Consider the following 84,730-nt stretch of genomic DNA (forward strand, 5'->3'; position numbering starts at 1 on the left):
CTCAAGTAACAACGACCTTAAGGTGGTTATTGCGGCGGGGCTCACCTCTTCCCATCCCGAACAGAGTAGTTAAGCCCGCCTGCGCAGATGGTACTGCAGTTATGTGGGAGAGTATGTCGTCGCCTTTCTTTTAAGAACCCTATCCAAATCGGATAGGGTTTTTTGTTTTATATAACTTTTTGGTTGTTGCTTTTTTAAACCATATAAGTGATCTAAGTTCATTTTAAACTTATCTTCGCATCCCTTGCGGTATCTTTACGGTTTAAAAAATTCTAGAGATAAAAATTTTAGAAGTTTTGAACCTAACTTTTGTTTAGTGAACCAAAGAGGTTTTTAAAATGAGATTTTTGCTTCAAAAAAAACTGTTTTCGTAAATAGAACTACAAAAACAATAGAATACCACTAACTTTTGATCCAAAATAAAGGAGAGGGAAGCTTCTTGTCAGAATAATAAGTTAAATTTAAGTTTGGGTGAAGATTTATTTTTAGTTTTGGGTACTCAAATCGGCCTCTTTTAAATTAGGTTCCCAAAATTTAGATAACAAATACGTATGAGAATACTGGTAATCGCTTTTTTATTGCTTTCATCATATGGTTTTTCTCAGCAGAGAACAGTATTAAAAGGGATTGTTGTTGTAGATGGTGTTCCATATGGTGATGTAAACATTAGAAATAAGTCCTTGGATAAGTTTGATATGTATTCAAGTACTACAAATAAATTAGGGGGCTTTTTAATGGAAGTAAAAGAAGGAGATGTACTTTTATTCTCTTCAGTTGATTTGGATACTTTGAGTCTTTCAATTAAAGCTGAAAATATTCAAAGGTCGGAAATTGAGGTTCAAATGAACAAAAAAACATATCAACTAAAAGAGGTTACAATAAATAAAAGTAGCGAAATCAATGCTGTTTCGTTAGGGATCATACCCAAAGCGATAAAAAGAAAAACTCAAGTTGAACGACAACTGTATACTGCCGGTGATTTTAAACCCATACACTTATTGGGGCTTTTAGCAGGGTCAATGGAAGTGGATCCTATACTTAATGCAATTAATGGTAGAACTAAGAAATTGAAAAATTTGATTTTGATTGAGAGTAAGGAAACAAACATTAAATTTTTTAACGATAATCATCGAGAGTATATTTTAAGAACTTTAAAAATTCCGGAAGAGGAATTGTCTAAGTTTTGTTATTTCCTTGTGGATCAAAAAGAGGTTCAGGAAATTATAAACAGTAAGGATGATTTGAAAATCAAGTTTTTTTTATGCGATCAACTTGTTGGGTACAAAAAAACGTATTCAAAAGAAATTGAATGATTGTACCTTAGGTACTCCTAGATTTATAAATACTAAGATCCTACTTAATGCGAGTTTTATGCTTGCGCTTTGACGCTTTAATAATTGAATAGTTTAAAGTGTATTCTTAATTATTTTGATTTAAGAAAACACTTTAAACCATTTTCTTAAAGTTTAATTTCAAACAAACTAAAAGATCCTTCTTTATAATGTTCCGGTAGTTCTGATGTCCATTCGATAGTACTGATGCCTTTGTAGTCAAAACCACAACTTGTGTAATACTTATTTATTCTTTCATTTCCGCTGTGCGTGTCAAGTCTGATATAGGTTTTATCATTTTGTGCGGCATATACTTTTACCCATTCTATGATTTTTTTAACATAAGAACGACCTCGGAATTTTGGATTCGTAGCAATACGATGAATGTATACCGCAGGATCTGCAGCGGCTTCTTTCCAGATGATTAAGTCATTAAAAGTAAGAACAAAAGTGCAGGCTATTTCATCGTCTTCTTTTATTATAAAATGCCGGTCTTCTTTAATTTCAGTTTCTATTAGTGATTTTTCAAAGCCTCTCCAGCTTTTTATGTTGACCGTTTTTTGGTAAGAGGTTGCCTCATTATATATATCGAAAACGGCATCGATATCTTTGTTTGTAGTTTTAAGAAATTCCATTATTGTGTTTATGCTGTAAATTAATCTCTATCAAAGATAGATTTTTGGGAGGTGAAAGACTTTGAAATTTTTAGTTTTAACTTTTCTTATTTGCTGTAGTTAGCCATGCTACATTTTGTTCGGATTGGTGGTCCTGGCCAATAATATCTCGATATAAATCAGGTCTTCGGGCTTTTAGGTAGCGATTCCCTCCTGCCTGAATGCATTTTTCAGGGGTAATGAGTGCAGTTGCAAAGGAGTCTTCAAAAGAACGGCATTCGGAGATGATATCCCCAAAAGGATCAATGATCATGGAACAACCATTCTTCAATTGATCATCATCCATACCAATTGGGTTGGAGAAAACTGCGTATATGGCATTGTCGTAGGCTCTTGCGGGCAGCCATTTCATTAACCAGTCTCGGCCTTTCATCCCGTCAAATTCTATTCGTAAAGAAGTAGGGTCGGTTTCGCGATTTTTCCAGAGCTCGGGAGCGACAAAACCGGCGCCAGGTCGGGTCGAGGGGGTGCACATAGTGACATGAGGCATAAAAATAATTTGAGCCCCCAAAAGCGTTGTTGCCCGTACATTTTCGATAATGTTATTGTCATAACAAATTAAGATGCCACATTTCCATCCCTTGATTTCAAAGATGCAATATTCGTTTCCGGGAGTGAGATACGGGTTTATAAAAGGGTGAAGTTTACGGTATTTAGCGACTAAACCATTTTTATCGACACAGACATAAGCTTTAAATAAAGCGTCATTCTCGTCTTTTTCAAAAAGGCCTGCCAGTATAACAATGTTATATGTTTTGGCTATTTCGATAAGTTTTAAAATACTACCCCCGGTTGGAATTATTTCTGCGATTTCCAGCATTTGTTCTTTCGATAAATGTCTGGCGAAAGTATATCCGGTAATGGAACATTCGTGAAATGCAATCACATCGCAACCTTCTCCTGAAGCTTTTTTTGTAAGTTGTTCAATTACAGTTAAATTGTAGTTTTTGTCACCGCTCTTGTTTTCAAACTGTACAGTGGCTATTTTTAGATTTTTCATTTGATGGACTATTTAAGAATAGCCCAAAAGTAAGAGTAGCGTGAATCGATAAATTGTATAAAACCGACATTTAAAGCGCATTCTTTGGAAAAGTTTCGATAAAATTGTTCGTCAGTTTCCCCGTATTAAGCAGATACTCACTGGGTGTCATACCCGTATGCTTCTTAAATTCTTTTATGAGATGTGATTGATCGGAAAATCCTGTTTCATAAGAAATTGATGTAAGGGAGGTGTTTTCCGTTTTGTTTTTAAGAAGTTTGAGAAAATGATGCAATTTTATAATATTGCCAAACTTTTTTGGATTTAATCCAACACCCTCCGTAAATTTTCTTTCAATATGTCTTTCCGTGTAACCGGTGTAAGCAACTAATTGTTTTAGAGAAAACTGTCCTTTATTTTCGATGATAAAAGCTAAGGAGGCATCCGCTATTAATTGGTTTGTCCGTGGTTTTTTCGCTTCAAGCGTTTTAAAAAAATGATTCAGGAGTTGTAAGCGATCCGGAATTGTTAGTAATGCGGCTAATTTTTCCTCGAGATCCCTGCCCATTTGACCAAATATAGCATCAACCGTGATAATGGAATCGCGAAATTCGCCGCTGTCAACTCCCAGAAGCTGATGTAAGCCGTTTGGTTGAAAAACTACAATTACAATCGACATTTCACTGCCGGAATAAACATCTTTAAAATTGTTTAGCTGTCCATATAAAAAAGAAGTGGGTAGATAACTTTGTGTTTTGTAATTATCAAATCCCGATATAAGTTTGCTTTTCAACGAGAATACGATACCGGTATTACCATCAGAAAATAAGCGAAGTTTTTGAATGTCATTGCCTTTTCTTTCTAAAAAAAGATAATGTTTTATATAAGGTGATAATTCTTTTGGAGGTACAACTTGCATCGTTTATTGTTCTTTTAACCTGTGTTGTCGGTAGCAGAATGAAGTAAAATTAAATATATTTTTCGAGTTTTTTCTGATTTTGGAGTAGTTCTTGAAGAAAATATATTCTTTTGAGGGTTTCTCTTTATGAATTGATATTTGTCTTAATTTGGTATATTAATGGCCTTTATAGACTTTCTGTTTTTTGGTTGCATTTTAGCTTTGTCAATTAAAATTGTATTATGAAAGATGTGAATAAAATCGAAATTATACGCGACAATCGGGTTTCGAAATTACTATGGTTTTTGCTTGGTGCCATTTCTTCTTTTCTGATGAGCATGTTATGGCGATGATAAAGAGATAGTTATGCTAAAATATCAATCCTGAAGCGTTATTATTATTTTAGGCAGTATTCTTTCATTGAATAACTTATAAGCGCTCTCCGATGGATGTAGACCGTCTGAGGCTACTAAGGAGGTATTCTTGAGTCCCTGTCTTGTAATATCTGTTATGGATACGAAGACAATATCGTTATTTTTGCAATAATTCTCTGCAAAACTATTGTATTGGTCTATTTCTGAGCTTATTATTTCACCCTGACCCCCCATTTGAATTTGCCCAAAACGAGTATAGGCATAATCGGGAATCGAAATTACAATAACATTTTTTTTATCACCTTTCGCCAGAGTGATTGCTTTAGTAACTAATTCGGGGAATTCTTTTTCATAGATCGAAAAACTTTTTCCTTGATATTGGTTGTTTACACCAATTAGTAAAGTGACAAAATCATAGTTAGGCTCTGGCTTCTCTACGTTTATTGCCGAAAGTAAATTTGAGGTTGTCCAGCCTGTTGTGGCAATTATTTTTAATGCGGTACTGCTTTGTGGATAAATGGCTCGCAAGGTTGCCTGAAGTTGCGTGGGAAAATTGCAGGTTTCACAGACACTCTGACCTATTGTATAGCTATCTCCTAAAGCTAAATACTTTATTGCATTTGGAACAGGCTTTGTGGGAGGCACAATAGTATTCTCTGTAGTGCCTTCATCAGAACTGCAACTAATAAGGAAAATGGAAAGAAAAACAATAACTATTTGTTTGAACGCTGTTGTCATAATTTAGCTAAATTAAATTTAGGTCATTCTAAACAAATAGTTACGTTAAATAGGGAGCTTTGGTTTTTACACCATTTCTGCTTTCATGACAATTTCTTCTTCGATTGCATTCCAAAGACCGATTCTTTTTTCTAGTGCTAAAATAGAAACTTCTTCAACTTCTTTCCATTTTTGTGCATCATCACCGCATAAATCAGTAATCATTTGCATGGCCATTGGACCATGTTCATCAGCATCAAGTTCGATATGTCTTTCAAAATAATAAAGCAGTTTGCTTAAATTGATTTCAGGCAAGTTCTTTTGGAAGTTTTTCAGAATTTCGGTAAACATACCCGGAATTAAATCTTCTCTTCCAAAGGTAAAGGCAGCAGCAATTTCATGTGGTTTTCCTTGTTCAATTACCCTGAAAGTAAAATCTAGAAACGCTTTTACTTCAATAGGTAAAGAACTTTGTTTGATAGCAACAAAGATGTTATGAAGTGAATGTACTTCAGATAAAAAAGCATTAATTCCGGTTGTATCAGCGCCACAGTCTTCCATAGCTTCCAGATACATTTCGTAATGGCTTTGTCTTCTTCCGTCAAGAGTTAAATCAGTTTCTTCCGCCAGAACAATTTCGTTGATTAAATATCTTGTCTCAGGGTTTTTTGTTGCAAACCATGGTGTTGTAGTGCAGGTAAGTTTCGTTTGTAGTGCTTTCAGCAATGACATAAAATCCCAAACAGCAAAAACATGGTTTTCCAGAAAGCTATGAAGATCATCAATATTCTGGATTTTATTGTACAAAGAATGTTGTAAAAGCTTGTCTTTTTGAGGTTGAATGCTATTGTTTATAGTTTCAATATTCATTTCTGTAAATTTTGGTACAAAGATAAAAAGCTTCTTGGTAAGAAGAAGCTTTTAATATTGATTTTGTGTATATTTTAATAGTTATTTACGATTTAAACGCTGGAATTCCAGTGACATCCATTCCTGTAATCAGTAAATGAATATCATGCGTTCCTTCGTAAGTAATGACACTTTCCAGGTTCATCATATGGCGCATAATCGAATATTCGCCGGTGATTCCCATTCCACCTAACATTTGTCTGGCTTCACGTGCAATATGAATGGCCATGTCGACATTATTTCTTTTTGCCATCGAAATTTGAGAGGTTGTTGCCTTTCCTTCATTTCTCAAAACACCTAAACGCCAGGTTAACAATTGCGCTTTTGTGATTTCGGTAATCATTTCGGCTAATTTCTTTTGCTGTAATTGAGTTCCTGCAATTGGTTTTCCAAATTGAATTCTTTCTTTGGCATAACGTAAAGCTGTATCGTAACAATCCATCGCAGCTCCGATAGCTCCCCAGGCAATTCCGTATCTGGCTGAATCTAAACATCCTAGAGGTGCACCTAAACCTGATTTATTTGGTAGAAGGTTTTCTTTTGGAACTTTTACATTATCAAAGATTAATTCTCCGGTTGATGACGCACGAAGGGACCATTTATTATGGGTTTCAGGAGTAGAAAAACCTTCCATTCCACGTTCTACAATTAAACCGTGAATTCTTCCCTCTTCATTTTTAGCCCAAACTACAGCAATATCTGCAAAAGGGGCGTTTGAAATCCACATTTTGGCACCATTTAAAAGATAATGATCTCCCATATCCTTAAAATTGGTAATCATACTTCCCGGATCCGAACCATGATCAGGTTCTGTTAGACCAAAACAACCTATGAATTCACCGGTTGCTAATTTTGGAAGGTATTTCACTCTTTGCTCTTCATTACCATATTTCCAGATTGGGTACATTACCAAAGAGGACTGAACAGAAGAAGTCGATCGTACACCGGAGTCACCGCGTTCGATTTCTTGCATGATCAAACCATAAGAAATCTGGTCTAATCCTGCTCCGCCATATTCTACCGGAATGTAAGGACCAAAACCACCAATTTCTCCAAGACCTTTGATAATCTGTTTTGGAAATTCTGCTTTTTGAGCGTATTCTTCTATAATAGGAGAAACTTCTCTTTTTACCCATGCTCGTGCTGAGTCGCGAACCAATTTGTGTTCGTCTGTCAATAAATCGTCAAGATTGTAATAATCCGGGGCCTGAAATAAGTCTGGTTTCATTTTTTGTTAGTTTTACAAAACAAATTTACGTAATAAAAATATAACAAAATACAGTTAATTTGTTATATTTTTATATCGTTGAATAAAAAAAAATAAGAATAAGAGAAACTAATACTAGTTTATTGGTTATTTATAAACTAATTTTGAGTTTCAAATTCAATTTAAATGAGGCTGATCATCTCTTTTTTACTTCTTTTTGTTCTGAATATTACTTTTGCCCTGCAAAAGAAAGAATTAACGGAGCAGGAATATTTACTTTTACAGGATAAAATACGAATAAGCGGGAATACAGATAGAGACCTGGCTATTACGTACGCCTATGAGATGCTCAAATCTAATAATGACAAACATTTGGCTTTTGCAAATGGTGCATTGGCATATTTGTTTCAATTAAAATCTGAAACGGTAAAATCAAAAGAAAAGTATGTACTAGCATTTAATTATTTGAATAAAATGCCGGATTCAAGAGATAAAACGCAACTTAAATCGTACCTCTATAATTACGGCGGACTAATCGAATGGAAAAGAGGTAATTTTGGAGAGGCTCTTGAAAACTATCAGACCGGAATAAAACTTTCGATACAATTAGGTGATATTATACAGATAATAAAGTTTAAAAGTAATATTGCTATTATAAATGAGGAAGTTGGTAACTATCAGTTGGCCATAAAAAACTTAAGGTATCTTAATGACTTTATAGACAAAAATGAAAGTTATTATTCCAAAGAGCAATACAATATTATAAAGAGTAATAACAATCTTCATTTAGCAGGATCTTATGAAGGCTGGTACATGAAAAATCGTACAAAGTTGTTTCTGCTGGATTCTGCCGCATACTTTTACAAAAAAACAGTGTCTTTTTCTCATGACTTTCCAATTAATAATATTGGGGCTAAGATCAGTCTGGGAAATGTTTATTACATGAAGAATGATTTTAAGAATGCAGAAAAAGCTTACTATGATATTATATTTTTTGCGAAACAGAACAATTACAAATCAGAATTTAAAGTAGCCAACTATAATTTGGGTAATTTATATTATGAAGTAAAGAAGTACGACAAAGCCTTAGTTTTCTTTAAAAAAGTAGATTCAGTCTCCTTAATAGACAATTCAAAAGATGAAAGTTTTTTAAAGTCAAATTATTATCAGGCAAAAATCTACAATATATTTAAGGAACCCGAATTGGCCTTTAAATATTCAAAAAACTATCTGGATAATTATGAAAAAACGGAAGCCAAACTAAATAATGAAGCCCTGGAAGTTAATTACAAACTGGGAGTCGGAGATTTGAGCGAGGAGATGGTTACCATTCAGAAAAAATACGAATTTGAAGTTTTCTTTAATAAAGCATTAAAGGTGTTCTATGTTTTACTTGTCGTTGGAATTGTTTTCTTACTGATAAAAAACATAAGAGATAAAAATAAGGCCCATAAGAAAATGAATGCCCTGATTGAAGAATTTAAAGCCAATCTGGAGAAAAAAGAGAATTCCGAAACCGAGACCATACTAATCGACCAGGAAGAGGATCCGCTTATTAAGAAAGAAAACGTCAATCTGAGTATCGACGAGGATAAAGAGAATAAAATTGTCGAAAAACTGCTGGCTTTAGAAAATAAATTAGAGTATCTGAATGCCGATTTTACGCTGTCTTATGTAGCAAAAAAGATAAAAACAAATACTACTTATCTGTCCTATATCGTAAACAAGCGATTTGGTAAATCTTTTGGAGAATATTCTAACGAGTTAAAAATCAATTATGTAATCAATCAAATGATTACCAATCACATGTATCGGAAATATTCTACTCAGGCCATTGCTGAAAGCGTCGGATTTAAGAATGCAGTATCTTTTGCGAAATCATTTCGCAAAAGAACTGGAGTGTCTCCAGCTCAGTTTGCGAATAATATTTAATGAAGAATTTGTATAAAGTAATACAGTTTTAGGGAGTTACCCGTTACCGCCTGTGCTACCGGTGTGACCAGTACCTCTTATAGGATCTTTTCCGTCGACCCACTCGTCTCCGCCTCGAACTGTTTTTAGTTGATTTTTAGGTAATTTTTCTGTTCCAAAGTCTTCAATGTTAAATGTTCTAATTTTCATGGTTTTCTAAATTATTGGTTTGTTTGAGTTAATTTTTTATAGTTAGTTATCCGTTTCCACCTGTATTTCCACCGCCTTTTATAGGATCTTTTACATCTATTGGATCATCCCCGCCACGGACCGCTTTTTGTTGTTTTTTAGATAATTTATCTGCTTTAAAATCTTCGAATTTTATCTTTTTAGTTTTCATGATGTTGTAAATTAATGATTTATATTTTTAGTGTCAATTTTTTTTGTAGTTTTTTATCCATTTCCTCCTGTATTACCACCACCTTTTATCGGATCTTTTCCATCTATCGGCGCATCTCCGCCATGAATCATTTTTTGTTGTTTTTTGGATAATTTTGCTGTTTCAAAATCTTCTAATTTTACTATTTTAGTTTTCATAACTTGAGTATTTAGAATTTGTATAATTTTATTTTTAAGAATTTTTTAGCCGTTTCCGGCGTTACCTCCACCACCCCGAATTGGGTCTTTGTCTTCCTCCAGAGATGCTCCTCCAAGTACTTTTTTTTGATGATTTTCAGGTAATTTTTCTACTTGAAAATCTTTGATTGTTGCCTTTTTTTTTGTCATGTTTTATTGTGTTAGCGTTTAACTTTTTCAAAACTAGGCAAAAAGCAAAACCCTTAATCGAGAATAGCCTTTTTGAGGTTTTTGAGAGACTTGTTTTTGTGTAACTATTTGTTTGTCAGTGTATTGAATAGTGCATTCGTACTGGTATAATTTATAAATTGTATGTGCTATTATTAATAAAAAGTATACATAAAGGCGTTTTTTTAAAATAAAAACCACAATATTTGCATCGTAGTTATGATTTAAACGACACAAAAAGATGTTAAAACTGGTTCAGAAATTTCTTCTAATTAACAAGTACTCGGAAGTGAAAAATGAGTTCAAAGATTTGTTTCTTTCTCATCCAAATTATCCAAGCTTGTTTGCGATAACAGATTCGTTGGATTTGTTGTCAGTAGAGAATGCTGCCGTAAGAGTTTCGAAAGAGCAGATTGAAAATTTGCCTTCTAATTTTTTAGCTTATTTTAAAGAGGAACTTATTTTGGTTGAAAGAGCAAAAGACTTTGTTCGCATCAACACAATTAAAAAAGGAAGTCAAAAAATATCGTATGATAGCTTTCTTTTAGATTGGAATGGAGTTATTGTAGCAATTGAGCCAAATAATGTAGTTGGAAGGGATAGTTTCAGAGATGAGTATAAAACTTTAAAGTATTATGTTCCATTATTTCTTTTAGTTGGATTGTCATTTTTTTACAACGCCTATAATTTATTCAGTAGCCTATTTTTAATTACATCGCTTTTAGGATTAATAGTTAGTGTTTTTATAGTACAGGAAAAATTAGGTTTGAAAAGCAGTATCATTTCAAAGTTTTGTAACCTGACTCCAAATACGTCTTGTAACTCTGTTCTTAATTTTGACGGTTCAGGTAGAAAATGGGTTAGTTTCTCAGATTTGCCTTTGATGTTTTTTGGTGCAAGCTTTTTAGCGATTTTGATAGAGCCTTCAGATTCGTCAATCTTTATCGGATTTTTAAGCTTATTGGCTATTCCGGTGGTGGTAACATCAGTTTGGATACAGAAATTTGAGATTCAAAAGTGGTGTGTAATGTGTCTGTCAGTTTCATTTCTGATTTTAGTGCAAAGTATTATTTGGTTTGCGTCAGATTTTTTCACTCTAAGTTTTAGTATTGACAGTGTTTTTCCTTTTGTGTTCTCATTGGGGTTCTTAGGAGCCTTTTGGTTGGCTTTAAAACCGATCATTAAAAACATGTTGAATGTTAATTCGGACTTAAAAGAGTTGAAGAAATTTAAGAGAAATTTTTCATTATTAAATTTCTTATCGCAAAAAGTGCCTTACACGTCAGATTTTGAAGATTTAAGAGGATTGAATTTTGGAAATAGAAATGCAGCAATAAAATTAGCGATTATAATTAGTCCAAGTTGTGGACATTGCCATAAATCATTTCAGGATGCATTTGATCTGGTTTTAAGATTTCCGGAGAAAATATTTTTAAATGTATTATTTAATGTTAACCCTGATAATGTAGATAACCCGTATAAGATTGTTGTAGAAAGATTGCTGACTATAAACAGATCAACACCCGGGAAAACGGTAGAAGCCATTTCAGATTGGCATATTAAAAAAATGGGTCTCAAAAAGTGGTTGAAAAAATGGAATGCAGAGCCCGTAGGATTAATAATAAATCAGGAGATACAAAAACAGTACGATTGGTGTTCTAAAAATAATTTTAATTATACACCAGTTAAGATTGTCAATGAGAAAATATTCCCAAATGAGTATGAATTAAATGAACTGAAATACTTTTTAAATGATTTTGTGGAAGAGAAAGAGATTGAAGTTTTAGAAAAAATAGCCTAAGACAAAAATCATTTGAAGAAAGAGAGATACAAATTTCTAAATGAATTGAAACAATAACAAAAAAACCAAATAATCATGTTAAAAAACATTCTACAATTAGAAGGAGCTCAAGAGCTTACTAAAAATGAGAAAAAAGGTATTAAAGGAGGATTAGCTTGTGATCAGAACGGTAAGTGTCCAAAAGGATCTTATTGTGACTATGATTCGTCTCTTTGCAAACGTATCTAGTTGTTAAAAGAAAAATCTTTTAATAAATAACCACAAAGTACTAACCCAATAAAACTTAATTATGTTAAAAGCAATTTTAAATCTTGAAGGTGCAGAAAAACTGCAAGTTAATGAGTTGAAAAATATTATGGGTGGACAACCGGTTCAACCGGCAAATTGCAAATGTTTTTGTTATGTTGGAGGACAACAGGTAAATGCCTATTGTTTTTCATATTGTCCAAACGGTTCAATTCCCGGAATATCGGAAGGAAGTACAGGAAACTGCAAGTTTCCACTTAATCCAAAACCGGAATTATAGAATACGATTACCTCTTTAGTGATAAAGAAAATTTTAAAGTTATAAAGTTACTTGGAGAATTAGAATAGCAGACTAAAAACAAGCAGTGAGATACTCTTGATTGTTACGTTTATGTTGCAAGTTTTCTAAGTTTTTAAAAATATCGAATATAAAGCCTTATTTAAAATTTAGTCATGTTTTTTTTGAATTTGTAGGCGCCCGATCGTGGAACATTGGGCAAACATCCCCACATTGATGATTGGTGTTGGGATTCTCAGGAAAATTGGTCACTGAGTTGGTTTTATTTGGTTAGAGCTAACCGGTGCCATCTCCTAGAGAAATTGATGTTGATTCTAAATTGAAGTGTAAGCACTTTTTGTTATGGACAACATTATTTTAAAGATGGAAAAAATATAGGACCCAAAAGGTCTGAAAGAAGTTCAAATATTGAAAAAAGAAAGTAACAAACGATACAAGTGCGGAGCTTTACTTTAATAGAAATATGGGACAAATATGTTACGAAATGACAATTGTAGAATAATCATTTATTGTAATATAAATATAACAGTTTTGAATAATTTTAACAGAGAGGAAATTTTTTCCTCTCTGTTTTTTTTAAATAATGTAGATTTGTATAAATCAAAAGTAAATTGAAAAAATTCACCAATTATAAACAAGCTGATTTTAAGGATTGTGGCCCCACATGTTTAAAGATTATCGCAAAGCACTACGGCAAGACAATCCATATTCAGGAGTTGAGGGAGCATAGTGAAACAACTCGTGAAGGAAGTAATTTGCTTTTTTTGAGCGATGCAGCAGAGAAAATTGGTTTCAGGACTTTAGGAGTTAAGTTAAGTCCGGAGCGCTTAGAAGAAGCTCCATTACCTTGTGTTTTACACTGGAATCAGAATCATTATGTTGTCCTTTATAAAATTAAAAGAGGCACTTACTATATCTCAGATCCGGCTTTTGGTTTAATCGAATACACTAAAGAAGATTTTATTAAATTTTGGATCGGGAACAATGCTGATGAATCAACTCAGGAAGGAATTGCCTTGTTGATCGAAGCTACTCCAAAATTCTTTCAGACCGATTTTGACAAGGAAGATCATAAAGGTATCGGATTTGGATTGTTGTCCCAATATGTTTTAAGATACAAAACCTTTCTAGTTCAATTAAGTATAGGGTTATTAGCCAGTAGTTTGCTGCAGTTGATTTTTCCTTTTTTAACTCAGAGTATCGTTGATATCGGGATTCAAAACCAGAATATTAATTTTATATATCTGATACTGTTTGCGCAATTGTTTCTTTTTGCCGGAAGAACAGGTTTAGAACTCATTCGGAGTTGGATATTACTTCATCTTTCAACGCGGATAAACATTTCGCTCATCTCTGATTTCTTTATTAAATTAATGAATCTGCCTATTTCGTTTTTTGATGTGCGAATGACGGGAGATATCATGCAGCGTATAAACGATCATAGAAGAATTGAGCGTATCCTGACTACATCCTCTTTAAACGTTTTATTCTCTATAATCAATATGTTTGTGATGGGAGGCGTTTTGGCTTATTTTAATCTCAAGATCTTTTTTGTGTTCTTTGCGGGAAGTGTTCTTTACTTTGTGTGGATCACGTTGTTTTTAAAACGAAGAGAAGTTTTAGATTATAAGCGTTTTGCAGAGGTTTCCCAAGAGCAAAGTAAAGTGATGGAGCTTATCAACGGTATGCAGGAGATTAAGCTTCACAATGCCGAAAAACAGAAGCGTTGGGGCTGGGAATATGTGCAGGCGAGATTGTTTAGAGTTTCAATAAAAGGACTGGTCCTGGAGCAAACACAAACGATCGGTTCCTCAGTGATCAATGAATTAAAAAATATTTTTATCATCTTTTTGTCGGCCAAATTAGTTATTGATGGTTCCATTACACTCGGTATGATGTTGGCGATTAGCTCCATTGTAGGGAGTTTAAATGGACCAATTACACAGCTTATAGAGTTTGTTCGAGAGCTTCAGGATGCTAAGATTTCATTGGCAAGACTATCTGAAATTCATGAAAAAGAAGATGAAACACAACAAGAAGTACACCAAACGAGTGAAGTTCCATTTGACGCTGATATAGAGATAAAAAACCTATCCTATCGTTATTTAGGCTCTGATATCCCTGTTTTAGATGATTTAAGCCTGATAATTCCCGCAAATAAGGTTACAGCAATAGTGGGCGTTAGCGGAAGCGGGAAAACGACTCTGATGAAATTACTGCTTAAATTTTATGAGCCGGAAAAAGGGGAGATTCATATTGGTTCTGCACAGTTAAAAAATGTGTCGCAAAAAGCATGGAGGGCCAATATTGGTGCGGTTATGCAGGAAGGTTTTATTTTTAGTGATACCATCGCCAACAATATTGCCATTGGTGTTGACAAGGTAAACAAAGAGCGATTGGTTTATGCCGCCGATGTTGCCAATATAAAAGAGTATGTTAGTGGATTGCCGCTGGGTTTTAATACTAAAATTGGCTCTGAAGGTTTAGGTATGAGTACAGGTCAGAAACAACGATTACTTATTGCCAGAGCAGTATACAAAAACCCGGAAATCTTGTTTTTTGATGAAGCCACTTCGGCTTTAGATGCTAATAATGAAAAGGAAATTATGCGAAAATTGGATATTTTCTTCAAAGATAAAACTGTAGTGGTAATTGCGCATCGTCTGAGTACGGTAATGAATGCAGATCAGATCGTGGTTTTAGACAAAGGACGCATTATTGAAATAGGAAGTCATTCGGCTTTAGTAGAACAAAAAGGGAATTATTTTGAATTGGTTAGAAATCAATTACAATTAGGAAACTAATCATGGCAGAAGATAATAGTACATTCGAATTAAGAAGTGAAGAAGTTCAGGATATACTCACCAAAGTACCTCATTGGATGATACGTTGGGGAACAGTACTGATATTTACCATAATTGTGATGCTGTTTTTTGTGTCCTGGTTTATCAAATATCCGGATGTTGTCAATACCGAAATTGTGATCACAACGAATATTCCACCCGAAAAGATAGTTTCTAAAACTTCCGGACGAATAGAAGCGATATTGGTTAAAGATAAAGCCGTCATACAAAAAAACACCACTTTGGCAGTTATTGAAAATACCGCCAATTATGAAGATGTTTTTTTATTGAAGGATATTGTTGATCATTACAATATCAATGAATCCAAAAAAGATTTTCCTTTTGCATTGTTGAAAAATACCCAATTAGGAGAAATTGAAAGTGCTTATGCTGTTTTTCAAAAAGACTATCAGGCGCAGGAATTAAACAAAGATTTGCAACCTTTTGAAGTAGAAAGCAGAGCGCAAACATCAGAAAACATTCAAATAAAAGAACGATTGGATATTTTGCAGCAGCAAAAAGCAATCAATGAAAGCGAATTGCAACTTCAGAAGAACGAAGTGGCTCGTTTTGAAACTTTGTTTAATAAAGGAATAGTTTCGACTCAGGAAATGGAGGCTAAAAAACTGAATTATCTTCAGGCACAAAAGAATTACAGGAGCTTATTATCGTCGATTTCGCAATTAAGGTCTTCCCTTATTGATAATACAAAATCAAGTCAAAGTTCGCATATAAACAGCACTAAAGAAGAAGTTAACCTGGGGCGCAATATGGCGCAATCTTTTTATCAGCTTAAAAAAGTGATAAAAGACTGGGAGCTTAATTATACATTGAAATCATCTGTTAGTGGTGTTGTTACTTTTTTACAGGTTTGGACAGAAAATCAAACGATTAATGCCGGAGATAATGTTTTTTCGATCATTCCGGATGCAAGAAATGGTTTTGTCGGAAAAGTTAAAGCGCCCGCTTTAAATTCCGGGAAAATAAAAGTGGGACAAAGAGTGAATATAAGACTGTCCAATTTTCCCGACAGAGAATTTGGAGTTTTATATGGTACAATTCAGAATATTTCGTTGGTTCCCGATAAAGATGGAAATTTATTACTGGATGTTGCCTTGCCAAACGGATTGGTAACGTCTTATAAAAAGAAAATCCTGTTTCAGCAAGAGATGAAAGGAAGTGCCGAAATCGTGACGGAAGATTTGCGATTGCTGGAAAGAATTTTATATCAGTTTAAAAGTATTTTTGAACAGGTTTAATTTCGAAGTAATCAAAAAGTTTCTTCGTATAAAGTAAAGAATGAAAAAAATCTGTTTTATTGTTTTTGTTGCGTGGTTTCAATTGGCAGGGGCTCAGGAGAGATTCGCTAAAAACTCAAATGTAGTGCTCACTTTTAGCATTTCAGGAGACATTAAAGACTCAAAAACAAAAGAGGTAATTCCAAATGCCGATTTGTATCTGGTTAATTGTAATAAAAGTAGTGTTGCAAATGAGGATGGAAATTTCCAATTCAATATTCCAAAAAGCAGTTTTAATGATCAGTTGATTATTTCGGCTGTGGGTTATTATTCCGATACTATTTTGGTTTCTCAGCTTGAAAAACTAAAGCAAGAATCCTTTCATATTGTATTAAATAAAGAAACGGAAGCTGAAATCGTTTTGAATGATATGGTGGTTTTGTCTTCAAAAAATAAAGCAAAATCGGATTCTCCGGAAACAATTTTAAAAAAAGCAAGACAGCATATAAAGGATAATTATTATCAGGAGCCATTTAATCAGAAATTCTTTTTTAGAGCACAATGTAAAAAGGATGGCGTGTTTTCTGTTAATGAAGCAGCTTCTATTATGACCTATAGTCCAAATGGAATTAGGGTTTCAAAAGATGCAGCGGCGAATTATTTCGGGGAGATTCTTCAGTTTAAAGGTAAGGCGGAAGAAACTTCAAAAGAAAATTGGGAAGGAATTGGATATTTTGGAGTTGTTGTCTTTCGAAATATAGTGTTGAGTAGCCAAAATGTACTCTATGAAGCTGCTTCATTTGAGTTGAAAAAAGAAAAAACAATTGAGTATGCCGGAAAGAAAGTGTACGTAATCAGTTTTCAGAATTTAGCGCCGGATGTGTATTCAACAGGTTTTGGTAATCCTTCACCTAAATCGGTAAGTGGGTTTATCTATATCGATACCGTTTCTTTCGCTGTGGTAAAGTTTGAGCAATATGTAATTTTAAATGCAGACCGGTCAAATGATAGTGATGATGTATGGATTCAATCATCCGTAAAAATGACGCAGACTTATAAATGCGTAAACGGTAAATATTTTGTAAATTATTGCAATGAAAAAAAAGAAAGCCGTTATTTTTCAACAGTAGAGAAAAAACAAATAGGAGAGGCAAATTCAAATTACGATTTAATGTCTGAAGATGTCAATACAGATAAAGTACTGCCAATAGTACGCCCTATAGATCGACTAAAGTTAGATGTAAAAGTAGTAGAAGACCCGGAATATTGGAATAATAACAATTTTATTCCGGAGATTAAAAACAATGATTTGTAAAGTTTCTCGCTACATCTTCAGATAGAAATCCTGTGTTAACGCAATATATTCGGGAGTATAAACATGTCTTTCGATTTCGATTGTTAGTTCGTCGATTTCAATTTCGGCATTTTCGTTTCGGCTAAAAGCCATTAAACTGCGTTTAATACTCGAAGTTGGAGTTCCTTTTACACGAGTTATTTTGGTAGGGTATAGCTCTGATTCTTTTGCCAGGGCAATAAAACTATCTTCTTCTTTATAAGGAAGGATAACTGCAAATATTCCATTTTCAGAAAGCAATAAATCGGCAGCCTCAATTAATTCTTCAAAAGGCATAGCGTCCTGAAAACGGGCTAAATCGCGTTGTTCACTTTCGGTTTTATAATCTTCAGAATAAAAAGGAGGATTGGAAACAATTAAGTCATATTCATCTTCAGGTTCTTCTATAAATTCATCCAGCCCTGCGTGAAAGCAAAACAAACGATCTCCCCATGGAGAATTTTCAAAATTCTCTACAGCTTGTTCGTAAGCATCTTCGTCAATCTCCAAAGCGTCTATTTGCTCCGCAGCTGTACGTTGCGCAAGCATAAGAGCAATAACTCCCGTTCCCGCACCAACGTCTAAAACGCTAAACGGATTATGATTTATGGGAGCCCAAGCGCCTAATAAGACACCATCTGTTCCGACTTTCATAGCGGTTTTGTCCTGTTGAATAGAGAATTGTTTGAATGTAAACATAGGGTTGTAAATTCCAAATTTTTTAAAATTCCAAATTCCAATTGATACGGATGGTCTGGATGGATTGAAATTTTATGATTTAATTTTGTGGTGCAAAAGTAAGGTTAAAATCTTAATTTATCGGGGAGTGGTTTTGGTAATTATTGCAGATAAAATTTTTCGCAATTCTTCTACTTCAAGCAAAAGAAATCCGGAGTATGCATTTTGGTCGGTGTTTAGATCGTGGAGTAAACGTAGCCAATATTTAGATTCCTTTGCTTCTTTTCGGGCTATTTTAAGTCGAAAAGTTAAATCCTTATCCCCTAATTTTTCATTGGCTTCAATGTAATTAGCACCAACCGAACCAGACGATCGTATCAATTGTTTCCCATCCTCAATATTAGATGCAGTTTTGGGTAAAGTTTTAATATAAAGTCGACATTCCCGAGCAAACAAAAATGTGCGTTCCTCCAAATCATAAGGTTTGTTCATAAAACAAATTATTACAAACCAAATATAACAATTTTACATCAATAAAATAAGATTTTTCCGTCAAAACAAAAAACAACCGCAAGGTTGTAAAATTTGGAATTTGGAATTTTAAAAATTTTGGAATTTAATTTAAAGGTACATTTCAACCAGTCCTTCCGGAAGGTTCATGATGACTTTTTTGTTTTCACGATCGACTTTGACTAAGAAATGGTCGATCATCGGAATCAGCATTTCGACTTCGCCATTTAAAACTTCAAAAAGAGGTTGTGCAGTAGTATCGTTTACGGCAACTATTTTTCCGAAAACGCCTAAACGTTGGTCTTCAATTTCGAAACCAATAACTTCGTGAAAATAAAATTTGTTACCGCTAAGTTTTGGTAACATATTTAAAGGAAGATAAATTGCATTACCCATGATGGCATCTGCATCTTCTTCGGTATTCATGTCTTCAAAACGAATTCTAAGAAAATCGTTTTTGTGCAAAGAGCTTTTTTCAATAAAAAAAGGAACCAAGTGTTTGTTGCATTCAACAAACACTGATTCCAAGTTTTCGTATAACTCGGGTTCATCTGTGTCTAAATAAGCCAAGACTTCCCCCTTGAAACTAAATTTTTTAGCGATCTTACCTAAATAAAAACATTCTTCTTTACGCATTCTCGCTAACTAATATTTATGCTTCAGTTGTTTCGTTATTTTCTTCAGCAGCAGGAGCTTCTTCAGTTGATACTTCAACTTCAGTAACTTCTTCAGCTGCAGGAGTTGCAGCAGCAATAGCATCAGCTTCAGCCTGAGCTGCAGCAGCTAAACGCTTAGCGTTAACTTCTTGTTCTGCTTTGAAAGCTTTAGCTTTAACATCAGCTTGTGCTTTTGTTAAACCGTCTTTTTTAGCATCAACTTTTCCAGATTTAGCATCTAACCAAGCAGCTAATTTTACGTCAGCTTGCTCTTGAGTTAAAGCACCTTTACGAATACCTCCATCAAGGTGGTGTTTCAATAAAGCACCTTTATAAGAAAGGATAGCTCTAGCAGTATCAGTTGGTTGTGCACCATTGTGTAACCATTTAACTGCACTATCAAGGTTTAAGTCGATAGTTGCTGGGTTTGTGTTTGGATTGTAAGTACCGATTTTCTCTAAGTATTTACCATCTCTTTTTGAGCGTGCATCTGCAGCTACAACCCAGTAAAAAGGTTTTCCTTTTTTACCGTGTCTTTGTAATCTAATTTTTACTGACATAATCGTTTGATTAAATTTTGAGGTACTCGACCCCTATTAATTAAGGGCGCAAAGATATAATTTTTTTCTGAATTGTGCGTTCAAAACTATATTAAATGTCTTTAAGGTGTATTATTCTTAAAATTTTGTTGTTTTTGAGCTTGCTTTTTAGCTATTTCTTTTAAATCAAATACTTTTGCATTAAATTATTCTGTATGAAAAAATATTTTTATTTTCTTTCATTACTTCTTGTACTCACCTCTTGTACAGAAGAGATAAAGTTCAATAACCCTGCATTTCAAGCTTTAAAAGACAATGATTTTTGGAGAGCTCAGAGTTATAGCGCACACATCGGAACAGATGGGAGAGTAGTCATTGAAGGAACATTGGGTTTTGAAAAAGTGAGTCTGCAAACGGCTTCTTCAGGTGAAAAAACCTATGTTCTTGGTGTTGATGCAATTTCAAAAGCATCCTATTTAAATACGCTTCCGGCTGAAGTAGAAGGATTCTCTACAGGAACCAATATTGGGGACGGGCTGATTGTGATTACGGAATATAATACGGAAACCAACACGATTTCAGGAACTTTTAAATTTAGTGCGGTGAATCCGGAAGAAAATAATACCGAAAAATCAGAAGTCCATTTTACAGAAGGAGTGTTTTACAAAGTGCCACTAGAACCTGTCCAATAAGACATTGCTTGTAATTTGATTTCTCATTGCTTGATTCTGGTTGATTTTTACTTTTTTAAATCAAAATAAAAGCATAAATAAACTAATATATAGTGGATTAGAGAAAAATAAGATTACATTTGCTACATTATTATAAATAAGTACATATGAACATTTTTGTTGGAAGCCTTCCATTCAGTATTGAGGAAGCAGATTTAAGAGAGTCTTTCGAGGCTTACGGAGCAGTTGATTCAGTTAAAATCATTACTGATAAATTCACTGGAAGAAGCAAAGGATTTGGTTTCGTTGAGATGCCAAACGATAGCGAAGCTCAAAAAGCAATTGATGAATTGAACGGAGCTACTGTTCAAGGACGTGCAATTGTTGTTAATAAATCTGAACCGAAACCTGAAGGTGAAAGAAGAAGCTTCAATAACAACCGTGGAGGTGATTCTCGCGGAGGTTACGGAAACAACCGTGGTGGTGGAAATGACCGTGGTGGTAACAGAGGAGGATATTAATATTTTTTTCTAAATATACAAAAGGCGTCAATTTTTATTGACGCCTTTTTTTTGTGCCGTATTGTGCCTTCCGTAGAGACGCACTGCTGTGCGTCTCTACTGTGCGTCTCTACGGTTATTTTTAAGACAAATTCGCAACCAACCAATCTCCAACTTCGCTGGTTTTATAAGTTTTTGCGCCTTTTGGGGCTAAATCTTCTGTAACAAATCCTTGTTCCAACGATTTATTGACAACAGCTCTAATCGCTTCCGCTTCTTCTTTTAGTCCAAAAGCATCTTCGAACATCATAGCAGCAGATAAAATCGTTGCCAGAGGGTTCGCAATATTTAAGCCAGTTGCTTGTGGATAAGATCCGTGGATGGGTTCGTAAAGTGAAGTGTGTGTACCAACAGAAGCTGAAGGCATTAATCCCATTGATCCGGAAATTACAGAAGCCTCGTCTGTTAAGATATCTCCAAATAAATTTTCGGTGATTAAAACATCATAAGAATTTGGCCATTGTACTAAACGCATGGCAACCGCATCAACAAACTCGTACGAAACGGTTACTTCCGGATAGTCTTTTTCCATTGCTTGTACGGTTTCTCTCCATAAGCGAGAAGTTTCTAATACGTTTGCTTTGTCCACACAACACAGTTTTTTGCTGCGGGTCATGGCTAGTTCGAAACCTTTTTTGGCCAAACGTTGTACTTCAACTCTGGTGTAGACGCAATTGTCAAAAGCAGTTTCTCCACCATCTTTTCTTCCTTTTTCGCCAAAGTAAATTCCTCCGGTAAGTTCTCTTAAGAAAACTAAATCTGTTCCTTCGATTCTTTCTCTTTTTAGAGGAGAATTGTCAATTAGAGAAGGAAAAGTAAAGGTTGGACGTACATTGGCGAACAAACCTAGTTTTTTACGCATCAATAATAAACCTTGTTCCGGACGAACGGGTGCGCTTGGATCGTTATCGTATTTCGGGTGTCCGATTGCTCCAAATAAAACGGCATCTGCTTTCATGCAGATTTCGTGTGTTTCATCAGGATAAGGAACACCAACGGCATCAATGGCACAGGCGCCTGTAAGTGCAGGTGTCCAGGTTATTTCGTGATTGAATTTTTTTGCAATAGCATCAGATACTTTTACGGCTTCATTAATTACCTCAGGACCAATTCCGTCTCCTGCTAATAGGGCTATGTTAAATTTCATTATTTTATTGTTTGTTTTTTTAGTTTCTAAGTTTCTAAGTTTCTGAGTGACTGAGTTTCTAAGTTTTAGGGTTTTGAGGAACTTAGCATCTAAATTCAAAGATTTTAAAACTTAGAATCTTAGAGCCTTAGAACCTTAGCAACTTAGGTAACCACATTCAGCATTTTCTGAGTGGCAATAATAGCGGCAACGGTTTGATCAGAATCCAGACCTCTGGTTTTGAATTCTTTTCCGTTGTTTACCCAGGTGATGATGGTTTCGCATAAAGCGTCAGAACTACTTCCCGGGGGAATTCTGACCGCATAGTCGATTAATTTTGGCAGCGTTAATTTCTTTTGCTTGTAAATTTTAGACAAAGCATTCATAAAAGCATCAAACTGACCGTCTCCTTGTGCATTTTCTTCAATTATTTCTCCGTCAAATATCAGGCATAAAGTGGTTGATGGGCGCATTCCTTTTGAGTGTACTAATATATAGGACTCGATTTTTATTTTTTCTTCGTAAGTATGACTGTCTAAAACATCAGAAATAATATAAGGAAGGTCTTCTTTGGTAACGGTTTCTTTTTTGTCGCCTAATTCGATGATTCTTTGGGTTACCAATTTTAAATCTTCCTGGTTTAGTTTTAAACCTAATTCCTGCAGATTTTTTTCGATATTGGCTTTTCCTGAAGTTTTTCCGAGTGCGTATTTTCTTTTTCGTCCAAAGCGCTCCGGAAGCAAATCATTAAAATATAAGTTGTTTTTGTTGTCACCATCGGCATGAATACCAGCGGTTTGTGTAAAAACATTATCGCCGACAATTGGTTTGTTGGCAGGAATTCGGTAACCGGTAAAAGTCTCCACCAATTTGCTTACAGTATAAAGAGAGGTCTCTTTTATACTAATGCTAACTTCGGGCATATAATCGTTTATTACTGCGACGGTACTTTCCAGAGGGGCGTTTCCTGCTCGTTCTCCCATTCCGTTTACGGTAACATGTAGGCCGTGAATGCCTCCTTTTATAGCTTCCATAACATTTGCTACACTTAAATCGTAATCGTTATGAGCGTGAAAATCAAAATGGATATTGGGATATCGGGCTGTGATTTTTGAAATAAATTCAAAAGCTTGTGATGGAATTAATACACCAAGAGTGTCCGGGAGTAAAATTCTTTTTACAGGCTGTTGTGTTAAAAAATCTAAGTATTGAAATACATATTCGGGAGAATTACGCATACCGTTGCTCCAGTCTTCCAAATAAACGTTGGTGTCTATGTTGTTTTCTTGAGCAAGTGTAATGGTTTGGGCAATTTCAGAAAAATGTTGTTCCGGTGTTTTTTTTAATTGATGGGTCAGATGATTCAGAGAGCCTTTGGTTAGTAGATTTTGAACTTTGGCTCCTGTTTTTTTCATCCATTCAATCGAAAGACCGCCGTCAACAAAAGTCAAAACTTCTATTCGTTTGGTATAACCTCGTTCTTCGGCCCAGGACATAATGCCTTTTACGCCTTGAAATTCGCCTTCGCTTACACGGGCAGAAGCAATTTCGATTCGGTCAATATTTAGTTCTTCCAACAACAATTGTGCAATGGTTAGTTTTTCTGCAGCAGAAAAAGAAACTCCTGAGGTTTGTTCGCCATCACGGAGTGTCGTATCCATTATTTCAATTTTTCTTTTTTTCATAGCCAGTTTCGGAATTCCTTTTTTAAAAGTAAAATTTAGTTGTGTTGTTTTGATTGGTCTAACTTATAAAGACCCGACTGATTTCAAAAAACCAGTCGGGCCCAATAGCGTGAGTTGGATTTTTTTAGTATGGAAGTTTATCGGCAAAAGCGACAATATCTTCACTAATGTTTTGCAGGTAATCAATGTCGTCAAAGCCATTGATCATGTTGTTCTTTTTGTATCCGTTAATGGCAAAAGATTCTTTTTGACCTGTTGCTAATAAAGTAATCGTTTGTTCCGGTAAATTGATTTCCAATTCTGTTTTAGGGTCGGCTTCAATGGCGTTGAAAATAATTTCAGCAAATTCCGGACTTACTTGTACCGGTAAAACACCAATATTAAGACAGTTTCCTTTGAAGATATCAGCGAAGAAACTGGAAACTACAGCACGGAATCCATAGTCATAAACCGCCCAGGCAGCGTGCTCTCTGGAAGATCCTGAACCGAAGTTTTTTCCCCCAACCAAAATTTGCCCCGAGTAGGTAGCATTGTTTAAAACGAAATCAGCTTTCGGAGTATCGTCTCCATTGTATCTCCAATCTCTAAAAAGGTTGTCTCCAAAGCCTTCTCGTTTTGTAGCTTTTAAGAAACGGGCCGGTATGATTTGATCGGTGTCTACGTTTTCAATTGGCAGCGGCACAGCACTGCTGGTAAGGATATTAAATTTATCGTATGCCATTTTGATTTTAGATTTTAGGATTTTAGATTTTAGATTTTCCTTAAGTAGGAGGAAATCGTAAACGCTAAAATGATTTTCTGTTAAATAATGTAAGTGAATTTTTTTTTTTGAAGGTTTTAGATTTTAAAGCAGCAATGCCATTTGCAAAGTGAAATCTAAAATCTTTAATCTAAAATAACTCTCTCGGATCTGTTAGTTTTCCGGTAACGGCAGCAGCGGCAGCCATAATTGGACTTGCTAAAAGTGTTCTTGAACCCGGACCTTGACGGCCTTCGAAATTTCTATTTGAAGTACTCACTGCGTATTTTCCGGCCGGAACTTTGTCATCATTCATTGCCAGACAAGCAGAACATCCCGGTTGACGTAATACGAAACCGGCTTCTGTCAAAATATCCAATATACCTTCTTCTTTAATTTGAGCTTCTACAACGTGAGAGCCTGGAACTAACCAAGCAGTTACGTTTTCTGCTTTTTTTCTTCCTTTTACAATTTCAGCAAAAGCTCTGAAATCTTCAATACGTCCATTGGTGCAACTTCCTAAGAAAACGTAGTCAATTGGTTTTCCAATCATAACATCGTCTTCCTGAAAGCCCATGTAGGCAAGAGATTTTTTATATGTTTCCTCACCGCCTTCCACTTGGTTTGCGTTCGGAATATGTTTAGAGATACCAATTCCCATTCCCGGGTTAGTACCATAAGTAATCATAGGTTCTATGTCTGAAGCTTTGATGTTTAGTTCAGCATCAAAAACAGCATCAGCATCCGTTTTTAGGGTTTTCCAGTAAGCAACTGCATTGTCCCAAGTTTCGCCTTTTGGAGCGTATAGCTTGCCTTCAAGGAAATCAAATGTTTTTTGATCGGGAGCAATCATACCGCCACGAGCACCCATTTCGATACTTAGGTTACAAACGGTCATACGGCCTTCCATGGTCATGTTTTCAAAAACATCACCGGCATATTCAACAAAATATCCGGTACCACCTGAAGTAGTTAATTGTGCAATAATATAAAGAGCAACATCTTTTGGACCAACACCTTTGCTTAATTCACCGTTTACGTTGATACGCATTTTCTTTGGCTTAGGCTGCATAATACATTGTGTAGAAAGCACCATTTCAACCTCAGAAGTTCCGATACCGAAAGCAATTGCTCCAAAAGCACCATGAGTAGAGGTGTGTGAATCTCCGCAAACAATAGTGGCACCTGGCAAAGTAATTCCGTTTTCAGGACCTACTACGTGTACAATTCCATTTTTTTTATGTCCTAATCCCCAGTGCGAAATACCGTATTCGGCGGCATTATCTTCAAGCGCTTTAAGCTGATTGGCTGATAAAGCATCTTCAACCGGTAAATGTTGGTTTATAGTAGGTGTATTGTGATCGGCAGTTGCAAAAGTACGTTCCGGATATAAAACTTTAACGCCTCTGGCTTTTAATCCTAAAAAAGCAACAGGACTCGTAACTTCGTGAATGAAATGACGGTCAATAAAAAACACATCCGGTCCATCTTCAATTTTACGTACTACATGTGAATCCCATACTTTGTCAAATAATGTCTTACTCATTTTTTATTTTTTTTATTTGTAATTTTATAACTACCGCAATTCTTTGGTAATTATAATAGGAAAACAAAATTAAATAAAGATATAAAGTAGTCAATTTCAATATTGCATTATATACGATACCCAAACTAAAATACAAATTAAGATTCGCTTTTATTCCGTAAAACTGAGTTCCAAAATTGAAGTGGAAATTGATTTTGTATTTCTTTTAATGAGGAGTTGTTTTACAGTTGCTGCAGTTTTTTGTAATTAGCAATTTTACCTTAGATTCAATGTAAAATGACTGATTTTATAGGTTTTAATGCCGTAAAATAGTGATTATTGATAGTTTTGATTTTGTTTTTGAATTTCTGAAACCGTGGATAAAAGCTCTTTTTTGAGGTATAAAACGAAGATTTTTGAAAGACTTTATTTGTTTTTTTTTGATTCCAATACTACGACATCCAAGAAAGTGAATTTTTGTTTTTTAGAATGGAAATAAAAGATATTAAGGTTGTTTAGGACGAATTTAGGTGTAATGACAACTATCTGACATTTGCCTCGCGAAAAGGCTCTTAATTTTGATATTTCTAATAAAAATAAATAAAATCATGAATTTAAATCAGATTGCTTACAGAATTGGTGTTTTCGGAACTGTTATTATTTTGCTTTGGGTTGGGCTTTTTAAGTTTACTGCCGTAGAAGCAGGAGCTATAAAGGGTTTAGTCGAAAATCATTTTGCAATGGGCTGGATGTACAAAGTAATGTCAGTGCAACAGGTTTCGAATGTAATAGGAATATTTGAAGTGGTTACGGGAATAGGTTTGGCATTGTCTTTTTTTAATAAAAAAATAGCGATGTACTCGGGTTTGGCATCGGCGGTTATTTTTGTTACTACATTGAGTTTTCTTTTTACAACGCCGGGTGTTTTTAAAATGGTTGAGAATTTTCCTGTTACGGACTTTTTTATTCTTAAAGATATTCCTTATTTGGCTATTTCGCTGATGGTTTATGCGAAAAGCAAAGAATAAAAAATGGTTTCTCATTTGGGTTAAAATCGGTATTTTACTGTTGCAAGTAAATACCGGGGAACTAAATCTATAGTAGCTTTATAAGAGGTGTAATTATCTAATGTAACCAATGTAAATTCGTTCTCGTTGGTTACATTATTGAACAGGAGTCGATAAGAAAAGCGACTGTTTTCAGGAGTGTAGTTGGCAATAATGTTTACAAAACTGTAATTTTGAGTATTAATTTTATAATAGGTCGTATTGACTTCGGCTAACCATACTTTTGAAATTTTATAGTTACAGTTAATGAAAGCATCTTTGGTTGTATTGGTAGTAAGTGTATTATTGAAATTTGTCTGATAGTAGTTGTAATTGAAACCAAAATCAAAGTTTACGACTAAGCTATAATAACTTGTTGCTGAAAAGGAATACTGGCTATTGTAACTTTTTAGGTTTGTAAAATCTTGGTTGTTTACTTTTGTCGGAGTATTACTCCAGGTTTGTTGTGTGGCTATCTTGGTGGCCCATTTTAGTTTTTTCAGGTAATTAATGAAGCTAAAAGAGGCGTTATAATTTTCTCCTCCGTTTGTAACGATATAGTTTTTGAAGTTGAAATTCTGAGTAATCAGGTTATCGATATTAAGCGTTTTCTTCAATTTTGTATAGATTAAATTGGTCTTAACAGAAAATCCCTTTTCATCTTTGTACAAGGTGTGTAAAAAAGAAATGGTTTTGTTTTTTAAAAGTGCAACATCAGAAACTCCCTTTTCGAAAGTTCGGTAGTCTGCCAGTAAATAGTTTGTTTTTAGATAATTGATTTCAGGCAGAGAACTGTTTTCGGAATAGTTTAACCGGAATGTCCCTAAGCGTGTTTTTTTTAGATTAAATGAAAATACAGGATTAAAAAAATGAAAATGTTGCTGAGAAATATTGCGTGCAAAATTATTTTGAACATATTTCAGATTAGCTGTAAAATCTGTTTCAGAAGTAAAATTGTACCGGATTCCCGCATCGAAAGAAAATATGGTTTGATTTGTGTTTGTGTCTACCTGGTAGTCTGTCTTTTGTTTTTGGTCGATAAGAAAATCTGAAACGATTGATTCCTTGCTTTTTTCGTATTGAAAAGCAAGAACAGATTCTAGTTTTTTGTACTTCGAAATCAGTTTACTTTTGATTCCAAAATACTGGTTTTTAGTATCCCCCTTTTGGTCAATCTGAGCTTCCGGATCTATTTTAAAAAATTCATTTAAAAAGGGAGATTTTAATCTGTTTTTCTCATTCAAATAATCGCTTCCCAAATAAAAATAATTGTTTAATATTGTTTGATTCGATAAGCTGTAACTGTGGTTAAGATGATTGTAAAAAGTATAATTGCTGTTTTTAGAATTCTGATTGATTTGCTCACTATTAAATAAGAGATTTGAATTTATGATATCAGGATTGTTCTTGTAAATAAATAAGTTGGTGAGATAATTGTCTTCATTCCCTGAATATTTAAGTTCAATTTCTCCTGATGAAAGTGTTTTTTTGCCGGAATAGTGATTGGCTTCGGAGTTGATTATAGGTTGTGGGTCTATGTTGTAAATTGTTTCTGAAAAAGAATGCTGAATTTGATGGTCATTAGTAAAATAGCCAACCCCACGAAGGGTTAAGGAAGGTTTAAGTTTTGTGGTAAAACTTAAAGAATTAAATAGTGCTTTGTTAAAGACGCTTTGAGATTTACTGAAAGAATTGTTTTCATTACTGTTGATAACGTATTGTTTTCTTGCCTTTTTTTCGATTCGGTCTGCCCCAAAAAAATCAAGATTTATACTGGATTCTTTTATAAGTGAAGTTGCTTTTTCGCCTGAATTGTTGTAGTCCGCCAAGTAAAAGATTTTGATCTTCTTTTTTAATAGTCCGAGATTAATACCTTCTTTCCATCGGTTTTCAGAAATTATGCCTGCTCCGGCCGTTATGTTGCCGAACCAGATATTTTGCTTGTCTTTTTTTAACTTCAGATTCAACGCAACTTTATCCGAATTATTCATTTTTTTGAAAATGGGATTATCTTCAAATGCTTCTATTATTTGCACTTCATCAAGTGTTTTTGCATCCAGATTTTTGGACAGTAAGGTGTAGTTCTTATCAAACAAATCTTCTCCTTCAACAAGTAATTTATCAATAGGTTTTCCATGGGCTTTTATAGAGCCGTCTTTCTGAACTTCGATACCGGGTAATTTTTTTAAAATGTCCTCTATTGTTTGCTCTGTTTGGTTAGAAAAAGCGCTCGCCTTTATAGTGGTCGTATCCTGATTGATTCTTACTTTTTTGTGCGATTCTATTACGACTTCCTTCAAACTTTCTTGTTGGGATTCCAGAGAAACAGAGTGATTTATTTCAGTCTTTGTGCTGAGATCAATTACGTTTGTGTTTTTAGCAAAGCCTAAGCAAGAAATTTCTATACTTACAATTCCGCTAGCTGGTTTTTTTAATTGAAGAGTATAGTTTCCATCTTCATTAGCAAAAGTATAGAATAGAATATTTCCAGAGTTGTCTAAAATAACAACAGAAGCCCTTTCGACGCTTCTGTTCTGTTTGTCTTTTATAGTTCCCGATATTTTAATATTTTGGGAAAATGCAATAAAAGGGATGAAAAAAATAAAAGAGAATAGTTTTAGCATTTAATTTCAGAATATTTCGGTGCTAATATCATTCATTCCAGCTGCTTTTATCGTAACACCATGTTCTTTCCCTAATAAAATAGCCTTGTTTTTGTTTTTTTCTATCAACTTTTCTAAAATCATTTTATACTCGTCAATTGAGACCCAATTGGTAGGAGTGCCTTGATTGATGGGCTTAATTTTCGGAACAGATACATTTTTAGACGGGTATTCTAGTGATTTGAAATAGATGTATAATTCCTTCTTGGTGTCATAAGCTTCGAGTATTAATCCGGGTAATCCCTGCAGTTTCCAAGGCCCAAACGGAACGGGAATCTCTTTGGTAAACCAGACGGTGTAATCCCGTCCTCTAAAATGCCCGGTTGCTTTATTGCAAAGAAGATTTCCAATTTTTTTCGTTTCAGGGTCAATTTTCCATTCTATTGCTACACGCTTTTCTTTTCCGTAAATCTCATTAGAATATTTTTTATTCCACCACAAACTATCTTTGGCTCTGTCGTAATATACCTGTTTTCCTTGTTCTAAGGTATGTTTCCCGAGGTAAATCTGTTTGATTTCCCCTTCTGCCTTTTTTTTCTTTTGACTTTCAATATTAGATTCATTTTCCAGAGAATCTTTGGCGCTAACATAATAGGACTGGTTTTGGTCAAAAATAAGGTAAGAGTTAAAATCTAAGCCATTAGGACCTCCCTTGCCCGGACTTTCGATGTGCCCATAGTACACAATTCCTTTGTTTTGAGCATAAGAGTAGGTGTAAATTGTAAATACTGTGAGGAGTAGTAGTTTTTTCATAAGTATCATTTTATAATGCTTTATGCTGTTGTTTTTAGATTTTAGCTACAAAGTTCTAAAGCTAAATCTACTATTTGTCCAATGGAACATCCGTCACAAGTAAATGCCCAGCCGGTTCCGTCACCACAATCAACAGTTACATCGTATACTTGGATTAATGGGTTTGATTCTAAAGCGGGTTCAACAATTTTATTTTCGATTACAAAGGATTTGTTGATTTCCTTATTTACTTCTGGATTTATGTTTTTTGAGCTGCTATTTGCGAAAACTCCAACAGACATAAGAACTGTAATGGCTAATGTGAATATTGTTTTCATAATTTTTAGGTTTTTGGTTAAATTAATAAAATTTTAACAGCATAAAGCAGGCTAATTTATAGAATAAAACCATATAAAAATTAAAAATTTAACAGGTTTTTTTTTAATCACGTATAATTACGGAGGAATAGTAGTACAATTAACAAAAAACTTATGTGGCTTTATCGGCAAGCCTCCTTAAGTATTTCTGCTATTGTTTCAGGGGAATAATAATGACAATGTATGTAATAAAGGTTGCCATCTCTGCAATCAATAGCGATTAAAGTTGCTTCATCTGCAATTATGGAATTTGATTCTAAAATTGTTTCTAGTGCATTATTTTTTGATTGCGAAAGGTTTAATAATGTTTTTTGAGTCGTTGTTTGCGAAAGCGCCAACAGACGTAAGAACTGTGAGGACTAATGTGAATATTGTTTTCATCGTTTTCTGGTTTTTTCAGTTTAATTAATAGGGGGTAACAGCATAAAACGCAGCTGATTCGCAGAAAAGGATTGAAATTAATGAAAAATTAACAGGTTTTATTTTGGAAAAAAATAGCAATCCCGATAGGATTTTGCTCAAAAAAGAGAATGTCGGGAAAAATCCTGATGTTGATAAAATGTATTTCGTCAATAGCCTAAAAAAGACTAAATTTGAACTTCCTCCATTTTTTAATTTGAACTTCTTTATGATTCATGAAATCAGTGTTTTATGAATGATGAAGTTTTGAATTTGGGGGTTTAATTTTTGTCTTTTAAACCTATGTATTTAATATTCGATACTGAAACTACTGGATTACCAAAACGTTGGGATGCTCCAATAACCGATTCTGATAACTGGCCTCGCTGTATACAAATTGCCTGGCAGTTGCATGACGATATGGGGAAACTGATAGAACATCAGGACTATCTGGTAAAACCTGACGGATTTAATATTCCGTATGACGCGGAACGTATTCATGGAATTTCTACAGAATTAGCAGAAGCCGATGGAATTACGCTTGCCGAAGTTTTGGAGAAATTCAATATCGCTTTAAGTAAAACCAAGTATATTGTAGGTCAGAATCTGGGCTTTGACGTTAATATCATGGGTGCTGAATTTCATAGAATGGGCGTGGACTCTCCGATGAGTTCTATGCCTGTTTTAGATACTTGTACCGAAGTTACGGCCTCCTTATTACAACTTCCGGGAGGTAGAGGTGGAAAATTCAAATTACCAACTCTTACAGAATTACACAGTTATCTTTTCGATAAGCCTTTCGCGGAAGCGCACAACGCAACAGCCGATGTTGAGGCAACTACGCGTTGTTTCCTGGAGTTAATCAGAAGAGAAGTTTTTACCAAAGAAGAGTTAGATGTACCAAAGGATTATTTTGGAGAATTTCAAAATAAAAACCCGCAACCGATCAAACTTATCGGTCTAAAACACATCAATCTAAAAGCAGCTTCTGATAAAATCAGAGAACAGTTGCGAGCCTTAGAATCTGATGGAAAAGAAACGGTTGTTTCGGAGTCTGATCAACAAGATTTTATAGCAGCGAAATATTCGCATTTACACAATCATACACAGTTTTCGGTTTTACAATCTACTATAGGTATTGGTAATATTGTTGCGGCTACGGCCAAAAATGGTATGCCGGCGGTTGCGATGACAGATACCGGAAACATGATGGGAGCCTTCCACTTTGTGAGTGCGGTGATGAATCATAATAAAGCGGCTTCCGGTAAAAATAAAGCTTTGGTTGATGCTGGTGAAGAGCCAACAGAAATGGAAATTAAGCCAATTGTCGGATGTGAATTTAATGTCTGCGACAATCATTTAGATAAAAGTAAAAAAGACAACGGTAATCAGATTGTATTATTAGCCAAAAACAAAAAAGGTTATCACAATCTGGCTAAAATGTCTTCGATTGCGTTTACCGACGGATTCTATTATGTTCCCAGAGTCGATCGAAAAATTATCGAGTACTATAAGGAAGACATTATGGTGTTGTCCGGGAATTTATACGGAGAGATTCAGAGTAAAATTCTAAACGTTGGTGAAAATCAGGCCGAAGAAGCTTTAATTTGGTGGAAAGAGCAATTTGGAGATGATTTTTATCTTGAAGTCATGCGCCACAATCAGGAAGATGAAAATCGTGTGAACAAAACCCTGATTGAATTTTCACAGAAACACAATGTCAAGTTAATTGCGACAAACAATACCTACTATTTAAATAAGGAAGATGCCAATGCACACGATATTTTGTTGTGTGTAAAAGACGGTGAAAAACAAGCAACACCAATTGGTCGTGGCCGAGGTTACCGTTACGGATTACCGAATCAGGAATACTATTACAAGTCGCAAGAAGAGATGAAAAAGCTCTTTTCTGATTTGCCTGATGCGATTATCAACATTCAGGAAATTGTCGACAAGGTGGAGATTTACTCGCTTTATCGCGATGTATTGCTTCCGAAATTTGATATTCCCGAGGAATTTTTAGTGGTAGAAGACGAGGCTGACGGTGGTGTTCGCGGTGAAAATAAATATTTGCGTCATCTTACCATGACGGGGGCAAAAAGGCGATACGGTGAAATTACCGAATCGATTCAGGAACGTCTGGACTTTGAGTTGTTGACGATTTCGAATTCCGGATATCCGGGTTACTTTTTGATTTGTCAGGATTTCATCGCCGAAGCCAGAAACATGGATGTTTCGGTAGGTCCCGGTCGTGGATCTGCGGCGGGTTCTGCAGTAGCTTATTGTTTAGGAATTACCAACATTGACCCGATTAAGTACGATTTGCTTTTTGAGCGTTTCCTGAATCCGGATCGTGTATCCATGCCCGATATTGATATCGATTTTGATGATGAGGGTCGTGGTCGTGTTATGGATTATGTAATCAATAAATACGGTAAGAATCAGGTAGCGCAAATTATTACTTATGGTAAAATGGCGACTAAATCTGCGATTCGTGATACGGCTCGTGTACTGGATTTACCACTATTTGAAGCCGATAGAATTGCAAAATTGATTCCGGGAATGATGCCGTCAAAATGGAATTTGGCGCGTTTTATTTCTGAAAGTGAAGACGATATTAAAAAAGCACTTCGTTCGGATGAATTTGATAATGTAAAGGAATTAATCGCTATTGCCAATGAAGATGATTTGGCAGGTGAAACCATTCAGCAGGCGAAAATTCTGGAAGGGTCGATGCGAAATACAGGTATCCATGCCTGTGGTGTAATCATTACGCCGTCGGATATTACCAATTTCGTTCCGGTTACAACCGCAAAAGATTCGGATTTATATGTAACTCAGTTTGACAACTCGGTCGCAGAAAGTGCCGGATTGCTTAAAATGGACTTCTTGGGTCTGAAGACCCTTACCCTGATAAAAGATACTGTTAAACTGGTAAAATACAGAAACGGAATCGATCTGAATCCCGATGAATTTCCTATTGATGACGCTCCGACTTATGAGCTTTTCCAAAGAGGAGAAACCGTTGGAATCTTCCAATACGAGTCGCCTGGGATGCAGAAATATATGAAAGAGCTGAAACCGACGGTGTTTGGAGATTTAATTGCCATGAATGCTTTATATCGTCCGGGACCGTTAGAGTATATTCCTTCTTTCGTTCGAAGAAAAAACGGGGAAGAAGAAATTAAATACGATTTAGATGCCTGTGAAGAATATTTAGGAGAGACTTACGGAATTACAGTTTATCAGGAGCAGGTAATGCTTTTGTCGCAATCATTGGCTGATTTTACAAAAGGTGAGGCCGACGTTTTGCGTAAAGCGATGGGTAAGAAACAAAAGGACGTACTGGATAAAATGAAACCTAAATTTGTAGAACAAGCTGCAAAAAAAGGACATGATGCAAAGGTTTTGGAGAAAATCTGGAAAGACTGGGAGGCTTTTGCGAGTTACGCCTTCAACAAATCTCACTCGACTTGTTATGCCTGGATTGCGTATCAAACGGCTTACTTAAAAGCACATTATCCGGCAGAATACATGGCTGCGGTTCTTTCGAATAATATGAATGATATCAAACAGGTATCCTTTTTTATGGAAGAATGTAAACGTATGGGATTGGCAGTATTAGGTCCAGATGTAAACGAATCGTACTATAAGTTTACGGTAAATGATGATTATGCTGTTCGTTTTGGAATGGGTGCGATCAAAGGAGTAGGTTCGGGAGCAGTAGAAACGATTGTTGAAACCAGAAAAGACGGGAAGTATAAGTCCATTTTTGATTTGGCCAAACGAATTGATTTGCGTGCTGCCAATAAAAAAGCGATCGAAAATCTGGCTCTTGCCGGTGGTTTTGATTCGTTTGAAGGGACTACAAGAGCGCAGTATTTTCATGATGACGGAGATGGAATTACGTTTTATGAAAAAGCGATACGCTACGGATCGAAGTTTCAGGAGAACGAAAACTCATCGCAAGTGAGTTTGTTTGGAGAAACGAGTGAAGTGCAAATCGCAGAGCCTATTGTACCTCCTTGTGAAGACTGGAGTACAATGGAGAAACTTTCAAGAGAAAAAGAAGTCGTTGGAATTTATATTTCGGGTCATCCACTGGATGATTTTAGATTTGAAATGAAATATTTCTGTAATGCCCGATTAGAAGCTTTAAAAAGCATGGAACTTTATGTAGGTAAGAGTCTAAACTTTGCCGGTATTGTTAGCAATTTTCAAAGGAGGACGGCTAAAAATGGTAAGGATTGGGCGATTTTCACCTTAGAGGGATATGATGAAAGTTTTGAGTTTAAAATTTTTGGAGAGGAATACCTGAAGTTCTACCATTTCTTATACAACAACCAATTCGTTTATTTGAAAATCTTAATTAAAGACGGTTGGGTAAACAGAGATACCGGTAAAAAAACGGATCCAAGGATGCAGTTTGTTGAGGTGAGACAGCTGCAGGATATTTTGGAGACATTTGCCAAAAAATTGATTTTGTTATTAAATATTAAAGACTTGCAAACCGAGTTCATTCATAAATTGAGTCATTTATTTAATGAAAATAAAGGCGATAACTCGGTGACTTTTGAAATCATGGAATTAGAAAAGGTGAAGCGATTGGTTGAGGTAGAAACACCAACAGATTTTGAAGAAACAGAAGACGCTGTTTTTGAAGAGGAGAACGATGGTGAGGAAAATGCAATTGAAGCAACCAAAATTCAGGAAGTAAATGAGGTCGAAGAAATAAAAGTGGTGACCAAATTAACCATGCCAAGCCGTAGACTAAAGGTTAAGATTTCGACAGAACTATTAGAGGAATTAGAAAAAATGCAGATTAATTTTAAGCTGAACTAAATTTTAACAGTTAAAATTTAAAAGAATGCATTTTTTTTTAGTTAAAATTATGCATGCATAATAGTTTTTTAGTAATATTGCCCAAAATTACAACGATTTCGTTCCAAGTCTAACCATGCAAACTCGTGAATTATGTTAAAATAATTTAAGTTTGTATAAATTAATTAAAACAAAATTATGAAAAAGAACCTATTTCTATTAGGATTATTAGTTTGCTCTATGGCCACAATGGCGCAGACAGAAAAAGCAGACAAACCGGAAAGCTGGTATTTTAAATTGGGTGGATCTTACTTCATTCAAACTGCTGCTACTGAATTTCCAACTGTAGGAGGAAATCTTCCTTTAGATAAAACCTATGTAGGAGGTAAATTAGTTTCTGAAGAAAGTGTTACAGGTTCTTTTGGAGAAGGTTTTAGAACAGGTATAACTGCAGGATATAGATTCAATGCTCGTTTAGGGGTTGAGTTAGGTGTTAATTATTACACTAGTAATGATAAGACAATGGCACAAACCAGATCAGATTTGCCTATCACTCCAGCAGGTGTGTATAGCTTCAAATCAGTAGGTCAAATTACTGCTTTTGATCTTGCCCCGGCTTTAGTGTTATTTTTAGGAGAGCACAAAGGTTTTGAGCCTTATACAAAAGTTGGAGTTTTAGTTCCTATTCACGGAGATTTAGAAATCACTAGTGATGCTTATGCACCAATTGCTTTTGCTCCATCAGGAGCTCCAACTGCTTTTGGAGAGATTCATAGTGTTGATAAAGTAAAGCCAAATCCTACTTTAGGATTTACGGCAGCTTTGGGTACTTCATATAAAATTGGAAAAAACCTTTCTGTTTTTGCAGAATTAGAGTACCGTAACTTTACAGTACACGGAAAAACAAAAGAAACAACTGAATTTACAATTAATGGACAAGATGCTATGGCGACCAGAACCAAAGCTCAAATTCATACAAACTACAGAGATAGATTAGATGTTAATTCTAACAATCCTTTATTTAATCCTAATACGGCAACAATGGATACTAAGGATACAACCAGACCTAATGATGCAATGGATGAACTAAGTTCTTACGTTGGAATTAGTGGTTTAGGTATGACTTTAGGGTTTAAATACAGCCTATAATTTTATAGCAATTTTAGTTTTTAGAAAAAAGAGGATATTCAATTTTGAGTATCCTCTTTTTGTTTGTTAGGGGTGAAATTTCAATTTTTGGCGCTTTTTTGTCCTTTCGACGAAGGAGAAATCACACTCGTAACTCGACAAAGATTGGCGATTTTCTATGTGGAATTTCTGATGTGATTTCTCCTTCGTCGAAATGACAATGTGATACTAAAGTTGAGGTGTTTGCTTTTATAGTTGAACCAAGATAAGATGTGTTTCTACTTCAAGTTTCTAAATTCCTTCAAAACTTCATCGATCACCCAAGTGGTTCTTGATGCAGAGACTCCATTAGAGGGCGAAGCATTTTCGTCTCCTAAAAGTTCAGCAACTATGGTTTCTATAAGAGGTTGTTGTATGTGAAGCGGGTTTTCGATGGTAATGCTTTCTTTCTCACCATTTGCAAGTTGAATGTGAATGGGATCATTGCCAAAAGTAGAGAAGGAGATTTTTCCTTTATCCCCCACAATTTCGGTATTGTCATAACGTTCAAAACTGGCAAAGTTCCATAAACCGGAACCGTGAATCCCATTTTCAAACAAAAAGGACATCGAAACTGTATCCTCTGCCGGATAAGCCAAAAGTTGGGAACTCGCGTGACCTCGAACAGATTGGATTGGTCCAAATAAGTAATCCAGAAAATCGAGCGTATGACAGGCTAAATCCACAAAAATTCCTCCACCAGAGAGATGCGGTAAAACCGTCCAGGGTAAATTAATTTCATCATCGTAACGTTGCTCGAAAGGGTGGTACAAAACACAATTTACATGTCTTACAGTTCCTATCTTTCCTTGGTCAATTAGTTCTTTTATTTTAAGAAATCGGGGTAAGCGTCTTCTGTAGTAAGCCACAAACAAGGGCACATTATGGGCTTTACAGGTGTTTATCATTTCGTTGCATTCTTCAAATGTGAGCGCCATAGGTTTTTCTACATAAACCGGTTTTCCGGCTTTAGCACACAAAATAGTGTATTCTTTGTGAGAAGAAGGAGGCGTCGCAATATAAACCGCGTCGACTTCGGGATCGTTGATTAAGTCAACGGCATTGGAATACCATTTTGGGACATTATGACGTTTTGCATAATCTTCCGCAAGTACAGGATCTCTGCGCATCACGGCAACTAAAGCAGAGTTTGGTGTTTTTTGAAAAGCAGGTCCGCTTTTAACTTCGGTTACATTTCCGCAACCAATGATTCCCCATTTTACAATTTTCATTTTTTTAGTTTTTTTAGGTATTTCAAATTTAGGAGAAAAGGATTGTTTAAAAAAAGGGTTGCCACGAATTACACGAATTTGCTCGAATTTTTTTTTTGAAAAGCTTGGTGTGGAAAAATATTGCCACAGATTGCAAAGATTTTCACAGATTCTTTTTAATCATTTTAATCCTTCTAATCTGTGGCAAAAAAGACAAAAAGAATAGCCACGAACTTTAAAAAATATCCCCAAAAATAATTCGGGAAAATTCGTGAAATTCGTGGCTAAAAAAAAGCGTTAAAGTCTACTTTTTGAGGTTCTTGTGATTAAGTAAAAAATTATAAGTTGAAGTTAATCCCTAAAACTATATTTCTTCCAATATTAGGAATCCCGTCTGTTTTTAATCTGGAAAGGTGTGCAATGTATTTTTGGTCAAATAAATTGTTTCCGTTCAAGTTTACATCAAAAGCGGTTTTACCTAATTTTACAGTTCCTCCAAAACCTAAATTTACTAAAGTGTATCCTTTAGAAGCCGTTTCAAAACCGCTTACATTATCCTGACTGAATGTCGATGAAACGTTAAAAGAAGCAAATCCTTCTTTTAACCAGTTTTTAATATTAAATTCAGTTCTAAGCGTGTTGTTCCAATTGTTAGCCGGAATTAAAGGTAAATAATCCTTGTTGTCTTTTTTACCTGTTACCGTTTCAAAACTGGTTTCAAAATGCAACCAATCCAGTGGATGCGGGTGAAAGTGGAAACCAACTTCACCACCATATAATTTTGCATTGTCCTGTACATAAGCAAAAACATCATTTTCGTCTAAGATTTCTCCTGTTGGGGAAGTGTAGATGTAGTTATTTATATGGTTGTAAAATCCATTAATAAAAAACTCAAAATGGGTGTTCTTGTATTCTAAATTCAGGTCAGTCTGAACGTTTTGCTCTGTTTTTAAATTAGCATTTCCAATCTCGTATCGGTTGGTTCCTTCGTGAACTCCGTTTGAAGTTAATTCGGCTAAGTTTGGTGCTCTGAATCCGGTAGCTACATTTAAACGTAACGTCAGAGGTTCTGCTAATTTGGTTTTGTAACCTAATGAAGCGTTAAAGCTGTCAAAAGAGCGGTCTAAGGCTTGGAAATAACCTTCTTCATCTGCAACTCCGTGTGCTTGCGAAGTGATGTTTCGATTGTCAAAACGCAGTCCGGCCTGGATAACACTATTGTCCCATTCGTAATTTGCTGTTCCAAAAACACCAAAATCATTGGTAGTGGCATCCGGAATTAAGAATTCTTCGCCTGAATTTTTATTGGTTTGATGCATTCCCTGTACACCAAGTATCGCTTCGATTTTACCAAATTTTGGAAAATGGTATTTTGCATTGTAATTGAAGGTGTTCAATTTCATTCGTAAAGCAGCATTGTTACTGTCTTCAAATTCGCTTCTGTCATTAGAAATATAGCCCAAATCAACATCTAATTTGGAGTTCTGAAAAAAGATAACGTTGTTCAAGCTGAACAAATGATTAAAAATCCCTTGTCTCGGGAACTGGGTGTCTTTGCTTGAAGATTGCTCTGCGATTCCTTCTTCCGGAATTCCGATGTCTAATTTGTTGTAATTGTATCGTAAAACACTCGAGAAACTAGAGTTGCTGTATCCGATTCCGGTTTTAAAATCGGTTTCGTTGTAACGGGTATTGGTTACGCGATCTCCATCAGGAATTTTATAGTCTGAATGGGTGTTGAAACTTCCACGAGCTAAAAATTTCCAGTTGTCTGTAGACGTTTTTAATCCAATAGAGGAATTACTTCCTTCTGTATTGGTGAAATATTTTTGACTGAAATTGGCTTTGAATGTATTCGCATCAGCAAATTTCTCTGGATTAAAGTACAAAACACCACCCAAAGCATCCGATCCGTATAATAAAGAAGCAGGACCTTTGATTACTTCAACGCTTTCGATTCCGGCATCATTTAAACCTAAACCATGTTCGTCGCCAAACTGTTGATTTTCGATACGGACTCCTTGCGAGTATACCAAAACACGATTACCGCTAAGTCCTCTGATTACGGGTTTTCCGATTGAAGTTCCCGTTGAAATTTGAGAAACCCCCGGAATTGTGGCTAAGCCTTCAATTAAAGTCGAAGTTCCTTTTTGCTGTAATGTTTTGATACTTTCATGCTCAATTTTCATTACGTTCTGTGATTGCAATTTATTAAAAGGAGTAGAGACGATTACTTCATCCATTTCAAAAATGGATTCCTGAAGTGTAACATCTAAAGTGTTTTCTTTTACAAGTTTGGCAATTGTTTTGTTCTCGGCAGTAAAACCGACAAAAGTAAAGGAAAGACGTAAGCTTCCGTTTGGCAGATTAGTGAATTCGTATTTTCCGTTTGCATCAGTAGTGGTGCCTTTGTGTAATTCCGGTGCATAAACTGAAACGCCCGGTATGGGTTGATTTTGAAGGTTGGATACGATTCCGGAAACAGAGTTTTGAGCTGAAAGCAGCCCTGAAAATCCTAAAATAAGGATTACGATTATTTTTTTCATTGGAAAATGATGCTATAGTTAAATGGATTTTTCTTCTTTAAATAAAAAAGGAGAACAACAATAACGTCTGCCTATTCTGATCCAGTCAGAACGGGGAGATGTAGTTTTCTTTTTAAGTTTAAGTAAGAAAGTTATAATTTATGTTTCGAGTGTTTCGAAACTCAGGCAACTATACCAACAGGTGGTCCACGTAACAAATAGGCGCTTTCAGGAAAGGAGAATATCTTTTCTGAATGGGTAAAGAAATAAGGAATTCCTTCGGTTGCGGTATGAAATTGAAATGAAAATTGTTCCGGAAGTATTGAACTTTCAAAAGAAAAGTGGCATACAAAACAAACGTCATAATTATGATGTTGGTGTGTAATTTCGCCGCTTGGATCATTGTAGTCGTGATGACATTGTTTTTCCGAGAGCTGTTTTACAATATGCTCATAACTGTGTATCGACTGAAACAATATTGAGAACAATACTGTTAGAGCGAAAGAGACACTTAATATGAGTTGCTTTTTCTTCATGCCGTACAAAGGTATAAAAGAACAATCAAAAATGAATTTATTTTTTTACTTCTGTTTTGAATTTCTTAATAATAGCACTGTAAAACGTTTTATTTTTAATGAAAAAGAGAATAATTGCGTTCTAATTGTCACCTAAGCTGTCATTATATTATATTTGTAAGTGAAATAAATCAACTTCAAAAAACGTTTGCTTGAAAAACTCTTTAAAACCAAAATACGATATGCGATTACTTTTCAGTTGTTTGTTTTTAGTGTCTTTTTTTTCTGTTTTTTCGCAGGAAGAAACGACGCCTAAAATAGAACCGGTTGTTAAAATCGATTCGTTATATCGGGAAGATCAGTTTTATTTTTCGGTTACCTATAATCTTTTTACGAATGCTCCGACTGGTCTTAAGCAGGATAAATTCTCTGTGGGACTTTCTGGTGGTTTTTTGCGTGACATGCCAATCAATAAAAAAAGGACTATTGCAATTGCAACCGGGATAGGGTTAAGCTATCAGAATTTCTATCAGAATCTGACTATTTCCAAAGATGCTTCGGGAGCACTAGTGCATGGGGTAACAGATTACAATGAATTTGTTACCAATAGATTCAGACAATATTTAGTGGATGTTCCGTTGGAGTTTCGCTGGAGAAATTCAACGTATGAAAGCTATAAATTTTGGAGGATTTACGGAGGGGTTAAATTTAGTTATATGTTCTCTAATAAATCGGTTTTGGATAACGGAGAGACGACCTATAAAATCACAAACAATCCGTACATCGCTAAATTTCAATATGGAGTCTACCTTGCCACAGGATATAATACCTGGAACATTTATGTGTATTATGGATTGAATCCTTTGTTTCAGGCAGTCAAGACGAACGAAGGTGAAACGGTTGGTGTTAAAACGATTAATGCCGGTTTGATTTTCTATATTTTATAACCACAAATACAAGAATAACAACTGCGGAAGTGTTCCGATTGCAAGACCAATAATTAATTCTTTGTTGGTATGTGCCTGCATTTCCAAACGTGATGAGGCTACTATTCCCGTCAATAAAACTAATAAAGCAGTCCAATACGGGTTTTGCATCTGAAAATGAATGTTTAATCCAAGTATAAAAATGGTGAGTCCGCTAATGGCCATCATGTGTAAGCTCGCTTTTGTTTTAAAAAGAATAAGCACCAGCGCTAAAATGGTACTGAACAAAGCCCCGAGAAAAAAGAAATGAAGTTCCGGATAACGGGTGATAACAATACTTCTCTTTACTAATAGGATATATAAAAAACATTGTAAAATTAAGGGGATTTTACGCTGAGAAGCTTCGTGAACCATAACCGATTTTACGTGTCCGGTAGAGCGAAGCAACATAAAAAACAACACCGGAACCAAAATGGTAATAATCAGAATTTGAAATAAAACATAGTATTTTTCTCTATCCGTAAAAATATCTTCTTTGCAATACAGATAAAACAAAGTGGCATACATCGATATAAAAATAGGATGAAGGATATAGGAGAATAATGGAAGTATTTTTTTCAAAGCGCATTATTTATAAGGTGTTCAACAAATATAAATGAATTAATGTTTTTTGCCACGAATTGCGCTAATTTTCACGGATTATTTATTCGCTAATTTCAAAGAGTATATTTCTTCTAATAAATTTAAGAACAGTGACAATTTGCGAAAATTAGTGCAATTCTTGGCGAACTCTATTCCGATTTTTAAAACCAATAATTACCGTTAAGTACTCCTTTATTTTAAGAAAATCACAACTCTTTTCTGTTTGTAATGTTTTAAATTTGACAAAAAGAATTTTAAATGAGCATAAACCTAAGAAACCTTATTCCGGTTCTTGAAGCCGAATGGATTGGTTTACATACAGCTATTTTTGTTGATCATGTTTCGATTGACAGTCGTTCGTTGCAAAACGGATCTCAAACCTTGTTTTTTGCCTTATCAGGTGTTAATAATGATGCTCATTTGTATATTTCTGAGCTTATAGACAAAGGTGTTCAAAGTTTTGTGGTGCAATATGTGCCTGATAACTGTAAAGGGAGGGCTAATTTTTTAATCGTAAAAGACACTTTAAAAGCTTTGCAGGAATTTGCAGCTTATTATCGTAATCTTTTTGATTTTCCTGTAATCGGACTAACCGGAAGTAACGGAAAAACCATTGTAAAAGAGTGGCTTAATTTTTTACTGAGCCCTGATTTTAATGTGATAAGAAGTCCTAAAAGTTATAATTCTCAAGTGGGTGTTCCGCTTTCAGTTATTGCGATAAACGAAAAGCATAATTTAGGCATTTTTGAGGCCGGAATTTCCACGGTTAATGAAATGATTAATCTGGAGAAAATCATTAAACCTACCATTGGTGTTCTAACGAATATTGGATCGGCACATGACGAAGGATTTCTGAATTTAGAGCAGAAAATAAACGAAAAACTGCAACTGTTTAAAGATTCGGCACTTGTTGTTTACCAGAAGAATGAAATTGTTGATTTGTGTCTGGCAGCTTTTGTAAAAGAAAACCAATTAAAAGAGCAGGTTCTTTTTTCGTGGAGTTTTACAGATAAAACGGCAACGGTTTTTATCTTGAAAAAAGAAAGTAAAAATGATAAAACGCAAATTGAATATCAGTATAAAAATGAATTTTTCAATTTAGAAATTCCTTTTCAGGACTCTGCTTCCATAGAAAATGCGATTTCCTGTTTGTTGGTTTTGCTTTATTTTAAATATGATTTTGCAACGATCCAGAATCGAATGCAAATGTTGTATCCTGTACAAATGCGTCTTGAAGTAAAAAACGGAATTAATAATTGCAGTATTATTGACGATAGTTACAGTTCCGATTTTCAATCGCTCAAAATCGCTTTGGACTTTCTGGAGAGTCAGAAAAAAAATGCTTCTAAAACGGTAATCTTATCGGATATTTTTCAGAGCGGATTTTCAAACGAAGAGTTGTATTCTAAAGTAGCCCAACTAATTGCCGATAACAAAATAAATCGTGTCATTGGAATTGGAAATACAATTTCCTCTTTCTCGGATAAATTTTCAAACGCGGTAGTTTTTGCCAGTACGGCTGATTTTATTGCCAATTTTGAAAGCCTGAATTTTGCCAATGAAACCATTCTGATAAAAGGAGCAAGATCTTTTCAGTTTGAAGAAATTGTTACGCTGCTGGAGGAGAAAACCCACGAAACGATACTGGAGATTAATCTGAATTCAATCAGTCATAATCTGAATTTCTTTAAATCTAAGTTGGCCGGCAATGTAAAAATGATGGTGATGGTGAAGGCCTTTGGATATGGAAACGGAGGTTTGGAAATTGCAAAGTTGCTGGAACATCATAAAGTTGATTATTTAGGCGTGGCTTTCGCTGATGAAGGAATTTCGCTTAAAAGTGGCGGAATCAAATTGCCTATTATGGTTTTGAATCCGGAGTCTACCAGTTTTCCGTCGATTATTCAATACCAGTTAGAGCCTGAGATTTACAGCATAAAAGGATTGAATGCTTTTTTGAAAATTGCCCGTGAAAAGAATCTTAAAGATTTTCCGGTTCACATTAAATTAGATACCGGAATGCATCGTTTGGGTTTTGAAGAAAATACGATCGATGAATTGATTGCAACTTTAAAAGGAAATTCGACAATTCGGATACAAAGTATTTTATCCCATTTGGCAACCAGTGATGATAAGGATCATTTTGAATTTGTACGTTCTCAAATTCGTTTATTCGAAAAACTGTCGTCAAAATTAATGACTGAATTGGGGGTGAATCCTATTCGTCATATTCTGAATACATCGGGGATTAGTAATTTTCCGGATGCGCAGTTTAATATGGTGCGTTTGGGAATTGGCCTTTATGGCGTTTCAAATGATGCTGCTGAGCAAAAGTTTTTAGAGAATGTAGGTACGTTGAAATCAATTATTTCTCAGGTTCGTACAATTCCGTCTGGTGATAGCGTTGGTTATGGTCGACGATTCATGGCGACTAAGGAAACTAAAATTGCAACTATTCCGATTGGTTATGCGGATGGGATTTCAAGATTATGGGGCAATGAAGTTGGTTATGTGATCGTTAAAAATCAAAAAGCAGCAATAGTAGGAAGTGTTTGTATGGATATGTTAATGATTGATGTCAGCGAAATTGATTGTAAAGAAGGAGATTCTGTGATCATTTTTGGAGAAAATCCAACGGTAACTGAGATTGCAAATGCTTTAAAAACAATACCATATGAAATTCTGACGAGTATCTCACAACGTGTAAAAAGAGTATTTTTCAGGTAATTTTGATGAACTTTGGAGAAAATTACGTATTTTCGAGATTCAATTAAGTATAAATTAAAACAAATCAATTATGGGATTTTTTTCTGAATTTAAGGAATTTGCAATGAAAGGCAACGTGGTTGATCTGGCTGTCGGTGTAATCATTGGAGCTGCTTTTAGTAAAATCATCAGCTCATTTATTGACGATGTAATTACGCCATTGCTATTGAAGCCGGCTTTAGAAGCTGCACATTTGTCTAAAATCGAAGAATTGACGGCTTTTGGAGGTGTTAAGTATGGTTTGTTTCTGTCGGCATTGATCAATTTTATCATTGTTGCTTTTGTATTATTTCTGATTATAAAAGGAATTAATGCTTCAAAAAAGAAAGAAGTTGCTGCTACTGCTCCGCCTGCAGGACCAACTCAGGAAGAGTTACTTACGCAAATTAGAGATTTGTTAAAAAAATAAATACCGCTACACTAAGTCTAATTTAACCGCTTCTTAACTGAGGCGGTTTTTTTACGTTTGTTTCATTTGTAACATTTTGTTATTTTTTGTGAACCTCTTGTTTTGTTTTTTATTATACCTACTTTTGTGTAAAGATTTACATTAATTCATACTAAAAATATAAAAATGAGAATAGCGATTGTAGGCGCCACTGGTATGGTTGGCGAAGTAATGCTTAAAGTTTTAGCGGAAAGAAATTTCCCTGTTACCGAATTAATTCCTGTTGCTTCTGAGCGATCAATAGGGAAAGAAATTGAATTTAAAGGAAAAAAATATAAAGTTGTAGGCATGCAAACGGCTGTCGATATGAAAGCGGATATTGCTGTTTTTTCTGCCGGAGGAGATACTTCGTTAGAATGGGCACCAAAATTTGCTGCTGCCGGGACTACTGTTATTGATAATTCTTCGGCATGGAGAATGGACCCTACAAAAAAATTAGTGGTTCCTGAGATCAATGCATCGACATTAACAAAAGAAGATAAAATTATTGCAAATCCAAACTGCTCTACTATACAAATGGTATTGGTATTGGCTCCTTTGCATAAAAAATACAATATTAAAAGAATTATTGTTTCTACGTACCAATCTATTACCGGAACAGGTGTAAAAGCGGTTAGACAGCTTGAAAACGAGTATGCAGGAACGCAGGGAGAAATGGCTTACAAATACCCAATTCACAGAAATGCAATCCCACATTGCGATAGTTTTGAAGAGAACGGGTATACTAAAGAAGAAATGAAGTTAGTTCGCGAGACTCAAAAAATCATTGGAGATAAAACGATTCGTGTTACGGCTACTGCAGTTCGTGTACCGGTTGTTGGAGGTCACAGTGAGGCTGTAAATGTCGAGTTTACAAATGATTTTGATGTAAATGAAGTACGTGAAATTTTACACCATACAGACGGAGTAACGGTTCAGGATAATATAGACACCTTTACCTATCCAATGCCTTTATATGCTGAAGGTAAAAATGATGTTTTTGTTGGAAGAATCCGTCGTGATGAAAGCCAGGAGAACACCTTAAACATGTGGATTGTTGCCGATAACTTGAGAAAAGGGGCAGCTACAAATACCATTCAGATTGCTGAGTACTTAATCGCAGCTGGTTTGGTTTAGGGATCAGAGGTTAAAGAAGAATGTTATAAAAAAGAAACCGTAATTACAGCTATGTGATTGCGGTTTTTTTATGAGATTCAACTTGGTTTTGTGGAAAAAAACTATATTTAACGATTAGAAATACAAATGGAATGAACTTAGAAGCGTATAAAATAATCCCGAACTATAAGACGAATAAAACGGATCTGTTTCTTGCTTTGCATGAAGAAATTCTGGCTTGCGAAAAAACTTTGGACCTTGTTTTTGATGAGAGCTATAAGGAGTATGTCTTAAAATATGGCAGTGGAATCCTTGGAGGGACCTATGTGCGAATTTTTCTTCCCGAAACAATAATAGTAACCATTGCAGCTTGGAGAGATCGTATAACAGAATATTGGTTTTGGGATGAAGGGAAAAATGTTTTGACTAAAGAAGAAGTTTTAAGCTCAATCAGAGTTGGAGATACCTTTGATGGAGATGAAATCATCTTATTTAAAAAGGAATACTATATTTTGCCACGACATCAAGAAATGATTTATAAAGCCGGGGATACGCTTGAAGAGACAATAAATTGGTTATGTTCATCCGGAATTTTGACAGAGGCATTTTCTGAAAGAGAATTTGAGCCTTTTAATCCGGAAGATTTGAATAATAGTTAATTGGTAAAAATAAGGGATCAAGTTCAAAAATTGTGGGATAATTTTTAGAAATTTCCTTTTGTTAGAAGTAGTAGATCTTATGCTTTTTTTAAGTACCTATTTCCCAACTTCTCGCTTTGACGATCTCGCAAAGACGCAAAGACGCAAAGTTTTTTTATTTTTAAGTTTCGCCTTTCTGTTTTCTTCTTTCTTACTTTGGGTTTTTTAAAATGTCATGGAGTCTCAAAGTTTTTCTGCTTTTTCATTAAAACTTTGCGATTTTGCGACTCTGCGATATTTTTACTTCCCATAATTTTCGAACTTGATCCAGAATAAGGTGTACTTTTATTTGACATAAAAAAAGCGGGAATTCTTATTAGATTCCCGCTTTTTTATACTTTAATATTCTGGTGCTAATTCTAGTTCTAATCCTTCAAGATCTGTAGTGATTGGTATCTGACAGCCTAAACGACTATTTGACTTAACATAAAATGCTTCCGAAAGCATGGCTTCTTCCTCATCTCCCATTTCCGGTAATGCAACATCATTCAGTACATAACACTGGCAGGAAGCACACATTGCCATTCCCCCACAGGTTCCTTCAACAGGAAGTTCGTATGCTTTGCATAACTCCATTATATTCATTGCCATATCAGTTGGAGCCTGTAATTCGTGTATAACTCCTTCTCGATCTTTAATCTTTATTAATACATCCATTTTAATTGTTGGAATTTTTCTTACTTCGGATTTGAAAACGTGAACAGATCCTGATGTTTACTATTAACTGTTAGGTTTTAAACTAAAAGCATATTCTCTTGCGTTGTTGTCTTTTAAATGCATTTTTACTCCCAGCATATTTCCTTCTTTCTCCAATAGAGTAACTACAGCAATTACGGAATAATAATCTTTATCAGCTTGAAAGATTAAAGTTCCTTCGTAAGTTGAATTTACAACTCCTTGTTTGTCTGTCGTTACAGAAACTTTTCTTGGATGAGCAAATTCTGCTGCGCTATATGTTGCTTTGTTGGCAAATTTAGCTTTTCCTTCGCAGATATCATATAAAAAATCATAATTGCCAATTCTTAATGTTCCTTCTTCGTTGCTTGCATTGGTTGAGAATACAATTTGTCCTGCATATTTAAAATCCGACCATTCTTCAGAGTCATTTACCCAGGCTTTGTCAACTACTAAGGTTTTTTGGCTTTGTTGTGCATGGCTTACTGAAACAAAAAATAACAATAAAATTAGAGCGTAATAATTTCTCATAAGATTTGTGATTTAAGGGTTATGTCACAAATTTAAGTTAATTATGTAACAATAACGCAATGAAATCTCTTAAATCTTTGTGTTGTTTTTTGATAAAACCGCAAAAACAAGCGTTTTTCTGAATGTTTTTTTGGTTTATTCAAATAAAAACAGCTTAAGGCCTATTATTCTTGTTAATTTGTTGAAACTGAAAAACTTGCAAAAACAATGTTTTGATTACATGATGTTTACTACAGTTTCAATCTGTGGTGCGTATTTTTTTATTGTCGTTTCAACTCCAGCTTTTAAAGTCATCTGATTCACGCTACAGCTAATGCATGCTCCTTCAAGACGAACTTTGACATGTTTGTCATCGTCAATAGAGATAAGTGTAATGTCTCCTCCATCAGAATTTAAAAATGGTCTGATCTCGTCAAGAGCCAATAATACGTTGCTTGTTAATTCTTCTGTTGTCATAATTTAATGTGTCAATTAGAAAATGTGTCAATTAGAGAATGTGTTAATTAGAAGAGGTGTCAATTAGAAAATGTGCCTATTAGAAAATGTGTGAATTAGTGATGATACCAATTATTTCATTATCGAATTATCTCATTGCCGAATTGTCTCATTATCGAATTATTTCATTGTCCAATAATAGCATAGTCTAAATTATCTAATTTTTCTTTACTGCTGAACAACCTGCCATAGTTGTAATTTTGATGGCTTCTGTAGCAGGTAAACTATCGTTTCTGTTTACTGTTTCTTGTACAACATTTCGAGTAATCTCTTCAAAAACAGTCTCGATTACTGAAGCTGTTTGCAAAGCTGCCGGGCGACCATAATCTCCTGCTTCACGAATAGATTGTACAATTGGCACTTCACCTAAGAAAGGAACATTTAGATCTTCAGCCAGGTTTTTAGCCCCTTCTTGTCCAAAGATATAATATTTATTGTCAGGTAATTCTTCTGGTGTAAAGTACGCCATATTTTCTATAATTCCCAAAACAGGGACATTTATATTATCCTGCATAAACATCGCTACTCCTTTTTTTGCATCAGCAAGAGCTACAGCTTGTGGTGTACTTACCACTACAGCTCCTGTAATTGGTAACGATTGCATGATTGAAAGGTGAATGTCACCTGTTCCCGGAGGTAAGTCGATTAACATAAAATCTAATTCTCCCCAGTCTGCATCAAATATCATTTGATTTAATGCTTTTGAAGCCATTGGACCTCTCCAGATTACCGCCTGACTTGGAGCGGTGAAAAAGCCGATAGAAAGTATTTTGATCTCATAGCTTTCAACCGGTTTCATTTTCGATTTCCCGTCAACAGTAGTCGAAACTGGTTTCTCATTCTCTACATCAAACATAATTGGCATTGATGGTCCATAAATATCGGCATCCAAAATACCAACTGCAAAGCCCATTTTTGCTAATGTTACAGCTAAATTTGCAGTAACAGTAGATTTTCCAACACCACCTTTACCGGATGCAACGGCGATTATATTTTTAATTCCCGGAATAGCACGACCTTTAATTTCGTTTTTCTCAGGAGTTTCCACTTTAATATTTACTTTAATTTTTGCTTCAGGTGATATTAATTCATGAATTGTTTTTTTAATATCATCTTCAGCTCTTTTTTTGATGTGCATAGCAGGCGTATGAATCACTAAATCGACTACAACTTCATCGCCAAAAGTAATTACATTGGCTACAGCTCCGCTTTCAACCATATTTTTTCCTTCTCCCGCTATAGTAATTGTTTCTAGAGCTTTAAGAATTTCTTTTCTGTCTAATTTCATTTTTAACGTCGTGTTTTTCTATTGAGCGAAATTAATTTAAAAACTGTTTTTATTTAAACTGATTTCAGAGTGCAAAGATAACGGATTATGTTCGAATTTTAACTTTTTTTAGATTGGATTTGTTGATAGCGAGATTGTTCAAAATGATTCTAGGTAACTTGAAGTTCTCGTCTTTAAGAACTCAAAAAAAACAGTTGTTTTTTTACAGATTGTTTTAGGGACTGTTTTTTTTAATTAAGCAGAAAAAACCGCACACTAATTTAGAAGATTTTATGCGTTAATTGTCAATAATCTTGGCTATATTTGAGTACCCCAAATTGATGATTTCCAAGTAATTCCGAAAATGTTAAAAACTTGTTTTTCAGAAGTTTTTATAGCTTTTTAATGTTTTTGTAATTAAACAAAGTTCTAAAAATTTAATCCGTAAAAGTATGCGAAATTTTACTTCTTTCACTGTAATTATTGCGATGAGTTTTTTAGTGTTTTCTTTTACATCATTGGATGTTGATGAAATAAAAGCGAAGAATACATCGGTCAATATTGAAAATGGGATTGTTCCTAAAAAGAGTCTTCAGTCAGTTTCTCTTGACGACGCTTCTATAGAGCAGTTTTTTAAAAAATATTCCAAACTAAAGAAATACAAGAAGGATGTTTTGGATATTTATACCAAAAGAAATTACAAATCGATTTGGTATGATGAGAAAAACATCACTGAATTTGGGAATTTGCTCTATCAGAAAGTAAACGTATTACAAGATCAGGGTATAGAAAATAAAATGCCTTATAAAGACGAGATTGATGAGGCTTTTAATGAAAGCTCGGAAGAAAAACCAACGGAGCTCGACACCGAATTACTGCTTACCAATATGTACGTTTTTTACGCCAGTAACGTTTATTCGGGTGTAGATCCGGCAACGCTCAAGAAAATTGGGTGGTATCTTCCGGCCAAAACTATTTCGTATCCCAAAATTCTGGACTCGCTTATTGTAGATTCCAATCGTTTAAATAAAGATGATAATCTGTTATTCGGTCAGTATTACAAACTTCAAGAAGCATTAAAAAAATACCGAAAAATTGAGACTGATAATTTGTGGCAGCCCATTTCGATTAATGCGGCGACTTATAAAGATTTAAAACCTTTTGACATTTCCAATACGATAAAGGATGTAAGACAACGTCTTTTTGTGGTTGGAGATCTTGCTCAGGATTCTAAAAGTGATGTTTATGACGAAGAGCTTATGGCGGGAGTGTTGAACTACAAAAAAAGATACGGTCTGAAGTTAAACTATGCTTTAACGAAAGAGCATATTGATCAGCTGAATGAACCGATCTCTAAACGTATAAAAACCATTATGCTTAATATGGAACGTTGCAGATGGATCCCTACTAAACTTTCTAAGGCCAGCGAATATATTATGGTAAACATTCCTTCTTTTAGACTGATTTATGTGAAGGATGGAAAATATGATCTGGTATCGGATATTTTTGTGGGTACCCGAATGACCGAAACGGTAATTTTTAGCGGCAATATGGATCGAATTGTTTTCAGTCCGTATTGGTATGTGCCAACCAGTATTATTAAAAACGAATTAAAACTTCAGATGGCCAGTGATAAAAACTATTTGGCAGATCATAATATGGAGTGGAACGGTGGTCGTGTAAGACAAAAACCGGGACCTAAAAATTCGTTGGGACTGGTTAAATTTATGTTTCCAAATCCAAATGATATTTACCTGCATGATACACCTGCAAAAAGTTTATTTGAGTTCGAAAAACGTACGTTCAGTCATGGTTGTATCAATGTAAAAGAAGCAAAAAATCTGGCGCTTGCTATTTTAAAAGACGATCCGGACTGGCCTGTCGATAAAATTGATACTGCGATGAGCGGGGAGAAAGAAACGACTTGTATGCTTAAAAGAAAAATCCCGATTTACATTGGTTATTTTACCTCGTGGGTAAATGATAATGGTGAAATCAGTTTCTTTCCTGACGTTTACGGAAGAGACGAAAGTTTAGATAAATTACTGTATTCAGATTCAGTTACGATGAAATAATTTTTTACGACGTTAAAAAAACAAACCCGACAGGTTTTTGAAACCTGTCGGATTTAGATAAAAAAAATGGTAATGGTCTACAAGTGTCAGTCTCAGTCCCAGTCTCAGTCTCAGTCTCAGTTTTGAACTGAAGACTGAGACTGGGACTGAAAACTTTAAAAAAAAACAGGAAGTCTATTCGTATTTTAAATACTTCAATATATCTATTTTGGTGACTTGATAGGCTTTGGTTAAAACAATCAGGAGTGTTAAAACCAACAAAGAAAGTAAGGCAATACTAAAGGGAACAAATGAAATTCCGATTCGGAAAGCGAAATCTTCCAGCCATTTTTGCAATAAAACATAGGCGGGAACAATTCCAATTGCAAAACCTAGTAAGCAGTAAAAAATATATTGTTTGGATAATTCTTTCAGTAAAATGTCAGTTTCAGCTCCTAATGTTTTTCTGATGGCAATTTCTTTTAATCTTCTCTCCATCGAAAAGGATGCCAAAGCGAACAATCCGAAGATCGCAATTATAATTACAACCATATTTAGAATAAAGAAGAGATTTTTTTGTTTTACATGTTCCTCAAATGTTTTAGCAAATCCTTTGTTTACAAATTCATAATCAAAAGGATAATCCGGGTTTACATTTTTATTCCAATACGTTCTTAATTGGTCTAATGTTTCGGTCATATTATTTGGAGAAACTCTTACCAGAATATTATTAAAATTATTCCATTTTAAAGTTTTAAGGTTGATGAAAACCATTGGTGGAATTTTATTTTGTAAGCCGCTAACATTAAAATCTTTTACAACTCCAACAATTTTAAACTTCAAATTGCCTTTTTCATTTCCCCAACCCGATGTTATAATTGTATTTATAGGATCTTTTATATTTAAAGCTTTAACCAATGTTTCATTCATAAGCATATTGCTTACCGTGTCAGAGGCAAATTGAGGAGATAAATCACGTCCTTTTACGATTTTAATTTTCATCATATCCAGGAAGCCAAAATCCATTTCGACATTTCGTGGCTGTACAAAAATACCATTGTGTTTAAATCCCGAACTGGAGCTTGTGCTTCCCCCAAAAGAACCGGCAAATGTGGAAACATCTATAACGCCGGGTATTTTTTTGATTTCCTGCTTTGCTGTCAAATACTGCTCTGTTCTTCTCAAGCGATCCGGTTTGTTAAACGGAATGGAAATTATCTGATCACCACTAAATCCAAGATCTTTGTTTGTCATATAATCAACCTGTGCATTGACAATTAAGGCACCAATGATGAAAAATGTTGCAATTCCGAATTGAAAAATAAGCATCGAATTTCGAACCCAAATTCCACTTTTGCTTCTTGAAAAATTCCCTTTTAAAACTTTTAGGGTTTCAAAATTTGAAATATAAATGGCGGGAAAAATACCTGCACAGACAATTACTAATCCAAAAATAAAAATGAGTTGCAGATAAAATTCGCTACCATTCATAGTCAAATTTTTGTTTAAGAAGGTATTATAGTAAGGTAGTGAAAGTTCTACAATGGCCAAGGCAAACAAAATGGCTAAAAGAACAATGATTGCCGTTTCAAATATAAATTGCCTCATGATCTGACTTTTTGAAGCCCCGACAATTTTACGTACACCTACTTCCTTAGCACGTTTGATTGCTGATGCGGTTGCTAAATTGATATAATTTACCAATGATAAAACCAGAATCAAAAGAGACAAACCTCCCATGATATAAAGTAATTTCAGATTACCGACACCTTCAGGATAGTTTTGGCCTGCTGCGCTTTTTGTGCCATATAATCGAGACGTTTTTAACTGATCGATTATTACTTTTATTTCACCATTTTCTTTTAGATACTGCTCAGGAGTTTGTCCATTTTCCTTAGCATCTTTTAAAGTTCGGTTTACATAATTTACATTTTGCATTTTCTTCAAAACAAGAGATGCGTCCGCGGTTTTTTTAATTTTGATCAGTAAACCATAATTAAAATTACCCCAGCTGTTTTGATCACCTTCTCTTTTTACACCGCTAAACACATAATTTGGTTCCATTGAAGAGGGTCTGGTAATGCGGTATATAGATTTTACAGTATAATTTGCGCCTCCATATGTGATAGATTTACCGATAGGATCTTCATCCTTAAAAAGCAGTTTGGCCTGATCCTCTGAAACAGCAACACTATTTTTCTCTTTTAGAATATTTTGTTTAGCACCTTTTAAGATTTCGAAAGGAAAAAAATCAAAAAAATTCTCATCACTGGCAGTAATTTTTTTAACCAATAATTTTTGACTCTTGTACTTAATAATATCCTCATCGTACCAAGTATTAAAAAAACATACTTTTTCAATTTCGGGAATTGTGGCTTTACAAGTTTCTCCAAACGGAATGGAGTTTGAACCCCAGGTATCGCCTGTTCTGCCAATCTTGTTCAGTACCATGTAAGTGTTTTCTTTTTCGGGATTCCATTGATCATAAGAATGTTCATTATTCCAATATAAAATGGCGAAAATAATGCTCGCAATTCCAATGCTTAACCCTAAAACATTCAAAAACGAAAACAATTTGTTTTGCTTTAAATGATAAATAAATATTTTGAACCAGTTAGAAATCATTGTTTATCCTTTTATAATTAGCTCAGTTAAAGCCGAAACCGAAACTGTATTTTTATTTTCTATAGTCATCACTTTGCAGATAAATCCTACCAGGATTAAAATTGCAGTTACAATAAATTTGATCATTTTGATTTTTATTTAGCGTCCATAAAAACATCAACATTTCTCTGATTTAATTTTTCAGAGAAGATAACCCCATCCTTCATGTGAATTGTTTTTTGCGAAAAAGAAGCATCATAATCAGAGTGGGTAACCATCAGAATTGTAGCGCCTTTAGCGTGCAAATCTGTTAAAAGTTCCATTACTTCATTACCGTTTTTACTGTCCAGATTTCCCGTTGGCTCATCGGCAAGAATAATTTTAGGGTCGTTTACCAAGGCTCTTGCTACGGCAACCCTTTGTTGTTGACCTCCTGAAAGCTGTTGCGGAAAGTGTTTTAAACGGTGTGAGATATTTAGTTTTTCTGCAATGGCTTCGATCTTTGGTTTTCTGTCAGCAGCTTTTACATTGTTGTAAAGCAAAGGCAATTCGATATTGTCGTAAACTGAAAGCTCATCAATTAAATTGAAATTTTGAAAAATAAAACCAATATTTTCTTTGCGAACCTGCGCTCTTCCTTTTTCTTTTAAGCCGATCATTTCCTGATCCAGTAATTTATAACTTCCTTCAGAGGCGCTGTCCAGTAATCCTATTATATTTAGTAAAGTCGATTTACCACAACCTGAAGGCCCCATAATAGTTAAAAAATCGCCTTTTTTAATGGTTAAGCTAATGCCGCTTAAAGCAGAGGTTTCTACTTCTTCGGTTCTAAAAACTTTGGTTAAATTTTCAATAGTTATCATATTTTTAAGGTGTAAGTTGTTGTTAAAAAACGTTTTTTGATTGATGATTGATGATTGGTGGTTATTTGTTATTTGTGAAATGTTAGCTGTAAAATGTTAGCTGTAAAATGTGACTGAAAACTAACTACTCAGTGCTAATCGATAATTCTTCAACATCTTTATAATCCGTATAAGAAGAAGTAATCACAGATTCGCCTTCTTTTAAACCTTCCAAAACTTCATAATAAGAAGGGTTTTCGCGTCCTAGTTTAATATTTCTTCTTTCGGCTTTATTGCCTTTGACTACAAAAATCCATTTTCCGGCAGTTTCCTGATTAAAGCTTCCTTTTGAAATGACCAGAGTTTTATTTTTCTCGGATAAAATTAGTTTTACTCCAAAGCTTAAGCCGTCTTGTAATGTAATTTTTTCTTTAGAAGTGAAAGCTAATTCTACTGTAAAATGACCGTTTTTTACTTCCGGAATAACTTTGGTTACCAAAACTTCGAGATTTTTTCCTTTAAATTCGACTTGACCTTTTAAACCTTCACGAACTTTTTCCAGATAAAATTCATCCACATCAGCAATGAGTTTGTATCCTTTTTTAGAATCTATTTTTCCGATGCTGGCACCAGCTTGGAATGTTTTTCCCAGAACAGGTTCGAATGAAGTCAGTCTTCCGGACTCAGGAGCTGTGATCAAAAAGTTCTTTTTGTTGTTTCGCAAAATATCCAGACTTCTTTCCATAGTTTGTATCGAAAGATTGATTTGTGAAATCTGAACCTGATTGCTTGCCTTTTCTTTTTGAATACTTTGCTGAATCGTCTTTTTTCGTTCTTCCTGAAAACGCAAGCCCTCTTTAAAGGTATTCCAGTCATTTTTCGAAATCACATCTTTGGCAAACAATTTCGAGTTCATATCATACAATCTTTTGGCGTCATTATAATCATGTTCAATTAAAACCAAATCCTTGGTTAAGTTCAATTCCTGATTTCTAATATTCAGTTTACCTGTATTCAGATTGTTGATTTGCTCAATAATGGCTGTTTCCTGAGTCAGATAGTTCAGTTCTGTATTTGGATTGTACAAGCGGGCCAAAGATTGTCCTTTGGTAACCATAGCGCCATTTTCTACAAAAATTTCTTTTACCGATCCTCCCTCGGTTACATTTACAAGCATCACATTCAAAGGTTCTACTTTGGCCTGAAAAACAACGAAGTCTTCAAAAAAAGCTTTTTCAACTTGTTGCACAGTCAGTTCATTTGCTTTTACGTTTAGACTTCTTTTAGTGCTAAACGAATAAAAGAAGAGTGCTGCCAAAACTAAAAAAACACCAATTAGTATTGTGAGGTTTCTAAATTTTCTATTTTTACGAGGGATTACTGTGTCCATTTCTTTAAATAATTTACTGATAGTCAATAGGTAAATATTGTGCCACAAAAAGTATTATTTGTAAAGCCTTGATTTTAAAGAGACTTTAAAAGCAATCAAAAAAAGGACTGTTCGAAAATGGACAGTTGACCGTTCGAAATCGAACAAAAATAAATACCATGCGAAAAAAATTAGCTCAAATATTAATCGTTGACGATCAGGAAGAAATTCTTTTTTCGGCAAAAATGATTCTCAAAAAACATTTTGAAACCATTTTTACGACAAACAGCCCTAAAAAAATCATTTCAATTTTAAGTGAAAATGAAATTAATGTGGTTTTATTGGACATGAACTACCGAATTGGTTTTGAGGACGGACGCGAAGGAATTCACTGGCTCAAAGAAATTAAAACACTTTCGCCACAAACCGTTGTTATTTTAATGACGGCCTTTGGTAAAATTGATACTGCTGTTGAAGGGATAAAAATCGGTGCTTTCGATTATGTTTTAAAGCCCTGGCACAATGATAAATTACTCGAAATTATTGACAATGCAGTTGTTGAAAGCAGAAAAAACAATAAGAAAACGCCCAATGAAACAATAGAGAAAAGATACTTTGTAGGGACTTCGGTAAAAATAAAACAAGCGTATTCTATTGCTGAAAAAGTAGCCAGAACAGATGCCAACGTTTTAATTCTGGGAGAAAATGGAACCGGGAAATATGTCTTCGCCGATTTTATTCATCAGAATTCAGAACGAAAAAAAGAACCTTTTGTGCATGTTGATTTAGGTTCCCTAAGCGATAGTTTGTTCGAAAGTGAACTTTTCGGATACGCCAAAGGAGCTTTTACCGATGCAAAGACTGATACACCCGGAAGATTTGAAATGGCTTCGGAAGGCACTATTTTTTTGGACGAAATCGGGAATATTCCATTACATCTTCAGGCTAAATTATTACATGTTTTACAAACCAAAACCGTAACCCGTTTGGGTGAAAGTAAAGCGAGGCCTTTAAATGTGAGGATTATTGCAGCCACAAACAGTGATATTAAGGCCGAGGTAAAAAACAAAACCTTTAGAGAAGATTTATTGTATCGAATCAATACGATGGAAATTCATTTACCATCGCTCCGGGAACGAAAAGATGATATTGTTCCGATGGCTGATTTTATTTTAGATAAGATTGCTGAGAAGTACCAACAGGAGAATTGGCGTTTTGAAGACAATGTGGCACCATATTTAGAAAAATACCCATGGAAAGGAAACATCCGTGAAATGGAAAACAAGATTGAACGTGCTTTGATTTTAGCCGAAAACAATACCATTTCTGTAACTGATTTGGATATTCTTGACTTTGATGAACCAGATGAAACTGACGACAATCCATTGTTTGAAATGGAAAAAAATGCAATCGAAAAAGCATTGTTTAAACATAACGGAAACATTAGTAAAACAGCTGAAGAATTGGGTTTATCCAGAGCTGCTTTATACAGAAGAATTGAAAAATACGATTTAAAGAATTTGTAAATTGAAAGTTGCGGTGAGAGTAGTTTGGCCACAGATTAGAGGATTAAAAGGATTCAAAATTTGTGACGTAAAAAATAGCCACGAATTACACAAATTACACTAATTCGTTCGTGGCAAAAAAAATAATTCGCGCCAATTCGTGAAATTCGTGGCAAGAAAATCAGTTTAATCCTTTTAATCTGTGGCATAAAAAAAATAAAATAATGAAAAATTGGAAGTTCTATAATGCTTTGTTTATAAGAGTTTTGTTGGTCATGACGCTCTTTTTTCTTTGCGTTTTTTTAATTTATAAGACGTTTTACTACAATGCAATTTTAGTTGGTGCTTTTATGGTCATAGCATTATTTGAGATGTATTTCTATATCAAAAATGAATCGTTGTTTTATGACAAAACATTGCTTTCGATCTTGCAAAATGATTTTTCGACCAATTTCCCGGAAGAGAATAAAAAAGGCAATTTCAAAAACCTGTACCTGTTGTACGATACTTTAAAAGTGCAGAAGCAGGAGCAGACCTCCAAAGAACTTGTTTACCGTTCGATTTTAAATAGTATAGACACGGCCACTTTGATTTTGGAAAAAGAGAATGAAGAATGGGATATTTTTTTGATGAACGATTGTTTCTCTAATCTCTTTAAAGTTCCAAAAGTCAGTCATTGGAAATACCTTAAAAATTATCTGCCGTCACTTTGTGATGAAATTGAAAAAGTAGAGTTTGCTGAGTTAAAAGCGGCGATTTCAATTAAAATAGAAGCACAGGACTTGCAGACTTTTATGCTGCAAACCTCCCATACCAAAACCTACAACAAAGAGTATTTTATTATTTTATTGGATAGTATTCAGCGTGTAATAGAGAAGAAAGAGAAGGAGGCGTGGATTAATTTAATGAAAATTATTTCGCATGAATTAATGAATTCCTTAACGCCAATTCGGGCGCTTTCACAGAATTTACTCCACATTGTCGATCAGGAAGCACTCGAAGAAGAAGATTTTGATGATATCAAAAGCAGTATTTCAACGATCATAAACAGAAGTGATCATTTGCAGGTTTTTGTCGAAAATTATCGAAAACTGGCGATGTTGCCAACGCCAAATAAAGTAATGACCCCTATAAATGCGCTTTTTGAGGATTGTATGAGAATTATGACCCCCATTCTGAAGGCTGAAAATATCGAATTGATCAATGAAATTAGTAGTTCACGTTCTATTCTGATTGATAAAAATCAAATGGAGCAAGTGATTATTAATCTAATTACCAACAGTGTTTATGCGTTGAAAGATAAAAGTGAAAAGAAAATGTTTTTGTCCAGTTATTCTGAGAACAATCGATTTTTTATCATTATTTCAGATAACGGAAAAGGGATTGATCCAGCTATAAAAGACAAAGTTTTTCTGCCGTTTTTCACCACCAGAAAAGACGGTGCCGGAATTGGTTTAACGCTTTCTAAAAACATTATAGAAGCACATGGCGGTTATTTAAGTTATCAGACAGACGAAGATAAAACCAACTTTGTTATTTGTCTTATTTAAAAAAGGTTTAAACCATATAAGTGATGTAAGTTCATATTAACGTTGCGCTAAAACTAAGCTTTGCCTTAAACTTAACGCAAAGAGTTCGCAAAGTTAATATGAACTTACATCACTTATATGGTGAAAAAAATACACACTATAAGTCTATTTCAGGTTGCCAAAAATGCTTCTCAAAATCTATAATCTGATGGTTGACGACTTTAATCCCTTCGCTCTCGAGTAGTTGTTGCATTAGATTGGTTCCGTCAAAATGATGTTTTCCGGTCAGAAGCCCTTTTCGGTTAACAACGCGATGTGCGGGAATATCATCCATATCATGACAGGCATTCATTGCCCAACCCACCATTCGCGCAGAACGAGCAGTTCCTAAAGCTTTTGCAATAGCGCCATAAGAAGTTACTTTTCCGTAAGGAATTTGTCTGGCAATAGTATAAACTCTTTCGAAAAAATTCTCTTCAGCCATAAGTTGATTTTTTGTTGCAGATTAATTAAATGTGTTTTGATTGTCATGATCTTTTTACCACTAATTCCACGAATTAGCGCGAATTATTTTTTTGCCACAGATTAAAAAGATTTCAATGATTTTAGTAGGTGTGATTTTTTTTTAATTCTACACAAATAAATTTACAGGACTGATAAATAAAAAGTTAGCTTAATTAAGTTTTGATTATTCTTATCTTTTCGCCGCGAATTAAACGAATTAAACGAATTAATTAGTGTTAGCTTTTTTTGCACTACAGATATTAATCATTCTTATTTTTTCGCCGTGAATTATACGAATTAATTAGTGCAATTCGTGGCAACTTTTTTTGCACTACAGATCATTAATCATTTTAATCCTTTAATCTGTGACCTGTATTTTTTAACTAAAATAGTAATTTAGAATATTAAAAAGCGTGGCAATAGAGATCAGTCCGGTGATACTCCCAATGATGGTATTCATGTTTCGCATCATATAATCTGTTTTCTTTTCGATCCTTCCGAAGAAAGCAATATAGCTGTATAAAGCCATAAAGGAACCCAAAACAGAACCTAAAACAAACGTAAAGATAATGTTGTTTTCAAAGGCAAAAAGGTGGTAAGAGGCCAAAGTGACGCTCACAACCACATAATAAGGAATCGGAAAGAAATTTAAACCCGAAAGAAGCATGCCTAAAAAGAAGCGACTTCTTTTGCTGCTCTTTTTAATTTTTGATTTTTTGGCTTTAGGTTCTTTTGCTATAAACAGAAAATAAATCGTTAGTATAGAAAAAATACCAAAACCAACTTCACGTAATAAAGTCACAACATCCGGACGGTTATCAATTACACGCGCAAACAAAACAGCCAGCGAAACCTGAAATAAAATAACCAGAACGGCCCCGACAGTAAACCATAAAGCATTCTTTTTTCCTTCTTTTAGGTTTATTTTAGCGGCTGTCATGTTGATTAATCCGGGCGGAATAATTCCAATGAAAGCAGCTATGAAACCAGAAATTAAAGGAGTAAGTAATGCCATTCAGTTGATTGATGGGTTATAAAAAGTTGATTTTAAAATTAAATTAGTCTTTAATTTTAAAACGAATATACGTAATTGCCTTATTAATTTCTAAATATTGTTTTTCATAGAAAGTTTGAAAAGCAGTAACTTCTTCCGGACTTCCTTCGTTTTTGTATACATTGTGATTCGCATATAGAACCTCGTGTCCTTCACCGTGTAATAATCCAAGGGTATACCCGTGCATAAATTCGCTGTCGGTTTTAAGGTTTACAACACCGTCTTTTTTAAGGATTTTTTTATACAATTGCAAAAACTCAGAGTTTGTCATTCTGTGTTTCGTTCTTTTGTATTTGATTTGCGGATCCGGAAAAGTAATCCAGATTTCATCTACCTCATTATCAGCAAAAATATGATTGATCAATTCGATTTGCGTTCGGACAAAAGCAACGTTATGTAAACCGTTCTCTACAGCAGTTTTAGCACCTCTCCAGAAACGAGCGCCTTTGATATCAATTCCGACAAAATTTTTGTTGGGATATTTTTCTGCTAATCCAACAGAATATTCACCCTTTCCACATCCTAATTCTAAAACTAATGGATTGTCATTTTTAAAGAAATCAGAATTCCATTTTCCTCTTAAGGGCATTAAATTGCCTACAACTTCTTCTCTGGTTGGTTGAAAAACGTTTTGAAATGTTTCGTTTTCTCTGAATCTTTTTAGTTTATTTTTACTTCCCACTTTTACAAAAATTTTCAGCAAAATTAAGGAATATAAACGAATGAATTACCTGTAACGGTTTAAAAACGATTAGTAGGATTGATTTTTTTGCCACAGATTAGAAGATTAAAGTGATTTTCTTGTTTTAATAAAGTATTCGAAATGAAAAATCAGTTTAATCCCTTAATCTGTGGCCTGTTTTTAATCAGTTTTTAGTTTTTTAGGCACTAATTAATTCAAGTAGCTAGTTAATCCTATTTGACGAAAACACAAAAAGATTGATTTGCCTCCTGCTTCAGCTGGAGGTATATGATTGAGAGGTGAATAATTGGCTTTAGCCGAAAGAACCGTGGTATAATTCGGCTAAAGCCATTAAATCTTGAACTACTTAAAATCCTCCAGCTGAAGCAGGAGGCTATTAAAAATGATACTTTTGAAAATATTTTAATTTTTACTAGAAATTTACGTTGTTATAATTCAAAAATGAGGTATAGGCGGTCTAATTTCAAACATAAAACAACTCGCAACTTAAATTAATTACAAGAATTAATTTTATCGCATAAAGTTTAAGGGCAAAGAAATTAGTGAAAATCAGTGTAATTCGTGTTAGTTTTTTTAATGATATTCTACTTCCGCGACCGCTAATAATTTTGGATCGAGTGTTTCGTCATGTTGTGATAAGTCCAAACCAATATGTTCGTTTTCTTCAGAAACACGCAACGGAATAATGAAATTGGTTACTTTGAACAGGAAATACGCCCCGAAGAAAGTAAAGATCGAAACCAAAACCAATGCCATCATGTGATGCCCAAAGACATTCCAACCACCATGTAATAAACTGGCATTTTCGCCATGAGCAAAGATAGCAGTCAGAATCATTCCCATAATTCCGCCAACACCATGGCAGGCAAAAACATCAAGCGTATCATCAAATCTTCTGGAAAGACTACAATTAACTACAGAATTGGAAACCAAAGCCGTAATAAATCCAAAAAATATACTCTCAGGAACCGAAACATAACCCGCAGCGGGCGTTATAGAAACCAATCCGACAACCGCTCCGATACAAGCTCCCAAAGCCGAAACTTTCCTGCCGTTCATTCTGTCAAAGAAAACCCAGGTTAACATTGCTGCTGCCGATGCTGTAGTGGTGGTCGCGAATGCCATTGCGGCCGTTCCGTTGGCAGCAAGAGCAGAACCGGCATTGAATCCGAACCAGCCAAACCACAACATACCCGTTCCTAATAATACGAAAGGAATATTAGTGGGGATGTGCAGACTGTTTTTTCTTTTTCCCAAAACCAAAACTCCGGCCAGTGCTGCAAAACCCGAACTCATGTGTACCACAGTCCCTCCGGCGAAATCTTTCACGCCAAAATAACTTCCCAAAATACCGGTCGGATACCAAACCACGTGGCATAATGGGGCGTAGATGAAAATGGTAAATAAGCTGATAAAAATTAAATAGGAAATAAAACGAACGCGTTCTGCAAATGAACCCGTAATAATCGCCGGAGCAATTATGGCAAACTTCATTTGAAACAAAGCAAATAACATAAACGGAATCGTACTGGCCAGTTTTTTATGCGGAAGAACGCCCACATAATCCATAAAAGCGAAAGTGGTCGGATTGCCAAAGAAACTGTAAAAATGGTCTCCTGAGCCAAAACCAACAGGATCACCAAAAGCCAGACTGAAACCTACTGTTACCCATAAAAGTGTTACAACACCCAAACAGATAAAACTCTGTAACATAGTCGAAATAACGTTTTTCTTGCCAACCATTCCGCCATAAAAGAAAGACAATCCCGGAGTCATAATCAAAACCAGGCAACAGGATGTCAACATCCAGGCAACATCGGCAGGAACGATATGATCGGTGGTGCCAAATTCAGACAATACATAATTGTTTTCTGTAACAGTTGGCCAAAAGGCTCCCGTAATACAAACAATACTGATAATAATAAAGGAAATGATCCAGCGTTTTTCTATTTTCATTTTTCAAATACTTTGTGTGAACCCTATTTTTTTTAGGGTTAAAGTTATGAAAAAATAAATATTCAGGATTTAATGTCTTGAAAAACAGGGGTAATTGTCTAATTTTAGTTAATTTTTCAAAACAAGGCTCATTTTTTTGATAGTATTCTATTTTGACTATCAAAAAAAGAGCCCTAATTGATAAATGTGTTGCAAGTAAATGGGAGATTACTTCTGTAACAGGTCCGAAAAGTTATAATTGTAATAAGAAAACGGAGAAATGTTTATTTTTTCTGAAGTTTTGCGATTAATACGTCTTCAATTGGAGCTTTTATTTTAATAGCAGCATCAACTTCGTCATTCGGAACAGTCATGGATAAAACATAATGTTGAATTTTCCATTCTTTCCCAACTTTTATCAAAACACCAGATCCGCGGCAAATTTTCATTTGAGTATTCAGTAATTCATCAAACCAAGCTGTTTTTCCGGATTTGTCAAAAAAGATATGGCGTTCTAAGGTGGTGAAATTCCAAGTTGTTCCTTTGTCGAAGAAAGGTTTTGCCCATGTTTTAAAGTCCGGTTTTACCCAATTTTCGGTGGCGTCTGTACCAATGAAAATGGCATCTTCGGCCATTAAATCAAAATAAGCATCGAACTTTACATCGGCAGCTGCTTTGTGCCAAGTGTCCAGTATTTGATTGATTTTGTTTTTTTCGGCATTTTGGGCATTCGCAAAAGTGGTGATGAAGAGTAGGAGTAACAGTGCTTTTTTCATAAGTGAGATTATTTGGTTTTAGAGCTAAGAAATATAGTAAAAGTTTTTTAAATCCTATAAGTGATATAAGTTCATATAAACTTTGTGGTTCTGTGTGAGGGTTAACCGCAAGGTGCGCAAAGAATTTTTATTGCTGTGTTTATTTAAACGCTAAGTCCGCAAAGCTTTGTGAAAAAAACTTTGCGCACCTTGCGTAGACCTTTGCGCACCTTGCGGTTAAATCAAGACAAAGATTTCGCACCCATTAAAGTTTAGCATACTATTAATATGAACTTACATCACTTATATGGTTTCAATTTTTTTTAATAAAATACAAATTAGAAATCAATCAAAAACCAGTATATTTGATTACTTTAAAATACCACTGTTATGAACCCGAAAATCTTTATAAGTTCCCTGTTTATCTCTTCTCTAGTTTTAGTGTCTTGTAAAAAAGAACTGGAACCACAGGAGAATACTCCAACATCAGAATTGATAAAATTAGGATTGATGAAAGATACGACGAAAGTCAATCCGGTAGTTCAGGCACCCGTTGCCAATCAAAATACGGTTATGAATGCAACAGGAGGGATAAATCCGGCACACGGAAAACCCGGACATCGTTGCGATATTGCCGTTGGAGCACCTTTAAATTCAGCTCCGACACAAGCACAGCAAACGCAGCAAACAACTGCGGGGCAACCGGTACAAACCGTACAGGTAAAACCGAATCAGTCTGTAGTTACAACGACAACAACGGCGGCAGCTCCAGTAAAAGTAGCAAAAGGAATGAATCCATCACACGGGCAACCCGGACACAGATGTGATATTCCGGTCGGATCACCGTTGAATTCTCCGGCAGGCACTAAACCAGTGGCGACTTCACAAGCAGGAACCCCTTCACAAAGCGGAACTTCTACGCAGAAATTTACAGTAACACCACCAGCTGCAAACAATGCAGTTCCAGCCTTATTAAGTACTGAAACCGAAACAAAAGTAGCCGAAGGAATGAATCCCGCACATGGTCAACCCGGACATCGTTGTGATGTTGCCGTTGGTGCACCTTTACCAAAATCGTAAAACATTATTTCATATAAATAGAAACCCGAATACAGAAGTTGTATTCGGGTTTTTTATTTTGTCATAGGTTTTTAAGTCTTCTTGCTTTTGGGTTCTCGCAAAGTAGCAAAATCGCAAAGTTTTCTCTCTCCCCTCCAGGTGTCAGGCTGAGCGAAGTCGAAGCCCCTTTTAACCTCTAAAAGTTTGGAATTTGGAATTTAAAAAAATTGGAATTTCCAACCCCTTACTCGATTTCAAAAACCGCCTGAATCTCCACAGCCGAATTGATCGGTAAAGAAAAAGCACCAATTGTAGCTCTGGCATGTTTACCTTTCTCTCCAAAAACCAAAGCGGTAAGATTCGAAGCCGAATTCATGATAGCCGCATGTTGCGTATATTCAGGAGTAGTGTTAAAGTAACCCGTTAGTTGCACACATTGTTTTACTTTGTTTAAATCACCACCGCAAGCTTCTTTTAGCACTGCAATTACATTTAGCATCGTTTGATAAGTGGCTTCCTTGGCTTGTTCATCTGTAACGGTTGCGCCAATTTTACCAGGATTTAGAATTTTACCGTCTTTTAAAGCCACTTGATTGATGTAAACTTTATGATCTGAAATGGTAAACGGTACATAATTCCCAACCGGTTTTGGAGCTTCCGGAAGTGTGATGTTGTTGTCTTTTAATGTTTTATTGATGTCAAAACCAACTTTAGATTCTACCGAAGTTGTTTTTAGAATTTTAGCGCTTTCGGTATTTTTCAATCCTGAAGCAGCTCTGGCCAAAGCTTTTCCTTGTTCCTTCGCTAGATTCAATTCACTTGGAGAAGGTCTTGTTCCCGTTGATCCTGCCAATGAAGTAGCGCCGAAAGGCGTATTTCCCTGTGGAACGGTTTTGTCTAAAGTTGCAGTTCCCATAATCCCTGTTGGCACAATAATCATCCCGTGTGAGGCCAGGATATTCCAAAAAGATAAGATGGCAGCTTCTTTTCCTGCTCCCGATCCTGCGGACATAAATACGGTTGCCGGTTTTCCTTCTAAAGCTCTTGAAGTCCAAAGTGGGATGCTCTGACTGAAAAAAGAATTCATCTCTGCACTGATGTTAGCAAAATGAACAGGGCTTCCGAAAGCGATTCCATCATAATTGACTAATTCTTCAATCGTTGCAACAGGTAGTTTTTCTACATCAGCGTTTAATTTTTCTTTTGAATTTATCGAGGGAACTCTTTTAAGTATTGCTTTTGAGTTCGGATAATCCTGAATTCCTTCGGCGATTGCTTTTGCCATTTTATAGGTTCCTCCGTTTTGAGAATGAATCAGAACCAGTACCGTTGTTTCGGTTGTTTTTACTTGCGCATTTACACCAAAGCCAATAAAAATTGCTGTTAGTAATACGAGTAGTTGCTTTTTCATGGATGTATTTTAAATGATTTGTTATTGAAAAACCTAAAACAGAAATCAATTCATGTAAGGTAAAAAAGACGCTCTTTAGGGGCTGCAAATTTACTTCATGCAATATCGAAAACCGTTATTATTATCTTAATTGATTGATAAATTTTGAGAGCAGGAAAAACAGCTGAAAACTAAAAAATGGCATTATCCCGTAAGACAATGCCATTTTTTAGTTGTTAGTATATGGATTAATACGCTTTCATTTTTTCGAAAGTAGTAGTAAGTGATTTTTTAATTTTGGCAGAGGCACCCTGAAAGGCTTTTTCGATACTCTCAGCATGTTCTGTAACTGTAACCGGTTGCAATTTTGCGGTACGAACTTCAATAACACATTTCTTGTCGTGCAGGCTGAATTTCTCACCATTTTCGTCTCCGAAATGTACTTCTATGCGTGTAATTTTGTCTTCAAAACGAGCCAGTGTTTTTTCTAATTCACCAGAAAAATAAGCCTCTAATCTTTCGTGTCCCTCAATGTTTTTGTCGGTGTTAATTTGAATTTTCATATTACTTATTGTTTATATGTTTAATACTTGATTGGTTTAAATCTTGTTTCTCAAAGCTATTATTTTATCAATTAAAAAACAATCGAGTTAATAAAACATTAAGAATTTTTTTTGAGATTTTACGCCTCGTTTGTCAATTCCAACGCAGGAGGAATCACATGCGAAGTTCCGCTGCCGTAATCAGACTAAATTGTAAGAACCCCGTGTAAGTAGCGTAATTTTTTTGGGTATATTAGCAATCTTAAATTTTAAGGATCTGAATTCGAAAAACTTTTACCTGTATAGTATGCTGGTGGTATTGGAAACAACTGCAACGCTCTGAAAGGCGTCGGACAGCTAAGCTATGCGGGTTTTATATTTTGTGGTTTGACTTGTTTGTTAATTTGATTTTTGCAGTCAGAAAAGGAAACGAAGAATCGTCATGGACAGTTATAAAATAGTCGAAGTCAGAAATTAAGGAAATTACAGACGGTTTTTTGGTTTTTGTATGTTTATAGTCCTAAACACAAAGATTATGAACCCAAAAAAACTTTTACCCGTGTGGTATGGTGGCGGTATTGGAAACAACTGTAACGCTCTTTGTGGCGTAGGACACCTAAGCTATGCGGGTTTTATTTTTCCTAAACACAAAGATTATGAGTACAAACACCCTTTCAAAAGAAACAGAATTAAGATTAATTGATTTCTTTAATGAATCAATTGATCTTAAGAGTATGGCTAAAACAATTCGTCAAGTAAATTATCTGCTAGCCTTAAATGTTATGCGAGAAAATGAATCCTTAGAGTCGGATCAAATAAATCTCGACGACAGTTTCTACTGGCTGAATAAATTAGCTGAGGTTCTGGATCCTTATCTGGATGTTGAATGATTCATGTAAAAAAGCCACTGAGAAAGTGGCTTTTTTTGTTATTACTATTATAAGTTATTTAAACAAAGGTTCACTATTTTTATTAAAAATCATGTCTAAATGATATTCGAGAAACTCTTTCCGTGGAGAGTATTTCAGAGCTACATTGATTTTTTGATTTTCAATTGAATAAAAATATTTGTTGAAGAATTCTGTTCCCTTTTTCTTTTTGATTGAATCAGAAAAGATTATTTCATGATTTAGGTTTATTCCAATTAGTCCACTGTCGAAAGCTTTGTCATAAAGTGCAGAAAAACAAATTCCATTTTCAGGATTTAGACGATGTTCTTCGTTTTTAGACCAAGGCATAATATGACTGGCTAATAACAACTCTGGGATGTCAATACCTGAAATGGAGCATTTCGTATTGTAATTTGATAAAACCATTTGTCTAAAAACAGATTGATTTACTCTAGTTTTTACTGCTCTAATAACATCTTGTCCTTTCAAGTCTTTTGTATCAAAAAGTATATCTTCAAATTTCTTTTCAATTGATGTGTTCTCTTTCTGAGCTAGAATTTGTTCACTTAAGAAAATCAATTCTTCTTGATTGTTGAAAAACTCATCCCAAATAGGTTGTACAATCTTTTTGCCACCATCCATTCCTTTAATTCCTCTTGCTTTTAATACAGGATCAACGCTTGCAAAGTTGGCTAAGCGCAATGCAACTGAACTAGGAGTTCTATTAATCAAATTAGATAAATGAATAATATCTTTATTTGTGCTATGTGTTTTTCCAAACGGAATTTTTAAGTATAAATTAAAAGCAAGAATTAATTCTTCTTTCGCCCATAGTTTTGATGGTGGCATTTGTTTGTTTTTGGATTGCTAGTATCAAAGATAAGATATATAAACTATAATCAATTTAATAGCAGAAAGTGCAGTTATAATTTATTTATGGAGATTAAATCACTTTGATGTAAAAGGAATCAAGTAAATTTTTTAATATAAAAAAGAGTAACTTGATAAAAGATTATGGAAAAATGTTCAAAAAGTTTTGGACAGAAATTAAGTTATTTTATAAAGAAGAGCTACAGCCGTAGTTGAATAAATGTTATCTCGGGTCCGATGTATGTGCAATTTTAATTTTCTAAGAATTGAATTAAAATTCTTATTTTAGCAATCTAAAATTCATAAAAAATAGAGATGCAGCAAATAACGGAAGAAGAATTATTGATTAAAATTGTTAAATATTTTGAAATTAATATTTTTGAAAATCATATTAATGCATCATTAAAAATACATTCAAAACTTAAAAATTATAATATAAATCCAATTGTTGTAAAGTATTTATCAAAAGTTTTGGAAAACAATTATAATCCAGAAGGTGTTGCTAAGGCATTATACTATCCCAGGGTTTTAGGAACTTCAATAAACACTTCATTTGGGACAAATATTCAAAAAATGTTTATTAAGCTTGATTTGGCAGATGGATCTGCAATTAAGGGAATTGATATAGAGTTTCTTGACAAGATTGATGGTAGGAAAAAATGGTGTCAATTAAAATCAGGTCCAAATACTATAAATTCAGAAGATGTAAACCCGTTAATTGCGAAGTTTACCAATACTATAAGATTGGCAAGAACTAATGATGCTTTATTAGGGAGTAATAATAATGATTTTATTGTTGGGGTTCTATATGGAGAACAGTTACAATTAAGTATGCATTATAAAAAAATAGATGAAGTATATCCAGTTATTATTGGCCGTGAATTTTGGCATAGAATAACTGGCTTCCCAAATTTTTATGATGGCTTAGTTGTCGCTTTACACGAAATTATAAATCATTTAGATACTAAAGAATTTATAACTAAAGGATGTGAAGAATTAGCTGATGATATTAGAAAGTCTATTCTCTTTAATTTTTAAGTTTGCATAATATTTATTTAAAAACTTAATAATAGAATATCCAACTTCCTTACCTAAATTAACTGGAACTGCATTCCCAATTTGTTTATATTGTTGAGCAACAGACCCTTCAAATTGCCAATCATCTGGAAATGTTTGAATTCTGGCATATTCGCGAACTGTAAATGGTCGAGTTTCTTCTGGATGGCATCTTTCAGTTTGTTTTTGTGCCGGACTACAAGTTAAAGTAAGACAAGGCTCGTCCCAACCGATCCTTCTAGCGATTCCAGTTTTACCTCCACCAAGATAAAAACTTCCACCCATAAAATCTTTTTGAATATCTAAAGGTAAATCTCTCCAATATCCTTTTTGTGGAACTAATTTTAAAACATCTATTTTAGTTTGAGGATATTTTGAACCTGTCGAGAGGGGGACATCGCAATCAAATAAATCGCCTTTTTTTAAAGCGTCTTTTAGGTGAAAAATTTTGTTATATGGTTTAGGATACTCATATTTTACATTAATGTCCTTTCTGATACCAACTAAAATTAGCCTTTCTCTTTTTTGAGGAACGTTAAAATTAATTGCTTTTAAGATCTGTACGGGTACAACATTATATCCGATTTCATCTAAAATAGAAATCATACCCTGTAATGTGTTTCCTTTGTCATGATTTAGTAAACCACGAACATTTTCTCCGATACAAATTGGTGGGTTTACCTCTTTAACAGCTCTAGCAAATTCATAAAATAATGTTCCTCTAGCATCAGCTAAACCAAGTTTTTTGCCTGCGTAACTAAATGCCTGACATGGAAAACCACCAGTCACAACATCTACTTTGTTATAATATTCTGAAAAATTGAATTGTTTAATATCCCCTTCTAATACATTCCAATTTGGTCTGTTTGCTCTTAGTGTTTGACATGCCCATTTATCTATTTCATTTAAAGCGACACATTTAAGTCCTGCTTTTTCCATACCAATGGCCAGTCCGCCTGCTCCAGCAAAAAGTTCTAAAACCGTATAATTATTCTCTGGTTCTATATGATTTGAAATAGTTTCGGGAATGTCACCATCTATAAAGCTTAAAAAAAGAGTATCTATTTCTGATTTTCTGTACATTCTATAATTGCTCATAGGTTCACGTACAGCATTCAATTTTCCCTCATTGTCCCATCGTCTCAAAGTCTCTTTACTTTTTCCAAGTAATTCTGATGCTTCAGATAATGAAATATAATCACTCATAACCAAGTTGTTTAACGTTATACAATGGTTACAAATTTAGAGGAAAAATTTTCATATTCAAGAGTGTTTTTTGTTATAAATTGGAACATTTTTTTAATTTACTAAAGATCATTTAAATACAATAATAACTAACGCAATGCATTTTTTAGTTTCAGTATTAATTTTATACTCCTTTATCAGTCTTCTATAATTTTTTTCCATATATGATTTTAGGTTTTGTATTTTTTGATATGGGTTAACTTTGTTAAGAACTTGAGTAAAATTGTTTCGCTTTTCAAACTGTAAAACTTTTATTCTCAGAATGTTTTATCTATTATAAGGTTACTTCCCCCTCTTTCCCCACTTAATCTTCATCTTCCCCTCATCATCCAGTGCAATCAAATGCAACACAATCCCACGTTCTCGAACCGCATCACGCTCAGCTTTGCTGGCTAGTTTTACATCGTTTTTGGAATTTCGTAAAGGGATGGTGAGAGCCAGATTGGTGCCACGGCCAAAGGAATAAATCCCCTCGACGTCGAAGTTTAAAACACTCGAACTGATGGTTAAATTATGAACGTCGATTCGCTCTCCGCGTAGATTTACATTGCCCGACAAATCGCTGAAAGTAATGTTTTTGACATCGCGAAACGGAAACGCAAACTTGCCAATCCTTACAATAGGTTCAAAGTTCAATAAGGCACCCTGATTGACAGTAAAGCCCAGATTTCCGGTCATAGAATTGGTGATGAGTTCGCCTTTGTCGTTGATTAAACCGGTAACATTGGCATGGGAACTGAGTTTTCCTTTGATGTCTTTTGGACTAAAAGAACGGATTCCGAAATTGTTGAACGAACGCAGAAAATTCGCAATATCAACCCGGTTAACCTGCGCATTAGATTGAAAGGTGTAATTGTTTCCTCTGGGCTCAATCGACCCGCTAAAAGCAATCGATCCGCCGGAGGTTTGTAAGGAGCCATTTTTTAAAGACAGTTTCGAATTAATCATTTGGATTATAGCTGAGGTGTTGGTGGCGGTCAGTTTTCCGTAATTGATTTTGTCGGCTTTGAGGTTGATAACAACGGCACATTTCTCGATTACGGAGCGCATTTGATTCGAAAAGTTGACGTTTTTAACCGGTTTTTGCGCTACTTTTTTGGCTTGAGAGTTTTTTAGAATTCCCAGAAATTGCTTGACGTCGATATTCGGGCAATAGATATTCCAGTTGATCACCATTTTTTCGGGAGCATCGTAATAGAGATTGAGGAAATTATCGATTTTTCCGTCTATGCGAAAACTGTTGTTTTTATGTTTGTAGGTAATTTGTTTGATGAGCAGTGCTTCCTGAGTAAAGTTGAGCTGAATGTTGGTTTCTTTAGCATGAATCTTTTTAGGAATATAATCAAAAGAAGCGTTGCTGATATTGACATCACCGGTAAATCGGGGTTTGGTGATGTACAAATCGACAATATTAAATTGAAATTTCAAACCCGCATGCGCATGACCGCTTGTAAAATTAATCCATTTGTCACTGCACATTTCGTTGATATTCTGAATGTCAAAATCGGAACTCATGTTTCCTGTAGCAATGGGATTTTCTAAATTATTGATGACAACTTGCGGAATTTTAATGGGCATTTTTTGATAGTTTCCAAAGAAATGACTCAGAACAATAGCCGAATTGGCATCATTAAAACCCTCTTTTGGCTTGAAATTGTTGGTGAAAATCCCTTTGAAATTACAATCGGTAAAAAGTCCGTCAGGAATAGTGAGTTCATTGTTGGCGATTTCGGCCTGAACGACAATTCTGGGGTCGCCCTGATCATTAAAATCCCCTTTGATGTCACAATTGACCTTAATTTCTTTTTTTAGATTAAATCGGTTAAGCTTAGAGCTGATATTATCCGATAATAAGTTCGATGCATTTTGCCATAAAATGGTAGTTCCGATATTGATTCCGAAAGGCGAATTTGTTTTGCCGACCGTAAAAAAAGCAATGATGTCAAAAGAATCCGTTCCGATTTTTAAGCCTTTGGTGTCTACGTTTATTTTTTGATTTTTAGACGAGTACGAAATGTCAAAAGTACCTTGAAGTATTTTTTGCTTGGCAAAACTCCCATGAACGGTATTAAACGCTAAACTTTTAACAGTAGTTTTTAAAAACAAATCCGTTTGCCAGTCGTCACCATCGTAATCTACCTTTGATTTTAAACTCGCAACATCAAAATCAAAAAGTTTATGACCAACACGATTGTCCAGAATAAAATGAACATTGTTAAGGTTGATTTGACCAATTGTGGTTTCTGTTTCAGATTTGTTTTCCGGTGATTTTTTCTTTTTAGATTTAAAAATATCAGAATTCGAATAACCGTTTGCGGCTTTGTAGAGATAAATGTCGGCTTCGTTGATTAGGATTTTACGAATGTTGATTTCGTGTTGCAGCAAACTCCAGACATTCAAACGGACTTCAATTTCTTTTGCTTTTAATAGGGTATGATGATGTGTTTTCCATTGTTTGTCTTTGAGTTCGACTTCTTTTAAGGCCAGCGTAAAGTTTGGAAAACCAGTTAAAAACTTGTATTGAAAATCGCCAATATGAAATTCTCCATTGATGTTTTCGTTGATTTTAGCATTGATTTTGGCTATAATTTCCGGTTTATTCCGATTGAAATAAAAAGACAAAGCGCCCGAAGTAATAAGAAGGAGCGTTATACATCCTAAGACAAAAAGGCCAAAGCGTTTCGCGTATTTTTTAAAATGCACTGATTGCAAAAAATCTTTTATTTGAAGTAAAGTTGCTTTCATCTGAACGAATTTTCCGAATTATTAAAGATACATTAAAAAAGGAAAGTATTTTTAAAAAGATGTCTTTTAATGACTTGTAATTCAGGGTGTGGGAATAAAGAATTTACTATTGGTATAATTAATGACAATGCATTTATAATGAAAACTAATTTACGAATGGCGCTTGATTGGTTTTAAATTTCTAAATTTGTACCCAAGTTAAAGAACTAATTAGAAAATGTTCCCGGAGAATTATCAAAGGGATGAACTTTAAATGAAATTATTATGGCATTAGCAATCACAGATGCTACTTTTGATGAAGTAGTTTTGAAATCAGATAAACCGGTAATGGTAGATTTTTGGGCAGCATGGTGCGGTCCTTGTCGTATGGTTGGTCCAATCATTGACCAATTAAGTGACGAATACGCAGGAAAAGTAGTTGTTGGGAAAGTAGATGTAGATGCAAACCAGGAATTTGCTGCAAAATATGGTGTGCGTAACATACCAACTGTTTTGGTTTTTCATAACGGTGAAGTAGTAGGGAAACAAGTAGGAGTTGCTCCGAAACAAACCTATGCAGATAGTTTAGACGCTTTGTTGTAATCGTAAGATTATAATTTATACTCAAAGGTTTGGCGAAAGTCAAACCTTTTTTTATTGAAATAGAATAGTGAAAGTTGTTCCGGAACCAAGAGCTGTCACCACTTCGATCTTGCAATTAATGGCATTTGCCAGATCCCGGATCAAATGCAATCCTAAACCATTTTTAATTCCGATTACTTCAGAATGATCGTATAAGGCTTTAAATTCTTCTCGAGTTCCGCCTGAACCATTGTCAGTTATAGAAAGAAAATAGCTGTTGTTTTCTTGGTGGGCTTTCCAGGTTATTACCCCGTCCGAAGTTTTATTAAGCGCCTGAATAGCATTTCCGGTCAGATTACGAATGATTGTTTTGAGGTAATTTTCATCGGTTTCAAGGATGATATTTTCGGGATTTTCAAATACAAATGTTACATTTTCTACACTCGAAAAATGTTTCTGCGTTTCTTCGAATAAAAGCGCTACCGTAACCTTCTTTTGTAGCGGTTTAAAGTTTTCCATTTGTCCCTTACTCCACAATAATATATCCTCCATAGACGATAATAAATTCTCAGCTCCGGTAATAATTTTGTTTTGCATGCGCAAAGCTGTGGCCTCATCGAGTAGCTCCGGACTCTCTTTTTGTAGGTGTAAAAAGTGGATTAAATTCGAAATCGGACTTCTTAAGTCATGGTTTAGAATGCCAAAAAAGCGGGCCTTTATTTTATTGGCTTCGTCGAGTTCTTTGTTTAAAAGCTGTAGTTTTTGATTCGTTTTTTTGCGATTCCGACTCTGATTAAACAACAACAATCCAATAATGGCAACCAGACTAAGTCCGCCAATTAAAAACAGACGTTGTTTTTCCGACTCTTTAATCTGAATATTTTTTATGGTATTTTCAATCGAAAGATTCTTTATTTTCTGTCCTTTCGTTTTGTTTTGATAATGTGCTTCGGCGTTGGCAATACTTTGTTTGGCTGATTCCTGTAGCATTTCGTCATTGTATTTGCTGTAGATTTTATTGTATCGGTAGGCTTCTTCCCAATTCCCCAGAGTAGCATAACTTTCAGAAAGTTTTTTATTGATGGTTACAAAGGACTCTTTGTCGTAAGTAAGGGCGCTTTTAGAAGCCAGGGTCAGCGTTTCGATTGCTTTTTTATAATTGCCTTTTTCATACCATACTTTTCCCATTATGGTGTTGGCTTCCATGAGAATTTCATCGTCATTTGATTTTTGTCCGTATAAAACTGCTTTTTGAGCGTATTTATAAGCGGTGTTTGACTGATGATTTCCGATGTAATATTCAGACATGCTTCGGTTGGCAAAACTTAGATTAAGAAATAAGGAATCGTTTACCGATGGGTAGGTATGGATTAAATTGTAGTATTTCTTAATGCTATCAAGGTTGTTTAATGCAACAAAAGATTGCATATAGTAGTTGCACGAGAAAGCACTTATATAGGGAGAAGTTTTGATATAAGGTTTGGCATCGTTTAAGTATTCAATGGCTTTATGGTACTGTTTCATTTTTACATACGCACTGGCAATCTGGCTATAAGAAACCCCAATGTTCTCGGTATTAGCAACGCTTTTTTCAAGAAGTTTTTTATAATTGATTGCTTTTAACTGATACTGAATGAAAGGCTCGTATTCTGAATAATTCAGATAATATTCTCCAAGACTTCCGTAGAGAACGGCCTTCATATAATTGCTTTTTGTGGTATCCAGTACTTTTTTGATGTAAAGAATCAGCTCTTTGTTTTTGGCTGTTTCATTAAGCGCATAATACGTATAATTGAGGCGCATTAAAGCCGATGTTTCGGTTTTAATTTGTTTGCTGCTTTTGGCATACTGCAAGGCGAGTTCGTAATTTGCTAAAGCTTTTTGGTATTGATTGTTGCTGAATTCATAACTAATCCCCCGATAAAGGTAAAAGCGACCAAGATAAGCAGGATGGTTTTTGGCGAGATCAATTCCTTTTTCTGTAATTAATAACAGTTTGGGATAATTTTCTGAATCTAAAGCAGTATCGGCATATTTTAGCCAGACTTTAAGTTTTTGTTCTGTAGTCTTGTATGGGGTTAAATCGGGTTCTTGTTGCGGATAAGCAGCAATCGCAAATAAGAGAAAAAACAAAAAACCTATTTTTCTCATGAGAACAGATTTAGATTTTCTTTGTAACTTCTTCCAACAGGAATAGCGATGTTGTTGTTTAGTACAATTTCGGTCGCATTTATTTTTTGAATAAATTGTTTCTGAACGGCAAAACTTCTGTGGATTCGGATAAAAGATTGAAAATGATCTTCTTTTAATAAATTTCCGATACTCGATAAAACACAATGCCTCTTTTTGTTTGTGATCAGCAGTGTGTAATCTTTAAGAGCTTCGAGGTATAGGATTTCATGGAGTTTAACCTTGGTTTGTTCATGACCTTCTTTGATATAAATGGTGTCGCCGCCAATACTTGCTTCAAAAAGCGAGGCTTTGAGTTTGATTTCCATAAACTCTTCGATACGATTTATCGTTTGCGTGAAACGTTCCTGTTTTAAAGGTTTTACGATGAAATCTAATGTTTCGATCTGAAAACTCTCTACAGCATGCTCGGGATGTGCCGTTATAAAAATACAAACCGGAATAGCCAAAGCTTGTTTTCTAAAATCGATTCCGTTTAACCCCGGCATATCGATGTCCAGAAATAAGATGTCAACTTTTTCTTTTTCTATAAAAGGAAGCGCCTTTTCCGCCGATTCAAAAACACCTAAAATATCCAGCACAGGGAACTTCTTTGCATAAGAAAGAACTGTTAGTCTGTCTATTTCGTCATCGTCGATAATAATGCAGGTGTATTTTTTTATCATAAAACAGAATTTAGTAAATGCAAAAAATGATAAGAACAACTAAAAAAACAGTCGTCTGTCTATTTAAAATGTTGTTCGTCTATTAGCTGTTTTTGCGTCGGTTTTAATCGTGCAAATTTGTTTTGGAATTAATTCATTAGAAAAAGGAACTGTTGTTTGTCCCGTTTTGACTTTTACAAAATTAAGGCTATTGAATTAAATAAGAGCTATTTACTAAAATTTAAAACTAAAATCCCTATGAAAACTATAAAAATATTTTTCACCGTTTTATTAGCTGCTCTTTTTAGTGTCTCCTGCAGCAGCGACAATGATAAAGAGACTGTCACAAATTATGAAGTGGAGAACCCGTTAAACTCAGTTGTTGCTCAAGTCGGATTAAAGAGATACGATTATATGAATAACCCATCAGAAGAGTTGGGATTGGTTTTTACCCCCTACTGTAAAAGGAAACATCAAAGTAATTACGGTAAAATTGCCTGGCGCAAGTCCGGGGCTGCGGGTAACGATTTGGGATTTTGATTCAGAATATTTTAGAATGCAAGGACGTCTATTAAGGAAGTCGCTGGCCTATTGGTGTTGTTTTTATTTGAAAAAGACATCACAAGTTTGATTATTAATAATTTAAAAAACAGAAAAAATGAAAAAGAATTTTTTAATGCTGGGAATTATGATCTTAACCATGTTGTCTTCTTGTTCTAAACCAGATGACGGAGCGGATGGAGCAGATGGAAAGGATGGAACTAACGGAACCAATGGTACCAACGGAGCAACTGGTTCTGCAAATGTTATTTATAGCGATTGGAAAACCTCTCCTTATGTAAGCCGTGATACAACGGTTGACGGAACTTGTTTGAGAGTAAGACATTTAAATGTACCGGAGCTTAGTGCTGACATTTTAAAAAGTGGTGTAATCCTGACGTATTTTCGTATTGGTTCTCTTGGTCCTTACAATCTTCCCTATATCAGTGATGCAGGAGGAGCTACCAATCAAATAAGTTCTATTTACAATTTAAACAAGATCTTGATATACAGACATACGTTTGATTCTTGTCGATTTACATCAGCCGTTGCGGAGGCTTTTCCGGGTCAGCCTGTAATGTTAACTTTGCCTCAGAGTTTAGAATATCGTTATATTATTATTCCGGGAGGCGTAAAAGCAGCAAAAAAAGTGCTGCCGAATTATTCAAAAATGTCCTATTCGGAAGTGTGTGAGTCTTTGAATATTAAGGAATAATTTAATTCCAATAAGAAATTAAGTTTGCCAATAGGTTGTTGTTATATTTTAACAGCAACCTATTTCTATTTGGTTAAATCGAATAAAAAGTCAGGATCTATAGTAAAAGCTAAGGAAGTCTTCTTTAATTTTAGCAAATCTTAATATTCTTAAAAATGAAAATTTTCTACAGCTTTCTTCTCTGTTTTACAATCGCAGCAATTGGGTGCTCACAAACGAAACAAAAAGGAACTCTTATTTTAGACAACGGTGTCTCGGAGCAATTGGCACGTTTTCGAAAACAACAAATTTCAGAGGTGTCTTACGGATTGTCATTTGAGATTCCAAATCAAAAAGAGCAGGATATCAACTCCAATCTGGTTTTGAATCTTACCTTATCTACTTTAAAAGAGCCTTTGTATTTAGACTTTAAAGAGAAAGCGCAGAACCTAAAAACAATCGAAATAAACGGAAAAAGCAGTGTCATTTTGCAGGAGAAAGGGCATGTCGTTATTCCGACTGAAAATTTAATTTTAGGTAAAAATACAGTTGTAATTTCCTTTATTGCCGGGAATTTATCCTTAAACCGCAACGATGATTTTCTGTATACTTTATTAGTCCCGGATCGAGCGAGTACCTTATTTCCGTGTTTTGATCAGCCTGATATTAAAGCAACTTATAAATTGAGTCTTACGGTTCCAAAAGAATGGTCGGTTTTGGCAGGTGGTTTTGTAAAGGACAAACAAGAACAAGGTGATTTTGTGAAATATACTTTTGGGGAATCGGATAAGATGAGTACCTACTTGTTTTCATTTGTTGCCGGAAAATTTAAAAGTGTTACTCAAAAACCGGGCAATAGGCAGATGACGATGTTGTATCGGGAAAACAATCCCGAAAAACTGCAAACCAGTACCGATACTATTTTTAAATTGCACCAACAATCGTTGGATTTCTTAGAAAAATATACGAATTGTAAATTTCCATTTCAAAAGCTGGATTACGCTTCGATTCCCGTTTTTCAATATGGCGGAATGGAGCATGTTGGCGCCATTCAATACAAAGAATCGACTTTGTTTTTAGACAATACAGCAACCGATAGTGAGAAACTGGACCGTGCTAAATTAATCGCTCACGAAACATCGCACATGTGGTTTGGAGATTTGGTTACGATGAAATGGTTCAATGATGTCTGGATGAAAGAGGTATTTGCAAATTTTATGGCAGATAAAATTATGAATCCGATTTTTCCGAAAGTCAATCACAATCTGCAGTTTTTTACTGCTCACTATGCTAATGCTTACGCCGAAGACCGATCATTAGGAACACATCCGATAAGGCAAAACTTAGCAAATCTAAAAGATGCAGGTTCTCTTTACGGAAGTATTATTTACAACAAAGCACCTATAATGATGCGTCAATTAGAAGCTTCGATGGGGAAAGCAGCTTTTCAGAAAGGAATTGAAAAATACATTAAAAAATACGCCAATGATAATGCGGATTGGAATAATCTGGTTGAAATTCTAGATGCAGAAACACCACTCGATATGCAAAAATGGAGTACGGTATGGGTGAATAAATCAGGAAGACCCTTATTGAAAGACAAAATAGAATACGATGCCCAAAACCGAATCTCGAAGTTTGAAATTTTACAAGAGGCAGAAGATAAATCGGCAAATGTATGGCCTCAGATTTTTGAAATTGGTTTGGTTTATGCCGATAAAGTGCAAGTGGTAACTGTTAATCTAAAAGGTAAAAGCCTTCTTTTAAAAGAGTTAACCGGACTCCCAAAACCGATTAGTGTGGTTTACAATTACAACGGTTTTGGATATGGTGTTTTTCCGCTTGACGGGAAGAATCTGGAAACTGTTTTGACTTTAAAAGATGAGGTTGCAAGAGCTTCAACCTACAGCAATATGTATGAAAATACCTTGACAGGAACTGTTTTGCCCGTTAAAGCGTTTGATTGTTTTGTGAAAGGAATTCAAAGCGAACAAAATGAATTGGTTCTAAAAATAATCACCAATCAGACCAGTTCGGTTTTTTGGAAATTCCTTACCGAAAAACAACAAAATGCAAAGCAAAAACAATTAGAAGATATCGTTTACGAACGTTTGCAGGCTAATTTACCGGGAAATATCAAAAAGACGTTGTTTAATTTGTTTAGTTCAATTGCCTATTCAGATTCAGGGAAAGAAAAGTTATATAAGATCTGGACTAAAGAAACGGTTGTTTCAGGTTTGAAATTAAACGAAGACGATTATACCAATATCGCTATGAATTTGGCTATATTTAAGCATGAAAAAGCAGCTGAGATTTTAGAGAAAACCAGAACAACAATTTCAAACCCGGACAAGCAAAAACGTTTTGAGTTTCTGCTTCCCTCTTTGTCTGAAGAAGAATCCGTACGAAATGCTTTTGTAGAGTCTTTAAAAGACGATGAAAACAGAGAGAAAGAATCGTGGGTTTCTGTTGGTTTGGCTAATATACATCATCCGTTACGTCAGGAAAGTGCGCAAAAGTATATTAGATTTTCATTAGATTTGACAGACGAAATTCAACGTACAGGAGATATTTTCTTTCCAAAGGACTGGTTGAATAATACCATTGGTAAATATTCTTCAAAGTATGCTTTTGACGAAATACAGCGATTTTTAAAAGAGAATCCGGAGTTTAGTCCAATTCTTAAAAGAAAAGTATTGCAGGCAACAGACGGTTTATATCGTGCTCAAAAAATTAAAAAAGAAACCGAATGAAAATCGAATCGGAAATAGAGAAAGTTTCAAGTTTTCAGCATCTCGAAATGCTGGCCAATCAGGTGGTAGAAGGTTTTATATCCGGAATGCATAAAAGTCCGTTTCATGGATTTTCGGCTGAATTTGCTGAACATAAGGTGTATAATGCGGGAGAAAGTACCAAACACATCGATTGGAAATTATTTGCCAAAACAGACCGTTTGTATACCAAACGTTTTGAAGAAGAAACCAATTTGCGTTGTCATATTATTGTCGATAATTCTTCGTCGATGCATTATCCCGAACTAAAATCAAATCAGCCTTTTTATGAAAAGAAGATTGGTTTTTCGGTTCTGGCCTCAGCGGTTTTGATGAACATCCTTAAGAAACAGCGTGATGCCGTTGGTTTGAGTGTTTTCTCTGATACCTACGAATATTACGCTCCTGAAAAAGGAAGTGACCGCCATCATAGAATGCTGCTCAACAAATTAGAGCAATTGTTAGAGCAACCAAAAATCAAAAAAAGCACCGATACGATTACTTATTTACATCAGATCGCTGAAAAAATACACCGCCGCTCGATGATTATCCTGTTTACAGATATGTTGCAGACAGAAGAAGATGAAAAATTGTTTAATGCACTGCAGCATTTGAAGCACAATAAACACAAAGTGGTTTTGTTTCATGTTATCGATGATAAAACAGAACTTAAATTTGACTTTGACAACACCCCTCGCAAGTTTATAGATGTAGAGACAGGGGAAGAAGTGTCGATTTTTGCCGATAATGTAAAAGAAGAATATGAAAAAAGAGCAGAAGAGTACTTTAAAAAATTGTCTTTGACCTGTGCAAAGAACCAAATTAAGTACGTTCCGGTAAATTTTGGCGATAATTTTGAAAAAATACTCACGACATATTTAGTTGAAAAACAAAACTTTGGCTAATATTTTGAAAATTTATTTTATTTTTTTTACAAAAACACTTGCAGAAACGAAATTCTATACTATCTTTGCAACCGCAATAACGCAGAGGTTTGGTAGTTCAGTTGGTTAGAATACATGCCTGTCACGCATGGGGTCGCGGGTTCGAGTCCCGTCCAGACCGCAATATTGGGGAAAGCCTTTCTTAACGGAAAGGCTTTTTTGCCCAAATACGGTATCTAAGATTAGTTGTGTTGTTTTGCTACGAATTTGTAACTCGTAGCTGGTTTAGTAGTTAGACCAATGAAAAGCTTTCCACTTTTGTGGATGGCTTTTTTGATTTATACCAATTGGTGTTTTTTGTAAATTCCAATCTTTTGAAATCCCAAATTCCAAAATTGTGTCGAAATTTTAACCGCAAGGTTCGCAAAGTTTAATTGTAGCAATATGAATCCTTTTAATTTTATGACTAATTTTTTGCACGCAGATTTAGTTTATCTAAAAAAGACACACACACGGTTTGTCCTTTCGACGAAGGAGAAATCTC

The 84,730-nt window shown here is 34.9% G+C and carries 74 protein-coding genes, 1 tRNA gene and 1 rRNA gene; 31 read left to right on the forward strand and 45 right to left on the reverse strand.

What is annotated here, in order from left to right; genetic code table 11:
• Positions 1 to 18 precede the first annotated feature (18 nt).
• Both rrf and ACHRV5_RS20820 read left to right on the forward strand, forming a co-directional pair.
• A 5S ribosomal RNA gene (gene rrf / locus ACHRV5_RS20815) occupies positions 19 to 128 on the forward strand.
• 423 nt (positions 129 to 551) lie between these two features.
• A complete protein-coding gene (locus ACHRV5_RS20820) occupies positions 552 to 1,313 on the forward strand; it encodes a hypothetical protein (RefSeq protein WP_395428025.1) in 762 nt (253 codons plus the stop codon).
• A gap of 146 nt (positions 1,314 to 1,459) precedes the next feature.
• Here ACHRV5_RS20820 and ACHRV5_RS20825 read toward each other — a convergent pair whose 3' ends face one another.
• The 6 genes from ACHRV5_RS20825 to ACHRV5_RS20850 all read right to left on the reverse strand — a co-directional run bounded on the left by ACHRV5_RS20825 (position 1,460) and on the right by ACHRV5_RS20850 (position 7,110).
• A complete protein-coding gene (locus ACHRV5_RS20825; RefSeq protein ID WP_395428026.1) occupies positions 1,460 to 1,966 on the reverse strand; it encodes a GNAT family N-acetyltransferase in 507 nt (168 codons plus the stop codon).
• Positions 1,967 to 2,042: 76 nt separating this feature from the next.
• Positions 2,043 to 3,005 (reverse strand): nitrilase family protein, encoded by a 963-nt coding sequence (locus ACHRV5_RS20830; protein WP_395428027.1) that lies wholly within the window; start codon positions 3,003 to 3,005, stop codon positions 2,043 to 2,045.
• Between the two features lie 70 nt (positions 3,006 to 3,075).
• Positions 3,076 to 3,903: a DUF6597 domain-containing transcriptional factor gene (locus tag ACHRV5_RS20835; RefSeq protein ID WP_395428028.1), complete on the reverse strand. Its 828-nt coding sequence runs from the start codon at positions 3,901 to 3,903 to the stop codon at positions 3,076 to 3,078.
• Between the two features lie 356 nt (positions 3,904 to 4,259).
• Entirely contained in the window at positions 4,260 to 4,994 is a 735-nt protein-coding gene (locus ACHRV5_RS20840) for an SGNH/GDSL hydrolase family protein (RefSeq protein WP_395428029.1), read from the reverse strand.
• A 66-nt stretch (positions 4,995 to 5,060) separates the two neighbouring features.
• Positions 5,061 to 5,843, reverse strand: coding sequence for a DUF3050 domain-containing protein (locus ACHRV5_RS20845; protein WP_047777622.1), 783 nt, complete (start codon positions 5,841 to 5,843; stop codon positions 5,061 to 5,063).
• Between the two features lie 85 nt (positions 5,844 to 5,928).
• Positions 5,929 to 7,110: an acyl-CoA dehydrogenase family protein gene (locus ACHRV5_RS20850; RefSeq protein ID WP_047777624.1), complete on the reverse strand. Its 1,182-nt coding sequence runs from the start codon at positions 7,108 to 7,110 to the stop codon at positions 5,929 to 5,931.
• 165 nt (positions 7,111 to 7,275) lie between these two features.
• On the opposite strand from ACHRV5_RS20850, the gene ACHRV5_RS20855 reads away from it, so the two are divergent.
• The gene (locus tag ACHRV5_RS20855; protein WP_047777625.1) at positions 7,276 to 9,021 is read left to right on the forward strand and encodes a helix-turn-helix domain-containing protein; all 1,746 of its coding nucleotides are present in this window, start codon (positions 7,276 to 7,278) and stop codon (positions 9,019 to 9,021) included.
• 36 nt (positions 9,022 to 9,057) lie between these two features.
• Here the strand turns inward: ACHRV5_RS20855 and ACHRV5_RS20860 are convergent, their stop codons facing one another.
• Genes ACHRV5_RS20860 through ACHRV5_RS20875 form a run of 4 tightly spaced genes read right to left on the reverse strand, consistent with a single transcriptional unit; the run spans position 9,058 to position 9,786 of the window.
• Positions 9,058 to 9,210, reverse strand: coding sequence for an rSAM-modified peptide (locus tag ACHRV5_RS20860; protein ID WP_395428030.1), 153 nt, complete (start codon positions 9,208 to 9,210; stop codon positions 9,058 to 9,060).
• Positions 9,211 to 9,256: 46 nt separating this feature from the next.
• Positions 9,257 to 9,400 (reverse strand): rSAM-modified peptide, encoded by a 144-nt coding sequence (locus ACHRV5_RS20865; RefSeq protein ID WP_395428032.1) that lies wholly within the window; start codon positions 9,398 to 9,400, stop codon positions 9,257 to 9,259.
• 53 nt (positions 9,401 to 9,453) lie between these two features.
• Positions 9,454 to 9,597: an rSAM-modified peptide gene (locus ACHRV5_RS20870; RefSeq protein ID WP_117610342.1), complete on the reverse strand. Its 144-nt coding sequence runs from the start codon at positions 9,595 to 9,597 to the stop codon at positions 9,454 to 9,456.
• A 45-nt stretch (positions 9,598 to 9,642) separates the two neighbouring features.
• The gene (locus ACHRV5_RS20875; RefSeq protein WP_165579380.1) at positions 9,643 to 9,786 is read right to left on the reverse strand and encodes a hypothetical protein; all 144 of its coding nucleotides are present in this window, start codon (positions 9,784 to 9,786) and stop codon (positions 9,643 to 9,645) included.
• A gap of 259 nt (positions 9,787 to 10,045) precedes the next feature.
• On the opposite strand from ACHRV5_RS20875, the gene ACHRV5_RS20880 reads away from it, so the two are divergent.
• The 6 genes from ACHRV5_RS20880 to ACHRV5_RS20905 all read left to right on the forward strand — a co-directional run bounded on the left by ACHRV5_RS20880 (position 10,046) and on the right by ACHRV5_RS20905 (position 17,545).
• A complete protein-coding gene (locus ACHRV5_RS20880) occupies positions 10,046 to 11,605 on the forward strand; it encodes a vitamin K epoxide reductase family protein (RefSeq protein WP_047777627.1) in 1,560 nt (519 codons plus the stop codon).
• 75 nt (positions 11,606 to 11,680) lie between these two features.
• Entirely contained in the window at positions 11,681 to 11,833 is a 153-nt protein-coding gene (locus tag ACHRV5_RS20885) for a hypothetical protein (RefSeq protein ID WP_230004297.1), read from the forward strand.
• A gap of 61 nt (positions 11,834 to 11,894) precedes the next feature.
• Positions 11,895 to 12,131 (forward strand): hypothetical protein, encoded by a 237-nt coding sequence (locus ACHRV5_RS20890; RefSeq protein ID WP_047777629.1) that lies wholly within the window; start codon positions 11,895 to 11,897, stop codon positions 12,129 to 12,131.
• A gap of 629 nt (positions 12,132 to 12,760) precedes the next feature.
• Positions 12,761 to 14,953, forward strand: coding sequence for a peptidase domain-containing ABC transporter (locus ACHRV5_RS20895; protein WP_047777631.1), 2,193 nt, complete (start codon positions 12,761 to 12,763; stop codon positions 14,951 to 14,953).
• A gap of 2 nt (positions 14,954 to 14,955) precedes the next feature.
• Positions 14,956 to 16,251: an HlyD family secretion protein gene (locus tag ACHRV5_RS20900; protein WP_047777634.1), complete on the forward strand. Its 1,296-nt coding sequence runs from the start codon at positions 14,956 to 14,958 to the stop codon at positions 16,249 to 16,251.
• Between the two features lie 40 nt (positions 16,252 to 16,291).
• A complete protein-coding gene (locus ACHRV5_RS20905; protein ID WP_395428036.1) occupies positions 16,292 to 17,545 on the forward strand; it encodes a carboxypeptidase-like regulatory domain-containing protein in 1,254 nt (417 codons plus the stop codon).
• Between the two features lie 9 nt (positions 17,546 to 17,554).
• Here the strand turns inward: ACHRV5_RS20905 and ACHRV5_RS20910 are convergent, their stop codons facing one another.
• The 4 genes from ACHRV5_RS20910 to ACHRV5_RS20925 form a co-directional block, all read right to left on the reverse strand.
• Entirely contained in the window at positions 17,555 to 18,262 is a 708-nt protein-coding gene (locus ACHRV5_RS20910) for a tRNA1(Val) (adenine(37)-N6)-methyltransferase (protein WP_395428038.1), read from the reverse strand.
• Between the two features lie 117 nt (positions 18,263 to 18,379).
• On the reverse strand, positions 18,380 to 18,733 hold the full coding sequence (locus ACHRV5_RS20915; RefSeq protein ID WP_395428040.1) for a four helix bundle protein: 354 nt from the start codon (positions 18,731 to 18,733) through the stop codon (positions 18,380 to 18,382).
• 129 nt (positions 18,734 to 18,862) lie between these two features.
• Positions 18,863 to 19,387 (reverse strand): ribosome maturation factor RimM, encoded by a 525-nt coding sequence (gene rimM, locus ACHRV5_RS20920; protein ID WP_047777639.1) that lies wholly within the window; start codon positions 19,385 to 19,387, stop codon positions 18,863 to 18,865.
• A 16-nt stretch (positions 19,388 to 19,403) separates the two neighbouring features.
• Positions 19,404 to 19,967, reverse strand: a complete 564-nt coding sequence (locus ACHRV5_RS20925; protein ID WP_047777640.1) for a 30S ribosomal protein S16 — start codon at positions 19,965 to 19,967, stop codon at positions 19,404 to 19,406.
• Between the two features lie 194 nt (positions 19,968 to 20,161).
• Between ACHRV5_RS20925 and ACHRV5_RS20930 the strand changes: the two genes are divergently transcribed.
• Positions 20,162 to 20,638, forward strand: coding sequence for a DUF6252 family protein (locus ACHRV5_RS20930; RefSeq protein WP_047777642.1), 477 nt, complete (start codon positions 20,162 to 20,164; stop codon positions 20,636 to 20,638).
• A gap of 146 nt (positions 20,639 to 20,784) precedes the next feature.
• Complete coding sequence (locus tag ACHRV5_RS20935) at positions 20,785 to 21,138, forward strand: RNA-binding protein (protein ID WP_047777643.1); 354 nt, start codon at positions 20,785 to 20,787, stop codon at positions 21,136 to 21,138.
• 121 nt (positions 21,139 to 21,259) lie between these two features.
• Here the strand turns inward: ACHRV5_RS20935 and leuB are convergent, their stop codons facing one another.
• The 4 genes from leuB to leuC form a co-directional block, all read right to left on the reverse strand.
• Positions 21,260 to 22,324, reverse strand: a complete 1,065-nt coding sequence (gene leuB, locus ACHRV5_RS20940) for a 3-isopropylmalate dehydrogenase (protein ID WP_047777645.1) — start codon at positions 22,322 to 22,324, stop codon at positions 21,260 to 21,262.
• Positions 22,325 to 22,467: 143 nt separating this feature from the next.
• Entirely contained in the window at positions 22,468 to 23,988 is a 1,521-nt protein-coding gene (locus ACHRV5_RS20945; RefSeq protein ID WP_047777647.1) for an alpha-isopropylmalate synthase regulatory domain-containing protein, read from the reverse strand.
• 124 nt (positions 23,989 to 24,112) lie between these two features.
• Positions 24,113 to 24,709, reverse strand: a complete 597-nt coding sequence (gene leuD, locus ACHRV5_RS20950; protein ID WP_395428044.1) for a 3-isopropylmalate dehydratase small subunit — start codon at positions 24,707 to 24,709, stop codon at positions 24,113 to 24,115.
• A gap of 169 nt (positions 24,710 to 24,878) precedes the next feature.
• On the reverse strand, positions 24,879 to 26,273 hold the full coding sequence (gene leuC, locus ACHRV5_RS20955) for a 3-isopropylmalate dehydratase large subunit (RefSeq protein WP_230004303.1): 1,395 nt from the start codon (positions 26,271 to 26,273) through the stop codon (positions 24,879 to 24,881).
• Positions 26,274 to 26,860: 587 nt separating this feature from the next.
• Between leuC and ACHRV5_RS20960 the strand changes: the two genes are divergently transcribed.
• Positions 26,861 to 27,280, forward strand: a complete 420-nt coding sequence (locus ACHRV5_RS20960; protein WP_230004304.1) for a DUF417 family protein — start codon at positions 26,861 to 26,863, stop codon at positions 27,278 to 27,280.
• A gap of 20 nt (positions 27,281 to 27,300) precedes the next feature.
• Here the strand turns inward: ACHRV5_RS20960 and ACHRV5_RS20965 are convergent, their stop codons facing one another.
• Genes ACHRV5_RS20965 through ACHRV5_RS20975 form a run of 3 tightly spaced genes read right to left on the reverse strand, consistent with a single transcriptional unit; the run spans position 27,301 to position 31,031 of the window.
• Positions 27,301 to 29,922, reverse strand: coding sequence for a carboxypeptidase-like regulatory domain-containing protein (locus tag ACHRV5_RS20965; protein ID WP_395428046.1), 2,622 nt, complete (start codon positions 29,920 to 29,922; stop codon positions 27,301 to 27,303).
• 6 nt (positions 29,923 to 29,928) lie between these two features.
• Positions 29,929 to 30,714 carry a GLPGLI family protein gene (locus tag ACHRV5_RS20970; protein WP_047777655.1) on the reverse strand — a complete coding sequence of 262 codons (786 nt, stop codon included), beginning with the start codon at positions 30,712 to 30,714 and terminating at the stop codon, positions 29,929 to 29,931.
• A 41-nt stretch (positions 30,715 to 30,755) separates the two neighbouring features.
• Positions 30,756 to 31,031, reverse strand: coding sequence for a hypothetical protein (locus ACHRV5_RS20975; protein WP_395428047.1), 276 nt, complete (start codon positions 31,029 to 31,031; stop codon positions 30,756 to 30,758).
• Positions 31,032 to 31,772: 741 nt separating this feature from the next.
• On the opposite strand from ACHRV5_RS20975, the gene dnaE reads away from it, so the two are divergent.
• Both dnaE and ACHRV5_RS20985 read left to right on the forward strand, forming a co-directional pair.
• A complete protein-coding gene (gene dnaE, locus ACHRV5_RS20980) occupies positions 31,773 to 36,311 on the forward strand; it encodes a DNA polymerase III subunit alpha (protein WP_047777658.1) in 4,539 nt (1,512 codons plus the stop codon).
• A 177-nt stretch (positions 36,312 to 36,488) separates the two neighbouring features.
• Entirely contained in the window at positions 36,489 to 37,439 is a 951-nt protein-coding gene (locus tag ACHRV5_RS20985; RefSeq protein ID WP_395428048.1) for an outer membrane beta-barrel protein, read from the forward strand.
• Positions 37,440 to 37,696: 257 nt separating this feature from the next.
• Here the strand turns inward: ACHRV5_RS20985 and ACHRV5_RS20990 are convergent, their stop codons facing one another.
• The 3 genes from ACHRV5_RS20990 to ACHRV5_RS21000 all read right to left on the reverse strand — a co-directional run bounded on the left by ACHRV5_RS20990 (position 37,697) and on the right by ACHRV5_RS21000 (position 41,729).
• Complete coding sequence (locus ACHRV5_RS20990) at positions 37,697 to 38,689, reverse strand: Gfo/Idh/MocA family protein (RefSeq protein ID WP_395428050.1); 993 nt, start codon at positions 38,687 to 38,689, stop codon at positions 37,697 to 37,699.
• Positions 38,690 to 39,006: 317 nt separating this feature from the next.
• Positions 39,007 to 41,214 (reverse strand): TonB-dependent receptor domain-containing protein, encoded by a 2,208-nt coding sequence (locus ACHRV5_RS20995; protein WP_395428052.1) that lies wholly within the window; start codon positions 41,212 to 41,214, stop codon positions 39,007 to 39,009.
• Between the two features lie 161 nt (positions 41,215 to 41,375).
• Positions 41,376 to 41,729 (reverse strand): hypothetical protein, encoded by a 354-nt coding sequence (locus ACHRV5_RS21000; RefSeq protein WP_047777662.1) that lies wholly within the window; start codon positions 41,727 to 41,729, stop codon positions 41,376 to 41,378.
• Positions 41,730 to 41,920: 191 nt separating this feature from the next.
• On the opposite strand from ACHRV5_RS21000, the gene ACHRV5_RS21005 reads away from it, so the two are divergent.
• A complete protein-coding gene (locus ACHRV5_RS21005; protein WP_230004309.1) occupies positions 41,921 to 42,655 on the forward strand; it encodes a porin family protein in 735 nt (244 codons plus the stop codon).
• Here the strand turns inward: ACHRV5_RS21005 and ACHRV5_RS21010 are convergent.
• On the reverse strand, positions 42,650 to 43,255 hold the full coding sequence (locus ACHRV5_RS21010) for a hypothetical protein (protein ID WP_047777664.1): 606 nt from the start codon (positions 43,253 to 43,255) through the stop codon (positions 42,650 to 42,652). The two genes, ACHRV5_RS21005 and ACHRV5_RS21010, sit on opposite strands and share 6 nt — an antisense overlap.
• Before the next feature lie 279 nt (positions 43,256 to 43,534).
• On the opposite strand from ACHRV5_RS21010, the gene ACHRV5_RS21015 reads away from it, so the two are divergent.
• From ACHRV5_RS21015 to ACHRV5_RS21030, 4 genes are all read left to right on the forward strand, one after another.
• On the forward strand, positions 43,535 to 46,003 hold the full coding sequence (locus ACHRV5_RS21015; RefSeq protein ID WP_395428055.1) for a bifunctional UDP-N-acetylmuramoyl-tripeptide:D-alanyl-D-alanine ligase/alanine racemase: 2,469 nt from the start codon (positions 43,535 to 43,537) through the stop codon (positions 46,001 to 46,003).
• 70 nt (positions 46,004 to 46,073) lie between these two features.
• Positions 46,074 to 46,451 carry a large conductance mechanosensitive channel protein MscL gene (mscL, locus tag ACHRV5_RS21020; RefSeq protein WP_395428056.1) on the forward strand — a complete coding sequence of 126 codons (378 nt, stop codon included), beginning with the start codon at positions 46,074 to 46,076 and terminating at the stop codon, positions 46,449 to 46,451.
• A gap of 165 nt (positions 46,452 to 46,616) precedes the next feature.
• Positions 46,617 to 47,606 carry an aspartate-semialdehyde dehydrogenase gene (locus tag ACHRV5_RS21025; protein WP_047777668.1) on the forward strand — a complete coding sequence of 330 codons (990 nt, stop codon included), beginning with the start codon at positions 46,617 to 46,619 and terminating at the stop codon, positions 47,604 to 47,606.
• A gap of 131 nt (positions 47,607 to 47,737) precedes the next feature.
• Positions 47,738 to 48,244: an SMI1/KNR4 family protein gene (locus tag ACHRV5_RS21030; RefSeq protein ID WP_395428058.1), complete on the forward strand. Its 507-nt coding sequence runs from the start codon at positions 47,738 to 47,740 to the stop codon at positions 48,242 to 48,244.
• Positions 48,245 to 48,622: 378 nt separating this feature from the next.
• On the opposite strand, the gene ACHRV5_RS21035 is transcribed toward ACHRV5_RS21030, so the two are convergent.
• The 4 genes from ACHRV5_RS21035 to ACHRV5_RS21050 form a co-directional block, all read right to left on the reverse strand.
• Positions 48,623 to 48,940 carry a 2Fe-2S iron-sulfur cluster-binding protein gene (locus ACHRV5_RS21035; RefSeq protein ID WP_047777672.1) on the reverse strand — a complete coding sequence of 106 codons (318 nt, stop codon included), beginning with the start codon at positions 48,938 to 48,940 and terminating at the stop codon, positions 48,623 to 48,625.
• Between the two features lie 63 nt (positions 48,941 to 49,003).
• Positions 49,004 to 49,489 (reverse strand): hypothetical protein, encoded by a 486-nt coding sequence (locus tag ACHRV5_RS21040; protein ID WP_047777673.1) that lies wholly within the window; start codon positions 49,487 to 49,489, stop codon positions 49,004 to 49,006.
• Between the two features lie 216 nt (positions 49,490 to 49,705).
• Positions 49,706 to 49,945, reverse strand: coding sequence for a NifU family protein (locus ACHRV5_RS21045; protein WP_026982674.1), 240 nt, complete (start codon positions 49,943 to 49,945; stop codon positions 49,706 to 49,708).
• A 196-nt stretch (positions 49,946 to 50,141) separates the two neighbouring features.
• Positions 50,142 to 51,272 carry an Mrp/NBP35 family ATP-binding protein gene (locus ACHRV5_RS21050; RefSeq protein WP_047777675.1) on the reverse strand — a complete coding sequence of 377 codons (1,131 nt, stop codon included), beginning with the start codon at positions 51,270 to 51,272 and terminating at the stop codon, positions 50,142 to 50,144.
• A gap of 431 nt (positions 51,273 to 51,703) precedes the next feature.
• Here ACHRV5_RS21050 and ACHRV5_RS21055 point away from each other — a divergent pair, with 431 nt between their 5' ends.
• Positions 51,704 to 53,326 carry a murein L,D-transpeptidase gene (locus ACHRV5_RS21055; protein ID WP_395428060.1) on the forward strand — a complete coding sequence of 541 codons (1,623 nt, stop codon included), beginning with the start codon at positions 51,704 to 51,706 and terminating at the stop codon, positions 53,324 to 53,326.
• Positions 53,327 to 53,500: 174 nt separating this feature from the next.
• On the opposite strand, the gene ACHRV5_RS21060 is transcribed toward ACHRV5_RS21055, so the two are convergent.
• The 4 genes from ACHRV5_RS21060 to ACHRV5_RS21075 all read right to left on the reverse strand — a co-directional run bounded on the left by ACHRV5_RS21060 (position 53,501) and on the right by ACHRV5_RS21075 (position 58,141).
• The gene (locus tag ACHRV5_RS21060) at positions 53,501 to 55,930 is read right to left on the reverse strand and encodes an ABC transporter permease (RefSeq protein WP_395428062.1); all 2,430 of its coding nucleotides are present in this window, start codon (positions 55,928 to 55,930) and stop codon (positions 53,501 to 53,503) included.
• A 3-nt stretch (positions 55,931 to 55,933) separates the two neighbouring features.
• Positions 55,934 to 56,056: a hypothetical protein gene (locus ACHRV5_RS21065; protein ID WP_255663689.1), complete on the reverse strand. Its 123-nt coding sequence runs from the start codon at positions 56,054 to 56,056 to the stop codon at positions 55,934 to 55,936.
• An 8-nt stretch (positions 56,057 to 56,064) separates the two neighbouring features.
• Positions 56,065 to 56,772, reverse strand: a complete 708-nt coding sequence (locus tag ACHRV5_RS21070) for an ABC transporter ATP-binding protein (protein WP_230004313.1) — start codon at positions 56,770 to 56,772, stop codon at positions 56,065 to 56,067.
• Positions 56,773 to 56,896: 124 nt separating this feature from the next.
• Positions 56,897 to 58,141, reverse strand: coding sequence for an efflux RND transporter periplasmic adaptor subunit (locus tag ACHRV5_RS21075; RefSeq protein ID WP_395428065.1), 1,245 nt, complete (start codon positions 58,139 to 58,141; stop codon positions 56,897 to 56,899).
• Positions 58,142 to 58,299: 158 nt separating this feature from the next.
• On the opposite strand from ACHRV5_RS21075, the gene ACHRV5_RS21080 reads away from it, so the two are divergent.
• Positions 58,300 to 59,646 (forward strand): sigma-54-dependent transcriptional regulator, encoded by a 1,347-nt coding sequence (locus ACHRV5_RS21080; RefSeq protein WP_395428067.1) that lies wholly within the window; start codon positions 58,300 to 58,302, stop codon positions 59,644 to 59,646.
• 203 nt (positions 59,647 to 59,849) lie between these two features.
• A complete protein-coding gene (locus tag ACHRV5_RS21085) occupies positions 59,850 to 61,175 on the forward strand; it encodes a sensor histidine kinase (RefSeq protein WP_395428068.1) in 1,326 nt (441 codons plus the stop codon).
• A 136-nt stretch (positions 61,176 to 61,311) separates the two neighbouring features.
• On the opposite strand, the gene ACHRV5_RS21090 is transcribed toward ACHRV5_RS21085, so the two are convergent.
• From ACHRV5_RS21090 to ACHRV5_RS21110, 5 genes are all read right to left on the reverse strand, one after another.
• Complete coding sequence (locus ACHRV5_RS21090) at positions 61,312 to 61,638, reverse strand: MGMT family protein (RefSeq protein ID WP_047777686.1); 327 nt, start codon at positions 61,636 to 61,638, stop codon at positions 61,312 to 61,314.
• A gap of 399 nt (positions 61,639 to 62,037) precedes the next feature.
• Complete coding sequence (locus ACHRV5_RS21095; RefSeq protein ID WP_047777688.1) at positions 62,038 to 62,673, reverse strand: LysE family transporter; 636 nt, start codon at positions 62,671 to 62,673, stop codon at positions 62,038 to 62,040.
• Between the two features lie 43 nt (positions 62,674 to 62,716).
• Positions 62,717 to 63,394 (reverse strand): tRNA (guanosine(46)-N7)-methyltransferase TrmB, encoded by a 678-nt coding sequence (trmB, locus tag ACHRV5_RS21100; RefSeq protein WP_047777827.1) that lies wholly within the window; start codon positions 63,392 to 63,394, stop codon positions 62,717 to 62,719.
• A 594-nt stretch (positions 63,395 to 63,988) separates the two neighbouring features.
• Complete coding sequence (locus ACHRV5_RS21105) at positions 63,989 to 65,371, reverse strand: ammonium transporter (protein WP_395428069.1); 1,383 nt, start codon at positions 65,369 to 65,371, stop codon at positions 63,989 to 63,991.
• Between the two features lie 263 nt (positions 65,372 to 65,634).
• Entirely contained in the window at positions 65,635 to 66,126 is a 492-nt protein-coding gene (locus ACHRV5_RS21110) for a nuclear transport factor 2 family protein (RefSeq protein ID WP_395428070.1), read from the reverse strand.
• Between the two features lie 369 nt (positions 66,127 to 66,495).
• On the opposite strand from ACHRV5_RS21110, the gene ACHRV5_RS21115 reads away from it, so the two are divergent.
• Positions 66,496 to 67,185 (forward strand): hypothetical protein, encoded by a 690-nt coding sequence (locus ACHRV5_RS21115; protein WP_395428071.1) that lies wholly within the window; start codon positions 66,496 to 66,498, stop codon positions 67,183 to 67,185.
• Between the two features lie 223 nt (positions 67,186 to 67,408).
• Here ACHRV5_RS21115 and wrbA read toward each other — a convergent pair whose 3' ends face one another.
• Together wrbA and ACHRV5_RS21125 are read right to left on the reverse strand one after the other, a co-directional pair.
• Positions 67,409 to 68,575, reverse strand: a complete 1,167-nt coding sequence (wrbA, locus tag ACHRV5_RS21120; protein ID WP_230004322.1) for an NAD(P)H:quinone oxidoreductase — start codon at positions 68,573 to 68,575, stop codon at positions 67,409 to 67,411.
• A gap of 227 nt (positions 68,576 to 68,802) precedes the next feature.
• A complete protein-coding gene (locus ACHRV5_RS21125; protein ID WP_047777697.1) occupies positions 68,803 to 69,117 on the reverse strand; it encodes an HPF/RaiA family ribosome-associated protein in 315 nt (104 codons plus the stop codon).
• 635 nt (positions 69,118 to 69,752) lie between these two features.
• Between ACHRV5_RS21125 and ACHRV5_RS21130 the strand changes: the two genes are divergently transcribed.
• Complete coding sequence (locus ACHRV5_RS21130) at positions 69,753 to 69,986, forward strand: hypothetical protein (RefSeq protein WP_395428072.1); 234 nt, start codon at positions 69,753 to 69,755, stop codon at positions 69,984 to 69,986.
• Positions 69,987 to 70,040: 54 nt separating this feature from the next.
• Here ACHRV5_RS21130 and ACHRV5_RS21135 read toward each other — a convergent pair whose 3' ends face one another.
• Complete coding sequence (locus ACHRV5_RS21135; RefSeq protein ID WP_395428074.1) at positions 70,041 to 70,835, reverse strand: HNH endonuclease; 795 nt, start codon at positions 70,833 to 70,835, stop codon at positions 70,041 to 70,043.
• Positions 70,836 to 71,171: 336 nt separating this feature from the next.
• Between ACHRV5_RS21135 and ACHRV5_RS21140 the strand changes: the two genes are divergently transcribed.
• Positions 71,172 to 71,894 (forward strand): PmeII family type II restriction endonuclease, encoded by a 723-nt coding sequence (locus ACHRV5_RS21140; protein WP_395428075.1) that lies wholly within the window; start codon positions 71,172 to 71,174, stop codon positions 71,892 to 71,894.
• On the opposite strand, the gene dcm is transcribed toward ACHRV5_RS21140, so the two are convergent.
• Together dcm and ACHRV5_RS21150 are read right to left on the reverse strand one after the other, a co-directional pair.
• Positions 71,853 to 73,124, reverse strand: a complete 1,272-nt coding sequence (dcm, locus tag ACHRV5_RS21145; protein ID WP_395428076.1) for a DNA (cytosine-5-)-methyltransferase — start codon at positions 73,122 to 73,124, stop codon at positions 71,853 to 71,855. The two genes, ACHRV5_RS21140 and dcm, sit on opposite strands and share 42 nt — an antisense overlap.
• Before the next feature lie 315 nt (positions 73,125 to 73,439).
• The gene (locus ACHRV5_RS21150; protein ID WP_395428077.1) at positions 73,440 to 75,902 is read right to left on the reverse strand and encodes an AsmA family protein; all 2,463 of its coding nucleotides are present in this window, start codon (positions 75,900 to 75,902) and stop codon (positions 73,440 to 73,442) included.
• 264 nt (positions 75,903 to 76,166) lie between these two features.
• On the opposite strand from ACHRV5_RS21150, the gene trxA reads away from it, so the two are divergent.
• Positions 76,167 to 76,484: a thioredoxin gene (gene trxA, locus ACHRV5_RS21155; RefSeq protein WP_012023423.1), complete on the forward strand. Its 318-nt coding sequence runs from the start codon at positions 76,167 to 76,169 to the stop codon at positions 76,482 to 76,484.
• Positions 76,485 to 76,535: 51 nt separating this feature from the next.
• Here the strand turns inward: trxA and ACHRV5_RS21160 are convergent, their stop codons facing one another.
• Together ACHRV5_RS21160 and ACHRV5_RS21165 are read right to left on the reverse strand one after the other, a co-directional pair.
• Positions 76,536 to 78,614: an ATP-binding protein gene (locus tag ACHRV5_RS21160; protein WP_395428078.1), complete on the reverse strand. Its 2,079-nt coding sequence runs from the start codon at positions 78,612 to 78,614 to the stop codon at positions 76,536 to 76,538.
• Positions 78,611 to 79,318 (reverse strand): LytR/AlgR family response regulator transcription factor, encoded by a 708-nt coding sequence (locus tag ACHRV5_RS21165; protein WP_395428080.1) that lies wholly within the window; start codon positions 79,316 to 79,318, stop codon positions 78,611 to 78,613. Before ACHRV5_RS21165 ends, ACHRV5_RS21160 begins: the two co-directional genes overlap by 4 nt.
• A 237-nt stretch (positions 79,319 to 79,555) precedes the next feature.
• On the opposite strand from ACHRV5_RS21165, the gene ACHRV5_RS21170 reads away from it, so the two are divergent.
• The 5 genes from ACHRV5_RS21170 to ACHRV5_RS21190 all read left to right on the forward strand — a co-directional run bounded on the left by ACHRV5_RS21170 (position 79,556) and on the right by ACHRV5_RS21190 (position 84,367).
• A complete protein-coding gene (locus ACHRV5_RS21170) occupies positions 79,556 to 79,837 on the forward strand; it encodes a hypothetical protein (protein WP_395428082.1) in 282 nt (93 codons plus the stop codon).
• 118 nt (positions 79,838 to 79,955) lie between these two features.
• Positions 79,956 to 80,552: a hypothetical protein gene (locus ACHRV5_RS21175; RefSeq protein ID WP_395428083.1), complete on the forward strand. Its 597-nt coding sequence runs from the start codon at positions 79,956 to 79,958 to the stop codon at positions 80,550 to 80,552.
• A gap of 155 nt (positions 80,553 to 80,707) precedes the next feature.
• Positions 80,708 to 83,284: a M1 family metallopeptidase gene (locus ACHRV5_RS21180; protein WP_395428085.1), complete on the forward strand. Its 2,577-nt coding sequence runs from the start codon at positions 80,708 to 80,710 to the stop codon at positions 83,282 to 83,284.
• A complete protein-coding gene (locus tag ACHRV5_RS21185) occupies positions 83,281 to 84,207 on the forward strand; it encodes a DUF58 domain-containing protein (protein ID WP_395428086.1) in 927 nt (308 codons plus the stop codon). The genes ACHRV5_RS21180 and ACHRV5_RS21185 overlap by 4 nt, the downstream gene beginning before the upstream one ends.
• Positions 84,208 to 84,293: 86 nt before the next feature.
• Positions 84,294 to 84,367, forward strand: a tRNA-Asp gene (locus tag ACHRV5_RS21190).
• Positions 84,368 to 84,730: the final 363 nt, after the last annotated feature.

It is taken from the genome of Flavobacterium sp. FlaQc-52 (assembly GCF_044007495.1).
Taxonomy (GTDB): Bacteria; Bacteroidota; Bacteroidia; order Flavobacteriales; family Flavobacteriaceae; genus Flavobacterium; species Flavobacterium cupriresistens.

Bases quoted from the DNA above. Each gene is read 5' to 3' on its own strand.
- ACHRV5_RS20820 (WP_395428025.1), top strand. From the start codon at position 552: ATGAGAATACTGGTAATCGCTTTTTTATTGCTTTCATCATATGGTTTT.
- ACHRV5_RS20825 (WP_395428026.1), bottom strand. From the start codon at position 1,966: ATGGAATTTCTTAAAACTACAAACAAAGATATCGATGCCGTTTTCGAT.
- ACHRV5_RS20830 (WP_395428027.1), bottom strand. From the start codon at position 3,005: ATGAAAAATCTAAAAATAGCCACTGTACAGTTTGAAAACAAGAGCGGT.
- ACHRV5_RS20835 (WP_395428028.1), bottom strand. From the start codon at position 3,903: ATGCAAGTTGTACCTCCAAAAGAATTATCACCTTATATAAAACATTAT.
- ACHRV5_RS20840 (WP_395428029.1), bottom strand. From the start codon at position 4,994: ATGACAACAGCGTTCAAACAAATAGTTATTGTTTTTCTTTCCATTTTC.
- ACHRV5_RS20845 (WP_047777622.1), bottom strand. From the start codon at position 5,843: ATGAATATTGAAACTATAAACAATAGCATTCAACCTCAAAAAGACAAG.
- ACHRV5_RS20850 (WP_047777624.1), bottom strand. From the start codon at position 7,110: ATGAAACCAGACTTATTTCAGGCCCCGGATTATTACAATCTTGACGAT.
- ACHRV5_RS20855 (WP_047777625.1), top strand. From the start codon at position 7,276: ATGAGGCTGATCATCTCTTTTTTACTTCTTTTTGTTCTGAATATTACT.
- ACHRV5_RS20860 (WP_395428030.1), bottom strand. From the start codon at position 9,210: ATGAAAATTAGAACATTTAACATTGAAGACTTTGGAACAGAAAAATTA.
- ACHRV5_RS20865 (WP_395428032.1), bottom strand. From the start codon at position 9,400: ATGAAAACTAAAAAGATAAAATTCGAAGATTTTAAAGCAGATAAATTA.
- ACHRV5_RS20870 (WP_117610342.1), bottom strand. From the start codon at position 9,597: ATGAAAACTAAAATAGTAAAATTAGAAGATTTTGAAACAGCAAAATTA.
- ACHRV5_RS20875 (WP_165579380.1), bottom strand. From the start codon at position 9,786: ATGACAAAAAAAAAGGCAACAATCAAAGATTTTCAAGTAGAAAAATTA.
- ACHRV5_RS20880 (WP_047777627.1), top strand. From the start codon at position 10,046: ATGTTAAAACTGGTTCAGAAATTTCTTCTAATTAACAAGTACTCGGAA.
- ACHRV5_RS20885 (WP_230004297.1), top strand. From the start codon at position 11,681: ATGTTAAAAAACATTCTACAATTAGAAGGAGCTCAAGAGCTTACTAAA.
- ACHRV5_RS20890 (WP_047777629.1), top strand. From the start codon at position 11,895: ATGTTAAAAGCAATTTTAAATCTTGAAGGTGCAGAAAAACTGCAAGTT.
- ACHRV5_RS20900 (WP_047777634.1), top strand. From the start codon at position 14,956: ATGGCAGAAGATAATAGTACATTCGAATTAAGAAGTGAAGAAGTTCAG.
- ACHRV5_RS20905 (WP_395428036.1), top strand. From the start codon at position 16,292: ATGAAAAAAATCTGTTTTATTGTTTTTGTTGCGTGGTTTCAATTGGCA.
- ACHRV5_RS20910 (WP_395428038.1), bottom strand. From the start codon at position 18,262: ATGTTTACATTCAAACAATTCTCTATTCAACAGGACAAAACCGCTATG.
- ACHRV5_RS20915 (WP_395428040.1), bottom strand. From the start codon at position 18,733: ATGAACAAACCTTATGATTTGGAGGAACGCACATTTTTGTTTGCTCGG.
- rimM (WP_047777639.1), bottom strand. From the start codon at position 19,387: ATGCGTAAAGAAGAATGTTTTTATTTAGGTAAGATCGCTAAAAAATTT.
- ACHRV5_RS20925 (WP_047777640.1), bottom strand. From the start codon at position 19,967: ATGTCAGTAAAAATTAGATTACAAAGACACGGTAAAAAAGGAAAACCT.
- ACHRV5_RS20930 (WP_047777642.1), top strand. From the start codon at position 20,162: ATGAAAAAATATTTTTATTTTCTTTCATTACTTCTTGTACTCACCTCT.
- ACHRV5_RS20935 (WP_047777643.1), top strand. From the start codon at position 20,785: ATGAACATTTTTGTTGGAAGCCTTCCATTCAGTATTGAGGAAGCAGAT.
- leuB (WP_047777645.1), bottom strand. From the start codon at position 22,324: ATGAAATTTAACATAGCCCTATTAGCAGGAGACGGAATTGGTCCTGAG.
- ACHRV5_RS20945 (WP_047777647.1), bottom strand. From the start codon at position 23,988: ATGAAAAAAAGAAAAATTGAAATAATGGATACGACACTCCGTGATGGC.
- leuD (WP_395428044.1), bottom strand. From the start codon at position 24,709: ATGGCATACGATAAATTTAATATCCTTACCAGCAGTGCTGTGCCGCTG.
- leuC (WP_230004303.1), bottom strand. From the start codon at position 26,273: ATGAGTAAGACATTATTTGACAAAGTATGGGATTCACATGTAGTACGT.
- ACHRV5_RS20960 (WP_230004304.1), top strand. From the start codon at position 26,861: ATGAATTTAAATCAGATTGCTTACAGAATTGGTGTTTTCGGAACTGTT.
- ACHRV5_RS20965 (WP_395428046.1), bottom strand. From the start codon at position 29,922: ATGCTAAAACTATTCTCTTTTATTTTTTTCATCCCTTTTATTGCATTT.
- ACHRV5_RS20970 (WP_047777655.1), bottom strand. From the start codon at position 30,714: ATGAAAAAACTACTACTCCTCACAGTATTTACAATTTACACCTACTCT.
- ACHRV5_RS20975 (WP_395428047.1), bottom strand. From the start codon at position 31,031: ATGAAAACAATATTCACATTAGCCATTACAGTTCTTATGTCTGTTGGA.
- dnaE (WP_047777658.1), top strand. From the start codon at position 31,773: ATGTATTTAATATTCGATACTGAAACTACTGGATTACCAAAACGTTGG.
- ACHRV5_RS20985 (WP_395428048.1), top strand. From the start codon at position 36,489: ATGAAAAAGAACCTATTTCTATTAGGATTATTAGTTTGCTCTATGGCC.
- ACHRV5_RS20990 (WP_395428050.1), bottom strand. From the start codon at position 38,689: ATGAAAATTGTAAAATGGGGAATCATTGGTTGCGGAAATGTAACCGAA.
- ACHRV5_RS20995 (WP_395428052.1), bottom strand. From the start codon at position 41,214: ATGAAAAAAATAATCGTAATCCTTATTTTAGGATTTTCAGGGCTGCTT.
- ACHRV5_RS21000 (WP_047777662.1), bottom strand. From the start codon at position 41,729: ATGAAGAAAAAGCAACTCATATTAAGTGTCTCTTTCGCTCTAACAGTA.
- ACHRV5_RS21015 (WP_395428055.1), top strand. From the start codon at position 43,535: ATGAGCATAAACCTAAGAAACCTTATTCCGGTTCTTGAAGCCGAATGG.
- mscL (WP_395428056.1), top strand. From the start codon at position 46,074: ATGGGATTTTTTTCTGAATTTAAGGAATTTGCAATGAAAGGCAACGTG.
- ACHRV5_RS21025 (WP_047777668.1), top strand. From the start codon at position 46,617: ATGAGAATAGCGATTGTAGGCGCCACTGGTATGGTTGGCGAAGTAATG.
- ACHRV5_RS21030 (WP_395428058.1), top strand. From the start codon at position 47,738: ATGAACTTAGAAGCGTATAAAATAATCCCGAACTATAAGACGAATAAA.
- ACHRV5_RS21035 (WP_047777672.1), bottom strand. From the start codon at position 48,940: ATGGATGTATTAATAAAGATTAAAGATCGAGAAGGAGTTATACACGAA.
- ACHRV5_RS21040 (WP_047777673.1), bottom strand. From the start codon at position 49,489: ATGAGAAATTATTACGCTCTAATTTTATTGTTATTTTTTGTTTCAGTA.
- ACHRV5_RS21045 (WP_026982674.1), bottom strand. From the start codon at position 49,945: ATGACAACAGAAGAATTAACAAGCAACGTATTATTGGCTCTTGACGAG.
- ACHRV5_RS21050 (WP_047777675.1), bottom strand. From the start codon at position 51,272: ATGAAATTAGACAGAAAAGAAATTCTTAAAGCTCTAGAAACAATTACT.
- ACHRV5_RS21055 (WP_395428060.1), top strand. From the start codon at position 51,704: ATGCGAAATTTTACTTCTTTCACTGTAATTATTGCGATGAGTTTTTTA.
- ACHRV5_RS21060 (WP_395428062.1), bottom strand. From the start codon at position 55,930: ATGATTTCTAACTGGTTCAAAATATTTATTTATCATTTAAAGCAAAAC.
- ACHRV5_RS21065 (WP_255663689.1), bottom strand. From the start codon at position 56,056: ATGATCAAATTTATTGTAACTGCAATTTTAATCCTGGTAGGATTTATC.
- ACHRV5_RS21070 (WP_230004313.1), bottom strand. From the start codon at position 56,772: ATGATAACTATTGAAAATTTAACCAAAGTTTTTAGAACCGAAGAAGTA.
- ACHRV5_RS21075 (WP_395428065.1), bottom strand. From the start codon at position 58,141: ATGGACACAGTAATCCCTCGTAAAAATAGAAAATTTAGAAACCTCACA.
- ACHRV5_RS21080 (WP_395428067.1), top strand. From the start codon at position 58,300: ATGCGAAAAAAATTAGCTCAAATATTAATCGTTGACGATCAGGAAGAA.
- ACHRV5_RS21085 (WP_395428068.1), top strand. From the start codon at position 59,850: ATGAAAAATTGGAAGTTCTATAATGCTTTGTTTATAAGAGTTTTGTTG.
- ACHRV5_RS21090 (WP_047777686.1), bottom strand. From the start codon at position 61,638: ATGGCTGAAGAGAATTTTTTCGAAAGAGTTTATACTATTGCCAGACAA.
- ACHRV5_RS21095 (WP_047777688.1), bottom strand. From the start codon at position 62,673: ATGGCATTACTTACTCCTTTAATTTCTGGTTTCATAGCTGCTTTCATT.
- ACHRV5_RS21105 (WP_395428069.1), bottom strand. From the start codon at position 65,371: ATGAAAATAGAAAAACGCTGGATCATTTCCTTTATTATTATCAGTATT.
- ACHRV5_RS21110 (WP_395428070.1), bottom strand. From the start codon at position 66,126: ATGAAAAAAGCACTGTTACTCCTACTCTTCATCACCACTTTTGCGAAT.
- ACHRV5_RS21115 (WP_395428071.1), top strand. From the start codon at position 66,496: ATGAACCCGAAAATCTTTATAAGTTCCCTGTTTATCTCTTCTCTAGTT.
- wrbA (WP_230004322.1), bottom strand. From the start codon at position 68,575: ATGAAAAAGCAACTACTCGTATTACTAACAGCAATTTTTATTGGCTTT.
- ACHRV5_RS21125 (WP_047777697.1), bottom strand. From the start codon at position 69,117: ATGAAAATTCAAATTAACACCGACAAAAACATTGAGGGACACGAAAGA.
- ACHRV5_RS21130 (WP_395428072.1), top strand. From the start codon at position 69,753: ATGAGTACAAACACCCTTTCAAAAGAAACAGAATTAAGATTAATTGAT.
- ACHRV5_RS21135 (WP_395428074.1), bottom strand. From the start codon at position 70,835: ATGCCACCATCAAAACTATGGGCGAAAGAAGAATTAATTCTTGCTTTT.
- ACHRV5_RS21140 (WP_395428075.1), top strand. From the start codon at position 71,172: ATGCAGCAAATAACGGAAGAAGAATTATTGATTAAAATTGTTAAATAT.
- ACHRV5_RS21150 (WP_395428077.1), bottom strand. From the start codon at position 75,902: ATGAAAGCAACTTTACTTCAAATAAAAGATTTTTTGCAATCAGTGCAT.
- trxA (WP_012023423.1), top strand. From the start codon at position 76,167: ATGGCATTAGCAATCACAGATGCTACTTTTGATGAAGTAGTTTTGAAA.
- ACHRV5_RS21160 (WP_395428078.1), bottom strand. From the start codon at position 78,614: ATGAGAAAAATAGGTTTTTTGTTTTTTCTCTTATTTGCGATTGCTGCT.
- ACHRV5_RS21165 (WP_395428080.1), bottom strand. From the start codon at position 79,318: ATGATAAAAAAATACACCTGCATTATTATCGACGATGACGAAATAGAC.
- ACHRV5_RS21170 (WP_395428082.1), top strand. From the start codon at position 79,556: ATGAAAACTATAAAAATATTTTTCACCGTTTTATTAGCTGCTCTTTTT.
- ACHRV5_RS21175 (WP_395428083.1), top strand. From the start codon at position 79,956: ATGAAAAAGAATTTTTTAATGCTGGGAATTATGATCTTAACCATGTTG.
- ACHRV5_RS21180 (WP_395428085.1), top strand. From the start codon at position 80,708: ATGAAAATTTTCTACAGCTTTCTTCTCTGTTTTACAATCGCAGCAATT.
- ACHRV5_RS21185 (WP_395428086.1), top strand. From the start codon at position 83,281: ATGAAAATCGAATCGGAAATAGAGAAAGTTTCAAGTTTTCAGCATCTC.